Raw genomic sequence first — 115,343 nt, forward strand, 5'->3', positions numbered from 1 at the left:
CGGCCGTTCCAGGCGGTCGTCATCGTCACCTCGCCCGAGGCAAGCAGTTGCGGCGCCTGTGCGCCTGCTTCCCACCACACGATGCTGTCCTTGATGGTGTCGAGCTTGGCGAAAGCCTGGTCGACACCCGCGGGCGTCGAAAGCGTCTCATAGACCTGGTCCGGAGGCACTCCGTCAGCAAGCAACGCGAATTCGAGGTTGGTTGCAGGGTTCTTCCAAAGGCCTCGCTTTCCGGGGAATTTCTTCGTGTCGAACAGATCCTTAATCGTCTTCGGGCCGTCTGCAAGTTTGGCGCCGTCATAGGCAAGCGTCGTCGCGTAGACAATGGTGCCGACACCGCAATCGGACGTCGTGCCTTCGATCCAATCCTCTTTCGGGCCGATCTTCGACCAGTCGATCTTTTCGAAAATGCCCTCGTCGCAGCCTTGCAACAGCGTCGGCGCATCAACGTCAACGACGTCTATAGTTGTGTTTCCGGATTCGATCATCGCCTTGATCTTGGCGATTTCGCCGCCGTATTCCTGCTCGTCAATCTTGATGCCTGTGCTGGCTGTGTAGGATTCGAATACCGCCTTGCGCTGCGCTTCCTGATAGGCGCCGCCAAAACTCATGACCGAGAGCGCGTCCTGCGCCATCACCGTTGTCGAAAAAAGCACGCCGATTGAGAAAAACAGCGTCGGTCCGATTGATTTGATCCCCATGTCCTTCACTCCGTTGTGAGTTGAACCGGGCCCCGGCTGATTGTTTTTGCGCCTTGGCCAGTCGCACAACGCTAGTTTCGCAAATTGGCGCCGGCAAATAAGTACATGACATGATTCCATCAGAGCTCGTTATCATGGCCTGCGAGAGAGGGACTTTTGCCTCTGCATTTCGGATCGTCCGGTTGCCGCCGTTCAACTTGGGAGCAGATCCGCGTAGCGCCCGCCTAGCACCTTCTTTCGAAAAATGCCGCCGCACGGCCCAGGCACTACCGCCATCGCAACGCACCGTATCAGACTGGACCTTGGGAATACGCGCATCGCGTCGGGAGCTCGGAGGAACCGATGTTTCCGTGGTCCGCCACTTGTCTGGCTGAGGCATGAAACTGCAGTCGATTGAGTTGAGCTCGCCGCCGTCATCTTGCCAGATGAGTTTTCATGCCGCATGAGAAAACATTCTATGGGACGGATGATCGCGATCAACAGCAGATTGATTGCGAGATAGAGCACCCCGGCAATAGCGAATATCTCGAAGATCGAAGGTCTGGTTCATCAGTCGCTTGGCATAAAAGCGTGGCCTTGGGTTGTGCAACCGGCTTGGTCACGACGCCCCTCCCCAATTGTGGGATCGCGGCGCCTGCCGCAATTCCACGCTCCAGCTACGGCGCCACCGCGATGTGACCCTTCATGTTGGGGTGGAAGCGGCAGAAATAGTCGACCGCAAAGCGTGGCCTTGGGTTGTGCAACCGGCTTGGTCACGACGCCCCTCCCCAATTGTGGGATCGCGGCGCCTGACGCGATCCCACGCTCCAGCTACGGCGCCACCGCGATGTGACCCTTCATGTTGGGGTGGAAGCGGCAGAAATAGTCGACCGCTCCCGCGGCCTTGAACGTCAAGCTTGCGGACTTCTTCGGCGGGATCATCACGTCCCAACCGCCCTTGACGGTGGCCGTGTGGGCGAACATGTCCTTGTTCACCCATTCGATCGTGTCGCCTACCTTCGCCTCGATCGTCGCTGGCGAGAACACCAGCTTGTCGATGGTGACCTGAATGGTTTCGGCCTTCACCGGCGCTGCAATGAACGTCAGCGCCAGTGCAATCCAAAGATGCCGTTTCGGCACCATCAACGCCGGTCTCATTTCAGCATACTGGCGACATGTTCGGCATGCTGCTCATGGCCCTGGAATATTTTCAGCCCGGTCTCCAGCAGGCTCTTCAGTTCGGCATTGCTGGCTGAAGGAATGAGCAGCGTTTCGAGAGCGCCGTCGACCTGCTTGTGGTAGGCCACTTCATTGTCGACATAGGCTTTGTCGAAGGCCGCACCCTTCAGGTCGGCGAGCTTGGCCCGCTCTTCCGTGGCGGCTTTGGTGAGCGCCTTGCTGGTGGCGTTGTCTTCCGGCGTCACCTTGAGCTTCTTGACGAGATCGAGCGCCTGCTTGTTCACCGCTTCGTGGTCGCGCACCATGTCCTTGGCGAAGGCGAGCACCTCTTTGTTCTTCGATTTCTTGAGCGCTTGCTTGGCCGCCTCGACATCGATCACGCCGGCAGTATAGGCGATGTGCGCGATCTGCGGGTCGGTTGGTTTGTCGGCGGCTTGCGCGAGCGGGGCTGTGCCGAGCAGCAGCAAGGCGGCCAGGACGGCAGTGTGACGAATAAGCATGACATCTCCTTCGCCCGCACGCGCAAATCGCATCGGGCATCGTTTTCAGTTGACGATCATTGGATGCTGGGCAACGGCAAATGTTCCCGCCAAAATCAGCTGAATTCGACCAGGATCAGTCTCACAGGCCGAGCCGCTCCATCACGGCAGCGGTCAGCCGTTCGCAGCGCCGGCCGGCGAAGGGGAAGGCATCGAGGAGCACTGGCCCGATTTGGTCGTCCAGCGCCTTGCGCAGCAGGACGCGGGCGCGATGCAGGCGGGTCTTGATAGTTTCGGGGCGCACGCCGAGTAGTTCTGACGTCTCATCAATGCTCAGGCCCTCGATCACCCGCGCCACGAACACCATCCGGTAGAGATCTGGAAGGCTGTCGGTCGCCCGTTCGACAAGGGCCAGAATCTGCCGTTGCGCCATCGTCCGCTCCGGATCGTCGCTCGGGTTGAGGGGAAACTGGATAATCTCAGCTTGCGGATTTACCGGCATCGCCGCCGTTCGCCGTCTTTTTCGCAGCCGACCGAGCGCTTCGTTAATAACGATACGCGACAACCACGTGCCGAGCGAGGCGTCGCCGCGAAAACTCTCGAGATGGGCAAAGGCCCTGACATAGGCCTCCTGGACGACGTCCTCGGCCTCGCTGTCATTGCGCACCACGCCGCGCGCGATCCGGTAAAGCCGCTGGTTATGCTTCTTGATGATGGTGCGGAAGGCGGCGCCGTCACGCGCCATGGCGCGCTGTGCCAATACCAGGTCATCAGAGGCGGCGATGATTCCGATCGCGTCTCGTCGAACGTACGACATGAGCAGTCTCCTTGCCCTTCAATAGATGGGTCTCGACAACAAGGGTTCCCGAAAATCGTCACACCGGAATTGACGACAGGAATTCGCGCCTGAGATCAACGTCCGTGTCAAAAACGCCGAGCATGCATTTGGTGATCAGGCGGGTGCCGTGCGCGTGGACGCCGCGCGATGTCATGCAGCCGTGCTCGGCAACAAGGACGACGGCCACTCCACCCGGCTGCAGGGCATCCTCAATGGCGCGGGCGATGTCGTCCGTGAGCCGCTCCTGTATCTGCAGGCGACGGGCACAAGCCTCGACAACCCTTGCCAATTTGGAGATACCCACCACGCGCCTGACGGGCATGTAGGCGACGTACGCCTTGCCGTCGATTGCCGCCATATGGTGTTCGCAGAACGAATGAAACGCTATGCCGTGCAGTTCGACCGCCTGGCTATAGCCGCCGATCTCATCGAACGTCCGTTCGAGCAGCCTCACAGGATCTTGCCGATAGCCGGCAAACCACTCTTCATAAGCACGAACGACACGCGCAGGAGTATCGACAAGCCCGGGCCGGGCCGGATCGTCTCCGGCCCATGAGATCAACGTCCTGACCGCGGCCTCTGCATCTAAGCGCGTCGGGCGGGCGCGGCCGACTGTCTTGGGCGTCCCGTTTCCCGCTGAACTTCCCTCTGCGGAGGCCGGCACGCCGTCTTCGGTGCCGTCCAGAATTTGCGAATGCAGGTCCATCGGTCTCTCCAGTTCCACCTCGAAGCTATTGGATGCCCCTAGCGAGGATTGGTTCCCGACAGGCACGACACAGTGAGCAAGGTTCCCACCCATGGCAAACCGCGGGAAGTTTTCGAAACGTTCTGCATCCAGTTTCACGTCCGGCATTCTCGACACACGCCGTCAGGACTCGTGAAGGAGAACCTAAATGGCATTGATGCAGTCCGTGGAAAACCGACTCTCACCTCACTGTTGGTGTGTCCGTCGTGGCAATCACGACAATGTCCGTGCCGTCGGTTAGGTGGCCCTGCACGTCGGCGATGGCGTGCAAGGCAGTCGACGGCACATGAACCCGCCACGGCGCAGCATGGTTCACTGTTTCTGGCACCATTGCTTGCGTCGATCTTTGTACCGGCACACATTCCAGCTCGCGTGACGTGCATGGCCGGAGAGGGCTCTGATCCGCGTCATGACGCGACGCGCGGCCGTCCGGTGGCTGTCGCGACGACGATGGCTTCGACGAAACTGCGCTCTCCTTCGATTGTAGCAACCCTTATGTCGCGTGAGATTTCGATCCGGGCCTGATCGGTCCCCGCGCGCTCGGCGAGACCTGCTGCCAAGGCGCGAATGTGGGTTTCGGCGGCGGCCATTGCTTCGTCCTCGGTGTCATAGTCGTCCAGCCGCTCGCCTGAATTCAGACGGAATAGCCCGATCTCCGGCTGGCTGACGCGCGCTTCCGCCGACATCCGCACCTGCCCGACGACGGCACCCAGTGCGTTTGCGACGTCGGCGTGTTCGGCAATGCTGCAGTCATTGCCAATCAAATGCGGCAGACTCGCGTAGTGAAGCGATGCCGAAGCGCCGAGGCCGATCACCGGTCGGTCGAGTGCGATCGACAGCCGCGCCATGCCACCTCGCCGGCCAACCGCCCGCTGAACCAGCGGATTGGCAACCGAGACTCCGCCATCCAGCCCGTCCTCGGAAAAGACCGTTTCAAGAATGGCTTCGGCAGAACGCCGGGTCACCGCGGTGAGAACCATCTCGGAAAAAGCTTCCGCGCCTCTGGCGACGCGATGCCCCCGGCCGTCGCGTTTGCGTGCGAACAATTCGGCGCCCAACCGAGCCGCGACAGGATCCCAATTCCCTTGCCGGTCCAGAACGTGCGCCGCGTCGGATGGCGTGAAGCCCGCAATGTGCACCAGACCGCGCGCGACCAGGCGATTGAGCGTCGCGACCTGTGACGTCGATACGAGCAGCCGATCGAGTGCGGCGGGAATTGCCGAAATGTTGGCATAGAGCCGCGCCTCGGTAACCGTCAGGCCTGCGGCCAAACGTTCGGGCACACCTGTGCGCAATGCGAAACGACCGTCCAAACGGCTGGCGGTGGGACTAAGCAACTGCCGCTTGAGGCCTTGGTAGACGGCACCGCCGTGCTTCACCGCGGCGAGCGCCAGCGGCACGAGCCGACGGGGCCCGAGCACTATTGTCGAAGTCAGCGACCGCTCATGAAGCGAGACTTCCGAATCTCCACCGAGGCCAAAGGTGCGCATGGCGACGGCTTCCACCATGGTTCGCATTCCGCCGACAGTGGCACCTTCCGGATCGAGCCGAAGGCGGCCGCCGTCGAGAACGGCTATGTCGGTGGTGGTGCCGCCGATGTCGGACACCACGGCATCATCAACGCCGGTCATGTAGCGCGCCCCCACCAGGCTTGCCGCTGGTCCTGACAGGATGGTCTCGATCGGCCGGGCGCGGGCGAACTCAGCGGTGATAAGCGCGCCGTCGCCGCGCACGACCATGAGCGGAGCGACGATCCCGCGTCTTGCCAGAAAACCCTCGGTGGCATTGACAAGACGATCAATCATCGAGATCAACCGGGCGTTGAGAAGCGTGGTCAGCGCCCGGCGCGGGCCGCCGAGTTTCGACGACAGTTCGTGCGAACAGGTCACCGGAAGCCCGGTACGCTCGCGAATGACATCACGTGTTACGATCTCATGTACGGGATTGCGAACAGCGAAATAGGAGGCAACGGCAACGCCAGAAACCGTGTCAGCGAGAGACGGCAGCGCAGCCTCGAGAGCGTCCAGCACCAGCTGATGCGGATCGCCGTGGACGTCATGTCCGCCCGGGCAAAAGATCAAGGGGTCGGAGCCGAGGGCTTTTGACAATCCGTTTCGGGCAAGATCAGCTTCAGCGAAACCGATCATCACCAGCGCGACCCGTCCGCCTTGCCCTTCAACGAGGGCGTTGGTTGCAAGCGTGGTCGACATCGAGACGAGCTTGATAGCGCCAGGGTCGATGGCGGCCTCGGCCAAAACAGCATCGACGGCACCAGCGATGCCCTCGGAAAGATCGTGCCGTGTGGTCAGTGATTTGGCCTTGGCAACGATGCCTGTAGATTCCGACCACAGCACGGCATCGGTATACGTGCCGCCAGTGTCGATACCCAGACAAAGAGGCGACGGATGATGGGCGTATGCGTTCATTTCATTTAGTCGCCAGCCCGATTTGCCGCTCGAATATTTCGCGGCTTGTTCGCTTCGTCTACTTCAGCTGGCGGGCGGATCATGCTTGATGGCCTCCATATACGTGCATCTGATGCAATGTCGTGACTGCAAATGGCATAGCGCTGGGACCAGCGGGGGCGTCTGGCTGTCCGGAGATCGCCACTGCTTGCGACGTACATAGTCTATGCACGGCTCGTTCGGCTTCAGAGCACGCCATAGGTAATGTCGATGGGAATGCGGTGATCATCGATTGCGCGCACGCCAGCGGTGTTTTCAGCCAGAATGAGCGAGGCTTTGCGCTCCGGCTCCGATAGGTAAGTCCCCCAAAACTCGACCACGCCACTGGTGACGGTCACATCGGACTCTCCAGTTGAGGACCACGATTCGCATTGCAAGGCCTCCACAATTTCCAACCTAATACTGTTGTCGTCATGCAAGACCGGAATGCGCCAATCTTTGCCGGCAAGAGCGAGGGCTCCCACAAGGTTGGCGCGACTGACGATCCCTACCACCTGTCCATCGCGCAGCACTGGGACACGCTTGATCCGATTGTATTCAAGCAGCGTCGCGATCTCGGCGACGGGTGTACTCTCGACCACGGTCGCAACCTGCTTTGTCATGACGTCAGTAACGTGCGCGGAATGAGACCTGATATATGCTATCGCGAGACTGGCGTTGTTGGAGAAGAGACGAAGCCACCAGGAAGGACCCTGCGGCGCAGTGCCGATTTCCGCGCGGCGGATCAGATCTCCTTCGCTGACGATGCCCAACAACACACCTCGATCGATCACCGGCACGGCGCTGATCCCGTGCGACAGCAGAATATCGGCGACCTCATCAACGCTACTGTCAGGCTCTACCGCGATCACAGGTGACGTCATGACATCCTTGGCGATCAGCACTTCGTTCTCCTCACCTGTCGGCAGGCCGCGTAACCGGCGGCGAGGTCGTCGCAAAGCCTTGCCCGTTGCCAGCATGGAGGTCAGTCGCGCGATGGAACTCCCTTGCATGGAAAGCATACGCTTCCAGATCGGCTGGATCGCCAGTGAACAGCCCCATGGCCTCGGCTTTGCTGAAGAACCAGGGAGCGGGCAAACCGGGCTCAAGCGCCGTCACGGCGACAGCCGCAAGCAATGGCAGGCCTTCGCCCGCATCCTCGTCCATTAGATGTTCGAGTGCGTCGCGGAGCACGCCTATTGCGTTCGAACCAACCATGGTTTCGGCCAAGCTTGCATAGGTGATCGGCAGTCGGGCTTGCGCCTGCAGGAGCAATTCCTCGCGCAGCCGTGCCTTGAGAGCTGGCTCATCCGAAGGAGCAACTGGGCTGCCATCTTCTAGATCGTTGGCAGGTAACATTCGCCCGACCACATGGCGTTGGCCCTCCAGGCCGGAAAATGTTGTTTTGGGATCGTGTTCAAGCGTGTTCATCATCATCGCTGAGCTCAGGTGCCTTTCACCCGATATCGCCAAGACTCCAAATCTTGGCGCTGGGAGTGCCGGTGGCAACCGATCCTCTCAAGACCGTTTTGCCGTAATCTGGCTTACCCATTGATGCAAAACAAACGAAATTTATTGCGGGTTGAGAACAATAATTTTGCACCAGCGTTTTTTTGATCGCGGAGAAACACGGCCCTTTCCTTTTCGGATTCGATATGCATTTTTGACCAATGAAGCCGCCGCACCGAGACGCGGTGATTTCGCTCTGAAAGCGGTCTGGAGGATCTAAGATGATCACTGGAGCCCAATGCCGCGCCGCTCGCGCGCTGGTCGAATGGACCCGTGAAAAGCTCGCCAGCAATTCAGGAGTGGCTGCGTTGGTCATCGAAGAATTCGAGCGCCAGATCAGCCTTCCCGGCCAGGATATCTGCGATAGGCTGCAAACTGCGCTTGAAAACGCCGGCGCCGTTTTCATTGCCGAGAACGGCGGCGGTATTGGCGTTCGTCTTAAACTCAACCGCTCGGAAGTCAGGCGTATCGGCGTTCTAGAGAATGAAGGCGGCATCGTCGGAACGGACGCAGTTCCATAGTGCCGAGGTCTTGGAGCTCGATGAATTCACCTCACGGTGCACTCCTGGACGATCAAACCCCGCTTAGCTGGCAGGAGCAGCCAAGGAACGCTTATGACGGTTGCCTGGGACGATCTCACCGAGGAGGAACGCACAGCACTCAAGCGGATGAACCGCGGCCGTTACCCAGGCCTATCGAAAGCCTTGGCCGGACGCCTTGTGTTTCTCGGTTTGGCTGAGGAAAGACCGAGCGGGACCGGAATAAACAGGGCTGGGAGAGAACTGGTGATAGCCACGTTGCTTGGTGCCCGCCGCGACTAGCCCCCAAACAGATGGATAAGCTGGCGCGAGCGTGTTGATCTCCACCCGCCGAAGCAGCGAGCCCTTTCTCGGCAAGTCCGTAGCAGTCTGTTTGCAGGTACGGCGCACAGTGCTGGTACGGTTGCCGTCAGCCAGTATCGCCTGCTTCCATCCGAGTGGTCGCTGTGCGGAGCGGCGGTCGTGGAGAAAGCCCATCGTCTGCCTTGCCCAATGCCATCGAAGGCACCCATAATGAGTCAGGCAGCGATGCAGATTTGAACAACTGGGCCGCAATTCATGACAGGCGACACATCGTTGATTCTGATGATCGTCCTCCCTTTCGCGGCCGCCATCATTCTCCCGATCCAGGCGCGTAACACCGCAGCAGTTCTCGCCGGGACGGTAGCGTTTATCTGTCTGGGGCTAGGCGTTGTGCTTTAACCGTCCGTCCTCGATCGAGGCGTGGTGCGCAGCGATATCGAATGGCTTCCCACGCTGGGTCTTGACTTCACCTTGCGAATGGACGGATTCGCTTGGCTGTTCGTCATGCTCATAAGCGGCATCGGCCTTCTCGTGGTCATTTATGCGCGCTACTACATGTCGCCGGAAGACCCCGTCCCCAGATTCTTTTCGTTCTTTCTCGCCTTTATGGGATCGATGCTCGGGGTCGTTATTTCCGGAAACTTGATCCTGCTGGTCGTATTCTGGGAACTGACCAGCATCTTTTCCTTCCTGCTGATCGGCTATTGGCACCACAACGCCAGCGGCCGCGAGGGCGCCCGCATGGCGCTGACAATTACCGGCATCGGCGGGCTCGGTCTGTTGGCTGGCTTCCTGCTGATCGGCCACATCGTTGGAAGCTACAACCTTGATCGTGTGTTGGCCTCGGGCGGCCTTATCCGCTCCCACGATCTATATGTTCCCATCCTGGTTCTTGTGCTCCTGGGAGCGTTCACGAAGAGCGCTCAGTTTCCGTTCCATTTCTGGCTGCCCAACGCCATGGCCGCGCCGACGCCGGTTTCGGCCTACCTGCACTCAGCGACCATGGTGAAAGCCGGCGTGTTCTTGTTGGCTCGCCTGTGGCCGGTGCTTGCGGGTACATACGAATGGTTCTGGATCGTTGGCTTCGCCGGTATGATGTCTTTTGTGCTGGGAGCATATTTTGCAATCTTCCAGCGGGACATAAAGGGCTTGCTCGCCTATTCAACCATCAGCCATCTAGGTCTGATCACTCTTCTGCTCAGCCTCGGCAGCCCACTAGGGGCGGTTGCCGCCATCTTCCACATGATGAACCACGCCACGTTCAAAGCCTCGTTGTTCATGGCCGCCGGAATCATCGACCATGAGACCGGAACGCGCGACATGCAGCGGCTGGGGGGACTTTTTCGCTTCATGCCCTACACTGCGACGTTAGCCATGGTGGCAAGCGCCGCAATGGCTGGCGTGCCGCTCCTGAACGGATTTCTCTCCAAGGAAATGTTCTTCGCCGAGGCGATCCAAACGCACGCGGAGTCCATTCTCGATACCGCTGCGCCCTATGCAGCCGTCCTGGGCAGCGCTTTCGCAGTTGCCTACTCCGCACGTTTCATTCACGGCGTGTTTTTCGGGCCGCTGCCGGCTGATCTGCCTCGCAACCCCCACGAACCGCCGTTTTTCATGCGGTTTCCGATCCAACTTCTTGTTCTGGTCTGTCTTCTGGTCGGGACCGTTCCCGGCCTGACCATCGGCCCGCTCCTTCACACCGCCGTTACCTCCGTTCTGGGATCCGCGACGCCGCAGTACAGCCTGGCCGTCTGGCATGGGTTCACAATTCCCCTGTTCATGAGCGTGTTGGCGCTCGCCGGCGGTGCGATCCTCTATCTGTTCCTGAAGGATTATCTGGCCCGCTGCCACGACGGGCCGCCCTACTTTCGCCGTCTCAGGGGCCAGCGCGTCTTTGAGCGCGTGATGGTGGCAGTCTCGTGGAGAGGTGCCCGGTTTATGGAAAGGGCTCTTGGAACGCGTCGGCTCCAGCCGCAACTTCGGTTGCTGGTCGCCGCGGCCTTAACCGCGGGCGCGTGGCCACTCTACAGGACAGGTTTCGATCCCGGTCGGCTGACGGTCAAAGGCGTCGATCTCACCTTTGCGGGCATCTGGGCGATCGGCGCCGTGTGCGCCCTCGCCGCTGCATGGCAAGCCAAATTCCACCGACTGTTCTCCCTTGTTCTGCTTGGCGGAGCTGGACTTGTCACCTGCATCACCTTCGACTGGTTTTCCGCGCCGGACCTCGCGCTCACCCAATTGCTCGTGGAGGTGGTGACTACGGTTCTCATCCTTCTCGGCTTGCGCTGGTTGCCCAAGCGGTCGGCAGACCTGACCCCAAGCCTGGCCACGACGGCGGCAAAGCTACGGCGCTACCGCGATCTTGCGATAGCCGCGGCATGCGGAACCGGCATGACGATTATCGCCTATGCGGTCATGACGCGAAAGCCACCCGTCACCATTGCCGATTTCTTCCTGAAGAAGGCCTATTCGGAAGGAGGCGGCAAGAACGTCGTCAACGTGATCCTGGTGGACTTCCGGGGGTTCGACACGTTCGGCGAGATCGCGGTTCTCGGCATCGTCGCCTTGACGTCGTTCGCCCTGCTTCGTCGGTTCCGGCCGGCGCCCGACAACGTAGAATCGCCTGAACAGCAGCGCGTCCAGAAGGCATTTGACGAGGCCCGGCCCGATCGCCAGGTGGGCGATACAGTGAGCGACTATTTGCTCATCCCCGCGGTCATCATGCAATGGCTGTTCCCAGTGATCATTGTGTTCGCCGCCTATCTGTTCATGCGCGGCCACGACCTTCCCGGCGGCGGCTTTGTCGCCGGCATCGCATTGGCCGCGGCCTTCATTTTGCAATATCTGGCGGCGGGCACACGCTGGGTCGAAGACAGGTTGCGGGTGCTACCGGTGAACTGGATCGGCTTCGGCCTTCTCCTGGCGGCGCTTGTTGGGGCCGGCTCCTGGCTGTTCGGATACCCGTTCCTGACCTCGTATTCCCGCTACGTCGACCTGCCGCTCATCGGCACCGTGCCGGCGGCTACGGCGACCCTTTTCGATCTCGGCGTCTTTTCACTCGTTCTCGGTGCGACCGTGCTGATGCTCGTCGCTCTCGCCCACCAGTCCGTCCGCCGACTGCGCGCATCCCGGATTGCCGCGCAAGCCAAGGAGGAAATCGCGTAGTGGAACTTGTCCTTGCCATCGCTATCGGCGTGCTGACGGGATCGGGCGTTTGGCTGTTGCTGCGTCCGCGGACCTATCAGGTTATCATCGGCCTTTCGCTCATCGGCTACGGCGTGAACCTGTTCATCTTCTCGATGGGCAGACTTAGGGTGAGTGCGCCCCCCGTCCTCGTATCCGGCGCGGGAGTCAACACGGCGGACTACGCCGACCCCATACCGCAGGCGCTCGTTTTGACGGCGATTGTCATCGGCTTCGCGACAACGGCCCTGTTCCTCGTGGTGCTGCTTGTATCGCGCGGCTTAACGGGTAGCGACCATGTTGACGGCAGGGAGCCCAATTGATGGAAACGGCAGGTCATCTCATGATCGTGCCGATCATCCTGCCGCTGGCGGCAGGCGCGTTCGTGCTACTGCTGGACGAGCGTCGCCATGTCATCAAGGCACTGATTAGCATCGTCTCGACGCTTGCGATGGTGGGCGTTGCCATCGTTCTGCTTCGCTCGGCCGACAGTGCCGCTGCGCCGCCCGACGCAGCAACGACCAGCGTTTACCTGCTCGGCAATTGGCCTGCGCCGTTCGGAATAGTGCTCGTGCTCGACAGGCTGTCTGCCTTGATGCTGGTCCTGACCAGCGTGCTGGCGCTCGCTTGCCTGGCGTTTTCGCTGGCGCACTGGCACAAAGGCGGCCCGCATTTCCATACGCTTTTTCAGCTTCTGTTGATGGGGCTCAACGGCGCGTTCCTCACCGGCGACCTGTTTAACCTGTTCGTCTTCTTCGAAGTGCTTCTGGCTGCATCCTATGGGCTCGTTCTGCATGGCTCGGGACCGCTCCGTGTGAAGGCGGGCCTGCACTACATTGCAGTCAATCTCGCGGCTTGGTCGCTGTTTCTGATTGGGGTCAGCCTGATCTATGGCGTGACCGGTACCCTGAACATGGCAGATCTTGCGCAACGAATCCCGGCGGTTCCGGCGCACGATCGAATGCTGCTCGAAGCCGGCGCCGCCGTCCTCGGCATCGCCTTCCTAGTAAAAGCAGGCATGTGGCCGCTGAGCTTCTGGCTGCCGAGCGCTTACTCAGCGGCAGCGGCTCCGGTCGCCGCGATGTTCGTGATCCTGACCAAGGTCGGCGTCTACGTGCTCCTTCGGCTCTCCCTTTTGCTTTTTGGCGTGGACGCCGGCGTCACAGCGGGCCTTGGCCACTCGTGGCTGCTGTTCGGCGGCATGGCCACCATGGGCTTCGGCGCCATCGGTGTTTTGGGGTCGCAGGCTGTGGGCCGGCTCGCCGGCTTCAGCATCCTGGTCTCATCGGGCACACTGCTGGCAGCGATCGGTATGGCCGACGCCAAGGTCACTGCCGGAGCCCTCTTTTACATGGTCAGTTCAACCCTGACGATCGGCGCGTTCTTTCTCCTAATCGAGCTCGTCGAGCGGGTGCAGGATCCTGCCGCGAACGTATTATCAGTGACCATGGAAGCGTATGGCGACGACATGGAGGACGTGGCGGAACAGGAAGAAATCGGCGTTGCCATTCCCGGCCAGCTGGCAGTTCTCGGTATCTGTTTCGCGGCATGCGGGCTCTTGCTCGCGGGCCTGCCGCCGCTTTCGGGATTTGTCGGAAAGTTCGCGCTGCTGACCGCCATGCTGCGGCCCGACCCGGGGCCTAGTGGCGGCGGAATCGCGGGCCCCACATGGATCCTGGCCACGTTACTGATCGTGTCTGGTTTGTGCGCACTGATCGCGACGATGCGAGCCGGCATGCAGATTTTCTGGGCGCCGATCGAAGGCACCATACCGCATGTGCTGCTCCTGGAGATTGTACCAGTAGGCTTTCTGTTGACGCTCTGCCTGTTGATGACATTCCAGGGTGGACAAATGATGCGCTACATGGATGCGACCGCCCAATCCCTGCATTCGCCAGCGGACTATTTACGGGATGTTCTTTCTGCCCGACCGAGACATGGCCCCAACGCGACGAGCGACAGATGAGCGCCGCTCTGCCCTATCCGCTGCTGACAGCGTCGCTGCTCATCATCTGGCTGCTGCTCAACGGACTCTCCGTCGGCCAGGTCATACTCGGTGGGCTGATCGCCCTAGCAGCGTCCTTGGCAATGGCAGCGCTTCGACCCGCCAAGCCAAACATACGGCGGTGGGGCATGATCCCGCAACTGGCCCTGATCGTGCTGGCAGACATACTTCGCTCCAACATCGCCGTGGCGGGTATTATCCTGCAAGGCAGGCGGAATAACAGAACATCCGGCTTCGTGATGCTCCCACTCGAGTTGCGCGACCGGACTGCGTTGGCCGTACTTGCCTGCATCATAACCAGCACCCCCGGCACCGCCTGGGTCGAATATCATGCGGGCAGCGGCAGGCTTCGCATCCATGTTCTCGACCTGGTCGACCAGCAGGCGTGGATCGATCTGATCAAGCAACGGTATGAATGGCGGTTGATGGAGATTTTCGAATGAGCGGCGCAATAATCGTATGGTCCGTTACCCTCGCTCAATTGCTTCTACTCGCCGCGATGGCATGCGCTCTGCTGCGGCTCGTTCGAGGGCCACGCGCGCAAGACCGGATCCTGAGCTTCGATGCGCTCTATGTCGGCGCCATGCTTCTGCTCCTCACCTTCGGCATTCGTGCCGGCAGCACGGTCTATTTCGAGGCGGCCCTCGTGATCGCGCTTTTCGGCTTTGTCTCGACCGCGGCGCTAGCGAAATTCCTCATGCGCGGCGAGGTAATAGAATGATGCCTCTCGACGACCTACCGATCTGGGCGGCTCTGCTCACGGCGTTTTTTCTGATCCTAGGATCGGTGCTGACGCTACTTGGGTCGATCGGGCTCCTGCGGTTCGGAAGCTTTTACGAACGAGTACATGCGCCGACCTTGGGGACCACGTGGGGCATGGGCGGTGTCTTGATCGCGTCGATCGTCTTTCATTCAGTGCTGCAGTCCAAGCCGGTCCTGCACGAGATTCTCATCGGACTGTTCGTGACTGTCACGACACCGGTCTCGCTTATGCTCCTGGCGCGCTCGGCGCTTTATCGGGACCGCAGCGCCGGCGACGATGGTGTCCCGCCATTCGAGGCAGTCGTGGAGCCTCAAGAGAAGCAAAGACAGCCACTTGAAATATGAGCTCGATCATTCTCGGACAGGTGGCACCGCAAAAACATCGATGTCGACCGATCGCAGAATGCTTTCTGTCACGCTTCCCAGAAGGACCTTGATTAGGCCCGTACGGCCGTGCGTTCCGATAATCAGCAGATCGGGCGCCACTTGACTGATCTCCTCCATGATCGCTTCGACGGGGCCTGCTTCCTTGATCCGCAGCGACCAGTTGTCGATGCCAACGTCGTTTGCTTCCAGAAAGGCGACCAGTTCCGTCCCAACCTGCAAACGTTCTGTCGCCACGTATCGCGCTATCTCGTCCTTGCCCAATCCTGCATTCGACATTTTTCCCTTGGCGAACGCATCGAAGCCATGGACCAGCGACAGACTGGCGTCACCTGTCAGCCCAATTTCCCTCGCAGTCCTGATCGCGCGAGCAGACGGCTGGGACATGTCGACAGCTGCCAGCACCTTTTTATAAGAATGTTCTACTTCTGCGTTCACCATGAGCACCGGGCATGCAGCTGTACGGATCACCCGTTCAATAGTCGTTCCAACAAAAATGTCGCGCAGCAACTGCTTGCGGTGCGAGCCCATGACGATGAGATCGATCGAACGCTCCTCGGCAGCCTTCAGAATGCCGTCGAACGGATCGCCGGCCACCACCTCGGAACTACAGCGAAGTCCCTGAAGTTCGGCGATCGAGACCATCTGTTCTTCAAGATATCTCTGCGCCTCCCGTCTTTCCAGTTCGAGCAAATCTGATGGTTGATCATCGTCGACCACGTGGACGAGTGTGAGTTCTGCGCTGAGGTCCCGTGCCAGGACGCCAGCCCGCCGCAATGCCCGCTGTGAACGGGTGGAAAAATCTGTGGCCGCAAGTATTTTCATGACAGCTCTTGTTTCTCCTAAGGCCAGACCGCCCTATCCTTCGGCGGGTTTGGATCGTGATCCCGCTGACGATGCTCTCCCTTACTGGGATTGGCATCCCAGGCGGCGGCCCCACAGTGCCGCAAGAAATGCTTGATCGGCATCTCCTGCCGGCGACCATGACACGGTCCGCCTTGACTTCGCAAATTGCTTCCCCAACTATATGCGTATGTATACGGCCGCCAAAATCCGTCGCGATTTTCTTTTCCGGGTTTGCCCCATAGCGGGATCGTAACCCCCGGCTCGGCTGCCATGCGCGCCCCGGGCCGAGGGGCAAACATCATGTAACATTGGCGCAGGGACTGCATCAGTCCCTGCATTATCGCGCACCAGCAATAAAAGTTCCCTAGCACCGACAGCGCTCGGCGGTCCGTTGCGGATCCCGGAGACGAGGCAAAGACATGAGTACTCAAATGCAAGACAATAAGAGAACCCCGCGCAAGCCGAGCATCCGCATCTCGCAGTCGGATCACGCACGCTTATCCGCGCTTGCCAACACCGTTGCAGCACGAGATCCGCAGGCCGCCGATGAGTTGCTGGCCGAGCTTGAGCGCGCACGCATCGTCGCCGATGCTTGGCTTTCTGCAGACATCGTCAGGATGGGTTCGACCGTGACGTTCAAACCCGATACCGGCGAGCAAAAGACGGTCACGCTGGTCTTTCCTGGCGATGCCGACATCTCCGAAGGCAAGGTTTCGATCCTGACGCCAATTGGCTCGGCCCTGATCGGCCTCTCGGCTGGCCAGTCGATCATGTGGTCCGCCCGGGACGGGCGTCGGCACGCCCTGTCAGTGCTCGCCGTGAGCCAGCCCGCTCCGGAACGCGACGCAGCCGATCGACGCGCGCCAGAGCCTTCGATGATCGTCGCAGGCGTCTAGGACGTGGGCGTTTCCATCCGTCTCCTCAATCACGCGGGCAGCCTGATCGCGGGAGTGTGACCCCTGCGCCGACCGATCTGGTCCGGCACAGGGGTAGCTTTCCAAACCCGATCAGCCGCTTGACGCCGGGTTCCCCGCTTAGGCCCGGCTGGAGACGTATCATTATGCCCACTATCGACAGCTGCCAACTGACCACTAAGGATTACACGATTCTTGAAGTGATGCAGGAGCGCCACACTGCCCGCAGCGATACATTCTCGGCTATCCTTAAAAAGAAGATTTCGAGCGCAGTTGTAGTGTTTCGAGAAGACATCCCGGCAACGGTCGTGACACTCAGCAGCCGCGTGGCATATCGGGTGAATGATGGTCCTGCCGAGACCCGCATCGTCGCCCATGACGAGATGCGCGGTCTGGTTGGCATGCTTTTGCCGATCACCAATCCGCGCGGCTTGGCGCTGCTTGGCTTGGCGGAAGGTCAGTCCATGACCATCCCGACGACGGAAGGTCGCCTCGAGACGCTGACTGTGCACGAAGTCATCTATCAACCTGAAGCGGCGAGGCGTGAGAGGTTGAAGCTGGCGGGGGGTGCCGCACCAGACTCGCGACGATCGGGCGGCCCGGTTCTGCGCGTCGTCCCTGGTTGCATTCAACAGCAGGACAAACAGGCAGACAAAGTCGTCGCGACTTTCGACGACGGGTTCGACGACCCGGGTCCCTCGGCCGCCTGAGTGCTTGACTATCCCGAAGGCTGTGAGGGCGGATAGACAAGCGTTCCGTCGGCCCTTGCCTTCGCGCCTTCAGTGAGTATCGCCGGCTCGACCTTGTCATGCCCCATCAGATGAAAGACAGCCTCGCCACGGCTAATGAGATAGTCCGCGACGATTCTTCTGTGACAGCGCCACCAGAGCGTTTCCGAGCACATGATGGCGCATCGCCGCTGCCTGCCGAGGGCCACAAGCCGGTTCAGGCCGCCATGAAACTCTGCGGACAGAGCGTAGTCGGCGTAGTTGTGGAAACTCTGGTTGAGCCAGAATGCATTGAGCGCCGGTGGAACGTCGTGCGCCTTGCCGCGCAGGCCGCCAAGCTCCGCAATGCATTCATATCCGATCGCGAATGCTGCCAGCTTTTCCGGCAGCACCTCGCCGTTGAACTGCGGATTGGCACGCGAGCGTCGGATGGTTCTTATGTCGATCACCAAGGTTATCTCGGCGACCCCCAGCAGAGCGACGAATTCGGCGATCGACCGAGTCGAGTGACCAACGGTGTGGAACGGAAAAGGCATGTTCATCAATGCATGGCGACGGATTTCTTTCCGGCTGAATGATCAGTGATTTGGATCTGACAGGACGAAGTCATCTCACCACCTGCTTGTGGCCATGCAGCGCTTCCGAAGTCTGGCCCCGCTTGCCTCATGGTAGACGGCGTAAGCCGATAGGTGAATTCCGGCGCCTCCTCCACAGGGACCAATGTCTGTCGATGGTGCAGGGCGGAGCGCAAGCGCCTGATCGACCAGCATCTCGCCGTCAAGCCGAAGAGCGCGTTGCGAGGTCTTTACGCATCGCTTATGCTCTCGACCTGGCTATACAGCGGGCGCATCGTCGGCAGCTACTCGCTGAGCCGGAGGCTAACCCGCAACGTTTCAACAACAACTCATGTCGATCATTGTAGCCAGAAACCGCCAGCGTTTGATCGTACAAGGTTCGTTACCCTAGTCGAACATAATCCGAGCGGTGCCTCTTTTGGCGATCAGCATTCGATTTCACTTGGGGACCCACAGGATCCCCCGCCCCGTCTTGCCCGAAGGACTCGAGACCCCTGTTGGTGAGTGGTGTCTGGCGAGATTTCTGAGCGGCCGGTGGCACGGTGGCGATGTCGACGCGCAACGCTCGGGAAATTCATCCCCTGGGGTAAGTCCAAAATCCGGCGCGCTTCGGAATTGGTGGTCACCAGGAGTTTTCCTCCAAAAGCAGATCGTTTTTCCGGTCTGTGCTGGGGTGCGTACATGGTAGCGATGTCGAGCCAGACGCCGCCTGGTGATCAAATCGTGGCATATCGACGTATACCCCCAGCGCGATGTCCTGAACCGACCCGCGCATCATCAGCCCTTTGAGCAGAAGAAATTGCGCAGACTGACTTCGATGCCGACCGTCAGAACAGCGCGGCGTCCCGGCAGTACGGCCACCCAAGCGTGCTCGCAGCCAAAGCAGGCGCGACCTTCATTTCGCCGTTTCGGCGCAGGTTCGACGATCCCGGTCGGGACGGCTTGGAAATGATCCGGGAAATCCGCGCGATCTCGACAACGACAAATCCTTCACGACGGAAATCCTCGCCTCCTCGATTCGCACTCCTCGTCAAATAGAGGCGATCGCAGACGCCGGATCTTTCTTTCGATCTCGGTCCCCTCGCAGCCGAGGAGAGCGTAGCAGGTCCTGCCTTAGGATTGCATTCCGTCGCACGGACGACACCAAATTGTAGGAATTACCCGATTCTCAAACATCCGACTCGATTGACGGGAACAGGAGATCGACTGTCGTTCCAATACCTCGCTGACTCGCAATGCGAACATGACCACCGAGCATCTGCGTCAATGTTTGCACCTGCGGCAGCCCTATGCCGGTGCCCTTCTCGCCCTTCGTCGTGAAGAAGGGATCGAACACCTTTTGCAAGAGTTCCGCGCTCATGCCGCAACCTTGGTCATTGACGCGTACACGGACGTAGGTTCCCGGCCCCGGCGGGTCAGGTATCCCAGACGCCTGCACCAATCGCTCGGTGATGACCCGGATCTCGCCGCCCTTGGGCATGGCATCGCGTGCGTTGACGACGAGATTGAGCACTGCGGCGTCGAACAGGGCAGGATCGATCAGGCAGTGCGGAATATCGGAACCAAGTTCAAGCGTGACGCGTACATCGGGCCCGGCGCCATATCTCAGGAATGGTTCGAAGGACCTTAGGAATTCGTTCAAGTCCCCTGCATGCGCATCGAGTTCCTGATGCTTTGCAAAAGCGAGTAACTGCGAGGTCAATTCGATGCCACGATGGATTCCTTCGCGCGCCATCGCAATGTAAGCCCGCACACGTTGGGGCTCGCCGGCTCTTTTTTCGGCTAATCTCAGGCCGGATTCGATGACTGCCAGAAGGTTTCTGAAGTCATGAGCAATGCCGCCTGTCATTTCCCCCAATGCGGCAAGCCGATTAGACATATGTCCGCGTTGTTCGGCTGCGGTTCCGGTATATTGGGGAGCGTCCGATGCCTGAGGGGGCCCGTCCGGCTCCCCTTGAGGTTCTGGCTGACCTTCGGATTGATACACGCCGTCTGTCATGGAAGCCGACCCCCTTGCCGGTCAGTGACGATAGCCACGGAACGTCCCCAGCAGCCTGATCGTCGTATTCATTTCTCCTTGTTTAATCGTGCCTTTTCGGAGGCATGATCTAAGCGCGTCGAACGACCCTTTGCGTCATGATGTCTTCGACGGTCGGAAATGCCTTCAGGGCCTCTTCCGGAAGATCGCCATTTGCTCCGACCATTTCGGCCCAGCCATGTGCCTCGGGTTCGCCGACGATGATGCGGCCGACCATTCCAGCATGCTCATGCGGGATGCAATAATAGTCGTAGACTCCCTGCTCAGTGAAGGTAAGCGAAAAGCTTTCGTTGGGCAGGAGATAGTCGGAGTTCCACGGTTTTGCAGCCTTGGGCATGCGAAGCGGTCGCTCGAAGTTTGCGGGATTGTAGGCAGTTGTCGTGTGCGAATTGCCGCGATTGAGATTGGTCCATCGGATCGTCTGTCCTGGTTTTATCAGAATGCCTATCGGATCGAACCAAACGTGCGAACCGTCGTCGCGCCCTTGCATCTTGATCTCGACCATCTCGCCGCCCCACACGGCCACAGAAGAGAGGGAAAGGACGGCGGCAAGACCGCCGCCCACACCCAGTATCTCACGGCGCGTGAGTGTCATTTGGCAACCCGCGCCTCGTCAGCGGCGGAGACATGCCACAGCACCACGTGCACATGCGGCTCTTCTACTCCCGGATGGCCGGCATTGTAGTAAACGTCGACGTGGTCGACATTGCCGCCGGGCGCCGCCAGTTCGTCAAAACGTTTATCTGGATTGAGGTCCTTGATCGGCAGCATATAAATTGTGCTGACGAGCTTGCCGTCATGGTCGTAGGCGAGAAACGGACCCGCTGGCAGTGTCGCCGGATCGACAAAAAGTTGGCCCATTCCGGGCAGGAAGTCGGGCAGCTTCACCAGCTTGCTAACTTGTTGATACGGCGCGGCTGGCGGGGACTTGGTGACATCAGACGCCGCCACGGCGCAAAGCGAGCTTGCCATTGTCACGACAAGTGCGAGGGCGAGCTTTTTCATAAGTATCTCCTTGTTGAATTCAAAAGCCACGGTGGCCGAAACGTGAGTGATCGGCGCATGAATATTGTTTTGCTAATTGAAACGGCCTGCCGCGCCCCTCCAGTAAGTCGGAGGGCCAATTTTTCGTCAAACGAAATTAACTATCGTTTCAGTGCATTATTTCTGCACAACTCACTGTTCAAATTCTTCGGGCTTGGCGCAAGAAACGAATTTTGTTCACGAACCGACCGGGCAGATCCCGAGAGCGGTGGCGCTAGCAAGTCACCCTTAGGCAAGGCGTAGACGCGCATTCTCGTGCCAGTTTTTGCGAGCCAACTCGCAGCATTGAAGCCGGCTTCTTACTCCGAACGTTGCTTGATTTTAAAAACCTAGTTACTACGTCTAGGCGATGAATGCTTTCTCGTTCCATTTCCGGCGAGAGCCGCAGCGCCTCAAAGCAAGCCTCTAGCCCGGACGCGAAAAGGCTCTGGCTTCGCGTCCGGGTTAGCCAGAATCTCGCCACCAAGCTGAAGCGATCTCAGCCCTGCTGGAGCAGTGCTGCTATCAGCATCGCGTTCGGATCCATGTCTAGGGTACACCTGATGAACTCCCAGCCTTTGCCAGAAGTAGACATTTGCCTTGACCTCATCACAAAGGGAAAGCAATCGGCCTTGTCCAAAATTGCAATCAGAATTGCGCGGAGAAATGGCCTTAACGAACAGCTAGTTCTCCGCAGCCTTATCGAGCGCGAGTATCGCGGCTCGACGGGTATCGGTCGTGGCGTGGCGATCCCCCACGCTGTGCTTGACACAATCTCGTCACCTGTCGCGTCTCTAAGCCGCCTGGCGCAGCCTATTGATTTCGAGGGCCCGGACGACGACCCTGTCGATCTCATCTACACGGTCCTTTGGCCTCGCTCGGCCGCTTCCGAATTCCTCCCTGCCCTTTCGCAAATATGCCGGCTGCTCCGGGCATCTCAGGTTCGGGAGCGACTCCGATTGGCTCGGTCATCCGATGAGGCGTTGGCCACTCTGGAAGGTATGCCGCGTCAGGGAATTTCAACCACTTTGCACACTAGCCGCGTCGGGCTTGGCACTACGATGGTCAGGCAGTTCAGCAACGCGCAGGTCCCATGCCTTCCTTGTCACCGGACTTTGGAGGAGCTTTCAGATAAAACATAGATTGACAATCTATGTTTTATGACGATCATGAAGGGACAACCCAGAGGCTTGAACCCCCTCGGATTGGAGAGAGAGCCAGGAGCAAACAGATGAGCCAGAATGGCCAGAGCAGAGGGACGATTGTGGTCGACGGCGTTCCGTTGCCGGATTTGCTCGACGAGACAATGATCCGCGAGGTGGTCCACGGTTTTTACGCCGAAATTCGACATGATGACCTTCTCGGTCCCATTTTCCGCGATCGGATCGAGCCGCACAAATGGCCACATCATCTAGCGAAGATGTGCGACTTCTGGTCTGCGACGTTACTTCGGACGTCCCGATATGAAGGCCGGCCATTGCCGCCACACCTGGCCATACGCGACCTCGGCGCGGCGCATTTTCGTCGCTGGTTAAAGTTGTTTCGCACAACGGTGCGCCGCATGTGCCCGCCCGAGGTGGCAGCGCTTTTTATGGATCGCGCGTTTCGTATCGCGCACAGTTTCCGTCTGGCGATCGCCTTCAACCGCGGCGAGACCACGATTGGCATTGCACCTATTGTCGACAAAGACCTTTGATGCAGACTGTTTTGGCACGGACAGCAGGAGACATGCATGCGGCTGACTGCCTTCTCGGACTATGCATTGCGAATGCTGATGTACACCGCCTCAGCCGGTGGCCGGCTCATCACGATCGAGGAGGCTGCGCGCACTTTCAACGTATCGAAGACGCATCTGAACAAGGTGGCCAATACCCTCACCCGCAGCGGCTATCTGAAGGCAATCCGTGGCCGCTCCGGCGGTCTTGTTCTCGGGCGTCGGCCCGAGACGATCCGGATCGGCGATGTCGTGCGGTTGACGGAGCCAGATTTCGCATTGGTTGAATGTTTCGCCACCGGAAACAAATGCGCACTGACCGCCACTTGCAAGCTTTCAGGCATGTTCGGTGAAGCGATTGCCTCGTTCCAGAGCACCCTGGACCGCTACACGCTGGCCGACATCATGCTGATGCCCAAGGACTTTCTTGGCAGTCCGAAAAGACCATCTAGCACCGGCGGCGCGCACAACCTCGCTTAATTGCCTCGGCACATGCCGTTTTGCTCCGATGGAGACGCCCCATGCCCGAACCAAAGAATAAGGACAAGCCGTCACAGAGGGAGATCGATTCTGGTATCGACCCCGACAACAGCTTACTGCCAATGCTTATTGGTGGGCTTGTCCTGATAGTTATCGGCGCGATCATCGTCATGATGTTTGTCTAGTTGCCTGCTTGTCGTTCCGGCCGGTGCGCAGGAAGGCGTGTCAGGAAGCTACGCGACCGCCCAGGCTGTCAACGAGCGGCAGCTTCTCGATGAACTCAACAAGATCCGGGCCGCGTCACGATACCGGACGGCAAGGCCGCCACGTTGCAGCAGCCGCAGGGCCGCGACTATCAAGGCTTCCATGAGCGCGCGCTGCCCTGGATCGGCGGCATTGCCATCCTGGGCATTGTGGTCGTGCTGGGGCTGTTCTATTTTGTCAGAGGCCGCATCCGCACCGCGGCAGGTGAATCAGGCGTCAGGATCCTGCGCTTCAACGCCAGCGAGCGGCTCGCACATTTGGACGACTGCCACAGCCTTCATCATCCTGGCTATTACCGGTCTGAATCTCGTATTCGGGAAACGTCTGTTGATGCCGCTGATCGGACCGGACGCGTTCTCGACGTGGTCATTCTGGGCGAGATACGCGCATGGCTTCGTCGCGTGGGCGTTCATGCTGGGGGTGCTCGTCATGCTGGTCACATGGCTCTGGGATAAATCTCCCCGACCGCTACGACGCCAACTGGCTGAAGGTCGGTGGGGGATTGTTCGCGGGCCGGACCCTCGCCGGCTTGTGACCGGCCTCATCATGCAACTGCGATAGAACAGCGGTCGGGCGGCACTCATCTCCGAAGACGATGACCTAGCCTACAATGTTGATGTGGTTATGGACCCTGACAACGCCTGGCGCTCGCCAAGCGGTTCGCTCGGCCTCCTGCTTTTCCGACCACGAACTTACTGTACCGGCGAGGCTTACTTCACCACCATCGGCGGTGACGCTGACATGCTGCGCGTCGACCTCGGCGCTTCGCTTGAACGCATTTTCGATCTTGGCCTTAATCTCCACAGGGGCCACGCGCGGCTTCAGCACCACGCGATTAATGACGCCCTTGACGCCGTGAAGTTTCCGCGTGGCGATTTCAGCCTGATTGCGCTGATATTGCCACTCGACGTCGCCCTCCAGGGTAAGCCAACCTTCGTTCGCGATTACCTTGAACCGCTCGTGAGAAGAGGGAAACTCGATGGAGATTGCCTCGATTGCCGCCCGCGCGAGTTCCGGATCTGTCTTTTGATGGCTGGAAGGAAGGTGAACTTCGATATCGTTGGCAATGCCGAGGACTCCTTTGATTCGCTTCGCCGCTTTCTCCGCCCCGTACTTCTGCATATAGAACGGGACGTACCCAGTAAGCGAAACAACGCCCTCTTTGACGGTGACACCGACGTCGGTGGCATTGATGTCAGGGTCCCATTTCAATTCGCTTTCCAAGTCTTGTTTGATATCTCTGTCGAATCTCATGTCGCAGGTCCTTACAATTGACGGACAAAGGTCGCCTTTACGCGCGTGGGCGGCACTACTTTCGCACGCACGATAAAGCTGGCACGCAATACACCGTCGAAGTATTGGCACTCTATTGAAACGAAGCAATTGAAATTTATGATAAATTGAAAACAATTATGTTGCAGTCATTTGGTTCGGCGGCAACACGGCGCGACTTCCTCCCTTTGATTCTAGGTTCCTAGGGCGAAACTCCACGCCTGACCCTTAGGTCGGCGGCGTGGTCTTGTCGTTCGTGATATGGCTTTCGACAAAGGCGACAAGGTCTGCATCGTCAGAGAGACGAGGGCTGGAACGACGGTCGAGCTCCAATTCATGTCAATCCAACCGAAGCTTAAACGTCGAGCCAGAATACCTACAGTTGGATGCCGCCGCTTGCGACAGCATGCAATCCCGCCAAGGCAGGAAGCACTACGGTCGCATCCGCGTTAGCAGATTGGACCGCATAGGCTGGATAGGAGAATTGCGGCTTGTCGGACACAAGGTGAAGCCGCTTGGCCTCAAGATGAGGCAGCACCATGCTCATTCTGAAATAGCCGGATCCGCCGGTTGCAAGGAGATAGCTGAGCGCGAGTGGACCGAGATCAAAAGAGAGATCCGGTGCGACATCCGGAAAATTCATTTCGTGGTTGAGCGCAAATTCCGGCCCCCAATCCACCTGGACATAGTCGGCACCATCTAGATCAGTGGTCACGAACACGAGTTTTTCTTCCATGAGCAGATCGATCTTTAGGCCCGGCCGATGCTGGGGTGCATACATAATTGCCACGTCGACCATCCCCGAAGCGACTTGATTTATCAAATCCTGCGGGACATCGACGTGCACGCGAAGTGCAATGTCCGGAAGCGATCGACGCATCCATTGGACCCAGTCGAGCAAGAGCGGTTGCGAAATGCTTACTTCGCTGCCGACAGTCAGAACAGCGCGACGGCCCGACGGCACAGCGACCTGATGGCGCGTGCGCTGCCATAACTGGACGAACATCGGAGCGTGACGCAGGAACTGCTCACCAGCGGGAGTGAGCGAAGCCCCCCCCTTATGCCTGACAAAAAGTGGACGTCCGAGTTGTTGTTCAAGGTTGCGGATTCGCGCGCTCACGGTCGTCTGAGCCACATTCAGCTTTTCCGAAGCTCGAATGAAGCTCCCGGTCGAGACAATCTCGAGAAAAGAGCGAGCGAGTTCGACATCCATAGAGGATCTTAACATAAACATTGCGCTCAAAGATCAACATAATTGCGTGAATTTTCCGGGCTGCTCAGCCCGATCACCAGGTGGAGCAACGCCTCCATTCGGTCGACATGACATCTGCACAAAAACTGCATCCATTTGCCGATTAATTTCGTTTGTCAGATAGATCACACCTCCATTAGCCTTCGGGAAATCCACCAAGCTTAGCGCTGGCTGCTGCACAGCGCGGTTGGAGCGAGCACAAGCTCTCTTCATCCTTACCCATCGTTTTGCCTGCGGCGTCACAAGGAGAGATCATGTCGACGAGAGAAAAGAGCCAAGGCGATGTGGGGCGTCGCGACTTTCTGAAGCTTTTCGGCGCTGCTGGGGCAGCAGCGAGTACACTACCGCTCGGCGGGTCCGCATCGGCGGACGAAATGGTGGCCGCGGCGACGGGCAAAACGCATCGTCACGTAACCGCCGCCGCGAAATCGCATGTTGGGTCCACGGGCTACGAATTCTTCAATGTCGACGAATCCGCCTTCATCGAGGCGGCGGTCGATACGCTCATTCCCAGCGATTCAACCGGCCCCGGCGCCAAGGAACTCGGCGTTGCGACCTACGTCGACCGGCAGATGGCCGGCGGATACGGCAAGGGTGACCGGTTGTATCTGGAAGGGCCGTTTGGCGAGGGTACGCCCGAGCAGGGCTATCAATTGCCGATGACGCCCTCGGAAGTGATCCGAGCCGGCATCGCCGACGTCAGGGCCTACGTGCAGAAAAGCCACAAGAGCACCTTCGAGGGCTTGTCGGCAAAAGATCGTGCCGAGGTCCTGGCTGACCTTGAGAGCAACAAGATCGAGCTTCCGACAGTCCCGACGGCAACCTTCTTCGGGCTTTTACTCCAGCTCACGATCGAGGGTTATTTCGCGGACCCGATGTATGGCGGAAACAAGGACGCGGCTGCCTGGAAGATGATCGGCTTTCCCGGCGCGGATGCCATGTACGCGGACAAGATCGAGCCCTTCCGGAACAAGCCTTACAAGGCTGAACCGAAGGGTATCCAGGACCTCATTTGATCGGCGGAAGAAGGAGATTTTGACATGACCACCAAACTGAACCTGGTCGATGTCCTGATTGTCGGTCTTGGGTGGACAGGCGGCATCATTGCAAAGGAGCTTGCATCCACCAAGCTGAAGATCGTCGCCCTTGAGCGGGGAGGCCCGCGTGACACCAATCCGGACTTCATCGACCCAGAAATCCATGACGAATTGCGTTACGCGGCTCGCTACGATCTCATGCAGAACGTGCGACGGGAGACCATCACATTCCGCAATGGTGAATCGCAAACGGCGCTGCCTATGCGTCAACTCGGCTCCTTCCTGCCCGGCCAGGGCGTCGGCGGCGCCGGCGTGCACTGGAACGGCGTGACCTGGCGCTGGCTCGAATGGGACCATCAGGCGCGCACCCGGACCGTCGACAAGTACGGCGAAAAGATCATCCCTTCGGACATGCACCTGCAGGACTGGCCGATCACCTACGACGATCTCGAACCCTATTATGACAAGTTTGAAAAAACCTGCGGCACCTCAGGCAAGGCCGGCAATATCAACGGTCGGAAGATCGATGGTGGCAACATCTTCGAGGGAGCGCGAAAGGAAGAGTACCCTAATCCGCCGATGATTGCCGCGCAGAGCATGGTGATGTTCGAGAAGGCGGCCCGCAATCTGGGCTACCACCCTTTTCCAAATCCGTCGTCAAACGCGTCGCGGGATTACGTCAACCCCGATGGCGTGGCCTTCGGCCAGTGCCACTACTGTGGCTTCTGCGAGCGGTTCGGTTGCGAAGCGAATGCCAAGGCCAGCCCGCATTTCACCGTCATTCCCTTGGCAGTGAAGAACCCGAATTTCGAGCTGCGCACCAACTCGATCGTACTGAAGGTCAATCTCGACTCGACCCGCAAGCGGGCGGTCAGCGTCACCTATCTCGACGCACGCGGGCGTGAATTCGAACAGCCTGCCGACCTCATCATCCTGTCGGCCTATGCGCTCGGCAACGTCAATCTGTTGCTGCAGTCCGGCATCGGCGTGCCCTACGATCCGGCAACGGGGAAGGGCGTGGTCGGCCGCAACTATGCCTATCAGTGCGGTGGCGGGGCCACCGCCTTCTTCGACAAGAAGACCATCCTGAACCGCTACATGGGCGCCGGTGCGCTCGGTACCTGCATGGATGATTTCAACGGCGACAACTATGATTTCGTGAAGGCCGGTTATATCGGCGGCGGCGGCATCAGCTGCAGCAACTCGGGCGCCCGGCCTATCCAGTCGCATCCAACTCCGCACGGCACACCGCGCTGGGGCTCCGACTGGAAGCAGGCAGTGGTCGACAATTATGACCACGCGGCCAGCGTTGGCAATCAAGGCGCCGTGATGGCCTACCGACAGAATTATCTAAGCCTCGATCCGACCTACACCGACGTCTTTGGACGTCCGCTGATGAGGATGACGTTCGACTTCCAGGACAACGAGGTAAAGCAGATGAACGGTCAGGCCGACATCTGCGTGAAGATCGCCAAGGAAATGGGTGCGACCAAGGTCGATCGGAGCATCCCGCCTGTGCCCTATTCCATCGTGCCTTATCAGAGCACGCACAACACAGGCGGAGCAGTCTTCGGCGCTGACCCGAGCACCAGCGTTCTGAACAAATATCTTCAGGTCTGGGATGTCCCGAACGTGTTCGTCACCGGCGCTTGCGTGTTTCCGCAAAACGCCGGGAAGAATCCGACCGGGCCGGTAGGTGCTCTTGCCTATTGGGCCGTGGACGCGATCAAGAACCAGTATCTGAAGAGCCCGGGCCCATTGGTTCCCTCCTGAGGCTACGCCTGCCGGATCCGGATCCGCGGTTCGGGTCCGGCAGGCTGGGTGTGTTTTGAACCCCATATTGCCGCGAGCAGGCTCGACCGGAACCAACCCATAACTCATTGAAGGCAGCACACATGAAATCGATCATGCTTGGATTGGCGACCGCGGTTCTCACCGCAGTCGGTTCGGCCCATGCGCAGGACACATCTCCTGGCAATGCTGAAGCCGGGGCCGTCGTCTTCAAACGCTGCATGGCCTGTCACCAGGTCGGCCCCGACGCAAAGAACGGAGTAGGTCCGGTCTTGAACGGCGTTGTCGGACGAACGGCTGGTGTGTACCCGGGGTACAGTTATTCCGCGGCCAATAAGAACTCGGGTCTGACCTGGGACGAACCGACGCTGACGACCTACCTGCGGGCGCCGCGCAAGCTGGTGCCTGGCACAAAGATGACATTCGCCGGTCTCAGCAAGGACCAGGAGATCGCCGACGTGATCGCCTATCTGAAACAGTTCAACACTCAGGGACAGAAGGTCGCCCCCTGAGTCATGTACGCGACTTGCAAAGCACAAGCTTGATGAAATTCCTTCTGCACCAAGGTCTTGGCTATTCCACGATACATCAGATCGGTAACTACCTGCGCCGGTATGGCTCGGGTCGTCGCTGGATCGAGAGGTACCGCGGCGACATCTTCATGTTCGTATCGGATCAAGCCGATGAGAGAATCCTGAGAAAAGAATTCTCCGACCTTCTCGATGCGGTCAACGACACGGAGCCGGACGAGACATGACGTCGATGAGCGAAAAGATCTTCAACGAGAGAGTAAAACTGAAGCGGGCGTACGAGAGCCCGGCTGCCGACGATGGCAAGCGGGTTTTGGTTGACCGGCTTTGGCCGCGCGGGGTCAAGAAGACCGAGGCCGCCATCGACCATTGGATGAAGGAGCTCGCGCCAAGCACCGAGCTTCGGAAATGGTTCGGACATGATCCCGCCCGCTGGGTGGAATTCCGCCGGCGGTATGCGGCGGAACTTCATGAGCATGGCGATGAACTCGACCGACTGCGCGACCTGATACGGGAGGGCGCAGTCACTCTCGTCTACTCGGCTCATGACGAGGCTCACAACGATGCCATCGTCCTTCGAGAGGTGTTGCTGAGACATCGATAGAGACGTCACGGCGGGCCGCCTTTGGCTTTCAAAAGACAGGGGCGTGCGATCACCACAGCGAGACCAAGATCAACTTTCTGGAACCAAACTTAAGAAGCCTCATCAAAGCAAAGATGGACACGTTCACGTTGAGGAGAAAACAATGAAATTCTTTGTCGATACCGCCGACATATCTGAAATTCGCGAGCTTGCCGCTATTGGCATTCTGGACGGGGTGACCACAAACCCGTCCCTTATCGCAAAAACCGGCCGACCGATCAGGGATGTGATCAAGGAGATTTGCCAGACGGTCGAGGGCCCGGTTTCAGCCGAAGTAACGGCGATCCAGTTCGACGCCATGATTGCTGAGGGGGAGCGTTTGGCCAGCATTGCCGCGAATGTGGCGATCAAGGTGCCGTCGACCTGGGATGGGTTCAGGGCTTGCCGGGCGCTCAGTCAGATCGGGCACAAGGTCAATGTCACACTGTGCTTTTCAGCCAACCAGGCGTTGCTCGCAGCCAAGGCAGGCGCGACCTTCATTTCGCCGTTCGTCGGCAGGCTCGACGATCTCGGTCAGGACGGCATGGAAGTGATCCGAGAAATCCGCGCGATCTACGACAACGACAAATCCTTCACGACGCAAATCCTCGCGTCCTCAATTCGCACTCCTCTCCACGTCAAACAGGCGGCGATCGCAGGCGCCGACATCGCCACCGTACCGCCGGCGGTGCTCAGAAACCTCGCCAAACACCCACTCACCGACAGGGGCCTCGAGTCCTTCCTTGCCGATTGGGGAAAGACGGGGCAAGCGATCCTGTAATTGCCTGCAGCAGCTCTCCCAAGGAATTGCCCAAGGCAGAAGAAAATGGCGCCCAGTGATCATTCTGTTCCGGAAGAAAGACCTCTTGCACTTTGTCCGCCCAGTCAGGATTCTTCGCCTATCATAAATATTGCATGCAATTGCCGATTAAATTCCTTTGCGTGGTGCTCGCAATGGCAAGAGACTAGGGCATGGGTATTGATTGGCTGCATCGGCTTACACGGCCGAAATGTTTTTACGCAGGTTGATGCCGAAGGTCCGAAGGCATGTTGGCCGGGGCGCAAGGCGCCCCGTGTCTGGTTGGTCGGATAAATTTCCGTCCTCGGCTGCCAAGGAGAAGAAAATGGCTGAAGTCCATACCAAATTAGTCGGACCGGATCTGGCCCAGGGCGTCGTGGTGTCCGACCTTCCCGACGGCGGAAAGCTTGTCGGCCACTGCGGCGACGAGCAGGTGTTGCTGATGCGCCGCGGGGCCGAGGTCTTCGCCACCGCGGCGACATGCACGCATTACGGCGGACCGCTCGTCGACGGTCTTGTGGTGGGAGATACCGTCCGGTGTCCCTGGCATCACGCTTGCTTCGATCTGCGGACCGGCGAAGCCTTGCGAGCGCCTGCTTTCAATCCACTGGCTTGCTGGTCGGTCGAACAGCGGGAAGGCAAGATATTCGTAGGCGAGAAGCGAAAACGGTCGGCACCAAAGCCGCGTGATGGAGGCACCGGTCATGTTCCGGAGAAGATCGTCATTGTCGGCGGCGGCGCAGCCGGTTTCGCGGCGGCCGAGGCACTGCGGCGCGAGCAATACCAGGGCAGCATCGTCATGATCAGCGATGACCAGGCGCCGCCCGTCGACAGACCGAACCTCTCCAAGGACTATCTTGCCGGCAAGGCGCCGGAGGATTGGATTCCGCTCCGCGGGGAGAAGTTCTATTCGAAAAACAACATCGACCTGCGTCTCGATACGAAGGCCGATCGCATCGACCTGCATTCACGCGAGGTTGTCCTCGCGGATGGCTCCCGGATTGCCTACGAAAGGCTGTTGCTTGCCACGGGGGCCGAACCAGTTCGGCTTGCTATTCCCGGAGCCGAGCAATCACCTTTCCACACACTGCGCTCTTTCGCGGACTGCAAGGCGATCATCGAGCGAGCCACGAATGCGCGACGCTGCATCGTGCTCGGCGCCAGTTTTATCGGCTTGGAGGTTGCAGCGGCCCTGCGCTCGCGCGGCATCGACGTTCATGTCGTGGCACCAGACAGACGGCCTATGGAGCGGGTCCTGGGTCCGCAAATGGGCGATTTCATCCGCGCCCTCCATGAGGAGAAAGGTGTCGTGTTCCATCTTGAGGATACCGCGGTCAGCATCGACGGCAGCAAGCTGAAGCTCAGCAGTGGCGGGACGTTGGCTGCGGATTTCGTCGTGGCCGGCATCGGCGTGAGGCCACGCACCGGGCTTGCCGAGACGGCTGGGCTTGAGCTCGATCGCGGTGTCTCGGTGAACTCGTTCCTGGAAACGAGCGCGCCCGGAATATTCGCGGCCGGCGACATTGCGCGGTGGCCCGATCCCCACACTGGTGAAAACATTCGGGTCGAGCATTGGGTCGTTGCAGAGAGACAGGGGCGCACCGCGGCACTCAACATGCTTGGCCGTCGGGAGAAATTCGCTGCCCTGCCGTTCTTCTGGAGCCAGCATTACGATGTCCCCATCAACTATGTCGGCCATGCCGGGCGATGGGATGAGATCTCGGTCGATGGAGATGTCGCGGCCAGGGATTGCCTGCTTCGTTTCAAACGGGAAGGGCGCACGTTGGCTGTCGCTTCGATCTTCCGCGATCTCGAAAGTCTGGAGGCCGAGGCGGAAATGGAGCGCCAAATGGCAGGCTAGAAAGCGCTCTCGAGCAGCGGAGAGCGCAGCGGGAATGGCGGAGCAGGTAAGTCGTCGTGACGGAAAGGAGTATGATCTATGTCCACATTGCAGCGGGGGTTTAACGTCGCCACGGATTTACGCGCCGTTGCGCCCATTCGGCATTATTCAAAGATCGTCGAGTTCGCCAAGGAGGTTGCCTGGGAAGAGTCCCACCAGATGCCGACCTCGGTTGAAATCTTTTCGGACAGCGGTCGCTGGTACTGCCAGGTCCGTCGCGGCAATGAAAAGACGCGGCCCATGGGCCCCTATACCAAACTACAGGCTGAACGGATTCAGGAAGTTCGCAGAGCGTTGATCGCTAAAAAAGGCACCGCTCGGATCATGTTCGAGTAGGCGGCGGGGCCTAACGGTCGCGCCGGCCGGCGTACCCAGTACCCCCAACGATCGTTCTTCATTGAGTTTGCTGGAACGCACGAGGCAGGCCTCCGGGCTTTGCCGCATTGCGAACTATGACTCGCGACGAGACCTGGCGAGGTTTCCGTTCGCCGAGCCGGCAACATTTTCAACCAACGGAAGGAAGCCGATATGGGCTACAAGTCGATCGTTCTCAATCTCGACATCGACGGGATGGTTGCTCCTGTCGTCAAGCTCGGCGTCGATCTGGCCCAGCGCTTCGATGCGCGCCTGATAGGTCTCTCGGCTGCCGACATTCCGCCGCCGGTTGTCATGGAAGGTGGAGTGGCCTTCGAAGGGGAGAGCATGATGCGCCAGCGGAAGAACATCGAGCGACGACTCGAGGACCTGCGCGCAGAGTTCGAAAGCCTTGCTGGCGCAACGGTTGATACGGAATGGCGTGGGGCCGTGGGCAATCCGACCCGCTTGCTGATCGAATCGGCGCGCGTGGCCGATCTCATCGTCACAGCTTCGCCCGAGGGTGCCTCTTCCGGCAACGCTTATCGTTCCACCGATCTCGGTAATCTGATCCTTCAGGCAGGACGGCCCGTATTTATAGCATCGACCAACCTGGAAAATTTCCGCATCAACAAGGTTTTGGTCGGATGGAAGGACACGCGTGAAGCCAGGCGCGCGGTAGTTGATGCCATGCCCTTTTTGCAGATGGCTCAGGAGGTTCGTGTCGTTACGATCGACGATGAGGCAACCGACGAAACCTGGAACGGCCTGGACGATCTTGTCGCCTTCCTTTCGTTGCATGGCGTAAAGGCCAAGGCGGAGGTGTTTCCGGAAAAATCCAATGGCGCAAACATCCCCGACGTGGCCGACGCAATGAACGCGGATCTGGTCATATCCGGCGCCTACGGCCACAGCAGGTTCAGGGAATGGATTTTCGGCGGCGCCACCCGCTCGCTACTTGAAAATGACCGACTGAACCGGCTTATGTCGAATTGATCAAGTTGTTCGGACGGTGCGCCGTTAACTGACAAATCCGAGCAGTGTCGTCTTCCCGCAGGACGCTTCGGCGCCGTCCCCGGAAGGACTTCCACGCATAAGCTGTCAGAGATTGGCTTTTCATCAGCTCCGATACAATGTCATTCGACCATTTGGATTTCGGCATGGCACCCGTTACAGCCAACTCACAGATGGAGCACCGCTGCCGGGCTGTTGACGACACCGTCGTTGCTAGGGCATCTCGCAGCCATCATAAGCTTCAGATGAATATTAATGGGCCGGAGAGCATGTCTCATGGCCGGCAGCCACGCGAGCTAGGATCTCGGCAACCCGCGCGCGCAAATGAGGCGTCAACTCACTCTCGAACCAAGGGTTTCGACGCAGCCAGACTGTACTGCGCCAGGAAGGGTGAGGCAACGGGATCACTGCTGGACCATAGGTGCGCCAAGCCGCGACGGTCGCTGTCATTGATTGCCCCGACGTATGTTGCAAAGCCCACCGCTGGGAGTAACCGCCCACCAAGAGCGTCAGTTCCACGTTAGGCAAACAAGACAGGAGCGACCGTCGCCAGAGCGCTGCGCACCGGGCCGGTGGCGGATAGTCACCGCCTTCGGGATTTGTCCCGGGAAAGCAGAACGCCATGGGGGCCACGCCAATTCGCGCGTCCCCGTAGAAGACACCGCGATCCAGCCCAAGCCACTCGCGCAAGCGGTCACCTGAGGGATCATCGAACGGCAGCCCGCTCTCATGCACGCGTCGTCCAGGTGCCTGGCCGCAGATCAAGAGTTTGGTCTCGGCGGTTAGCTGGACCACCGGGCGTGGTTCATGGCTGAATTCTCCAGCACACGCGCGACAAGCACGAATGTTCGAAAGCAACGCGGCAAGGGATTCTTCCGGTTTGACCCCCATTTTGGGTTCCACACGTCGAAGCGAGTTGCAGCAAAGTCCAGGTCGTCCGCGCCACCCGTGTTCCGCTTGATCGACCCCGTCGGAAAGTGGGCACCTCGATGACATCCGGCCAGCCGTTGAACGCCTATTGCGACCCTTCGCCGCGGTGAGGCCTTTGGCCCTCCATGTCGTGAGTGACTGGGCCGTGGCTTACGCTTGGATCGACGTCCCACCACGGAGCGTATGCAAGATCGCCGATCATCGGCAGGCCGGCTATCAATGGCTTATACCGGCACACTGGAGACGTCGCGCGTCGCCCACGTGTCACAACGATGGCTTCACGAAACTCGCACTCGCCGATCATGATCTACGCGTCACGCCCGAATGGAGCGTGCATGCAAACTAGTCTCAGCTGGTCGACATTGGCCCAGATTTCGCCGACACGGCGCTTGTTGTTCAAAAAGCTAAAATATGTGGCAATAATTCCGATTGCGATCGGGCGTCTGAAAAGATTTTTTATGTTATGAAACCTTATGGACATTGAGCTCGCCCGCACTTTTATCGAAATCGTATCGACAGGGAGTTTCATCCGGGCCTCGGAGCGCTTGAATGTCGCTCAGACCACCGTAAGTGCACGAATCCGCAACCTGGAGCAGCAATTGGGCCGCGCACTTTTTGTTCGTCACAAAGGCGGAGCTTCTCTCACCCCGGCTGGCGAGCAGTTCCTGCGCCACGCCCCGATGTTCGTCCAATTATGGCAGCGAACCCTTCATCAGGTTGCAGTGCCGCCGGGCCGCCGGGCCGTTCTGACGGTCGGCAGCGAAGTCAGCCTTGCGCAACCCCTTCTGCTCGATTGGGTCCGATGGATGCGGCGCTCGCTTCAGGATATTGCGCTTAGAGTACACGTCGACGTGCCGCAGGATCTGATCAATCAGGTCGCGTCGGGAACGGTGGACGTGGCGATCATGTATGCACCCCAACATAGGCCAGGTCTGAAAATCGATCTACTCATGGAAGAGAAGCTCGTGCTCGCGACCACCAATTCCGAAGCGCGCGTGGACATAGCCGACTATGTTTATATGGACTGGGGCCCGGATTTTGGACTTCACCACGGGATGAACTTCCCGAGTGCCGCGCCTGATCTCTCTTTCGATCTCGGTCCACTCGCGCTGAACTACGTTCTCGCGGCTGGTGGTTCCGGGTATTTCAGAATGGGTGCGGTTCAGCCTTACGTAGCCACGGGGCAGTTGCACCTTGTGCCCGACATGCCGCAATTCTCCTATCCGGTTTACGCGGTGCAATCCGCTAACGCCGACGAAAGCGTCGTGGGCCCCGCGATCGCTGGCCTGCACGCTATTTCAAACGGCAATATTGGGTTGTAGAATTTTCTTCGCGGCGGTCTGGTTGGTTGACGAGCAGTTACCGATTTCCAGGTTTGAAGAAGGGGCCGCCTAGCACCCTAGACGTTCGGAGCCATGCCGTACCCGTGGTCTTCGACGCGAACGCAAGTGTGATTCCAGCCCCGGGCGGTGCACGTGTCGGGGTCGTCTGCACAAATCGCTCGGTGATGACACAGATTTCCCCTCCGTTTGGCGTCGCATCTCGTGCGGTCATGACGAAACTAAGGACTGCAGTGTCGAACAGCGTGCGGGGTGGATTAGGCAGTCGGAGGGAGCCAAGTTTCCCGGTTTGGCGCGGAGATCGGGCCACGCAGGTCTTTCGAGCCATTGTTCCTGAGGTATCGCGCGCTGGCCGAGGGCGGTACCGCGCTGGCTCCCGCCCGCCAGTCGCGTCGCCATGAGCCCGCAGTTACTTCGACGGAGGACCACCTCCCGCCCCATCAGCGCGTGGCACTGATATCGGGTGAATCGCGAGCAAGGCGCGGCTGGCATGAGCCTGCCGATTGGTTTGATGTGAGTCGTTGTAGACGCTTTGCAACGAACGATATCGGCCGAACTTTACCGCGGACACCTCTTACACACCCCCCATCGGCTCGGCTGCTGCGCGTCCTAGCTTCGTGGATGGCTATCATAAAAGCTGCATTCAATTGCTGACAAAAATCGTTTGCGTAGTGTGTCGATTGGCGAGAACGTAAGGCTGTGAGCGCGCCGCCTGATCTGACCAACCCCCTCGTGCTCCAACGCGGATAGACCCAAATAACTCCGTTTCTCAGACGCGGCGATTGTGATTTCGCGCGTCAAGGAGTGCGCTTGGAGCGGCCTCCGCGCTTCTGAGATTCCTGCCGACGGGCTTCATTTGGCGCATGCAATCGAAGGAACCGCTATGGCATACAGATCAATTCTCCTCGCTCTTGACATCGATAGTCACGCCGCCGCCCTTATTAAGCTCGGCGTCGATCTGGCCAAGCATTTTGATGCGCGGCTGATTGGTATCTCCGCTGCCGACGTTCCTCCACCGGTTGTCGCCGCGGAAGGCGTGGTCTTCGATGGCGAGATTATGATGCGCCAGCGCGAGCACATCGAGCGACGGCTCGAAGAACTGCGCATTGAGTTCGAGAGCATTGCAGGTGAAACGGTAAACACCGAGTGGCGCGGCGCAATTGGCAACCCAACCCGCCTGTTGATCAAAACCGCGCGCATGGCCGATCTCATAGTCACGGGATCGCCTCATGGAGCGTCTGTCGGCAACGTTCATCGGACGGTCGATCTCGGCAACTTGTTACTCCATGCGGGACGACCATTGATGGCCGCCGCCATTGGGGCTGAACATTTGCTGGTGAACAGGATTCTGGTCGCATGGAAAGACACCCGCGAAGCCAGACGTGCCGTCGCCGCCGCCATACCTATTCTATCATTGGCAAAGGAGGTGGGCGTAATCACCGTTGATGATGTCGCGAACGACGACATGTGGAAGAGCCTTGCCGATGTTACGGCCTACCTTTGTTATCAGGGCGTAAAAACTCGAGCGGAAATACTTCCATGGAAAACCAGCGATTGGACGATCGGAGATATCGCCAACGCGCTGCATGTCGATTTGATCGTATCGGGAGCCTACGGTCACAGCCGGCTCACGGAATGGGCTTTTGGAGGAGTTACGCGGTCACTTCTTGAAGAGCACGGTTTGCATCGATTCATGTCGAATTAACTGGGTAAACGCCGCGCTGCTGAAAACTTGGAGAGAAGAAGGCGTGATCGCCCGATGGGTGCTGCAAAGGTCGCAGACCAGCCTGCAGAAAGGTTTCAAATGAACCCGTGTGTGCTCAAAAACCGACGCTTTTTTACAACCGGGCAGGTGTGAGCTTTATCCGAGCACGTCTTCGTCCACCTGAAATCAATTCCGGCTCAATTTGGCGAGGATGAACATGGAAAAAACCGTGCGTGTTGCCATCGTGCGATCGACCTTCGGGAGCTTTGGTAGCTTTGGTAGCCTCCCCGCAGCCTCGACGGCGAGCGGCGTTGAGGGCGCTGAAAACGATGCCGCGAAATGATCGCGCTCTGGAAGAGGTCGACGCGACCACGCTGCGGAGGAAGTTCAACATCGATCCCGGTGGCCAGTACTGGGCAAAGCGAGTGCAACTCTTGCGATTTCGTCCGCTTCACGAGATCGGTAAGGCGCGCCGTAAAAAAGAACGTCAGTGATAGTGTCAGGATCGGCTGGATGCTGCTGGGGCCGCCGCTTAGGGCGCACCCTCTATCTCGCTCCGCAATTTCCGCGCGACAAAGTCGGGGATAGACTTCGATGGACACCGTGTTGAGCAACGAAACGCTACTTGACCGCCTGCAGCGCGCCGCCTTCGGCTACTTCCTTCAGGAGGTCAATCCTGCCAACGGACTTGTCGCCGATACCTCGCGTGAGAACTCGCCCTGCAGCATCGCCGTGGTCGGATTCGCGTTGTCGAGCTATCCGGTGGCGGTGGAGCGCGGCTGGATGACGCGAGCCGACGCAGTTAACCGCTGCCTTTCGGTATTGCGGTTCTTTCACGACAGCGATCAGAGCGGAAGCCCAGATGCAACAGGGTACAAAGGTTTCTATTATCACTTCCTCGACATGCATACCGGCGCCCGCGTCTGGCGCTCGGAAGTGTCGATGGTTGACACTGCGCTGCTGATCGCTGGCGTACTGACCGCAAGCACCTACTTCAACTCAGACAGCTCCGAAGAAGCATCGTTGCGTGGGATAGCCGATGCGCTTTACCGGCGCATCGACTGGCGCTGGTCACAAGGTGGCGAGGCGACCATCCGACAAGGCTGGAAGCCGGAGTGCGGGTTCCTTCACTACGGTTGGGAGGGCTACAACGAGGCTATCGTGCTCTATGCCCTCGCGCTGGGATCTCCGACGCACCCTATGGAGGGTCACAACTACGAGGCATGGACCGCGACCTACCAGTGGGAGAATTTGTATGGCTATGATTTTCTGTATGCGGGACCATTGTTCGTGCATCAATTCTCCCACGCTTGGATCGACTTTCGAGGTATTCAGGATCGTTTCATGCGAGAAAAGCGCTGCGACTACTTCGAGAACAGCCGGCGCGCGACCGAGGTTCAGCGTGAGTATGCGCGGCGCAACCCGCACCGGTTCGTCGGTTATGACGAAAGCTGCTGGGGTTTGACTGCCTGCGACGGACCCACCAATCAGTCGCTCGGGTTGCCAAGCGAGGCGCGGCGCTTGTTTGGCTATGCCGCGCGCGGTGTGCCGTATGGTCCCGATGACGGAACCCTCAGCGGGTGGGCGGCGCTGGCATCGCTGCCGTTCGCGCCCGAGAACGCCTTGCGCGCCGCGCGCGATATGCTTCAGCGCTATCCCGAGATGCTGGCCGCGCAGCAGTACACGAGCAGTTTCAATCCGACCCTCGCCATCGGCGACCGGCGCGCCTGGGTTTCGACGGGCCACTTCGGGCTCGACCAAGGCATCGTCGTGATGATGATTGAAAATTATCGAACCCAACTGATCTGGCGGCTGATGCGGGACTGTCCCATTACCGGTGCCGGATTGCGGCGCGCCGGATTTCGGGGCGGCTGGCTGCAGCAGCTCACCTAGCGCATGGATTGCAACTATGGAACAGTTCAACGACCCAGTCTCGAGAGCGCCGAATGATATATACGAGCGCCAGCGGCAGAATAACGTGCATCCAGCCGAATGGTGCAATCCACAGCCTGCCGGCCGGTACAGCCTGGTCGTCATCGGCGCTGGCACGGCGGGACTTGCGGCGGCGCATGCGGCCGCCGCACTGGGCGCGAAGGTCGCGCTGATCGAGCGCCATCTTCTCGGCGGCACGTGCCTCAATATCGGTTGCGTGCCTTCCAAGACGATTATCCGCACTTCGCGGCTCTACGCTGAAATGCGCCAGGCCGAGCAGTATGGAGCGCGCACCCCGACCGGTATCCGTGTCGACTTTTCCGCGGTGATGCAGCGCATGCGTGCTATTCGCGCGCGCATCAGCAACGCCGATTCGGTGCGCCGGCTCGCGGCGGCTGGCGTGGATGTGTTCTTCGGCGAGGCGTGCTTTACCGGATCCGATACGTTGAAGGTGAACGGCGTTACAATAGCTTTCAAAAAGGCATTGATTGCGACTGGGGCGCGGCCGAATACGCCTTCGATTCCTGGTCTCGCCGAGGCCGGTTATCTGACCAACCGGAACGTGTTCGATCAGACCGAGTTGCCGCGCCGCCTGCTTGTCATTGGCGGCGGCCCGCTCGGTTGCGAAATGGCGCAGGCATTCTGCCGTTTCGGAGCGCGCACCATCATCGTCCAGAAACGGCCTCTTTTCCTGCCAAGGGAAGAGCGTGATGCCGCGCAGATCCTGTCCAATGCCTTAGCCCGCGATGGCGTAGAGGTGCGGCTCAATACCCGGGTCGTCAGCGTGCGCGTGGAAAGCGGCCATAATATCGCAGATCTGATCAGCGACGACTTCACGAACAAGGTAGAAGTCGACGCCATCCTTATCGGCACGGGTCGAATTCCGAGTGTAGACGGTCTGAACCTGGAGGCCGCCGGAGTTGACTACGACATCAACAATGGCGTCCACGTCAACGATTTTCTGCAGACCTCGAACCGGCGCATCTATGCTGCGGGCGATGTCTGCCTGGAGCACAAATTCAACGATACGGCCGACGCGTCGGCTCGGATCGTAGTTCGGAATGCGCTATTCCTCGGGCGGCGGCGACTGAGCGCACTGACGATTCCCTGGTGCACCTACACCGATCCGGAGATAGCGCATGTCGGTCTTTATGTGCGACAGGCGCGCGAGCGAGACATACCGGTCAAGACCTTCACCATCCCAATGCACGACGTGGATCGTGCGATCGCCGACGATGAGGAGGAGGGCTTCGTGAAAATCCACGTTAAGGAGCGGACGGACCGGATTCTCGGGGCGACTATCGTTGCGCGCCACGCCGGCGAAATGATCAGCGAGATTACTTTGGCGATGGTCGCGGGGATCGGTCTACGCACTCTGTCTCACGTAATTCACGCCTATCCTACCCAGGCCGAAGCGATCAAGAAGGCGGCCGACGCCTACAACCATACGCGCCTGACCCCTCCCCTCCATTCGCTGCTGCGGCTATGGTCGAGGTGGTAGCCGACCATAAGGGTCTTCGGCGCGGGCGCGAAAGGGGCAGAAGAGTTTACATGAGAACGGTCGGGGTATCATGACCGAAAGTTTCAAAATCGGCGATCATGTGAGCTGGCATTCCGAGGCCGGGCGCGTCAGCGGTACGATCATCCAGGTACGTACGCAGAGCTTCAAGGTCAACGGCTACACCCATCATGCGAGCGCGGAGATGCCCCAATATGAAATCAAAAGCAGCAAGACCGAGCATATCGCTTTCCACAAGGGCTCCGCCCTCACGAAGCTTCTTGGCTGAACCAATGTGGCCCTAAAACAATTGATGACTGCAGCTGGTCGCCTGAGCAAGCCGGGCCGCCGCGGCCAGACCAGACGGCCTCAGAACCGAACTGACGTCTAACCAACGTCGGTGGAGGGTAATTGAGAGCAGCGATGATTATTCATGAAATGACACGAACCGAAATCGATGTCGTTCTTTCAGAGAGCCGCCTTGGCCGATTGGCATGTGTCAAAGACGGCCGGCCATATGTGGTGCCCATCCACTATGCCTTCGCTGAGAACTACCTCTATAGCTTTTCCCTGATGGGACAGAAGATCGAGTGGATGCGCCTGAACCCTTGGGTGTGCGTACAGGTCGACCAGTTTTCTGGCAAGCGCACCTGGCGAAGCGTCGTTGTGAACGGGGTCTTTCATGAGTTGCCCGAAAATCCAGTTATGAGGTTTGATCGTGGTCATGCTTGGGACCTTCTCAAAAAAAGGGTCGATTGGTGGGAGCCTGGCGGCCTCAAGCCAAGCAGCCAGTACTCAATGAAAGCACCCGAAACGATTTTTTATCGAATCCGGATTGAAAGCGCGAGCGGCCGGCAGGCCACTGTCGACGATGAATTTTACCGCTGACCGAGACGCTCGCTTCGTTCTGTTGCAGAATGAGCGTCGCTTGATGGCTCCGGACGATGGGGAGTCCATCGCAAATGCAGAAACTTGGACGAGGCTCACAAGCGATCGCCTGAATTTCGACTCTCGAAGGGCTATCGATATCCTTGGCGCGTCGAAGTCGAACGTACCGAGCGGTCCTCGCCTCATTCTCGGCGGCACAATCGCGCCATATGCTCGATAAGCCGCTATTTTTGTGCGCGGATGGGGGAGATGTTGACCGCCTTCGACCTGCCCTTAAAGCCCGTCCTCGTTGAAGGGCGAATAGTTGGCAAGGGGTCGGTTCAGCAGCCCACTGGGCTTAGCTCTCGGTGAGGTTCGCCGGTTCGAGCCAGTCATTGCCATCAAGTGACAGACGGTCCTCGCGGTGGCTACCAAGTAGTCAGCGGCGATCATTGGCAACGCCACCGCAGAGTTTGCGAACTCCTGATCCACCTCCGTGCTTATACCCGGATAAGGAACGGGGGTTTAGGCTGTCGCAGATCGATCATTTGGCGACCTGCTTGAGGCCTCGCAGCGCTTCCTTGACATCCGGTCTCGCCTCGCTTGCCTCAGGGTAGACGGCGTAAGCTGGGTAGGTGAATTCCGGCGCCTCCTCCACGATTTCGAGTTCCCCTGCCTCGATGTGGGGCGCTGCGGCACCTCTGCGGAAATAGCCCATGCCACCAGCACGCAGAATGTAGCTTAGACCCAACGGCCCTAGACCGACCAACAATCCGGGTTCCCCGAATGCGGTGGAACTTGCGTCATGTTGGGCCGCAAACAGGGGTCCCCAGTCGACATAAACATAGTCCTTGGAGCCGACCGGTTCCCCATCTCTGTCCGTGGTCCGAACCAGAACGAGCTGCTCCTCGACGAGAAGCTCTATCCTGAAGCCCGGTAGTAGCTTCGGCGCGTAGAGCACCGCAATATCCAGAACGCCAGTCCTGAGCTGATCGAGGAGTTGGTCCGGCACGCCGACGTGAGCTTGGACAGCAATTTCCGGCCTGGTCTTTTTCATCCAGACGAGCCAATCGAGCAGCAGTGGGTTCCACAGGCTGAGCTCTCCGCCCAGGGCAATGACGCTTGTCCTTCCCGATGGGATAGCGAGCTGGTGGCGTGCCCGTTCCCAGATTTGCACGAATGACTGGGCGAACCGCTCGAACTCCCGGCCCGCTGGCGTCAGCTGCGCGCCATTGCGATTGCGGATAAAGAGCTGACGCCCGAGCTCTTCCTCGAGTGTGCGTATCCGCGCGCTCACCGTGGTTTGGGTGACGTGGAGCCGGTCTGCGGCTTTCAGGAAGCTGCCAGAATGAACGATCTCCAAAAACGTGCGCGCGCGGTCAATGTCCATACTGGGTTCCTGGATCAGTGCAATAATCTTGCATCAATACAGCATTTAATTCCGTTTGCCTTCCTGTTTTACGCAGCGCAACCTTGTTCAGAGATAATCCGGCCGCAGCGGTCTATGGAATGGAGTGCGCAATGTCCGATCAGGAGGATGGTCCCTTAGAAACGCGAGAGTACGCCTCTCCGCCATGCTTCATGCACGAACTCGTCCCGGGATATGGGGCCGAGACGGTGGTGCAAGACGCATGGACCGATATTTGTCGATGGCGCAAGGCGGAGCGCAAGCGCCTGATCGACGAGCGTCTCGCCGTCGACGCCGAAGACCGCGTTGCGAGGTCTTTACGCATTGCCTCCGCTCTCGACCTAGCTGTCGGCCGGGTGAGCGGTCGCATCGTCAGCGGCTACTGGCCTTTTCGAGGCGAACCGGACCTTCGCAACTGGGCGATACGGGTGATCGAGCGCGGCGGACGGGTCGCGTTGCCGGTCGTCATCAAAAAAGGCTGGCCGCTGGAGTTTCGCATCTGGGGACCGGGAGACCCTCTGGAACGCGGCATATGGAATATTCTTGTCCCCTCACACGGGCCATCGGTCCATCCGGATGTGGTCGTCGCGCCCGTTGTCGGTTTCGACCAGGCCAACTATCGCCTGGGTTATGGCGGCGGCTTCTTCGACCGGACCTTGGCCGCCGCGCCGAAGCGTCCTTTCGTCGTCGGCGTCGGTTACACCGGCAGCAGAATTCAAACCATCTATCCGCAGCCACACGACATTCCGATGGATGTGATCGTCACGGATGAATGACTGAGCGCAGGTGAAGAGCAGGAAGCACATCATGTCTAATCCGGCCACGACCTTGGATGATCACAAGCCCCGTTTTCTCGTCAGGTGGCTGTTTTCCACCAACCACAAGGATATCGGGACGCTTTATCTGCTGTTTTCGATCATGGCGGGAGTCTTCGGCACGGCGCTTTCTGTTTTGATCCGGATGGAGTTGCAGGAACCAGGTTTGCAGATATTCGGCGATCCGAGTGTCTACAACGTCGTCGTCAGCGCCCATGGGCTGGTCATGATCTTTTTCGTCCTCATGCCGGCGCTGATCGGTGGCTTCGGTAATTGGATGGTGCCAATCATGATCGGTGCGCCCGACATGGCTTTCCCGCGCATGAACAACATCTCGTTCTGGCTGCTCGTGGCCGCGTTTAGCCTTTTCGTCACTTCGATGTTCGTGCCGGGAGCGCCCGGCACGCTCGGGCACGGCGGCGGCTGGACACTTTATCCGCCGCTTTCGACCTCCGGCCAGCCCGGCCCTGCTGTCGATCTCGTCATCCTCTCGATCCACCTCGCAGGAGCGTCATCGATCCTCGGCGCGATCAACTTCATCACGACCATCTTCAACATGCGCGCGCCGGGAATGACGCTGCACAAGATGCCTCTGTTCGCCTGGTCGATGCTGGTCACCGCCTTCATGCTGCTGATGTCGCTGCCGGTGCTTGCCGGTGCGATCACGATGCTGCTCACGGACCGTAACTTCGGCACGACCTTCTTTGTTCCGGATGGCGGCGGAGACCCGATCCTCTACCAGCACCTGTTCTGGTTCTTCGGCCATCCCGAAGTCTACATCATGATCCTGCCTGGCTTCGGCATCATTAGCCACGTCATTTCGACCTTCGCCAAGAAGCCGATCTTCGGCTATATCGGCATGGCCTACGCCATGGTGGCAATCGGCGCGATCGGCTTCGTCGTCTGGGCACATCACATGTATACGACCGGCCTTTCGGTCGACACGCAGCGCTACTTCGCCTTCGCTTCGATGGTCATCGCCGTTCCGACCGGCGTGAAGGTGTTTTCGTGGTTGGCGACCATGTGGGGAGGCTCGATAGAGTTCAAGACACCTATGCTGTGGGCTCTCGGCTTCGTCCTGCTGTTCACCATTGGCGGCGTCACTGGCATCATGGTTGCGAACCCCGGTATCGACCGCGTGTATCACGATACTTACTTTGTGATCGCTCACTTTCACTATGTGCTGTCTTTGGGAGCGGTCTTCGCGATCTTCGCCGGCTTCTACTACTGGTTCCCGAAGATGACCGGCTACATGTACGACGAAACGCTCGGCAAGCTGCATTTCTGGCTGATGTTCGTAGGCGTCAATCTTGTCTTCTTCCCGCAGCATTTCCTCGGCATGGCCGGCATGCCGCGACGCTATGCCGACTACCCCGACGCTTTTGCTGGCTGGAATTTCGTGTCCTCGATCGGGTCCTACATTTCGACTGTCGGACTAATCGTCTTCTTCGTGGCTGTGGCGGAGGCTCTCATTCGCAAGCGCCCGGCCGCCGCCAATCCGTGGGGTGAAGGGGCGACCACGCTCGAATGGCTGCTGCCGTCGCCGCCACCCTTCCATCAGTGGGAAAAACTGCCGCGCATTGTGTAATTTCGGCTGTTCAAAATCGGCGTCTGCTGCCGCTTCGACATCTTGTCGGGAGGAAATTATGAATGAAACCGGAGATCTTGCTAACCACCTTCTGACAGTTGCATTGATCGCGTTCTATTGGACGTTGCTGGGGAATTGGGCACAGCTACTGCCGGGTGCGGGCGTAAAGGCCGGACAAGCTGACGAGTCGTCCGCGCAACGGGAAGATGTTGCTGAGGATACGTCCTCCCTGGTTGCAGCCCTTGATTCAATTCGCGAAATCGACCCGAATTTTGATATGGCCTCGTTTATGAGCGGTGCCAAGAAGGCGTATGCAGCTGTGCTTCAGGCCTATGCCGAGGGCAACATCGGCGTATTGCGCGGCCTGGTTGGTGCCGATGTCCTCGATAGCTTTGGGGGAGCCATTCTTGGGCGCGAGACCCGCCGGGAAAACCTGCAGCTCGCATTGGTGCGCCTGTCCGAAGCAACCGTTATGGATGCTTTTAACCAAGGCAACGGCATTGAGATTGTCGTTCGGTTCGTCGCAGACGTCATAAGCGTGACACGTTCCGCCGACGATAGGGTTATCGACGGCGATCCGATCCAAATCATCGAAGTGAGGGATGTGTGGACCTTCGAACACGATGCTCGGTCGAAGGATCCGGTTTGGCGGTTGATAGCTACCGACAATGCATAGCAGCTTTGCTTGAATTCCACGACCGGGCCACCGACCACCAATGCAAAACCCGGATTTGACAGCGTAGCTGCAACTTGAAGCTTCAAGTGACGTTTCCTCTGCTGAACTACCCAAAGGGTCCATGTCATGTATGACGCTTGGTTTTCTAAACCGGTTTCCGTCTCGACAGGCATCTCAGGAGATATCCGCAACCTTTCGAACGCGCAGGAAGCCATTGAGCTCCTGGTCAATCATTGGCGCAACGAAGGAAGCCAAAAACACCGAACCGCGTTACGCGCATGTCGGCAAGCTGTGATGGGTGGTATTCCAGCCGATCTCGCCAGAAATGCGTTTGTTGAAGCTGCCCGAGAGGCACACGTACTGGTCGAGTAGAATTCCAATCGAGGACGTTGCTGATGCACGAAACTCGGTGTGTCGGCGGTCGACCGCGCATCCGGATTCTCACCAAAGTCACGCGACTTGGCGACCGGTCTGCTATTCCCGCTGTGCACGCCCAGACCCCACGATTGAGGTCGTCATGACAGTCACGACACACCTGGTCGGGGAACGCCCGATGTCATCAACCCGGGACCAACCGGCCGACCACGTTGATTGCGATGAATGCACAATCGACGAGGATACGCAGTCCTACGATTATTCCGATATACATCGTGACGAAAGGACGCGGCTGGGCCACGCCGGATTGAACGATACAGTACTAACACCATATCGGAGTCATGATCTTGTTCAGTCGCCATAGGAGGCTCCTGCTTCTCGCAGGCTCACTGCTGAACCGCTCCTAGCCCCGAGCGGAGCGACGCGCTCGTCCGCTTCTGCCTCGGGGTTTCTGATCCTTCACCATCAACATGAGTTGGACGGCACTTGTCGCCCGTCGGAGCAATGGCCGCGGGCAATCCGTATGGATCCCCGACTGGTCGACCCCCGGCGGGTCACAAGCGACTGCGTCCGCTTGCCAGCAAACTTCAATTTCGACAATGGAGCACGACATGTCTGATAATCTGCCAAGAGAGACGAACAGCCGCTTATCCGCAGGACACCCAGGAGCCGACACGTTGGGATTCCTACGCTGGCTCATCCTAGTGCCGTTCGAAGGCCGACAACGTCGCATGGCAATAGCAGAGCTTGAACGCCTGGATGACAGGATGCTTCGAGACATCGGAATTTTGCGCAGCGAGATTCCAGAAGTCATTGACGGATTGACCGATCAAACCGTCGAGTTGGTTTTTCCCACCTCATTGGTCTCTACATCGCAAAACGCAGTCAAAACGATGAGGAAGGCCGCCTGACGGGGCGGCCTGTGCCTCGTTCACATGATCAAGCTGCGCAAAAGGTTCCTCGATTGCCGAACGAAAGTATCGCCTCAAAGTGCAGGAGTTTGATGCCTGCACCGGGCGCCACGATGATGAACCAAATACAGAGGCTGGGTTTGGTATTGCCGGCGCTGATTTTTTGAAACGGAGAACGACAATCCATCCATAGAGGATGGCTTCCCAATGGAGGACTGAACCGATGAGACGACATCGTCCCCCTGGCCGACACACAGCTTTACAGATCATGACCTTCAGCAACCCCACGGCTGGACTGCTTCCGAACTCTGAGTCGTTTGCAATTGAGGGGGGCAGACCTATCGAAATCGCTTTCTAATGATAACCGATATCGGCGCGCACCTTGCCGCGGAACACCCAATAGGACCAGCCAGTATACATCAGGATCACCGGCAACAACACGAGAGTGCCGACCAGCAGGAAGGCCTGGGTGCGTTCCGACGAGGCCGATTCCCAAAGCGTAAAATGGTAGGGCACGATCATTGGAAAGAGGCTGATCGCGATCCCGACATAGGAAAGTACAAAGAGGCCGATGCCGCCGATGAAAGGCTTGATCTCACTTTCTCCGCCCAGAGCCCGCCAGGTGAAGTAGGCCACTGCCGCGGTCGCGATAGGCACCGGGGCCAAGTACAGTATGTTCGGCCACGTGAACCAGCGCGCGGCGATGGTCTGGCTCATGAACGGCGTCCAGATGCTGACGACACCGATGCCAATGAGGACGCCGATAAGGCAGACGCGACCGTGGCGGCGCGCCGCCGCCTGCACCTCGCCCTCGGTCTTTAGGATCAGCCAGCCGGCGCCCAAGAGACCATAGCCGAACAACAAGGCGAAACCGATCAGAAGCGAAAAAGGGGTGAGAAAATCGAAGGAACCGCCGGAGAACTGCCTGCCGGCGACTTCGAAACCCTGGATGAAAGAGCCGAGCACGACGCCTTGCGCGAAAGTGGCGATGGCCGAGCCGTAGCAGAAGCCATGATCCCAGAATGTCTTGTGCTCGACGTCGCGGAAGCGGAACTCGAACGCCACGCCGCGGAACACCAGCGCAAGCAGCATGACGAGGACCGGAAAATACACCGCCGGAATGATGATGGCGAAGGCCAGCGGAAATGCCGCCAGAAGCCCGAGTCCTCCCAGAACCAGCCAGGTTTCGTTGCCGTCCCAGATTGGCGCAATCGAATTCATAATCGTGTTGCGGGACGCAGTGTCGGGCGCGAAGCCGAAGAGCATACCGACGCCGAGATCGAAACCGTCCAGCAGCACGTAGAAGAACACCGCCATGCCGAGGATTAGCGTCCAGATCGGCACGAAATCCAGCACCTGAGTCACCGCAGTTCTCCCTCCCGAAGTTCGACGGCTCCGGCGCGGACCGGCGCCTCTGGGCGCCCGCCTTCGATCTCCGCAGCTTCCTCGCTGACAATTGCCGTGCCCTTGCGCACGATGCGCAGCATCAGAAAAAGGCCCGCCGGATAGATGATGAGGTAGACGGCGATATAGCCGAACAACGAGATCAAAACGTCGGACCTGGTCAGCGACGGTGAGACCGATTCTGCCGTGCGCAGGAGGCCATAGACCGTCCAGGGCTGGCGTCCGACCTCGGTCGTCAGCCATCCGGCGATGACGGCCACGAAGCCGATTGGCGCCGCAATCTGGGTGATCTTCAGAAATGTCGGCGAGGTGTCAAGCCGGCCGCGCCAGCGAAGCCATCCGCCAAAAAGGACAAGGCCGAACATCAGGACGCCGCAGCCGACCATGATGCGGAAGGAAAAAAAGGGGACTGCGACCGGCGGGCGCTGGTCGGCCGGGAAGTCTTTCAGGCCTTTGACTTCGCCGTCAAGCTGATGGGTAAGGATGAGGCTGCCGAGCCAGGGAAGGTCGATTGCAAAAAAGTTGCGCTCACCCTTGTCGTCGGGAATGGCGAAAAGCGTCAGCGGCACCTGGCGGGCGGTTTCCCAGCGTGCCTCGATCGCAGCAAGCTTGGCCGGCTGGTAGTCGCGCGTGTTCAAGCCGTGCTGGTCGCCAATGAATATCTGCAGCGGGACCAGCACTGTCAGCAGCCAGAGCGTCATCGACAGCATGGTGCGCCCTTCCTCCACGGACCGTCCGCGGCGCATCAGGTAGGCGCCGACGCCCATGACGACGAAGCCGGTCGTGACGAAGAAGGCCACGACGGTATGCGCTAGTCGGTATGGGAAGGAAGGATTGAAAACCACCTTTAACCAGTCCGTCGGAAAGAAACGGCCGTCGATGATTTCGTAGCCGGCCGGCGTCTGCATCCAGCTGTTGGCCGACAAGATCCAGAAGGACGACAGCAAAGTACCCAGAGCCACCATCAGCGCGGCGACGAAATGCGCCCAGCGTGGCACCAGTTGACGCCCGAACAGAAGGACGCCAAGGAAAGCTGCCTCCAGGAAAAACGCTGTCAGGCCCTCATAGGCGAAAAGGGGCGACAGGACGTTGGCGGTCGCGTCGGAAAAGCGGCTCCAGTTCGTGCCGAACTGGAAAGGCATCACAACGCCAGTAACGACGCCCATGCCGAACGCAATCGAGAAAATCTTGATCCAGAATGTCGAGATGCGGAGATAGATATCCTTCCCGGTAAAAAAATTAAGACCTTCCAGCATCGCGATGAACGAGGCCAGTCCGACAGTAATGGCCGGCAGCAGGATGTGCCACCCGATCACCCAGGCAAATTGCAGTCGCGACAAGAAGACAGGATCGAAATCTATTGCTCGCCTCCTCAAAAACTACCGAGAGGGAAATCTGGCTGTGGCAAAAGCCACGGCAATTTAGAGCACGTTGCTAAACGCCATGGTCAAGCTAGAGGAATTGGCATCCGTGTCGAACTCCAGGGGATTGGAATTTGCACACGAACTGAGGCCAGTGGCAAGAAGGTCTAGTCGCTTTTGCCATCGATCCTTGTGATCCACAAGCCTGTCCCACAGTCGACACTGACCGCTTTGATCCGTTCTCAGGTTGGCGAGGCCAATTGTTCAGCGGGCACTCGCCCGCTCTGAACCTACCCTGAAATTGCCAGTGTGCCGTTCAGAATAATCTGTCGCTGTCCGGAATTAAGCCGATCTTCGGAGATCGTCTCTGCGCTCGTGCAAAAGCTTGAGCGCATCGCTGTCGCACGACAGGGCACGAAGTGTGGTCTCGGTCAGGGAAAGACGAATGCTGCCAACGTCGTTGGTAACGGCAGCGCAATTCTGGAGGAGGTGGCAAAGCGCGCGAAGGGAGGTGTTCTCACCGTAGATAACAATCGCTTCGTGGGCGCCTGCTCCCTCAAAGTTGCGTTCGGCGCCGATCCTCATGCAATCCTCCCGCGTCGGCTGCCTCGAAACGCATGCCGATAGGGCTTCTATCTGACCGGGCGGTCGTCGGGAGCGTCGAACCAGACGGGCCGCTGCTATGTCGCGTCATCGTCACTGGATCGGAAATGCCGTCGATGCACGCAGCTGGCATCGCGAGGCCGTCGCCCATGGCGGTCGACCCGAGGCGCTCGCGCTCCAAGAGCGCCTCCAGCACCGCGTTCTCGCTCTTTCCAGTTCGCTGAGCGAGACGAGCCACGATCTTGCCGAGGGCAGACCTCTTTGCCTTCGTGGCCATGATGTCCTGCTCGAGCAGGAATTGCCAGATATCCATGACAAGCCTCCACCTGCTAGCAGTCTCTTTGCGAGACAGCGTCGCGCGTCGGGTCCATCGGCGACAATCCGATTGACAAATTCGTACACCGGCGCTCCGGATCACGTCACTGCCCGCCTCCGCCCTTTCTGGCAGTCCTCTTGCGGGAGACCGCCGGCCGGCAAAAAGGCGAAAGCGGGCACGGTCAACTTGCTCCAGCGGTCCTTCCCGCAGCCCCATTGAGGAGAGCGGAGGCGCGCTCGGATTGCTGGATGCTTCTGCCGGCAGGAGCGCAGCCGCCTTGCCTTGTGGGCCTGGACACGAGAGAGCGCATAAGCAGGCTTGGTCGATCGGCAGCCAGCGCCGCTTTCGCTGGCCTTGGTTGGGCCAACTGACCAGCGTTCCCCGCACGTGCAGGGAAAACACGGTGACCTGACGCGGCTCAAGCGCGCCGTCCTTGCCCTGCCTGGTGTAGCGGGTAGGTGCCGATCGGACCGGGTGCGGCGTGGCCGATCAAGCCGGCTTCCTCGAACGCCTCGCGTTCAGCCGATCGTCGCGGCGAGCACCGCGCAACCTGCCATCCTTTGGGAATGATCCACCTGCCTCGGCGGCGCGAGGTGACAAGCATCACCTCAAGATATCCGTCACGGCTGATGCGCCAGGGCATGGCTGCGTATTGCGTAGTCACATGACGCGCCCCCGAGGTACGACCTCCTCGTTCCAACACCAGGGTCATGGCCACACCTGCGCCGGTTCAATCGCGTTTCAGGATGGGAATAGGGCTCGGGTATCTGCGCGAAGACAGACGGCACGACAAGCGACCTTATACACCATGGGCATCGAGCCGCGGCTTTGGGGAGAACGCGGTTGCAGTAGAGGCAAGTTCGCTTCGAAGGAAAGATTCTCATATCACGCTCCATCGATGCGACGCGCAAAGCATCGCAGGGAATGAACCGCAAATTGTTCAGAAATTTCCCGGAGCAGGATTTATGTGCGGTAACCGAGGTGAAGGAACACGCTCCGGGAAATATTCCGGCCTTGTCCCACGAGCCTCGAAGCCAATATGAACGTTTTCATGCACATGCACAAAACATAGTTTGTCAATTTTCTATTTCAAGCGGGTAATATAGATATATATTTTTATTTCACTTGTTTGACTTTGCGGCCCAGATGGCCATCATGCCTTTATGAAAAATATCAAGCGCCGCAGGCTTCCATGTCGGAAGCGACCGCAAGCACGCCACTAGCCCTGGCTCGACGACGTACCGTCGTCGGTCCAGGGAAGCCCATCAAATTCAAAAGAACCTGAGCCTTTTTGCGGCCGCGTTTCGACGGTCGAATTTAAGCTCGCTTGAAACAAGGAAGACATCATGTCCAAGAGAAGAGGCAATCGAGAACTCCGCAAGCCCAAGAAGAACAGGATGAACAAAACGCAACCCGCTTCCATTTCTGAACTCGGTGAGGCGGCGACTCTGCCGGACAAACGTCGATAGTAAAGCCTGCACGCGGCTCTGGATGAGCCGCGTGCGGTGTCTGACCTCTTCGCAGTCGAAAAGCGGTATAAATTGCCGCGTGAATGAGACTTACGTCTTTGGTCATTCGTCTCAACGAAAGCGCTCCCGATGCGGAGCGATGGAGAACTGCGATGTCACTCGACTCATGCATACTCACCACCACGGACTTTACTATTCTGGAAGTCACCCTGAACGCCAAGCCGAGTCTATCCTGCTCCTTCATTGTGGTGAACGTTGACCGCGGCATCAGATGCTCATCGATTGGTCGGAAGGATCGACTGCCGTCGACCCATATGTCCGCCGACCGAAGTCGATCTCGTAAAGCCGCGAGCGTTGCGATTTCATAGAGACGCCGATCCGGCTTCTCCTGCCCAAGGATGAGCCGTCGATCAGCTTGGCTAAGGTGGGTCACCGGGACGCGATCCGGAAGTATCCGCCGCTTCTTGGCATAGAGGCGTTTCAGCAACGCAGTCGCCGCAAGAAGCGGATCGTGTCGCCGCGCCGATTGGAACGTGAACGCCTGCAGAAACGCGCCCGCATACCCTCACGGATCATCTGGTCCCACCGTCCGGACGATATGCGCATCTGCAGTTTCGGATCGATTTCCAGCGCGCGCAGGAAGGCAACTCTTTCTGTCAGCCCGACCAGATTCGACGCACCGGCGCTTCTGGCGAGATCGCAGCCAATGAAAGCGGGTTTGGCCGATCGACGGGTCTATCTCTAACAGCCTATCCAATGATTGAAGCTTATCGAGCGAAACTTCTTCGATCAGCGCTCTTTCTGCCCGCCGACGAGCAATGGCGCGGGCGGCAAGACCGATGCGTTCGATCGTGTTGATGGCCGGCAGAAGAGACCCATTCACGAAACGTCGCGACAGTGGAACTCGCTATCTGAGCACCGTCGTCGGGCATCGTGGCCGCCTGAATTGCAGCCAATAGCGCAGCTCGACGATCTTGCCCTGTGGTGCTTCTCGTACCCAGATACACCATCAAGCGCGCCGTGTGGTCGCGACGGGTTTCTTCACGGCGCGCATAGAGTGCGAAAGTGCCAGGGTCGACGCCGATCTGTTCAGCAACGTACTTTAGCATTGCGCGAGGCGGAGTTTCGTCGGCCGTTAGCACTCGGCCTGGATATCGCATCAGACAGAGCTGAACGGCAAAGCCGAGCTGATTGTGCTCTCGCCTTCGCAGTCCAACCTCAAGCCGATCGGCCGACGACAACGAATAGTGTCGGATCAGGCTGTCCTCGTCAGCCGGCACATCGATGAGCTTCAGTCGATCCTGAGACTTGAGAAGCTTGCGTTTACCCATCACTCGACTCCGTCCACGACCAATCTGCCGGAGCGTTGTCGAGTCGGGCGAACGAAGAAATCAAATCTGGCCCGATGCGATGGCAATCCACAGGGATCGTATGGTTTCCGCACTACGGCACAGTTCATGCTTCGTTCCCCGTTAGCGTACGATTTCGCACTGCTCTGGTTCCGACCCCAGCTACGGCGCTGCCGTCACGCAGCCGAAGGGCCGGGATCGTCGAAACCGTCCGGTGAGACGGGCACGAGCGGGGCCCGGTCGTAAAATGCTCCGCGGATCAACCTCAGCGAAGGTTTGCCGTGAGCTTGTCCAATCGAGTGTCTCTCCAGAGCTTCCTTTTCCCGTCGTGCCGCTTCCGGCTGGTAGTGGACCTTCTCGAGCAGAATCCGCTCTTCGATGCCGTCGCTGTTCGTGAAAATGAAATGCTCGCCCTCGGCCAAGCCGAGAAGCGCCAGCCCGCGCAAGGTGGTGACGGGCAGGAACATTCCGATCGGAGACGTCATGCGGTCATGCGAAATGATGCGCGTATCGGGATCGCGCCCGTTCACGCTGAACGTGACGCGGCTGCTCATGGTGGCGACATCGTCCGGAACGTCGTCGCGGAACATGACGATCGCGGATTCGATCTTCCGTTTGAGGATCGGGGCGAGCGGATCGTCCTGGCCGAGACAGCGGTCGCGCATGACTTCGACGATCGTGAAGTCCTTCGTGGTGAGGATGCAGGTTTCTTTTGACATCGTAGTTCTCCATTGCTCCGCCTGGGAGCGGTAAGTCGGGACGAGGTGGAGAACCCCTGGCCGCACGGGTGCGGCACAGGGGGCTACGAGCCTGCGATGAGACATCCTCCGTAGAGCGAAAGTCGGCTGAGCGGCATCGACATGATCATGCCGTCCGCAGTTCGGGCTGCGGTCGTGGCGACCGTGCGACATCGTTCTGTTCGACGCGCTCGACGGTCAGCCTGTGGACGCGGCCGTCACGCGACGTCCAGTCGATCGACTGCGAGGCGGCCAGGCCGATCAGGGCCGCGCCGATAGGCGTCAGGACCGAGACCTTGCCCATGGCGATGTCAGCCTCCCCAGGGAACACAAGCGTGACGGTCCGGTCCTCGCCCGTGTCGGTGGTGAACCTCAGCGTCGAGCCCATGCGGATGACGTGGGCCGGGATGCGCCTGTCTTCCACCACGCGGGCGCGGTCGAGTTCGGCGAGGAGCTGCTCGGACATATCCGGATCTCTGGCAGCGCGGGATTCGGCAAGACGCGACAGGCTCAAATGGTCGGAGCGCGTCATCGTGATGGCAGGCTTGCGCCCGCCCGTGGTGGTGGCCATTTTCAGAACTCTTTCAAGATGATCCAACCGCGGGCGCGACAGGCGGGCCAACGGCTGAAGGATTGTCTGTGTGGATTGGTTTGTCGCTGTTCCTACACTTCTGCGTAACGCAGTACGTGAAGGCCTATGCCCCGCGGCCGGGGCGCGACGCGACCGAGCCGGGGGTTAGGTGCCCGCGATGGGGAATGCCCGTCCAAGCGGGAGGAGGCAGCGATCAGTCAACATGCAGGAGAACGTGGGACGCCCTAGACATAAAGTCAAGCTGGGCGAACTCCTGCACCCGCGCCAGACTGTCAGATGTCCGACGCTGCCGCGACTGCTGCTTGACAAGCATGCCGACAACGCCCACCTCATGGGGCATGACCAGCGTTTTCCCCCTCAGCGGAATTCTCTTCAGGGTGTGCCCCATCGCGGGCAACTAGCCCCCGGTCGGGACGCGTTGCGCCCGGCTGTGGGGCACAATGCTGGTGGCGGCCGATCGACGCCGCGCAGGCAATCTCCTTTCCAGACACGATGATCAGGACCGTCGACACGCCTTGGGCGCGAGGCGGTCATCGCACGACGTAGGCCGGAGCCGGACCCGTCACGACAAGTGGCTCAAGCCGCCGATCGTTCCGACGCGCGACAGACCGGACGCGCTTCCGCGTCCGGATCTCCCGCCCACTCCGAGCCAGGACAACGCGCCGAAAAGGCAGAATTGAAGATTGGACAGTCTCATGAACAAGAACGAATGGCCGGTTCACGGCAGGATTATGGGGCCCCTCGTCATGATCGGGTTCGGCTCGATCGGCAAAGGAATGCTGCATTTGCTGGAGCGACATTTCGAGTTCGACCGCTCGCGCTTCGTCGTCCTCGATCCGAACGACGCGGACCGCGCGCTACTCGACGCGAATGGCATTCGCTTCGTCCATGCGGCGGTCACCCGAGACGGCTACCGTGACCTCCTGACGCCGCTCCTCACCGAAGGCGGCGGCCAGGGTTTCTGCGTCAACGTATCGGTCGACGTCTCGTCGCGCGCCGTCATGGAACTCTGCCGCGAAGTCGGGGCGCTCTACATCGATACCGTTGCCGAGCCTTGGGCGGGCTTCTACCTTGACGAAAGCGCCGGACCGGAGGCACGCACCAACTACGCCTTGCGCGAGATCATCCTCGAGGCGCAGGCGGAAAACCCAGGTGGCCCGACGGCCGTGAACTGCTGCGGTGCCAATCCGGGCCTGGTCTCGTGGCTCGTCAAGCAGGCTCTGTTGAACCTCGCAACGGACATGGGCATCGAAGGTCCGGAGCCGAAGACGCGCGATGAATGGGCGGTGTTTATGCAGCGCGTCGGCGTCAAGGGCGTCCACATCGCCGAGCGCGATACACAACGGTCCCTGTCGCCAAAGCCGATCGGCACTTTCGTCAACACCTGGTCTGTCGAAGGTTTCGTCGCCGAAGGTCTGCAGCCGGCCGAACTGGGCTGGGGCACGCATGAGAAATGGATGCCGGCCAACGGCCGCACGCATGACAAGGGATCCCAGGCTGCGATTTATCTCCTCCAGCCCGGCGCCGACACGCGCGTCCGCTCGTGGACGCCGACCGCAGAGGCACAGCACGCCTTTCTCGTAACGCACAACGAGGCGATCACCCTTTCCGACTATTTCACTGTGCGCCGCGAGGACGGAGGCGTGGCCTATCGGCCAACCTGCCACTATGCCTATCATCCATGCGATGACGCGGTTCTGTCGCTGCATGAGATGTTCGGCAGGGCGGGCGCTCCTCAGGGGACGTTCCATATCCTCACCGAGAACGAGATTGCCGACGGCGTAGACGAACTGGGTGTGCTGCTATACGGGCACTCTAGGAACGCATACTGGTACGGCTCGACGCTTTCCATCGGCGAGACCCGGGAACTCGCGCCCCATCACAACGCGACGGGCCTGCAAGTGACGTCGGCGCTGTTGGCAGGAATGGTGTGGGCGCTGGAAAACTCAACCGCCGGCATCGTCGAGGTAGAGGAGCTGGACTTCCGTCGCTGCCTGGAAATCCAGTCACCCTATCTCGGCACGGTCGCCGGGGTTTACACCGACTGGACCCCGCTGGACGGACGGCCCGGTTTCTTCCCGCAGAACCTCGACACGTCCGATCCATGGCAGTTTCGCAACGTGCTCGTTTCCTGACCTCAGTGAATCCATCACATCCCGGTCGTCACGTCGTGGCGGCCGGGAAGTAGAGCACATGCTTCCTCTCAGGCCACCGGCTTGTCCCCCGTAGCGATGCCAACATCGGGTGTGATCTGATCAGTCGAGGTTACCCACAGCGACAGATGCGGGAACCTTGCCACCGAGACGCTGTGCATTCGGTAACCATCTTCCATAAGGCAGTAGGTGGGCCAGCTTCCCAGGCCCCCCGAAGGAGGCAAGGATCATGCCTGCCCATTCGCCTATTTTTCGATTTAGAAAGCTGGCGTGACCGTTGTGCAACCACAGTTAAAAGTAACCGACTAGGAAACTTCGTCGCGCTTTAGCGAAGTTTCTGAATATAAATAAGAAAAATAAACTGACCTTTGACCTGGCGCGACTAAATGTCACTATATATTAGAGCCTATTGAGTTTCTAATCCAAGGCACCACATTGACAGTATGATGTTGGAGATTTCACACAGAAAGTTCCTGCCTCTGGCAGATCTTTTGGCGACCCGCTCCTAGCCCCGAGCGGGAATGGCGTTCGCGCCTGCCACGTCTCGGGGTCCCATCTCACCCAAACACACCAGTCCAATGACGGCGTTCCCCTAGCGAGCGAACGCCTGAACCCGCGCTGACGCGTTCGTCGGTCTTTCGGGTTGTGGACACAACTTCGACCGAGCGTAGCAACTCGGTCGAGGCAGAAGACCGTTTGGCATCACCACATCTTCATGGAGGACGTCTTGTCCGATCAACAGAATGAACACAACCGACGCAATGCGGCGCGCCGCTGGAACGGAGGTCTTATGCTCCGGTCCTTGGCTCGTATTATCCAGGACAGCCTAAAGGAATGGCAGCGCCAGAAGGCGATTGCCGAGTTACGGCGGCTTGACGACAGAATGCTCAACGACATCGGAATCTGTCGGAATGATATCCCACAGATCGTCGACGGCCTGTTCGCTGAACCGAGCAAAGCCGCAGGCCCGGCAGAACTGACCGCTGTGAAAAAGTTGGGTCGGGCCAATGAACTTCGGGAAGTCGCGTGAATGGCTAGCGATGAAAATTCCAGTTGCTACCGCGCAATGGAATCGGAGACAGATGAAAGGATTGAGAAATGAACTCGTCGGCGAATAGTTGGGACCTGCATCTTCCGGTTTCCACAGCTTACGGTCCTTGGAGCCCGCAACGACAGGCACCGGCTCAATACGATCCTTGCATCGCCAGATGGGAGGACGATGGAGGTCGCTCCCTTCCAGTTGTCACCTCACTTTCTCGAGGCCTGGGAGGCAGTTCCCTTGGCAATTGGCAATCGTGCTGATCCGTCGCCCGCAATACTTTGGAGACATGCAATGGACACGACGACGAGAACGATTATCGCAGTAGGCCTGCTAGGGCTGATGATCATTGCGTTCGCTGTGCTCTGACGGCGCCCAGGGAGTCTGTTCGCTATGAATGGCTTCCAGCAGCCGCCAACCCGCGTCATTCGATATTTTGCGTTTCGGGGGCCGGTCACATGTTGATGCGGCCGCCCCGCTCGTAGTTCTATCTCCGTTTGTCGGCAGGACGAAGCTTGGGATCGCTTGGAGAAGGACAGTCCAAGAGTGTATTTTCTTTCGCACGAGGACCATCGTGGCCAGTTCTGTTGAAATGTCAAACGCCTGAAAGCAAAAGGGAAATAACTTCCCAGCGACATAGCGTCGCCTTGTAGAACGGAATTGTCGTAGCCATACTATGTGCCATGTGCATGGAGAATCTCATCAAGATTTCGAGGCTTGCTGGGCAAGGACGCGTCCTTTCCCGGGGCAAGCATCCAAACCCTTAACTCCGCACACGAGTTGCTCCGGGAAGTTGAAGACCAGCGGTTCATTCCTTGCGGTGCCCTTTTGGCGCCATTGTGATGGAGCGTCACATGTTATCTTCTCGCACGAGGCGATGCCTCTCCTGTAATTTTTCCGTCCCAAGATCCACCTGGAGATGTGTCAGCTGCGGTCAATCGACTCTTCCGAAGATCGCAATCCCCTGGACGCCCCGGTTAGCGCGCTCCCCGTCTGGCTCATTCCGAAGCGGGGTGCCATCATGAGCATGTCGCTACCTCGGATTGACCCCCTTCTGGGAAGGCCGTGTCTATACCAACGTCCATACCGACTCTTCAGCAATACGCTGCACTGCCATGGCGCGTGAACCGTGATGGATTTCTCGAGGTTCTTCTGATCACGTCCCGTCGTCGCGGCCGCTGGACGGTACCGAAGGGCTGACACCGTACGGCCTCGCAGTCCGCAGAAACGGAAGCATACGAAGAAGCTGGCGCGATTGGCCGGGTCAACGCAGAGCCCACTGGAAGCTTCCAGTGTTCGAAGCGACGTGATGATGGTTCTGTCGAACGGTGCAACGTCACGATCTTCGGTCTGCACGTGCTGGGCACGCTACACAACTGGCCAAAAATGAACGCCCGAAAGAGGCGTTGGATGCCCATCGGCGACGCAGCTGGCATGGTTGGCGAACCGACGCTTGCGGAGTTCCTGGAAACGCTCAGATCCAAGGCGCTCTATACGGCGAGACCTGCAGAGGACGTCAAGCCAATCTGCGACTGGAAATTTCGCCCACAGTCTGAAGGCTTGTCGCGGGACGTTCGGCAAGCGGCGCCTGGCACAGGGGCGCTTCGATAGAGAGTGAACTGATTTTCCGGCGCGATCCTGCTTTGGACAGTGGGCGGGATTGCGTCAGAGAAAGTCGGTGGCTACGACGGTACGCACCCTGCGCAACGGAAGACAGTTCGTATCCGCTCGAGAGTCCCATCATTTGCGTGTGCGCGACTCGAACCGCTGCCCTCCCTGCCGATCCGGACCAGCCGGAATGCGCCATCAAGCGGACGCTGTAGCAGCGGTGCTGCGCTCTCAAGCGATCTAGACTGCGACGCGGCACTGGCATGGGCATTCATCGTGTGGCATTCAAGTTCGAACATTCGCAGCTCTGCTTCTCGGCATATTTCTGATGATGGTCGGCACCGGGCTGGGTAACGTGCTGGTCCCACTGCGGGCGTCGGTCGAGGGCTGGTCGTCGACAACGATCGCCTGGATCGGAACGGTCTATGCGGTCGCCTTCACAGCCGGCTGCCTTCTGACCCCTCTCTTCGTCAAACGCGTCGGCCACATCAGGGTCTTCGCCATCCTGCAAGCCCTGCTTGCCGCCTCGATACTGCTGTTGGCGCTCGTGCCGCATCCTCTCGCCTGGGCCGCCTTCCGCGCCGTCGGCGAATTGAGTGTTGTCCGCGGCTACATGGTTGTCGAATGAGCGGGTCGACAACTCCAACCGCGGCACGATCTTTGCGACGTGCATGATCGTGTCGATGTCGGGCGTAGCCGGAGGGCAGTTCATACTGCCCCTTGGCGATATCATGAACGAGACTCTTTTCATGGTCGGAGCCCTGGCTTTCGGAGCGGCCCTCCTTCCAGTGGCGCTCTCGATCGCGCCTACACCGCAACCGCTCACTCAGGTCAAAATCGATGCGCGCGCGCTTTTCAGAAAATCGCCCGTTGCAGTCGTCGGCTCGTTGCTCGCCGGTGTTATCTTTGGCAACTGGATCTATTTCGGACCCATTTATGGCCAAGCGATGGGCCTATCGGCGACAGGAATCGCGGCGATGCTAACGGCAGCAATGATCGCAAACTGTCCGATCGCTTCGACCGGCGGTATGTAATGGCTCTGGCGGGCGCTATAGGATTACCAACCTGTCGCTGGGGGGTACCAATGCGGGTATTTGGTGGCCTTAGGTTACCAATCGGGACCGAAATAGGCCCAATCAAAACATCTCCTTAAGGACCCGTCCGGAATTGGTTGTCGTTGGGCATATTGGTAATCTGGTGTCCGAAAGGCATTGGTAACCTCTTCGGCACGAGCAGCGGGAAATCATATACTTAGCAGTCCAGCCAACGACAGATAATTCCGGACGCCATAGCGGTTTCTGGAAATTCTCCGTAAATTCCAGACTGCCCTTTTATGCGACTTACATCGACCACAGGACTGACAAAGGTGCTGCCTGCAATTTCTGGCCGAACGGTGTCACCCGGTCGTGATCATGCAGTACGAGTCCGCGCACGAACCGGTCGCCGACTGCTTCTTGCAACTGGCGTAGTCCCCGAAAATCCTGCGATCGCACGGTCGCGGAAGCCTTCACCTCGATCCCGATGATCCTGCCCCGGCGATCCTCGATCACCACGTCGACCTCATCCTGATCTTTGGTCCGATAGTGCGAGAATGAGACCCTGCGCTCCGACCAGGAGGCCAGCTTCAGAAGTTCCGATACAACGAAACTCTCGAGCAAGGCACCGAACCGCGTCCGGTCTTGCCGAAGCGCCTCGTCCTCGTCCTCACGCAATGTCGCAAGAAGGCCGCTGTCGAGAAAATGTAGTTTCGGCGTCTTGATGAGACGGCTCAACCGATTGCTCGACCAGGGCGCAAGGCTCCTGACCAGAAAGAGCCGTTCGAGGATCGCCACATATTTTTGCGCCGTTACGCTCGACAGACCGAGAGCCGCGCCAAAACTGGAATGGTTGATCAATTGCCCCGCGTGTTCGGCCAATACCTCCAACAACCGGGGTAATCGATCAAGTTGGTCGATGTTGGCGATGTCGCGAACGTCCCGGTCAAGTATCAGAGCCACATAATCTTCTAACCATGCAGTGCGCCGGGCCGGGGTCGCCCGGCGCAGTGCTTCCGGGTAGCCTCCCCGCAAGACAAGCGTGATGAGTTCGTCGCCGAGCACCGCAGCCCCGTCCACGACAGGCTCTTCGCCTGCGAACAGGCGGTCGAGAAGCCGTCCCGGTCTCGAATGGATTTCCGACTGGGCGAAGGGCAGCAGCGAAATCGTCGCCATCCTGCCGGCAAGAGAATCGGCGATCGCCGGCACCGTGGCCATGTTGGCGGAGCCGGTCAGAAGGAACCTGCCTGGGGCATCGTCGCGATCGACGCTCTCCTTGATCGCCAGCATCAGGTCCGGCGCACGCTGGACTTCATCAATCACAGCCCTTTCGACGCCCCTGACGAAACCGACAGGATCGGCGCGGGCCGCGCTCAATGCGCCGGCGTCGTCCAGGGTAATGTAAGGGCGATCGGGACCGGTGAACTGTCGCGCGAGTGTTGTTTTCCCCGCTTGCCTTGGGCCAGTTATCAAGACGACCCGCGTGTCGGCAATGGCCATCTCGACGAGTGGTCGTACCTTGCGATCGATGACAGGACGCGACGATATCGAGCTGATCATGCGTCCATCTTTAACGCAAAGACCGTCTAATTTAAAGCGTGGAGCCGGCCATTTTTTATAGACTCATTGCTGCCGGTTCTGCCCCCGGGCGTCACAAGTGCCTAGAAGATGGTCGACTGCAAAGCAGCGGCACGCGCATCGTAAAGGTGCGCGTGCCTTCCACGTCCATCCGGTGGGACCAGTTCGCCTGCATACCCTTACACCAGCTGACGCGGGCGTCCCTGTCGAGAACCACTTGCGAGCCTATTCCGGTTCAGCCATCGAGCAGATGCACGTCTTTCCGTTCGGAGGAATCAAGAACACGGCGAAGTGGCTGGAGGAACGAGGCTCCTAACGGCAAGCTGCAATCGCCTACCGAACGTCGAATGCATGAGGGCCTTGCCCCTTGCGGCGGCGCCCGTATAAACGCTGAACCCTAACCGACACCTTGTTGAAGCACGCGTCTGCGGGGTGAAAGGGAAGTCGGGATTGAACGGGGGCCGGCGATCAGGCGGCATTCTCCAGAAAACGCATGTCGAAAACGCCTTCAGCGGCGCCACGCTTTGAGCCGTCGAGCAAATTGGCCCGGACCATCAGGTCGATGGTCGTCTTCAGCGCCCTTGCTGGCACGGCAAGGCCTTCCGGCCACATGCCCATACCGAGCATATAGTCCAGCCCCCGCTGCGCCAGGGATGCGCTGTCGGGCGTGGTGATGCGCTGAAAGATAGGCAGGGTGATGGCTTGGTTGGCCGGGTCATTCGTTATCATATGGGCCGCCATCAGGGCCTTCAGGAAGCGAATCACGACGTCCTGGTTCACGCTCAGCCATGAGGCCTTTCCGATGATGGCGGTGAAGACAATTTCCGGAATCGCGAGACAGACTTCACCGAGCAGATTGTACCCTTTGTCCTCAGCGAGGAAGTTCCATGGCGCGGGCTGCGGTGCGCAGTCGATTTCGCCACTCTGCAGCGCCTCCCACCGTCTGGTATGAATGCCCGCCAAGGCGAACTCGTAGTCGCCGGGATAGTGCAGTCCTTCCGCAGCCAGCATGATCTGCGTGTAGATCGCGGTCCCCTCCGTCAGCGAGGACGTGCCGACCTTCTTGCCCCTCAGCTCGGCGAGGGATTTGATATCTGGCCGCGCCACAAGGGACATCGGCAGGCGCACGGCGTTCGCCGCCACAATACGCAGCTCTCCTCCCTTGACGAAGTCGACGACAGCGCCTTCCGGCGGTGTGATCGCGAGGTCCGCTTCGCCCTCGAGCACTGCCGCGGTGGCCTTTTCGACGCTGCCCATGCGCTTGTAGGCGATCCGGACGCCATGCTTTTCGAAAAGGCCCTGTTCGTCGGCAACGAAGACCGGAAGCCAGTTGAACCCTTGCGCGCCGCCCGCGAGCCGCAGTTCGGCAAGGCCGGCAGATTCCAGATCGGTCATGACGATATCCTCCCTCCCGTGAAATTTCCGGCTCAGCCAACTCTCTGTTGGCGAGAGGGCGGTTCCGACTGACACCCTGATGCGATCACATTGACAGGCGTCATTTTTTCGAATACCAACTAGTATCTGAAAAATAATCGGTATGTCAACATATCGGAGAGGAATCGGCTGATGGCACATCAAGCGGAAAGGGAGAACGCATGCACCCCGTCATGAGTGTCGCCGACATCCGCGACTGGCAGCTCGAATTGTCGCGGGACAGCTGACATGAGCAGCCTTGCGCGATCACCGCAGGAAGCGCTGATCCTGGGCATGGTTGTGACGGGTTTGCTGGCGCTCGTCGCAGCTGGGCTGCTGCGCTGGTTCCGGTTCGACCGGATTTGGACGGACCTGCTGGTGCCAGCCTTTTTCCTTGTCGCCTACTGGCTCGTCTACAACAAGGTGCCGTCTTTCCCGCCAATAGGCGCGGTCAACAAGATCTTCTTTGTTGCCGCGATCGGAACGGCGCTCGGTATCCTGGCCGACGCCATCGGCCGTGGCGGTCTTGGGCGCGCGCTCATCTTTGCCCAGCCGATCGGGTCTGCGGCATATATTGGAGCGGCCAGACTTCCCGATGCGCTCCCGGAAGTAGCAACGGCTGCGCTGTGGGGCCTGCTGGTGATGTATGGCCTTTCCGGTGGAACAGGCCATGCCGGGGACGAATCCAGCACAAGACGCGCTGCCCTGCTCGCCATCGCATCCGTCGGATTCGCCCCGATCGCGCTATTGGGAGCATCGTCCTCGAGCTTCCAGCTCAGCCTGCTTTTTGCAGCAGCCATCGCGGCCATCGTCGTCGCCAATATCTCCAATCCTGATTTCCGATTCCGATCGGCGTCCCTGCTTGGCGGCGCCGGCGGCATGATCGCGGTCGCGCAGACCGTCACGCTCATCACGCGCAAGACCGACATGCTGGCGCTGGCTGTGCTCACGCTGGTCTTCGTTACGCCCTTTGTCGTCGATCCGGTTCTGCGCCGGATCCGCGCCAGGAACAAAGTCGTTCGTGTCGCCGCATTCGTCGGGATGTGCCTGCTGCCTGTGGGCGCATCCCTGTTGACCGTGATCACGCGGTACGGCTCGAGCTTCCCGGTATGACCCGGGAAAAGACTGTCGCAACCATCAACTGGGAGGAGATTACACCATGTCGAAACTTCTGCGCATCGCCTTGCTTGCCACCACGATCGCCTGGCTGCCGCCGGCCGCCGAAACGGCGGCGGCCGGAACGTTCGAGATCGATCCTGTGCATTCGGGCATCGCTTTCTTCATCGATCACCTCGGCTTCTCGCAGGTTATCGGTATCGCGAAGGAATTCTCGGGCTCCTTCGCGTTCGACGCCGCCCGCCCGACCGAAAGCAATCTCGAGGTTTCGGTGAAAGTTGCCGGCATCTCAACCAACAATGTCCAGCGAGATAGCGACATCCAAGGCGCGGATTGGTTCAACGCAACCGAGTTCCCGCAGATCACCTTTGTCGGACGAGAATTCAAGGCTGCCGACGCCAAATCCGGCACAATCAAGGGCGATCTCACGATCGCGGGCGTCACGAAGCCTGTCACCCTGGACGTAACCTTCAACAAGGAAGGCCAAAACCCATGGGACAAGAGCCATGTCGTTGGCTTCAGTGCGCGGACTTCGATCAAGCGCAGCGACTTCGGCATGAAGGCCGCGCTCGGAATGATCGGCGACGAGGTGAGCCTGCTCATTCAGGTTGAAGGGCGTGCTCGCTCGTAGTTCCCGCAGTAGCCTGTCCGGCAGGCTTGTCGCCTGCCGGACATTTTGACCCGAGGTCAGGCTAGAAGCGAAAACTTGCCGAGCCTATTCAGCCGCCACGGACTCTGTACGCCCGATGGCCGCGCCCGTGCCTCCTTGAGCGAAAAGATGGCTGGCATGGGCGATGACGTTCTCTGTCGTCTCGCGGATATGCCGCTCGACCAGATCCTGTGCCGCGGCCGTGTCGCGGGCAATGACCCGATCCATGATCATCTTGTGCTCGACATCCTTAGCGCGCCACTGAGGGCGAAACTGCGAGGACATCCTGCGGTAGCGATGGGCACGCTCGAAGAGCTTCTGTCGGATTTCGAGCAGGTTCGGCGAGCCGCATGCCGCAACCAGCGAAAGATGGAACGCGCCGTGCAATGCGCCCCAATCATCGGAGAGATAGTAGCTGGTGCCAAGCCGGCTCTGCAGGCGATCCATACGGTGGAAGGTGGCGATGATGTCCCCCTCCCAACGATCGTCGCCACGCTCGATCGCCAGCTTGATGCACTGCCGCTCGATGAGGGCGCGAACATCGGTCAGGTCGTTGAGGTCGAAGAGCGAGACCGGCGCGACCAGAAAGCCACGTTGCCCCTCCGCGACGACCAAGCCCTCCGCCACCAGCCGCGAGAGCGCTTCGCGCAATGTGGAGAAGCTTACCTCATACATCTCCCGCAGCGCTTCGAATCGCAGCTTGGCACCCGGCTTGAGGGTGCAACTGATGATGTCTGCGCGCATGCGCGCCAGCACATCCGCGGCACGGGTCTCTCCGGCGGGCTTGAGGGTATTGCCCATGCATGTGACTCCGCTTCGAAATAACGGAGATTAATGCGGATTTTCGAAATAATCAAACTTGGTCGCTCTGAGACCTAGGACAATCAGCGTCCAGCGGCAAAACAGAGATCCTCAGCCATGGTCCGACAGCCTTTCGGCATGCCAGCGCAGGTGGTCGTCCATGAAGGTCGATATGAAGAAATAGGAGTGGTCATAGCCCTCCTGCATGCGCAGGGTGAGCCTTATGCCCGCCCGCTCGCACGCCTCCTGAAACAGCCACGGCCGCAGTCCCTCCTCCAGAAACCCGTCGGCCGTACCCTGGTCGACGAGGAACTCCGGGAAGCGCGCGCCGTCCTCGATGAGCGCGCAGGCGTCATGCCCACGCCATGCCGCCTCGTCGCCGCCGAGATACTTTTCGACTGCCGGACGCGACCAGCCGGCGGTCGATGGCCGCACTATCGGAGCGAACGCCGTGCAGCTTCGGAATCGGCCGGGATCCTTAAGCGCAATCGTCAGTGCGCCGTGGCCTCCCATGGAGTGGCCGAAAATGCCCTGACGGTTCATGTCGGCGGGGAAGTTGAGATCGATAAGCGCCGGCAGTTCCTCGGTGACGTAGGAATACATGTTGTAGTGCCGATCATAGGGCGCCTGCGTGGCGTCGATATAGAAGCCCGCACCCTTGCCGAACTGCCAGTTGTCAGGCTCGTCGGGAACGTCGTCGCCGCGGGGCGATGTGTCCGGGCAGACCACTATCAGGCCGAGTTCAGCGGCCAAACGCCGATACTCACCCTTGTCCATCACATTCTGATGGGTGCAGGTCAGTCCCGACAGGTACCACAGCACCGGGCAAGGACGCACAGCGGCCTGTGGCGGGACGAACACCGCAAAGGTCATGTCGCAGGCGCAGGCTGCAGAGGCATGGACATGCACTGTCTGCTTCCCGCCGAATGCCGACGATGCGGAGATGGTCTTCATCAATCCAACCTTATGGAAAGGTCCGATGCCCCGCACCTGGACATGGATTTCCTCAATAGACAACGACGCTCCTTATCGACTTGCCCTCATGCATGAGGTCAAAACCCTTGTTGATGTCCTCGAGCTTCAGCGTGTGGGTGATCATCGGGTCGATCTCGATCTTGCCGTCCATGTACCAGTCGACAATTTTCGGCACGTCGGTGCGGCCGCGCGCGCCGCCGAAGGCGGTGCCCATCCAGGTGCGCCCGGTGACCAGCTGGAACGGCCGCGTCGAGATCTCCTGGCCGGCGCCGGCGACGCCGATGATGACCGACTTGCCCCAGCCGCGGTGCGAGGCCTCCAGCGCCTCGCGCATCACCTTGGTGTTGCCGGTGCAGTCGAAAGTGTAGTCGGCGCCGCCGATCTGGTCGGCGCCGCGCTTGGTCATGTTGACGAGGTAAGGGACGATATCGCCATCGATCTCCTTCGGATTGACGAAATGCGTCATGCCGAATTTCTCGCCCCAGGCCTTCTTGTCGTTGTTCAAGTCGACGCCGATGATCATGTCGGCGCCGGCAAGGCGCAACCCCTGAATGACGTTGAGGCCGATGCCGCCGAGACCGAAGACGACGGCCGTTGCACCGATCTCCACCTTGGCGGTGTTGATGACGGCGCCGATGCCGGTGGTAACGCCGCAGCCGATGTAACAGATCTTGTCGAAGGGCGCGTCCGGATTGACCTTGGCGAGCGCGATCTCGGGCAGCACGGTGAAGTTCGAAAAGGTCGAGCAGCCCATATAGTGGAAGATCTTGTCCTTGCCGATCGAGAAGCGTGACGATCCATCGGGCATCAGGCCCTGGCCCTGCGTGGCGCGGATGGCGGTGCACAGATTGGTCTTGCGTGACAGGCACGATGGGCACTGCCGGCATTCCGGCGTGTAAAGCGGAATGACATGGTCGCCCTTCTTGACCGACGAGACGCCCTTGCCGACGTCTACGACGACACCCGCGCCCTCATGGCCGAGGATCGCCGGGAACAGGCCTTCGGGATCGGCGCCCGACAAAGTGAATTCGTCGGTGTGGCAAATGCCGGTCGCCTTGATCTCGACCAGCACCTCGCCCTCGCGCGGCCCGTCGAGGTCGACCTCCATGATCTCCAGCGGCTTTCCTGCGGCGACAGCGACAGCGGCGCGGGTTTTCATTCTTGCGTTCTCCAATCTCGATGGCCCGCCGATGGCAGGGCATATCCAAGGCTTGCGGTGCGATGTCTGCTAGGCGTCCGCCTTCGCGAGCTTCACCTTGTGCCAGGCGATGATGTCCATAAGCTCCGGCGAAAATGCGTCATAGGCAGGGATCGCTGCCTGGCCGAGTGCGGCGCGCACGCCTGCCATGCCGGTCGCCGGCGTCCCCGTCTCGACCAGGGAGGACACGAAGGCCGCGAATTCGATCTTCGGCTGAAATCCGTCGGTTGCCCGTTCCGGATGCACGAATTCGAGGCCGTAGAAATGGTGATCCGGATCCGACACCGTGCCGACCATATGGACCCCGCAGGATTTGCAGCGCTGGCGCTCGATCTTCTGTGTTGCGTCCACCGCCTCGAGCTTGTCGCGCTGCGCAACGACAGAAACGCTGCCCGCTGGCACGACGGCGATCTGGGCGAAGGCGGCACCAGCCGGCTTCCAGCATTTCGAACAGCCGCACAGGTGGTTATGCGCCACGGCCTGGTTGACCTCGATTTCCACCGGCTCGCTGGCGCATCGGCAACGCGCCGTGAATGTCCCGGACGGCGACGCCGACACGGCACGCCCAACGGCAGGATGCAAGGCGGCAGTCCCGTCGCGCAAGGCCTCAGCCCTCGCCTTTAGCGCGTGGTTCAGGCCGTGATAGGCCGTGCGCAGATTGGTATCGATGCTGGGCCAGCGCTCGTCGGCCATCGGCCCGTCGAAGATCTCGTTGTGGCGCACCCGCGTGCCGCCATCTCCGTTCGGTTCCAGAATGAAGATATGCTCGGCGCTGAACACATCGCCCGGCGCCTGGCTCAGCCAGCGCAGCTCTCGCGCTCCAACGATCCGGGTGATGGTCGGCGTGACCTCGCGCTCGGGAACGTTTGGCTGCCGCAGCGTACCCGTGACCTTTTGTCCGACCGTCGTGCGCCCGTGCAGTGCAGGCAGAGCCGGGTTCCATTCCGGATAACGCTCGATGTCATCCAGCACGGCCCACACCGTCTGCGGCGGCGCATCGATGACGATCTCGGTTTCAAGCAGGCGCATGGGACATCCTCTTTCCTGGGCAGTTTGTGGCTGGCGTCGCGGACGCCGTTAATGGGCGGCGCCGAGATAGGCACTCATGACCTTCGGGTCGCTGAGCAGATTGGGCGCCGTATCTTCCCCAGTTATCCTGCCCGTCTCGATCAGGTAGCCGCGCGCCGCGGTCTTGAGGCTGAGCCGAGCGTTCTGCTCGACGAGCAGGATGCCGAAGCCTTCGGCGGCGATCGTAGCCAACGATTTGAAGAGATCCTTGGACAGCAGCGGCGAAAGCCCAAGCGATGGTTCATCGAGCATCAGGATTTCCGGCTTCGACATCAGCGCCCTGCCGATCGCGACCATCTGCTGCTCGCCGCCGGACATGGTCTGCGCCAGCTGGCCGCGGCGCTCGGCCAGGCGCGGAAACAAGCCGTAGACGAAATCGATCATCCTGCCGGCATCAGCCTTTGCTCGCCTGGCATGGCTTCCAAGCCGCAGGTTTTCCGCCACGGTGAGCTCGCCGAAGATACCGCGGCCCTCGGGCACCAGAGCCACCCCTTCCTCGACCATGAGGTGGGCTTCCACTTTCGTGACATCCTTGCCATTCATGACGATCCTGGTGCCGGGCTCCGTCCCTACCAGCCCTGCGATGGCTGCGAGCAGGCTCGACTTCCCGGCGCCGTTGGCGCCGAGGATGACGCAGATTTCACCCTTCGAAACATGCGTGGAAACGCCTTCGAGCGCGACGTGGCGGCCGTAGCGGACGCCAAGATTTGAGACCTCAAGCATCGTCGTCTCCCAGATAGGCGCGCACCACCTCCGGATCGGCCAGGACATCGGTCGAGGTGCCGTCGGCGATCTTGACGCCGGAACTCATCACGACACAGCGCCCACAGAGCGAGCGGATGGCATCCATCACGTGCTCGACCATGATGATCGTCCGGCCCTGAGCGCTGATTTCGCGGATCAGGTCGATGCCGATCCTGAGCTCGCTCGGATTGAGGCCGGCGAGCCATTCGTCGAGCAGCAGCACATGCGGATTGCCGGCAAGGGCACGCGCGAGTTCGATCCGCTTCTGATCGATATAGGTCATCGCCGTGACGGGCTGTTCCTCGCGCCCCTTCAGCCCCACTCGCGCCAGAAGCTCATAGGCGAGCGAGCGAGCCTCCCCGCCCCAGAGCCTGTTGCGCCCAAAGACGGCGCCGGCGACGACGTTCTCCACCGCGCTCATCGACGGCAGCACGCGCACCAGCTGGAAGGTCCGGGCGACACCGATCCGGGCTATCTTGTGCACCGGGAGGCCGCCGATCGGCTGACCCGACAGACGGATGCTTCCCGATGTCGGCGACAGCGCGCCCGATATCAGGTTGAGCATTGTGGTCTTGCCCGAACCGTTCGGACCGATCAGCCCGAGCAGTTCACCCTGGCCGACCTCGAAGCTCACGTCGTTGACCGCGACGAGGCCGCCGAAGGTCTTGCGCGCATGTTCTATGCTCAGCAGCGGAACGCTCATCTGACCTCCTCCGCCGTCTTTCCCAACAGGCCGTTTTCGGTGGAGCGGCGGCGATGAAACATCGTCTCGAGCCAGCCTGTGACGCCGTCGGGAAGCACATAGACGATCGTCAGAAAGGCGATGCCGACGATCACCGCCGTCTGGTTTGGAAAGTTGCTGGATATGAAGTCCATGATCAGGGTGAAAGGGACGACACCGACCAGCGGCCCCCAGAGGCGTCGCGTGCCGCCGAGCATCGGCATGATGACGACCATGAAGGATGTCATTGGATTGAAGGCGGCGTCCGGCGTGATGTAGGAGTAGCGGGGTGCCATGATCGCGCCGGCAACGGCGATGAAGGACCCCGAGATCGCGAACAGGATGATCCTGGCGCGCGCGGTGTTGACGCCGACATGGCGCGCCACCGCCTCGTCATTGCCGATGATGCGGAGCGCCAGGCCCAACCTTGACCGGTTGACGAGCCAGCCGGTGATGAACACGACCACCGTCAGCGCGAGCAGCATCCAGTAGAGATGCGCTTCGGTGAAGTCGGTGAAGACATAGAGCCCGATTGCGCCGCCGAAATTGGTCTGCACCCATGTGACGATCTGGCCGATGAGCTCGGCGAGGCCGAGGGTGAAGATCACGAAGTAGACGCCCGAGAGCCGCAAGGTCGCCAGGCCGACCAGCAGGGCCAGCACGGCGCCGGCAGCGATCGCAATGACGATCAGCACGGGGAAAGGCAGGACGTCGATGAAGATCGCGACGGCATAGGTGCCGACACCGAAGAAGGCAGCGCTGGCGAGCGAGACCAGATGGGTGGGGCCTGAAAACAGCGCCCATGCCGTGCACATGACGGCATAGAGCATGATGTTGACACCGATGGAGAGCCAGAAACCTTCCGTCACCAATGGCAGAAGGGCGAGCACGGCGGCGCCGGCGAGGCCGGCGCCGAGGGCGAGGAATTCGTTGCGCGGGATGTTCATCAGGCCGGCCGCTTTCCGAAGATGCCCTGCGGCCGGAACAGCAAGACGAGGATGAAGAGGGCGTAGTTGGCGGCAAGCGTCAGTCCCGGATCGAGGAGGCTGGCCACGGCGGTTTCGGTCATGCCCAGGACAAGAGCGGCAAGAACGGCGCCGCGAATGTCGCCCACGCCGCCCATGATGACGATGATCAGCGCCTTCATGGTGAAGACCACGCCCATCGAGGTGTTGAAGGTGTAGAAAGTAGAGAGCAGCGTGCCGGCGCAGGCGGTGATCGATCCGCCCAGCGCAAAGGCGAAAGCGGCGGTCTTGCGCACATCGATCGCCACCAGCCTCGCGGCGCGCGGATCGACGGCGACCGCGCGAACCGCGGTGCCGCGGTCAGTGCGATAGAGGAAGACATAGAGCGCCACGGCAATCACGGCGGCCGCGACAAAGGCGACGACCCGGTTCAGGCCGAAGGAATTGCCCATGATCGTGAAGGGCTGGGCGAGGAATTCGTAATTGAAGTAGTCACCGCCGAAGACCAGAAGCATCAGGCCCTGGAACAGGAACAGCAGCCCGAAGGTCGCGAGGATGGAATCGACCTCGAGCATGCCGCGGTTCTTGGCCCGCTTCACCAGCGGCTGCATCAGCCAGGCATAGATCAGCCAGTTGACGACGAAAGCGCCGGGCCCGATCACCAGCAGGCCAAGCAGCGGATTGATGCCAAGCCCGGTATAGAGCCAGAAGGTGACGAAGCACGCGGCGACGAGCGTCTCGCCATTGGCAAGGTTCATGATGCGCGCAACGCCATACTGGAGCGTAAGCCCGAGCGCGATGAGCGTGTAGGTGCCCCCAAGGAGCAGGCCAGTTAAGAGGATCTGCATTGGACGTCCGTGCTCGTGGTGCCGGACCCGGCGTCAAGACGACGCCACCCCCGGCGGGAGGATTTTTCAGTTCGTCGGCCAGGCCGGCTTGAGCACTGGCGGTTGAGCGCCCTGGAGGTTGCCGGTCGCCCTTACGCCGTGGACGACGCCATCGCTCCACTGGCCGACGGTCCAGTTGTTGTTGTTGATGTTGTCTTCGAAGTGGACGTCGCCGATGACGGTCTTGAAGGTGCCGGTCTGAATTTCCTTGTTGAGCGCCTTCTTGTCGAGGCTGCCGACCCGCTCGACAGCCTGCTGCAGGATTTCCAGGCTGGCATAGGCGACAGGGCTCGCCCACCAGTCGGCTTCCTGGCCGGTCGCCTGCAGGTGCTCCTTGCGATAGGCCTGGAACACCGGGTCGCTGGCATTGACGCCACCCATGATCAGGATGCCGTTGGCGGCGGCGCCGAAGCGCTTGCCATAGGCGTCGAGATTGCCGCCGACGCTGACGAAGAACGCCTTGGGGTCGAACTTCTGCAGCTGAGCCTGCTCGGTCAGCGCAAAGCTGTCGGGCGGGTAGGAATAGGCGATGAAGGCATCGGCGTTCGCCGCCTTGGCGCCGGCGATCACCGGGGCGAGGTCCTGGTTGCCGAGCGGATAGGAGGATTCGTAGACGATGTCGAAGCCGGCCTGCTTGAGCGCCGGCTTGCCGGTCTTTATCATCTCGAGGCCGAAGGCATCGGAGACGTTGACGACGGCAACCTTGTTGCCGATCTTGCCGGCGTCGTGCAGGTCCTTGAGCGTGCCGACGATACCGTCGGCGATGCCCTGCGCGGGACCGAGCAGCCAGAAGGTGTTCGGCCAGCGCTTGACGAACTTGTCGAGATCGTTGGCGTTGCCCGTCGAGACGATCTGCGGGTAGCCATATTTGGCGATCAGCGGAGCGGTCGCCAGGTTGAGGCCCGTCGAATAGGGCGGAATGATCAGGTCGACCTTGTCCTGGGTGGCGAGGCGCTGGATGTTCTTGACCGCCTCTTCCGGTGTCGACTTGTCGTCATACTCGACGATCTCGATCGGCCGCTTCCGGTCACCAACCTTGAGGCCGCCGGCCTTGTTCACCTTGTCGACCCACAGCTTGATGTTCGGCCAGAGGACGCCTGCTGCTCCACCCGAAAGCGGCCCGGTCTTGGAGGCGCTGACACCGATCCTGATCGGTTCTTCCGCGATGGCGGCACTGAGACTGGCGAGTGCCAGCCCAGCCGAAAGCATGAGCACGTTGAAACTGCGTCGCAACATCGAAAGTCCTCCCGGGTTGTGGTTGCTCTGGACGCTCCGCCCGCCTCGCTCTTGCGAGGACCGAGTGGAACGGCCGATCCCATGTGACATTGCCCAGGTCCTCTTTCCTCCGACGGCTGAGCAATTTCGTAAATATGCGTATTTTCGTTATTTCTGCATGTTGACGATTTTTTTGCAAGACGAGGCCCGCAAATCCCTGCCCGCTTCGCCTCGCAGCAACTTCTGCATCATTTAGATACTTTATGGTATGCGAATACCAACAGGAATGTCAATATCAATGTCTGCTGGACGCATAGCGCCCTACACATGCTGCTCTGCAGGCCCGCGCCTCAGGCGGGGCTTCTGGCAAGGGTCTCCAAAGCTACGGCCGGATCCAACAGTTGAGCGGGGTCGGGGCTGACCGCGGCGGCGAGCAGGCGCTTTCCAACGAGGTAGTCGCGCGGCGCATTCAGTCCGTCGACGGCCACGAGCCGGTTCTCGCGGAAATACCAGTGCGATCGCCCCGCCCCCTGCCCCTGCCGGACCACTACCATATCGCCGGGCCTGGAGAGGCCGGCAATCTGCAGCTTGAGATCGAATTGATCCGACCAGAACCAGGGCTTCGGCTTGTAGGGCTGGCGCGCACCCATGATGTTGCGGGCGACCAGGTCTGCGCTGTCGATGGCGTTGCCGACACTCTCCATGCGCAGTCCGCCTTCAGGCAGGGAGAAATTGGCGCAGTCGCCGGCGGCCCAGATGTAGGGGTCGTCGGTGCGGCCGTGGGAATCAACGGCGACACCGTTTTCGATGGCAAGGCCGGCCTCGCCTGCCAGTGCCGTTTCGGGCAAACCTCCAATGCCGGCGACCACGATGTCGGCCGCAATGACGGTCCCATCTCCGAGCCGGGCCCCAGTGACACGGTCCGGGCCGAGGAGCTCGCTGACCCCGGTGCCCAGATGAAACGACACGCCCCTTGAACGGTGAAGCGCTTCCACGGCAGTGGCGGTCTCCGCCGAGGCTACCCGCGCAAGAAGCCGATCGGCGGCTTCAACCACATTCACCGCCATGCCGTGCCCGCGCGCGACGGCGGCGATCTCGAGGCCGATATAGCCGCCTCCGATGACCAGCAGCCTGCCGCCCTTGTCGAAGACCTCACGCAGTCGATCGATGTCGGCCAGGCTGCGGATCGTGAAGATGCCTGCCAGCCCCCGCGAGACGGCGTCAGGCAGCGTGCGCGCCCTCGACCCGGTCGCCAGCACGAGACGATCGTAGGCAAGCGTGCCGCCGTCGGCGAAACGCAGGCTCCGCGGCGCCCGGTCGATGGCAACGACCCCGGTTCCGAGCCTGAGCGTGATCTGGTGTTTGGCGTACCAGTCCTCTGGCTTCAGTTTCAGGCGGTCCCGCTCGAGTTCACCCAGGAGATAGTCCTTGGAGAGCGGTGGTCGCTGGTAGGGAGGATGGGGCTCCTCGCCGATCAGGACGAGCGAACCGGCGAAGCCGTTCGCCCGCAATTTCTCGGCGGCTGAAAGGCCGGCCTGTCCGGCGCCGACGATCACGACGGTGCTGTCGCTGCCTGGGCTGGCGTTGGCGGGATGATCGGCATCACGATACATGTCGACGAACCTGCGATCACGCCGAGGGAATGCGGACGGCGATGTTGTCGAGCACGTCGCTGACCTTGATCTGGCAGCTCAGCCGGCTGCCGGCTTGGCGCGGCGCTTCGGCAAAGTCGAGCATGTCGTTTTCATGCTCGCTGATCGGTCCGAGCGCCGAGATGATCTGGTCAGGCAGGACGACATGGCATGTGGCGCAAGCGGCTGAGCCGTTGCATTCGGCGATGATGCCCGGAACGCTGTTTTCAAGCGCGGTTTCCATCAATGTGCGGCCATTGCGGGCCTCGACGGCAAGTTCCTCGCCGTCAGCGAGAAGAAATCTGATCGTCGGCATGAAAACTCTCCTTCAGGCGTCCCAGACAACGGGCATGTGGGTCGGGCCGCGAAACACCCAGCCTCTGACGCGGACGAGCTCGGGGGCCTTGAGCCTCAGGTTGCGCAGACGCTCGAACACCATCGGCATCGCGATCTGGCTGACCAGTGCCCGCGACACCCATGTGCCGGCGCAGAAATGCGAGCCGGCGCCGAAAGCCAGATGCGACTTCTTCTCGCGAAAGACATCGAACCTTTCGGGATCGCTGAAACGGCGGTCATCATGGTTGGCAGCACCCACGCACAGGCCCACCTGCTCGCCCTCGCGGACCAACGTTCCCGAAATCTCGACATCGCGGGTCAGGCGACGCGGATACATGCCGATCGGCGAGATCCAGCGCACCGCTTCCTCGAACGCCTGCCCCCAAAGAGATGGCTCGGCACGAACGCGCGCCAGCTGGTCGGGGTTCTGCAGCAGGCCAAGGATCAAGGTCAGGATCGAGTCGCGCGGTTCGTTCAGGCCGCCGCCGATGGCGACCTTGATGTTGGCATAAATCTGCTCGACCGTCTGACCGGCCTGAAGCATCGACGACAGCACGGAGGCATTCGGATTGTCGCGATGATGGGGGAGCATCCTGTCGACGGCGCTCTCCACTCCCTTGGCCGCTTCCTTTGCCTTGCGGGCGATGTCGGGGTTGTGCGAATAGTTGCCGGAGCCGTCGATCAGCGACTGCGACCACAACACCATGGTCGGCCAGTCGACCCCTTCGATACCCAGTATGTCGCAGAGCGCGCGTGCCGCGATGGGTGCAGCCAGGTCCTCGAACAGTTCGGCCTCGCCCTTGTGCTCGATCTGCGAGATGACGTCGGTGCAGATGGCCTGCATGGGCTCGGCCCAGCACCGCTTGACGACGCCGGGGCGCAGGCTCGGATCGATCGCCGCCCTCTCGCGGGCGTGGTCCTCGCCGTCCTTGCGCATCAGGTTCGGCCCGATGACCGTGTTCAGCAGCGATTGAGGATTGACCGAGGAGAATGTCTCGGGATCGCGTTCAATGGCCATGATGTCGTCGAAGCGGGTCACCATCATGATGTTGGCCGCCTCGACCTTGACCACAGGCCCGAGATCACGGACGCGTTTGAAGACTGGATATGGATTGGCAAGTAGGTCTTCGAACGTAACGTCGTCGACCACTTTCACGGCTTCGGCCATCGGTTCCTCCCTTGCGAGAGACGATTTAAGAAACCCTAGTGTATTCAGCAATGCGATGGGATAGATAGAGGTCATCGAAAAATTGCATGGAGGATCAGCCGTGCTGTCCGACGATCTTTCCCGAATAGACCTCGCCGCCCTGCAGGCGCTTGTCGCTGTCCAGGACCGGGCCTCCTTCTCCGACGCCTCGGAGCTTCTGGGCGTCAACCAATCCACCATCAGCTACGCCATCAAACGGCTCAGAAAGGCCTTCAACGATCCGCTGTTCGTGCGCCAGGGCAACGCGATCGTGGCGACCGACAAGGGCGACCAACTCGCCCAGCAGGCACGCGCCATCCTCGAACAGATGGCGGCTATTTCCTCGCCGTCAGGGTTTGATCCCGCCACGGCCGAAGGAACGGTGACTGTGTCGTGCAATCATCACGAGCGGATGTTCCTCATTCCGGATTTCCTGCGGCGGGCGCAGAGGGAGGCGCCGAACGCTGCCCTTCACATTTTCGAGTCCGCTGTCGACGGCAAGCAGCAGCTGAAGGAGAACACCTGCGACATCGTGCTTGGACCGGTCTCGATCCTGGGTGACATCTACTATCGCAGGAAGATGTTTTCGGATCACTATGCCTGCGTCATGGATCAGGCGCACGAGTTGGCGCGCGGCGCATTGACGCTTGAGCGCTACTGCGCCTCGCGGCATGTCGCGGTCACCCATAACGGGCGCTGGGAGGCGCTCTATTTCGCCGCGCTGCGCGCAAAAGGGATCGAGCTGGAGCCCGACGTCACCGTCTCCAGCCACGACATACTGGAACGGCTGATACCGGGTTCGGAACTGGTGGCGACGATCCCGTTCAGGCTCGCCAGCCGCCTGTCGGACCGGCTGGCGCTGCGGCCCTTTCCGATGGACGTCTTCATCCAGATCGACATGTACTGGACGGAGCGCACCCATCATTCGGGCCTGCACCGCTGGGCCCGCCAGATCCTGGCCGAGGTCGCCGAGAAGAATCTCGGCGACGAGGATTTGCGCAGCCCAAAAAAGGACACGCGCAAGCCTGCCTGACGAACGGGCAGGCAACGCGGCGCAAGACGCGGCACCGGCGAACAGGCCCCCCGGCGAAACGCCCCAGCCGCGCCGGCTGGCGTTCTACTGCGTCCTTGCGCCGAGCATGACGACCGAGATCGTCACCGGATCCGGGAAGGGATTGCGCCAGGCATGACGTGCGCCCTGCTGCACCACGGTATCCCCCTGCTTGAGTTCGACGGACTTGCCGTCGTCGAGCTCCAGCACGAGCCTGCCCTTGACGACGGTGACATAGTCGACGGTGGGTGTCTGGTGCATGCCGGGATTTTCCATCTCGAAGCGCTCGGCGATCCCGGGCGCGGCCTTGAGGTGCTCCGGGCCCGCCAGTTCCGGCTTCCAGTCGCCCGATATCATCACGCTATCCGGCGGGAAGGTGATCATCCAGAAGACGGAACCGCCAACCGAAGCGAGCATGGTTCCCTCGCTGGCCATCGGATCGGCGCCACCCGCCTTAGCCAAGTCCGGCGTTGAATCGATCTTCCACTGCGGCGAGGAGACGAAACCGGGCGTGTGCTGGAGCGCCATCTCACGCGGCGAGGCGCCGTCGCTGATGAATACGGACCTGCCTTCGGCGTTCTTGCCGGTCACGACGCGGCGGATGTTCATTTGCAGTCCTCCCAGACGAATTATAAATACCATTCGGTATCAGAGTACTATAACGTACGCAATTACGGATGGATGACAAAATTCGAGAAACCGCCATGGCGCTGGGCAATGCCGGAGATCGCCTCGTTAACCTTCTCGATCGGCGTGGCCTGCGTTTCGAGAAGATCGAAGCTGACCCTGCCATTCCCGACGAGGTCGGCCATCTCCTGGCCTTCGGCGGTGGTCAGCCATGCCGACCCGATGAGGCGCTGGTTGCGGTCCATCATCATGTGCACGTCGATGGGAATCGCGCCCATGACGGCGCCGATGTCGACGGCCACGCCGCCGCGGCGCAAGGCCTTGAGCCCCGCCAGGAAAGGTTCGTGCGGCGCGCCTGGCCCGTTGCAGTCGATGAAGGCATCGACCCCTTCGCCATCGACCGTCTTCGAGCGCGCCCATTCATCAGGCAAGCCGTCATCCAGCGAATGCGTTTCGATGATGCCGGGCGCCAGCGCCTCGATTTCCTTGAGCAGTTTGCGGTCGCGGCCGGTGCCGAGAATCTTCTTCACGCCGAAGACCGGGCCGAAAACGGCGATGGAGATGCCGAGCGTGCCGGAAATGCCGTTGACCAGGAGCGTGTCGCCGGGGCCGACCCGCGCCTTCTTCAGGGCCGAGTAGCCGGTGCCCATGTAACCCAGGCGGGCGGCCTGGTCGAAGGCCATATTGTCGGGGAGCGCCACGATCGCCGAGGCGGGTGCTGCCATGTATTCAGAGATGCCGCCGACGGGATAATCCCCGAATGTCTGCACCGCCTCGTAGCTGAAACCGAAATAGCCCTGGAAGGCATAGTGGCGGCAGGCGATCGTGTCGCCGCGGCGGCAATGCCGACAGGTGCCGCAGGAGCGGCCCGGATTGACGTAGACGCGGTCCCCAGCCTTGAGATTGTGGACCTGGCTGCCGACGGCCGCGATCTCTCCGGCCGGATCCAGTCCGAAGATAGCCGGCAGCGGCGGCTGCGGCATATGCGGGAACCAGGTCGGCCACATGGCCAGGATGTTGGCGAGGTTCGGCACGATGCCGCAGGAGCGAACCCGCACGAGCACATCCATCGAACCGAGCTGCGGAACCGCCACATCCTCGATCTTCAGTTGCCCGCCCACCTCATGCATGCGCGCGGCCTTCATCGTCGCCGGAATTGCTGTCACGTGAATATCTCCCTTTCACTCCAGCCAGCGCGGCCGAATGCGATCGGCACACCGGCGGGCCTCCTCCCGAGGTCCGAAACAGTAGCTCGCACACTTTTTTCGAAATATCAATTATTTTTCGTAAACTCATCGTGATAGCGGACACTTGATGGGAGGCGCGAGGCCTAAACCCCTCTACTTTGGCCGCAAATCCTCGGCTGGTTTGCCAAAAAGCCTTGGCTCGCCCGGGTTGTTTATTTTCGAAAATTCATTCTATGACGTTTATGTCTGGAGGTTCAAATGAAATTCGCTTCCTTCATTGACGGCTCGCGTCCCGGCTACGGGATCATTGATGGCGACAGCATCCTGCGACTCGATACCGTCGCCGGCGCGCCGCAGGATCTCAGAGCCTATCTGGCAGATCGCTTTCCCGACCTCACTCCGCCCGAAGGCGATCTCAAGGCCGTGCGACTCGCCGATGTCAGCCTGCTTCCTCCAATTCCCAATTCGGGCAAGATCTTCTGCATCGCCAATAATTTTCACGAGGAGGGCAAGGCTGCGCCACGATATCCGCTCCTGTTCATGCGCCATGCCGAGGCGCAGACCGGGGATGGCGGCGCCATCCTGAAGCCTGATGTGTCGGACAAGCTTGATTTCGAGGGGGAGTTAGCGGTGGTTATCGGCTGTCGCGCGCACAGAGTGACGCGAGCCGAGGCGATGAGCCATGTCGCCGGCTATGCCTGCTTCAACGAGGGCAGTGTGCGCGACTGGCAGAAGCATTCGAGCCAGTTCACGCCGGGCAAGAACTTCTATCACAGCGGCGCTTTCGGCCCCTGGATGGTCTGCACGCGCGAGATCCCGGATCCGAAGCGGCTGAGGCTTGAGAGCCGGGTCAATGGCGTGGTGAAGCAGCAGGTCCCGCTCGACCAGATGATCTTCGATGTGCCCTGGCTCGTCTCCTACATCTCGACCTTTGCTCCGCTGGATCCCGGTGACGTCATCGTCACCGGCACACCCTCCGGCTTCGGCGCCAGCCGCAATCCGCCGGAGTTCCTGTTCCCGGGCGATACGGTCGAGATCGATATCCAGGGCATCGGAACGCTGCGGAACATGGTCGCTGCCGATCCTCAGGCGCATTCCGATATTTCGCAATAATTTAGTAATTTCGAAAATCCTTGCGCCAGCTCGCCGATTGATCTAAGAGAGTGGCCAGGGGCGGTGTTGCGCCGGGAGAGGAGAATGCTGATGCACCTGGTGTTTGGGGTCGGCCACATCAAACTGAATGTCCGCGACGTCGGGCCGATGATCCATGACTCGACGGAAATTCTCGGTCTGCGGGTCACCAGGCAGACGCCAGAGGAGACGTGGCTGAGCTCGAATGGCCGCATGGCCGAGCTCGTGCTTGTCCAGGCCGATGAGAATTCCTGCCATACCATCGGGCTCGAGGCCCTGACCGTCGAGGCGGTCGTCGAGGCCGCCTCGCGCGTCGACGGCGCCGGTTGCCGAATACTATCGCGCGAGCCCAGCCTCTCCTGCTGCGGTGCCGGCGTCACCTTCGCCACGCCCGAGGGGCTGCGCTTCGAGGTCCACACGCCGGCGCGCGACGACATGTACAATCCGCGCTACCCCACCAACGGCATCAAGCCGCGACGGATCGATCATATCAACCTGGTCACGCCGGACCCCGTCGCTACCAGGCGGCAACTCACCGAGATCTGCGGCATGCAGCTCACCGAGCGGATGGTGAATGAGGCACTCAGCTGGATGCATGGCGGCAACCGCCAGCACCACATTCTCGGCCTGGTGAAGGGCCCGGTCGGGCTTCATCATTACTCGTTCGAGTTCAACCATTTCAGTGACTACTGCCGGCTTGGCGACATTCTCGACGGCTTTGATCGCCAGGTGATGTGGGGGCCGGGCCGCCACCGCCCCGGCGACAACACCTACGCCTACTATCTGGATGCCAGCGGCGCGATGGTCGAGTGCTCCGGCGCCATGCATACGGTCGCCGACGACGCGCACTTCGTCCCCAACGTCATCACCAATCTGGAGCGGCCGGGAAACGTGCGCCAGATGAATGTCTGGGGATCCCCCGCCCCGCAGGAATGGCGTGAGCATCATTCCCCGTTCGCCAGGATCGATTGACTGGCGAGGCGCGGCCGCCTCGCCGCGCTTTCATATCGAACGAGCAGGCCAAGTCGAAGCAGCTTCCGCTTGAGCGCGTCGCTGCCCACAGGAGATCGCTATGCAGGAAAGACTGACATTCCAATCGGACGGCCTGAAGCTTTCGGCGGTCCTCCACATTCCGGATACCCACCGTCCTGGAGAGAGGCTGCCGGCCTTCATCGTCTGCCACGGTTTTGTTGGCTCCAAGGACGAGTCGCACGCCCAGATCCAGGCGGAGATGATGGAAAAGTTCGGCTACGCCGCGCTGCGCTTCGATTTCCGCTGCTGCGGTGAAAGCGAGGGCGAACGCGCACAGGTACGCTGCTTCGATCAGGTTGCCGACGCCAAGAACGCGCTCACCTTCCTTGCCAGCCGGCCCGAGATCGACGCCAAACGCATCGGCATCACCGGCCATAGCTTCGGCGCCGCCGTCTCGGTCTACACCGCCGGCGTCGACGAACGGGTCGCTTGCGTCATCTCCTCATGCGGCTGGGGACACGGCGAGCGCAAGTTCCGTGGCCAGCACCCGACGCCCGAGGCCTGGGAACGTTTCACGGGCCTGCTGGAGAAGGGGCGCGAGCATAAGCGGCAGACTGGCGAGAGCCTGTGGATCTCACGCTTCGATGCCGTGCCGATCCCGGAGAAGCTGCGCAAGAACCTGTCGCCCAAGGCGATCATGGAAATCCCGACAGAGACGGCATGGAGCATGATGAATTTTCGGGCCGAGGATGTCGTGGCCAACATCGCGCCCCGACCGGCCCTGTTCTTCCACACCGCCGACGACATCATCACGCCAACCGAGCAGTCGATCCGCCTGTTCGAGAAGGCGGGACAGCCGTCGGAGCTAATGCTGATCAGCGGCACCGCCCACTTCCCGCTGGCGCCGGAAGACGCGCCGCGCACCAAGATGATGATCAAGGGCTGGCTCGACAAATTCTTCCCGGCAACGCCCGCAGCCTGAGGTCAAACGGCCAGACCAGGAGACATCCAGATGCCCGTTGCCCAGAAGGCCGAACTCATCGACTTCACGAGCGCGCTGCTCGCAGCCGCCGGCTATACGCCGCACGAGGCAGCCCAGACCGCAGACTTGCTGGTGTGGGCCAACCTGCGCGGCGCGGATTCGCACGGCGTTCTCAGAGTGCCGCGCTATGTCGAGATGATCGAGACCGGCGTCGTGCGCCCCGGCCAGCAGCCGAAAGCGGTGCGGGAATTCGGCGCGACCTGCGTCTTCGACTACGGCAAGGCGCCCGGCGCCGTCGCTATGCAGCATGCGGCCGGCAAGGCGGGCGAGCTGGCGCAGGCCTTCGGGATCGGCTGGTGCGGCGCCCGCGCCATCTCTCATGCGGGCGCGATCGGCTATTTCACCGCCCATCTCGCGCGCCGCGGCCTGATCGGCATTGTCATGACCGCCTCGAGGCCGTTGATGAGCTATTTCGGCGCCAAGGGCGAGGCGCTTTCGACCAATCCGCTGTCGATCGCCGTACCGCAAGCCGATGGGACTGATCCGATCGTGCTCGACATGTCCACGGCCGCCGTCGCGCTCGGCAAGATCATGGCGGCGAAGGATACGGGCAATCCGATCCCGCTGGGTTGGGCGATCGATGCCAATGGCGCCGAGACAAGCGATCCGCATGCAGTGGCGGCCATCCTGCCGATGGCCGGACCGAAGGGATCGGGGCTGTCGCTGATGATCGAGATCCTGTCGAGCCTGCTGGTGGGTAACGCCGTCATCGCGCCGTTCCTGAGCGGCGAGGCGAAGGGCGGCTTCAACGGCCTTGCGCTCGCCATCGACCCGGCGGCCTTCGGCGATAAGGCCGCCTTCCTCTTGGCGGTGGAGGATCTCGCGGCCGCTATTCACAAGCTCGATCCTGTGGCGGGCGCCGATGGCGTGCGACTGCCAGGCGAACGCGGCTTTGAGACCGAGCGCGCACGCCTTGCCAACGGCATCCCACTGGCGAACGGCACGGCGAAGAACCTCAAAGAGGCTGCCATGCGGCTGGGGCTCGCCGTGCCGGCTTTCCTCAATTGATGCCGTGAAGGCCGACGACTGGCCGGAGCGACGGGAGGATCAGGTGAAAACACAGGTTGAAGCGGACGTTGTCGTGATCGGGCTCGGCCCGGTCGGTATCACGCTTTGCAATCTCCTCGCGGCCGGCGGTGTCCAGGTGGAAGGCATCGACGCCGCCGAGGACGTTTATGCGCTGCCTCGCGCGATCGGCATGGACCATGAGGTGATGCGCATCTTCCAGAACATCGGCGCGGCCGATGCCGTTGCGACGGCGACGGGGTCTTACCGCCCTTCTGAATACAGATCGGCCAATGGCGCATTGTTGCGTCGGTTCGAATCCCCCGCCGAACCTTACCCGCTCGCATGGCCGCCCTATCTGACTTTCCTTCAGCCTGAGCTTGAACGGGCGTTGCGCGCCAATGCCGCGCGGTTCCCCAACCTGACGCTGCGCACGGAAACAGAACTTGTCGGGCTCGACAGACCCGAAAGGCCGGTGCTGACGCTTCGCGACAAGAAAATCGGCGAACAGACACAGCGCACCCCGCGCTACGTCGTCGCTTGCGACGGCGCCAACAGCTTCATCCGGCGAGGGCTTGGCATTGCGCTGGAGGACCTCGACTTCGACGAACCCTGGTTGGTCATCGACATGATGCTGGAGGACCCGAACGCATCGTTGCCGGAGACCAATATCCAATTCTGCAATCCCGCGCGCCCCCACACCTATGTTTGCGGGCCGGGCCGGCTGCGACGCTGGGAATTCATGATCCTGCCCGGCGAAGATCCGGCGGAGATCAACCGGCCGGAGCGGATCTGGGAGCTGCTTTCACCCTGGTTGCGGCCGGACCAGGCAAGGCTCTGGCGCCCGGCGACCTACAATTTCCACGCTCTCGTCGCCGAGCAGTGGCGGGTGGGCAGTGTTTTCCTGGCCGGCGATGCTTGTCACATGACACCGCCGTTTCTGGCGCAGGGAATGGTGCAAGGAATAAAGGACGCGGCCAATCTTGCCTGGAAGCTCATCCATGTGATCGGCGGCGGATCGGAGCGTCTGCTCGACAGCTACGAGGCCGAGCGCAAACCGCTCGTGCGCGAAGTCATCGAAATCACCAAACGGCTCGGAAAGGTCATCTGCGAGCTCGATCCGGCAAAAGCCAGCGCTCGCGACACCGAAATGCTGGAAGCGGTGCGCGCCGGCCAGGGTATCCATGTCCGGCAGAACCTGTTTCCGCCGATCCGTCATGGGCTGATCGCTCCTAGCTTCGACGGCCGACCTGGAACAGGTGTCGGCGAACCCTGTCCGCAGCCGTGGATCGTGGGACCTTCCGGCCGCATGCGGCTCGATGATTCCTTGCCGCCCGGCTTTCAGATCCTGATCGCCGGCGACATGGACCCCTCACCCACTCTGCTCGACAAATCGCGGCGGGCGGGAATTGCCGTCCACCATATCGCGCAGGAGCGGTCCTATCCGTCGTTTCTGGTGGAAGAAGACCGTGTGCTTGCGGAGTGGCTCAGGTTGAGAGGCGCGCGCGCCGTCCTGGTCCGGCCCGACCGTGTGGTCTTCGGCCTGGCTGGCGATGCTCGCGAGGCCGAATTGCTGGTCGATCTGTTGCAGGTCATGCTGGGTGCAGCAGCGCCGGCGACGCTAGGCGCTGACGCGGTGGCTTAGGCGCGGGCGGCCGGCCGCTTCGCATGCCGATAGAGATGGGCCTCATGCATCGACGTGAGCGTGGCCCTCACCATTTCCCCCGGCGAGTCGTCCTTCATGAAGCTCGACAGGCCGCCATAGATCAACTCGAGGACGACGCCACCGACATAGAGCGGTTCGATGTCGGATCCACCATAGGGAAAAAGCTTCCCGGACAAGAGCTTTCCCAGCCCCACCCACTGATCCCTGAACAAGCGCAGATGCCTGTCTTCCAGCGTGTTGTCCCGACGGGCAATCCGCAGCAGGTCGATGGCCAGCGTTCCCCAGCGCTTGTCCTTCGCACGCTGGTTGGCCCAGTTGCACATCGCGTCGATGATCTTTTCCGGGTCATCCACACCATCGAGCAGTTTGGTGAGTTCAACCACATCACCACCGGCGTGAAGCTCCAGCAATTGCAGGAATATCTCTTCCTTGTTTTCGAAGTTCGAGTAGAAGGCGCCCTTCGAATATCCGGCTTCCTCGGCTATACGTTCGATGGTCGCGCCGGAATATCCGTCGCGCGCCACGACCTCACTCGCCGACATGAGAAGCTTCTCGCGTGTCAGAGCCTGACTCTGCTCGCGCGTCAGTCGCGCCATCTTTGGTCCTTCCAAGGTCATGCATCCGGATACTTTCGGTATCCCGAATCGGCCGAAGGTTAGAGCGCCGAAACAATGCAGGCAAGCGCCCAGAAAATCGGATACTCCGGACCCATCAGCTGCCAGCGCCAGCGGAGCCCGTTTATGCGCACCACCGCATAGGTAGCCCCCAACAACACGGCGACCGCACAAGCCGCAGCAAGACGCGGATAGATGTTGAACACCAGTCCGATCGTCGCCAGCAGCTCCAGCGCTAGGGTGACGACAATAAACAGCTTGCCGGGCTTCAATCCGGCCTTCTCGAAGGTCTGCGTCGCCTTCTCGAAGTTCCTGATCTTGCCGATCAGATGCGGAAGAAACCAGACACCGCACAGGATGCGCATCAGGTCGATCGGCACAAACGTCATTTCCGGCACAGGTTCCTCCATAAAGCCGGGCGAACACCCGGGGTCTCTTCTCGTCCTGGCCTCCCGGACGGCGCGAGTGCCATTGCGCGGACCAAGGAGTCCGCGCGTCGCACCCGCCGGGCAACCGCCGGCATGGCCTTTCGCTTGAGCGTCCCGCAATTGCCGACACAATTGGAAATCGGCTCTTGCGTCACCCAATCCAGATACTGTACGGTATCTGTAGTCTACAAGGAATGTCAATGAGGCATCTCCTTGAAGCAGAAGATTGGGAGGACGTTGGAATGACGATGATGCGGGCGGCGCGGCTGCATGCCGTGAATGAGCCAATGCGTGTGGAAGAGGTCGCCAGACCGGTGGCGTCCGGCACGGACGTGGTCGTCGAGGTCAAGGCCTGCGGCATGGTGCCAAATCTGGCCAATGTGCTGAACAACTGGGAGACCTGGTATCCGCACCAACCGCTGCCGATGAAGCCGGCGATCTTCGGCCTCGATCCGGCGGGCGTCGTGCACCAGGTAGGCGACCAGGTCGTGGCGATCAAGCCCGGCGACCGCGTCTATGTGAACCCGTTGCGCTCCTGCGGCGCATGCCATGCCTGCGCCAGCGGCCATCAGGCAAAGTGTGAATACTTCACCTTCAACGGTTATTTCGGCTTCAACAGGAACAGCCTCGAGATCTACAAGCGCTATCCGGAAGGCGGTTTCGCGCAGTTCATGCGCGCCCCCCAGAATGCCATCGTCAAGATCCCGGACAACATGACCTTCCCGCAGGCGGCCCGCATGGGTTACCTCGGCACGTCCTACTCCGCGCTCAAGAAATTCGGCATCCTGGCGGGCAAGTCGCTCATCATCAATGGCGCGACGGGCACGCTGGGTGTCGGAGCGACCCTCTTCGCGCTCGCCATGGGCGTCTCGGCGATCTACGCGGTGGCCCGCGGCAAGCCGCTGCTTGAGCGGCTGAAGCGGCTTGCCCCGGACCGGATCCAGACATTCTCCAACCAGGACGGCAGCGTTGCCGATTGGGTCCGCGCGCAGAGCGGCGGCCTCGGCGCCAACTTCATGCTCGATTGCCTTGGCGCGGTTGCCGACGTCAACGCCATGAAGGATGCCATGATGGGCGTCAGGCGCGGCGGCCGGATCGTCAACATTGGCGGCACCGGCAGCGACATGCTGTTCAATACCAAATGGTGGATGGACAATTCGATGGAGCTGATCGGCTCGGCATGGCTGACCACCGCCGAAGGCATGGAGATCGCCGAGATGGTTCGTTCCGGCACGATCGACCTTTCGGTGCTGGAGGCACGCACCTATCCGCTCGAACGGATCAACGAGGCCATCAACGGCGTTGCCTCCGGCGACGGCGGCTTCACCAACTACGTGCTCGAGCCGTAGGTCCGGCGGTGCCCGCGGCCACGCCGCTGGCACCTGATCCTGCGGGACGCGCGGATATGCGCGCATCCATACGCCTCAACCTCGAGCGCGAGGAGCACGCAAATTGATCATCGACTGCCATGGCCACTACACGACCGAGCCGCCGGAGCACCATGCCTTTCGCAAGAGGCAGGTGGAGTTCGCGCAGGGCAAAAGCGGCGGCTGGCCGCTCTATCCCGCAATTTCCGACGAGGTTCTGAGGGCAACGATCGAGCAGAACCAATTGCGCTTGCAACGCGAACGCGGCTCGGATCTGACCGTCCTGTCGCCCCGCGCCTCAGGCATGGGCCACCATGTCGGCGATGCCTCCCTCAACGTCGAGTGGTCGCGGATTTCCAACGACCTGATCGCACGCATCGTCGACATGTTTCCGGCCAACTTCGCCGGCGTCTGCCAGTTGCCGCAGTCGATGAGTGGCGACCTGAAGCCGGTGCTTGCCGAACTCGAACGCTGCGTGGTCGAGCTCGGCTTTATCGGCTGCAACCTCAATCCCGATCCATCCGGCGGCTTCTGGTCGGCGCCACCGATCCACGATCCCTACTGGTATCCACTCTTCGAAAAGATGATCGAGTTGCAGGTGCCGGCGATGATCCATGTTTCCGGCTCGTGCAGCGCATGCCTGCATACGACCGGCGCACACTACATCAACGCCGACACCGCGGTGTTCATGCAATTGATCCAGGGCGATCTCTTCGGCGCTTTCCCGGATCTCAAGCTGATCATCCCGCATGGCGGAGGTGCGGCACCCTACCATTGGGGGCGCTATCGCGGCTTGGCGATGATGCTGGAAAAGCCGGCACTTGGCGAACACCTTATGCGCAATGTCTTCTTCGACACCTGCGTCTATCATCAGGCCGGCATCGATACGCTGTTCCGAGTCGTCGATGCGGACAACATCCTGTTTGGCTCGGAACTGCTCGGAGCGGTCAAAGCCGTCGATCCGGAAACCGGATTCAGCTTCGACGATACGCGCCGCTACATCGATGCGCTGTCGCTGGGCGAGGCCGACCGCCGGGCGGTCTTCGAAGGCAACGCCCGAAAAGTCTATCAGAGGCTCGATGCGCGGCTGAAGGCGCAGGGGCGCTAGATCCCCACGAGCACTGCCCGTGTGGGGCCAAACGCCCTGCCCCATGAAATCCTTACGGGAGAACACCAATGGCCAAAGTCGTCACCAACACCGAGCGAACGCTCGCCGAAATCTGCGAGGGCCTGGGCGAGCTCGGCGTTGCCACGGTCCACGAGGCGCAAGGGCGCACGGGCCTGCTCGCCGCGCGGCTGCGGCCGATCTACGAAGGCGCGAAGATCGGCGGCAACGCGCTGACCTGTGAGGTCGCGCCGGGCGACAACTGGATGATCCACGTCGCGCTGGAGCAGGCACGGCCTGGCGACATACTGGTCGTCACCCCGACCTCGCCCTGCGAGGACGGCTATTTCGGCGACCTGCTGGCGGCCTCCGCCAAAGCGCAAGGGATCAGGGGCCTTATCATCGATGCGGGCGTACGAGATGTCGCGACCTTGCGCTCCATGGCGTTTCCGGTCTGGTCGAAGGCGATCAGCGCGCAAGGCACCATCAAGGAGACGCTCGGTAATGTCCAGGTGCCGATCGTGTGTGCTGGCGCCTACATCAGCCCAGGCGACGTCATCATCGCCGATGACGACGGGGTCTGCGTCGTACCGCGTGAGACAGCCTCGAGGGTGTTTGAGGCCGGCCGCAAGCGTGAGGCGATGGAGGAAGAAAAGCGCGCCCTCTACGCCGCGGGGAAGCTCAGCCTGGATGTCAACGACATGCGCGAGCGGTTGCAGCGCAAGGGCCTCGTCTACGAATAAGCGCCGAACCGCATCCAGGCGGTTCGGCGCCACCCTATCGAGCTCTCTATCGATTACATTTCGACCGGTACGACGTCACCATGCTGTTTGGTGAAACGAGGCAGCAGGCTACTGCCGAAAACCAGCAGCACGATGATGCCGAACTGCACGCCTATGACGATCCCGAAGGCCCTGGAGACCCCTGCCGGCTCCAATATCAAATAGAGGGTTCCCAAGATTGCAACGCCAAGCGCTAGGCCAGACTGCTGAAGCGTGATGAGCACGCCGCTCCCCACGCCCGCGAGATGGGCGGGAACGTCGGCGAGCACGGCCCGGAACAGTCCCGAAAACAGCATCGATTGTCCGGCTCCGATCAACATCAATGGAAGAGCCAGTTCGACAAGGCTGACATGCGGCCAGGCGGCGACGACAATGCCGATAAGCAAGAGCAGTCCGAGCGCTTGCAAGATGCCGCCCGCGGCCAGCGCTGCGCGCCCGAAGCGGTGGATGATGCGCGGGCTGGCCATCGAGCCTATGAAGAACATGATCGCCATCGGCAGTATGGCGAGGCTGCTCTGGAAGGCAGTGGCCCCGAGCCCATTCTGCACGGTAAGGGCGAAGACGAACATGAATGCGCCGAATCCCAGGCTGAAGATCGTGACCATGGCGAGGCCGCGCGACATGGATGGCAGGGTCAGCAAAGACGGCGGCAGCAACGGCAGTTCGCCGCGCACCTCGGCTGCCCGCTCGACGATGACGGTCAGGACGGCGAGCGCCACGGCGGCGGCCAGCATTGCCCATGTCCACATCGGCCAGCCCAGCGAATGGCCTTCGGTCAACGGCACAAGGAGCGCGGTCAGCGTGGCGGCAAAGAGTACTGTGCCCGGCAGGTCGATGCCTGCAGGGTGTGGCGAGCGGTTGGCCGGCACGACAAGCCGCGAGGCGATGAAGACGAGAATGCCGAGCGGTATGTTGATAAGAAAGATTGGCCGCCAGGAGGTGCCTAACAGATTGGCGTTCACCAACAGCCCGCCGGCGAGTTGGCCGACGATTGCCGCGATCCCGGACGTTGCGCCATAGAGCGCAATGGCTCGGGTCTTTCTTTCGCCGGGGAGCGTCGCCTGGAACGTCGCCAACACTTGCGGAACCAGCATTGCCGCTGTCATGCCCTGGATCAGGCGCGCGCCGATCAACGATCCGATCGTGGGGGCCAGGCCGCAGGCGAGCGAAGCCAGGATGAAGCCGCAGAGGCCAATCAAAAACAGCCGGTGGCGGCCAAATCGGTCACCCAGCCTGCCGCCGAGCACGAGCGTGGCGGCATAGGCCACGCCGTAGACCGACACCACCAGCTCGAGCGCTGCGGGCGTTGCATTCAACGAGGCCTGGATGGTTGGTAGCGCCACGTTGACAATGAAGAAGTCCGCGATCGGCAGGAATGCTCCCGCTAGGAGAATATGCACGCCCAGCGAATGCAACTCGCCGGCAAGCGCCATTGCGCGCGGGCCGCTGGTTCCGGCAGATGCCAAGGTGGTCATGGTAGGCTCCATATGATTATGCTTAGATAGTTATGTTTATATAATCATTATGAGCCTATACGCAATTCACGAAGCCTTGTAAATTCCACGCCATGCGAAGTGAACGTGAACCGACCGAGCGCAAGAAGCCGTCCTCGCATCTGCGATGGGCGGACCTGGCCGACCTGATCCTCATCATTGCCCGCGAGATCCAGTTTCGCGGCTACCAGGACGAGAATGCGCTGTCGCTTTCGCAGTCGGAAGGCGTGGTGATGCGTCACCTGGTGGCGCAGGCATCGGCGACGCCCAGCCAGATCGCGGCCGCGACGGGACTGCAGCGCACCAACGTGTCGACCGTTCTACGCGACCTCGAGGCAAAAGGCCTGATCGAGCGGCATGTCGATCCGCAAGACCGGCGCGGCGTTAGCGTCCATCGGACGCGCCGTGGCGCGGAAAACTATGCCTTGGTGCGAAAGGAATGGGGTGATGCCGTCTCCGCCGCTGCCGGTGGCGACACCAGCAAGCTCGACGACACGCTTGGGTTGCTCAGGGCCATTGAAATCGGCCTGTCCTCGACACGGCCCAAGACTGGCGATGGTCGCTGAAAGGCTCCGCCAAAGTCACATATAATAGGGCGGCCTGAGGTTTTACCAGCTTCGACCCGCCCTGAAACTTCACGACGAACCGGCAGCGGACCGATACCGAACGAACGCCGCCTGCAAACGGCGCCTGGGTGTATCGCTCCCTTTTATGCGATGACCGCTAAAGGGCGCAGCCAGTTGCAGATTGCCAATTATGCGACTTTTCGAGCACAAACCGGGAACCTGGCGGCCGTTTCCATTCATCGCCCAAGGCCAGTTTAGCACCGCTCCGGGGCCGTGGGTTGACGGTCCGCTTTAAGGCGAACTTGTTAAAAAGCGAGCGAGTAATGCGCTCGTGAGCGAAGACTGAGGTGCGTAGAAGTGCATCCATCCGTTCTTGCGAAAAGACTGCACCGGGTAAACCTATACCAGTACCAACTCGCCGCAGCGCACGGCGCTCGCCCCATTTATTGATTTAGTAACTACGCGATGGCACTTTACTGCGTGGAACATGGCGAAGATATTGATAGAATATTAACAGTCACCCATTTCATTGGGCGATGGGCGAATCTTGACGGTGGTCAAGAGAGAGCAAATTATTCTCTTTTCTTGGCAGAGCTTTGTGATGTGATTGGAGTCAGGCGACCCGATCCTGCATTGGCCGCCCATGACTTCAACGACTACGTGTTCGAACGGCGTGTCGAAAGAAGGCGTCCTGACGGGACGACCGAGGCTGGGCGCATCGATCTCTACAAGCGCGGGTGCTTTATCCTCGAGGCGAAACAGAGCCGCCTCCGTGGCGGCAAGAAGGCGGTGCCAGAAGGTCAGACGGACCTATTCGCCACAGCGGAGAGAGGGCCCGCCGAGACAGCAGTGTCCGGCCTCGATCACGTCATGGTCCAGGCGCGCCGGCAGGCCGAGCGATATGCAGCTTCCTTGCCCCCCGATCATCCGTATCCGCCCTTCATCATCGCGTGCGATGTAGGGCGGGCTATCGAGATCTACGCTGATTTTTCCGGTCACGGACGCCACTACGCCCAGTTTCCCGACGTACGGCAATTCCGCATCGAACTCAGCGAGCTGGCGAATCCCGATACCCGAGAACTGCTACGTGCGGTGTGGGAACAGCCTCAATCCCTGGATCCGGCACAGAAGACGGCCAAGGTCACGAGAGAGATTGCCGGGCAGTTGGCGGAAATCTCGAAAGCCCTTGAAGGGCGCGGTTTCGAGGCACGCAGCGTTGCAGTTTTCCTCATGCGGTGCCTTTTCACGATGTTCGTCGAGGACGTAGGGCTGCTCCGCAAAAAGGGCTTCACGGAGCTGCTGACGAAGTGCCTCGACGACCCCACCCGGTTCACCTTCGAGATCGACGACCTCTGGCGGCACATGGATCGCGGGGACTATTCGCCCGGCATTGGTGAGAGACTGCTTCGATTCAACGGCAAGCTGTTCAAGAACGCCGCGTCGCTTCCACTGACCAAGGACGAGGTACGTCTTCTCCGTGATGCTTCGGATGCCGATTGGCGCGATCTGGAACCTGCAATATTCGGCACCCTCTTCGAACAGGCGCTGGACCCGATCGAGCGCAAGCGTCTCGGTGCGCACTACACGCCCGGCGCTTATGTCGAACAGGTTGTGGATACCACGATCATCGAACCCCTCACCCAAGACTGGATCGGCCATCAATCGGCTGCCGAGCGTGCGATCCGCACAGGCTCAACGGCGGCCGCCATTCAAGAGGTTGAAGACTTCCTTAGGCACCTGGCGTCCGTGCGGGTGCTCGATCCGGCGTGTGGCACGGGCAATTTCCTGTACGTTGCCCTTCGCCGCATGAAGCAGTTGGAGGGCGAGGCGCTCAAGCAATTGCAGGATATCGGTGGCGATGAGGCAGTTGCGCGCGTCGCGGACATCTCGGTGAAGCCAGAGCAGTTCTTCGGCATGGAACTCAACAAGCGGGCCGTCGAGATTGCCGAGCTGGTGCTCTGGATGGGATACATCCAGTGGCACATGCGGACCCGGTCCACCGTCCCGCCCGAGCCGGTCCTAGGCAGCAGCAACCATGTTCACGCGAAGGATGCGCTTATCACCTGGGCGGGTTACCCGCATCTACAACTCAAGCGAGACGCGTTGGGTAAGCCCGTGGGTGATGGTCACGGCAACGATCTTTATGCATATCCGAATGCGATCAAGGCCGACTGGCCGGAGGCTGACTTCATCGTGGGCAATCCCCCGTTCATCGGCGGGAAGGATATTCGCGGGCGACTGGGTGCGGGCTACGCCGAAGCCTTGTGGAGTGCCAATCCGCAGATGAATCCTGCGGCGGACTTCGTGATGTACTGGTGGGACCATGCCGCCGAACTGCTTGTCCGGAAGGGAACGCGGCTGCGCCGTTTCGGCTTCGTCACGACCAATTCGATAACGCAGGTATTCCAACGGCGAGTCCTTGAGAGACATCTAGCAGGCACTTCACCCGTTTCCCTGGTGCTCGCCATTCCCGATCATCCATGGACCAAGGCATCAAAGAATGCCGCTGCGGTCAGAATTGCGATGACCATTGCCGAAGCTGGCGAACGGAATGGCGTCGTGCGCCTCGTGACGAAAGAGGCAGGTCTCGACACCGACGAGCCCACGATCGAGTTCGCGGAACGTGAGGGGAAGATCAATCCCGACCTCACGATCGGGGTCGATGTCACCAGATCGAAGGGACTGGTGGCCAACGACACGATCTGCTCGCCTGGTGTGAAGCTTCATGGCGATGGCTTCATCGTTACGCGGGAGAAAGCACTTGAACTCGGCCTTGGAAAGCGCCCGGGCCTCGAGCATCACATCCGCGAATATCGAAATGGCAGGGATCTGACATCACGACCACGTGGAGTGATGGTTATCGACCTGTTCGGTCGCGCTGCCGATGAAGTCCGACGCGAATTCCCCGAGGTTTATCACCACCTCCTGGATACGGTGAAGCCGGAGCGGGACCGAAATAATCGAGCCTCATATCGAGAAAAGTGGTGGTGGTTTGGTGAACCACGAAGGGAACTCCGGCCAGCAATTGAGGGGCTGCCCCGCTACGTCGCCACCGTGGAGACCATGAAGCACCGCATCTTCCAGTTCATGCAGGCCGAGGTGCTTCCAGACAACATGCTGGTCGCAATTGCATCGGATGATCCCTTTCATCTGGGCGTTTTGTCCTCGAAGGTGCATGTGACCTGGGCGTTGCGCACCGGAGGCCGGCAGGGTGTCGGCAACGATCCGAGGTATTCGAAGTCCCGGTGCTTTGATCCCTTCCCGTTTCCCGACGCCACCGGGTCGGCTCGCGCCGGAATCGGTGCCATTGCCGAAGAACTCGATGAGACACGCAAGCGGGTTCTTGCGGAGCATTCCGACCTGACCCTCACCGCGCTCTACAATGTTCTTGAGGCTGTCCGAACGGGCAGTATACTCTCCCGCAAGGACCAGGACATCCGAAGCCGCGGCCTTGTTCTGATCCTGCGGGAGCTTCATGATCGCCTCGACACCGCCGTCGTGAAATCCTACGGCTGGCAAGCGGATATTGGCGCTGAACAAATCCTGGACGGACTCGTCCGGCTGAACGAAGCGCGGGCCGCCGAAGAGGGCCGGGGCCTCATCAAATGGCTGCGACCCGAGTATCAGATCGACAAGATCGGTCCGCTAGCACATCGTGGCGACCGAGTCCAAGCGATCCTAGCGACCAAAGTCAGGGCGAAGAAAACCCCATTCCCGGCTGCGCGACTAGAGCAGGCCCGGGTGGTCCTCGACCTCATGGGGCGTGCGAAAGCGCCCTTGTCGGCAGAGGAAATCGCCGCGACTTTTACGTCGCCGGAGGAAACCATCGTCGAGGTCCACGACGTACTTCAGTCCTTGGTCCGGCTGGGCCAGGCGGAAAGCTATGACAAGGGAAAAAGCTTCTTCCGAGCGGCGTAAGTATTGCTCTTCAATAACAATTGCTTCCTAGCCGTATCCAATGCCGGATAGGGGCCGAAAGCCGCCTAGCAGGTTCAGGTTGGCACCGGCAAAAGCTGCCGCTTGCACGACCACTGCGGGTTGAGGATCGCCCACGCACCCTAGAATCAGCGTTGCATTTATTCGCGCGAAAACGTCTAGTCTATTCGCTTGGGGGCAGAAAGAATGCGGATTCGACTTGACCAAATCGTCGTCAGCCAGTTCAAGCGGATCGACTCACTCACAATCGAACTAAAGCCAGTAACCGCTCTCGTCGGCGGGAATACCAGCGGCAAAAGCAGTGCATTGCAGGCGGCGCAGCTTGGCGTCTCAATTTTGCAGGCCGCGCTTCGCGGCATCCGCGGTAACGGCAATGCAGATTTCGCGGGTACGGTCTCAAACGATGCGGTGCTCTTCCGTCCAACCGAGCAGTTGCTGGACCTTCGACGAGGAGACCGGGCGACGCAGAATCTTGGCTACTCTATTAGCTACCGCGGTGTCGATCTCGACACAAACACGGACAAGGAGATGACGATCGAGGTCCGTCGGGGAAAAAATGCGAACATCGCCATCACTCGGACAGGGGACGATGACCTCGCTGCCGTGCTAGCGAATGGAGACCGCCCCTTCTCAATACTCACGCCGGGCCTCTCGGGTATCCCGATGCGCGAGGAATGGCGAACCAAAGGGGCGATGGACGCCGCCGTTATGCATGGCGATGCTAACCTCTACCTCCGCACCGTGCTCGATCATCTCTTCACTCGCGATCTGGATGAAATGGCGAGGACCGCCTGGCGACAAGGGCGAGACATTGGCCTACTGCCGGACAGCGGCTGGAAGACATTTTCCACGCTTCTCGATCGTTGCTACCAGGGTACACGCGTCATCGTGGATCACAACCAGCAACACGACCGCTACGTACACGTCGATGTCGAAACCCTGGACACGAGGGTCACGATCGACATGGCATCGACCGGGATACTGCAGGTTATCCAGATAATTGCATACGCCTGCTTCTACGCTCCGCCCCTGCTCCTGCTGGATGAGCCCGATGCGCATCTCCATGCCGACAGTCAGTCGCGACTTTACGAGGCGCTTAGAGGGGTCGCGGCTGAGACACAGACCCGCATCCTGTTCGCTAGCCACTCGCCCCAGCTGATCCAACGCCTCATGTACGACCCCGACGCCGCGGTCGTGTGGATGAGCGAAGGCGCGAAGGTTCCGGTTGACGATGCTCAGCGTCCAGCAATCCCGATCCTCATGACGCTCGGCGCCCTGTCGGCCGGTGCAGACGCCTTCGATCCTGCACGCCCCGTGATCCTCTTGACCGAGGACAAACTGCCGCAACCGGTAACTGTGCTAGCCAAGGCGAACGGTGCGCCCGAAAACCTCGTCGCACTCTCCTACAACGGATGCGGAAACCTTCCAGCAGCGAGGCTTCTTGCGAACATGATCACAGACATGCGGCCCGACGCGCGGATCATCCTCCATCGGGATCGCGACTTTCGGACCGACCCGGAGATGCAATTCGAACTTTCTACCGCCGCCGCCGAGCGTCAGCGCAACGGCGTGACTCGTGTTACCGAAGTTTTTACGCCCCTCAACGATGTCGAGCATTCATTTAGCAAAGCCACCCATCTCAAAGACGTCTTCAACGACCTCGCGCCGGAGCTGATCGATGCCGCGATCGCAGACGTAACTGCGTTTAAGCGCGACGACCTAGTGAATGCGGCGCGCATCGCTCGTGAGCAGATTCGCTCATCGCTCTATGACAGCCCTCGGAAGCGCGGGAAGCCAGAATGGGCTGCGTCAGGCATGCCCGACAATCCTCCGCCGATCGGTGGGTTCGTCCCCGCCAATGGTCTAACCCCGGTCTCCTTCGAACATACTCATGGGAAGATGCTTATGGATGGTCTTCGTCCAAAGATTCATCACCATGTTGGAGGAGCCTCGCAGGCGTCGAACAACAGGATCTACACTGAGACCAATGATCTTCAGACGCAAAGCTGGATGGCGGCATTCAACCCGCCGCAGAATGAATAACATGGTTAGAAGGGAGCTCCTTGCGCATGACGAATGATCAGTACAGGTCGCGGACGCGTACGAATGGGCCGCCAGTTTCAACGGCGCGGCGTACCTTTCTGGAGATCACGTCAGCGAAGGACAACTGACGGGACAGGGTTTCATGAAGATCGAACCCATCCATACAGATGATCGAAGTCGGCGCTGTGCCGAAAGCTGTGAGTCCATCGGGAGTGAAACCGGTATTGCTGATGAACAAGCCACGTGCCCATTTTGCCTTCCTACCGACCTTGCCGGAAAACCGATCTAGATCGGCTACACCGGAATAATCATTCTGCCATTTGGCTTCGAGGAGATAGGTCTCGCCTTCGAGTGCGAAACTGCCATCGATCTGTTCTCCGGTATTTCGGAAGGAGCCGCGCGGGGCAAGGTCATAGACTGCAAACAGCTCATGCAGAAATTTCTCGAAGGCGTAGCCACGTGGCTGCGGTGCAAGTTTGCTGACCTCGATCAGCTGCTGAGAGAGTGAAGTCAGCAGCGTCGTTGTTGGCTTGCCGGAGGTTTTTTCGACTGGTGGTGGATCGCGCCGGGGCAACATGTCGAGAAAAGATGCCTCGGTGAGTTCGGGTATGCTGAACGAAACACCGCGCAGCAGACTATTGAGTTGCTCGATCTCTTCTCGCTTTAACGGATCACCTCGTCCTCTCCGCCACGTCATCGACTGGAGTACGATCGCATTGATGAGAGGGCAAAATCGGTTCCGCCGCTGCTCCAGTGTAACGCTGAGAAGCTGGACAAGGGATGGTAGCTTGCTTCCTTGCTGCCAGAAGTCTCCAACGCCGGCCTCGTTCGCGGCCAGTGGAAAGGCCGTGCGAGAATTTCCGCTGCCGGGCAAGAAGTCATAAAGGAGATCAGCAATTGCGCTGATAGCGGTCGCCTCTTTCATGCTGAGTGACATCGGCTACTCCCTCTCAGCATTTTTCGGCGCCTGGTCCGGATGACTGGCAGGTGTCTGGATTTCGATGTCGCAAACCACGCAACAGAAAAATCCGGCCGTGGTGGCGAGTTGGCTGGTTTGGGCATCTATCGATCCGTCGGCTTTCCTTGTCAGTGACCGACTGTGATCGTCCGACCGAAACCGCATGTATCGGCTAATGTTGGCTAGGCCGACAAACAATGGCCGAAACCCAAAACCATGCCCCTGTTCGGTGTAGTAACGCGATACTCCTTCGTCCAAGGCCAGTTCGAGCGCGGTGCCCGCATCAACCAGATGGGCATATGTCGGGTTGCTGCGAAGGCTGTTCAGTACCCCTATTCCAGCATCCGCCACAACAAATTCGAAGCGGCCGGGAGAGGCGCTATATACAACGTAGCCGGAATCGATACGCCCGCTATGGTCGATGACGTTTGCATAAAACTCGCCAATCGCTGCCGTTAGCTTACCGCCATAGTCGTCAGAAAAACCGGCCGATATCGCTGCCCGTTTGGCGCGTAGCACGAAGTCGGTCCACGCGAGTTCATCTCGCCGAAGTTTGTCGACCGAAATAAATCCCTGGTATCCTGATCTTGGCTCGAACCAAGCATCCGTTTCGCGCATGTTGCGCATAAGTTCGTGGTATCTATCCGCCGTTAGCCAAAGGGATCCGCCATCTCGGTTTAAAATGTTTGGCTGCGTGTGCCGCAACTCCAAAAGCGGCCCGAGGCCATCGGCATTGGTCGTCGGCAGGTCAGCCTCCGTGATCGTGCCGCTCTGCACTGCGAGGCAAATGTCATCTACAAGATCGAAGGTCAGCGTCTCGATTTTCCACCTCACGCAGCTTTTGCAAAAGGCGCATCGCAGCCGTAGTAGGCGGCTCGCAAAAAGGCGATCTGCTCTTCAACATTGTGGCTCAGAAGCTTGTCGACAGTCTCGCCGACGACGGTCGGCGCCGAGGGCCAGCGAAGCGCATTGTTGTCCAATCGTTCAGCGCGCTGGCGCTTCAAGGTTTTCATGAAAGCATTGGTCTCAACGTAGATGACGCGGCGGTAGAATTGCCGCAGGAACGGAATGACCTGAGGATCGCCGCGAACCACGATGTCCAGTTCCCTGCCGGAGGCCTTGGCAAGATCAGCGAGCCTATCCAAGTGAAACTGCGTTCTGAGCTTCTGACCTGAGCCGGTGATAAATTCGTAGGCGAGCGTCTCGATCTCGGAGCGCTCGGCAATGAACTTCGACCAGCGCTCGAAGTCCCGATAGGTCCGGCCGTTAGGATGGAGTGCGCAGGCCATCCCTTCACGCTGGAATTCTTCGAATGTGATGGCGATACGCTTTATCGCGTGAAGATCATCTGTTCGTGGATTGTCGAGCAGAAGACTGTAGTTCGGGGTCGTTACAAGCGCGATTCCGAGTTCCTTCATCGCCCTTATGATGGCGATGCGCTGCTCGCCAAGGGTCCACCAGGGCTCAATCCGATGATCGTGATCGACGCCGGTTAGAACAAGGTCAGCGGTGGAGTCTATGTTGTATGTCCGACACAAGGCTTCGCGCGTTTCGAAATGAAGCTTCCCGTGTTTGAAATCGATGAGATCGGGCAAGCGCAAGGCGAACACTTTGCCAGCGAGCGCCGTCATTCGACTGCTTCCATGGTAGATGAGCGGCACGATATCCGCGCTCAATTGAGCAGAACAAACGGCTGTGCGTGGAATGTCCTCAAATCCAAAGCCGCCAACCTCCCGCATCTGCTGCACAAAGAGCTGCGCCTTATGCCGACAGACGCGCGTGCAGTGAGCCGAGTCCCCGCAGCAGAGTTGCAAACAATCGACAAGCGAAGCACGGACCGAAAGGCCGCCGCATTCGGAGAAATGAGGGCATCCAGGGCAACCCAAGGCCATGGTATTGCTGTAGGGATCATCCGTTAGCGATCGGACAATCACTTCAGGGCTTCGCGTATCTGGACGATGGAGGTTCAGCACAGAGATACTTCTGCTTTCTTCGAGAGCTTATGTACCCGGCCAACGACACCGTTCGCCGCGCCCCCCGATTTCTCAATTGCAGAAATTACACCGCCAGCGGGATTATCGAACGAGCCTACGACGCTATTGCCCCGGCGCAAGCTCACCCGTCCGCCCTTTGTCTCAACAATAAGCACTTCGCCGTTGGCGATATTTACCCCGGCGCTGATCGAGGCAATCGCGCGGCGGGGCTGGTTTACGGGATTGACCGTGAACAAGCCCGGCGTAGCAAGCTCTGCCCGCTTCGTATCGACGTGCTTACGTATCGTCTTTTTTGTTCTGTTTAAAAACTCCACTCCCATCAAATCACCTCCTCAAATAACGGCCGATAGTATTTCGAACGACCCTGAGCGAACTCACGAATCACGCCGCGAGCCGCAAGACTGGCAAGCCGATTGTTCCACGCCGTCGTGCTCTTGGTTTGCTCAGCTTCTCCAAATTTTTCCATGAGATGGTTGGCATCAACTCCATTATATTCGTTCACCAAGTCGAATGTCATCTGTTGCTTCGGATCAAGGCTGCCAATCAACTCCGCTCCCGAGACGCGTTCGTCGCGGTCCAGGCGGCAGCTCATAATCGCATCACCTTTAGTATTCGCGATAATCAGCAATTCATCCAAAATATCGTCATTAATATTCGCAACAACGGGATAATACTTGGATGAAAGGGTTCGCATGTACGCTTTCAGAGCGAACACCGATTCTCGAAGATAGCTGGCGGTAGCCACATCGATATTTGTAAAGTCGAGGAATAGCGGCGTCGGCGCAGCCGGCTCGCGATCAATGGCTTTCACAAAGGCCGCAAAAGCAGCTTTGCCATTGATGGAGCCAGATAGCACGGGGCCGCTCCCAATGATTGCCATATCCATTTTCATTTCCGTCACCTTGCTCACGTGTCTGGCATGAGGTTTAGCTCGCTGGGCCGAAATGTCAAGAATTTTCTGGACTATCGGCTCGCTATCATCTCGACTTAGCTGACCGATCACTGCTTCGGCTGGTAGCGTGATTGGGAATGCGCTAACTGCGAAGCCCGCAGTGGCGTAACACGAAAGGGAGATTTGTGAGCGTCGACTTAACCCCGCAAGAAGCGATGAAGCGGCTGGAACAGCATTTCGGTTCCCGTGAGGGGATGCTTGTTCACCAACTCACAGTCTTATCCGTGTCAGGACAACCGACGGACGTCACCTTCTTCAAGCGCAAACCGATCCTGAATGTCCGTGTCAGTACAAAGCTCGGCGCTGGCCGGATTTACGGATTGGAAGGGCGCCTGCCTCAATTGCTGAGGCGCATCGAATTCTCCAATGGTGCTACCGCCAGCCTTGCCGAGATCTGGACGATACACCCGATGCCAATGGAAGGCTTTTCTCAAGCCGACCTTGATGCCGTTGATCTTGCCCAGGCGGAAGAACCCCACGGGCCAGCTGGCGAGACCTTGAGAAAGATGATCCGCGATACCTATCATTGCAAAAGCCGGTCCGAGGTGGACTACTTGCTGCGCCGCTATATAGCCTCTTGACGGCAGTGGGGCTTAATTAGAAGCCGCTGGCCGACACACAAAGTCAGACTATCGCTGGTCAAGCTTCGCTGGCATCCGCCACTGCGGCGGCGGCGGATTTATTTTCAATTCGGCAATGAGCTCGCGCTGGCGTCGCAACACTTCCTGGCCGCGGGCATCCATCCCGCTTTCATAGGGCAAAAGACGGGCCATCTCTGCGTCTGCGTCGTCGAAGGCGTCGCAATAGGCAAGAACCACTGCATACTGACTGCGAACAGGAATGACCCGGCCTGCCATCTTCAATTCCAGGATCGAAGGTAGCAGATTTCGCTCCATCATATCTCTTGCGCCAATATAGTCGTTTCGCGAGATGAACTCCTCGACGAGCTCTTGCGCGACCCTGACGAACGAATCCAGGGCATTGGCCATTGAGTAGAATTTCAGCGCGTGAACCAGCGAAAGGCCCGAATGAGTTCCCGTTGACCTGATGGCCTTACCCTGCAGATCGAGACAGTCGGCCAGATGCTTAAGGTCATCGGTATGGGATTGATCGCCTTTGAGAAGCGGAAATATCTTATCCGGATTCTTGCCCATCACATCGCCAAGCGTGAGGCCCAGCAAATCGTAGTATTCAGTAATCAAGTCGAGTGTGGTTGCAACACACTCGTTCGTCATTCCCAATTCGAACAATGCGTGGGCGTAATTATAGCGCGCCACGCGCAGGTGTTCTGGCGTCTTCGGCAGCAGGCCGGACAATTCCTTCATCGTCGCCTTGACAGTCGCGACATCCCCAGCCCGGGCGGCAAAAAGCATGCGCTTCATGCCGACCGCAAGGCGCTCCGTCAGTCCGAGGCGATTTCGCCGAACCAGCTCGTCCATCTGTTTGAGCTTGCGCCTCATGTCCTGGTCATCGCCTTGCTTGAAGCCGGCAAAGACCAACCCGTCCAAGGCCCAGAACCTGTCCTCGGCGGACATATCTTCAGAGGCAGCGACCTCGGTCAGATATTGGGAGATCTCGTCGATGTAGCCCATTTCATGAAAGAGCTCGTCACCAGCCATCTCAACAAGCGGCTTGATGTTGCCGAGGGCTACAAACATGCGCAGCAGGAGGAACACACGCTGACGGTCGTGGTCGATGGGCAACGTCGCCATCAAAACGTCGCGCAAAGCACTCTGCGCGCTTTTGACGGTTTCGGCGTCGCAGCTGTCGAGATGGGCGCGACCTAAAGGCCTCATGGCGTCATGAACCTTGAACCGATCGACGCCAAATACCTGGATAGCACCAGTCAGACGAAGTCGCCTGAATGCTGCGGCAGCGGCGGGGCTCTCGATCGCGAAAGCGGTTTTCAGCACCGAACTTGCTTCAACCTGATCGAGGGGAACGTCGCTGAGGCTGAGCGCGGCTACGGCCTGTCGCTCTTGCTCGGTATAGGTATCGAAGATTTCGGCCAGGATCAGTTCCTGGGCGGTCTCGACAATATGCGTGCGTTCTTCCACAGCGGCGCAAAGCCCGGCAACATCTTTCTCGTAATTTTCGGCCGCGATCTTCAGCGCATTCTGCGTGTAAAGTGGCAGTCCGCCGGTGAGCTTCAGAAGCCGAGCGTAAGCCGAATAGTCGCCTTTGCAGCCCAGTGACGACCCCTCGGCGGCCGCGGTTTCGTTTGTCCACCCAAACAGCGGCTCGGCCTTCACGTCTAACGTCGCTTCAATGCGGGCCACCGCAGCGTTCGGCTGTGCCAGTAGGACAAAATGAAGATGCTTCGATGCCCCGATCAACGACGACAAGTCAGCCGCAGGCACTCGATGGGCATTGTCCAGTACAATTGTCGCCGTACGATTTTCTTCTGCCAGTTGGCGCCCAAGCGCAAAGAGAATTTCTATACCACCGGCGCCCGGCAACAGGATCTCGCCAAGCTTGCCGCTGCTTTTGCCGAAAAGACGTGCCGCAAGCTCGCGCGCCACTGCGCTCGCCAAAGCCGGACCGGAGATGTCGGCCACATCATAATAGGCGAGATGGTCACTGGTATGCAGCGCTGTCTGGGAGACCCAGGACGTCTTTCCGGCCCCTGAAAAGCCAGTGATAAGGCGCACCCGCTCAGCGCTTATCAGCGCAGGCTCCTTGTCCTGCGGTCGGTAATTGAGCGGTGGAGCAGGGAAATCCTGCAGCTGTATTACCAGTTGCTCGAACAGCCTCGGCAAATCTTGCACGACGAAAGTGTGGTTGGCATTGGGCGCGACACCCGCCGAGGCCGCCATGATCCTTCCCGCAAGCTTCCAGACGAGAGTTTCGGGCGCCAGGATCAAGAACGGCAGTGTGCTGGCCGTATCGCTGCAAGCGACGTAAGCATCTGAAAGGTTGGGCCAGGGCGCTGGGAGTGCTTGGTCGAGCGCAGCCGATTTTCCAGGCCAAATGAATGCAACATCTGAAGGCCAATCATTGCCTTCGATCATTTTTGCCAGCTCCGGTCCTGGCGCGCTGTTCGATATGATAGCGAATTCGGCGTCGCCGCTTCTGCGGCCTTCGACATGCTCCATCCGAATAGCTTTGAACCGCGAAAGGGCCCCGTCGATGTCACTCAACACCAAGCCTGAAGATCGCGTCTTGATCTGCGCATAGATGCGCTTGGCGGAAAAAACGAGTTCGACGTCCTCATCGTTTTCGACCACGACATGGGTTACGCCAGCCTGTGCGGCCCGAAAGAGACAGGCAACGGCGTAGAGATGCTGATAAAGGAAGCCGCGGTGAACATATTCGATACGCGCAAGCTGGCGACTATCCAGACTAAAGCTCCCGATATCGGCCGATATTGACATGTCTTGCGGACCCCTGACTATTGAAGGTACATCAAGCAGACGGCGAGCGATCCTGCAAGTTCATGTTTGAAGTGTTCGGTTGGCTCATATTTCCTTCGCCAAGCTCCCTCAACTCTTCGGGCATGTGGAACAATTGAGTGGCCGAGAGAGTAGGATTGGAACCCATTCGCCGAAAATATTCAGGTCGCGCTTGACATCTGCGCAACGGCCGCTTTTGGAGGCTGACCACTGCATGCCTGACGACCGAGATCGGGCGCGAAGCGGCTGTTGACAACACGGCTTGCCTCGCGAGAACGGCCAACAACAATGCCGTTTGAACTACCCGAGCTCGTGGATAGCGATGTTAGGAATGACCGCCTTGGCGATGTCGCAAAGGTGCTGGTGATGGGTCAGGTAGATTACCTGGCCTACGCTGGCCATCTCGCCGAACAGTCGAAAAACTTCTTCCGACCTGAGATGATCGAAGGTTTCCATAATGTCGTCGGCGATGAACGGAACAGCCGGCCTGAGCTTGGCAAACTCGTAATATCCGGCGAGGCGTAGAGCCAGGTAGAGTTGGAAGCGCGCGCCTTTCGAAAGAGCGTCCGCGACCTTCGATTGGCCATCCCGCTGTGTCGCGATGAGGACCTCGCCGCCCTTTACCGGCTGGGTCGTCAAGCCTGTGTACTGGCCCCGCGTGATCAGTGCGAAGGCGTCGGAGGCCTCGCTCATCATTCCGGAGCGGTGACGTTCGCGATAGACCCGAAGCGCGCTCGACGCCGACATCACTCCAAGCTTCAATTCGATGTAGCGAACGGCCTTTTCCTCGATTTCGAGAAGGACGGTGCGACGATCGGCATCGATGCGGGCAACCGCGCTGTCGCCGCCGATCGCATCGAGCTTGTCGGTCGCCCGGGTTCGCCGGACGATTTGCTGTTGCAGTGATTCATCGAGGTCGGCGAGTCGCCGCTCGACCTCCGCCTTTTCAATTGCGAGCCCATCGAGATCGAGGTCTTCCAGCAACGACTGCGCCTGGATGAAGTCGCCGAGGGCGAGCTCGCTTGTCAATCGTTCTTGAAGCTCGGCCACGGCACTCTGCAGGCCGTCTCGCTCGCGAAGCTGTTCATCGCGCTCCATGACCTCGGGCAGAGTGTTCACTCCAAAGGCGTCGAGCACCTCCTGCTTTGTTGTCTCCCGTGCCGCGGCCTCAGCGTTCAGTGCCTCTCGAACGTCCTGCAACTTTTGAACATCAAGGAGTAGATTTGCCCTCGCCTCACAGGCACGCTCGGCTTGCTCCAGACGTTCTGACAGCCTGAAGCTTACCTGTTCTGGGGCGTCGTCTCTGGCACGCTCGCCGGTGTGCGCACCAAGACGGGCGATCTCTTCAGCGAATGCAGCCCTGTCCGCCTCCATCTTGCGGATGCGGATACGCATGGCCTCACGATCCTGCAGGGCCTTTGAAAGCTCCGACAACTGATCGAGCACGCTGCCAAGCCCGGACCCGGCGATACCATCTTCGAGCCAGGTGCCCTTCAGCGTTTCCTTGACATCGGCCTGCCATGCATCATCTCGCCTCTCGGCATTGTCGACCGCGAGCCGCCTTGCCGCCAGTTCGTCCTCCTTCGCGGCGACGCTCCTCAGCGCCTCCGCGCGCTCCGCATCGACCTTCGCCTGTCTGTCCAGGAAGCGGTCAGCGGCGACCGCCATTGCCTCCAGTGCCTCGGTTTCCGGCTGAATTCCAACGCTTTGGAGGGCCGAGGCCAATCCGAGATGGATCCGCTCAGCTTCGGCTGTCGCGCGCTCGATCCTTGCGTGTGCAAGCAGGATCTCGTCCCATGCGTCAAGCGCGTCAGCCCGGGCGGAAATGCGCTCCTCGACAAGCCCGATCAGCAGGTCGAGCGAATGCGCCTGGGAGTCATCGATTAATGCGCTCGCCATTTGCGTGATTTCAGCTGACGCCATTTCCACGCGCCGGGCCACCCCGGCCAGTTCGCCGCTGATACGCTCAATGGCGGCTTCCGTCTCGGCCGCCTTTTGCTTGATTGCGCCCAGATCCGCCAGCTCGCCCGCATGGGCCAAGCGAGCCGCGCCGGCATCATCGTCCTTGGCCAACGCTGCGGCAAAGAGATCTGCCGTTCCGGCCTGGAGATCCCCCCGGTGAGTTCGCCAGGCTTCATCTCGCGCGCGTCGCAGGGCCGCCGCCGTGTCATCGTCGGCGAGATCGACCGAGGCGGTGACTGCTGCCAGGCGAGACGAAGTGGCCAACCGGCTTCGTTCATGCTCGGCCAGACGCTCGGAGAAGACTGCCTTATCCTTTCCAAGATCCGCGCCCAGCGTTTTCCACGCAGCAATGTGCGTGGCTGTCGGAACCGGCATCTTCGAAAGTGCGTCCGCATCTCCCGACCACGGCTGGAGGCGCCGCATCGCATCCGCCAGCCTTGCTTGCCCCTCGTCCTCCAACGCGCGCGCCTCTCTTATCTCGCGTGCGTGACTGCTGGCCTTCGCCTGCGACACGGCTGCCATCAGCCTGGCCCTTGCGGGCTCGGGCACCGCCCTCTCCTCGCCAATGCGACCTCGTGCAGCGTTGAGCCCGTCGAGCGCGGCGGCGGCTTCGTCGCGAGCCATCCGCAAGCTCGTCGTGATGCCGGAGCGTTGCTCGACCATGGTGCGAAGCGTCCCGACCACAAAGGCCGGCAGGATGAGATGGGACGGATCCTGTTCGGCCGACCTTCCAAGCGCGGCGAGACAGTTCGCCACCACGTGGTCGAGCATCTGGACTTCCATCTTGCGGGTCGGCAGATCCATTCCCGCGGCCGCATAGCGCGCCTTGCGATCGGCAAGTCCGCGCACCTGTTCGGAGATCGCCAGCACAGCGTCGTCGACAGCGATTGCTTCGATCTTCGCCTTCGCCCGATCGATCTCATCGCCATTGGCCTGGAGGCGAGTTCTCAGCTGCGCATCATGATCGATCAATTCCGCGACAGTGCCGCTCCAGGTTCTGGGAGGAGACGGAATGTCAGGCAGCTCAGCCAATCTGGCCGCCTTGCGCTTGACCTCCGCGAGGAGCGGCGCGGCGCGGGTATATCGGTCGATTGTGGCGAGACGCGTCGACAATGCCGAGCGTTCAGCCAGGCTGCGGTCATACCTGTCTTGGGCTTCCACCCGTTCCGCCTCGAGCGCCTCGAATGTGGAGGCCAGGGTGTCGATTGTCTCCTTGCGCGACTTGAGTTCCGCGAAGCGCTTCTTCAGCAGAGCGATTTCCGTGGTCTGGGCCTGTTTTCGGTGGAGGCTATCTGCTTCCGTTTCCAATGCAGTCAAAACATCGCTGGCATGACCAAGCCCGGCGCTGGCGGTGAAAAGGAGCTTGCCGAGATCGCCACGCGATTCAAGGATCGCTTTGCCCCCTGCTTCCAGGGTCTCGTCATCGAGTGAGAACATGCTGCTGTAGGCTTCGCGCGACAGTCCGGCGAGGTGAGCCGAGATGGCAATTTCACTCAGCGGCCTGCCTTCGGCATCGTGCAGTGAGTTGCTGCGGCTTTTGGTGCGCGAAACGGCAAGCGTCCGTCCCTCGAATTCGAGCAGTCCGCCGATGCGCATCGAGCTATATTCGTGCAGGAAATTGTAGCGGCTGCGCTCCTCGATGCCAAAGAGCAGATCTAGGTAGGCGGAAAGCGCCGTCGACTTGCCCGCCTCATTCAGGCCGAAAACGATATGCAGATCGGGGCCCGAAACCGGCTTCTCTCCGAAGTCGATCGACTTATCGGTAAACTTGCCGAAGCGGGTCAGATCAAGGCGCCGCAACCTCATCGCGTTGCACCAGCCTTGAGCCCCGCCGTGACCACGTCAACGCCGCGTGCCAATACATCGTCGAGAAACTGTTCAAGCCCCGCTTCGTCCTTGCCGGCGAAACCGCGAGCATCGGGCGGCAGGTCCGCGATCGTCTTCGACACAAATTCTCGCGCTTCGGCTCGAAAGGCTTCCGAGTTCGTATTGGCCCGCATTGACTGAGCGAGTTCCAAAGTTGGATCGGCAACATTTCCCGAATCTCCGACAGCGGGAGCCGAAAGATCAAGCTCCAGCTTCTCCACCCATGTGTCGCCCACCTGTTCCGCGGCCTGTTCGGCTTCTGCGACAACCAAGTCCCGGTCGCGGATAATAGCCCATGAAAGCGCGGAAGCGCCGATCAGGCCGAGGCGGGCAACAAGGTAGCGGGATCTGGTAGCCTCCCGGGATTGATCGAGCCCTGATTGGATGCGGGCGATGGCCTCGCTCCATTCCAACGCCCCGGTCAGGTCGACGCTCACGCGCTCGAACTGCGCGACACTAGTGAGCCTCTCCTCGATCTCGACAGAGTGATCATCACGAATGGTCACCAGCGTGACCGACTTCTCGCCGGCTTCGTTGATATCTCTCCCCTGAGGAATCCCTGGCATAACGAGCGTGCTCGCCCCGGAATACACCTGCCGAACGTGAATGTGGCCAAGCGCCCAGTAATCAAAACCGTGGCTGTGCAGGTCGGCGACGCCGCAGGGTGCATAGACGTCATGGCCTGGGGAGCCGGCCAGGCTCGTGTGCATGATGCCGATGTTCGCAGCTCCCTCCTGCGGGGCAGCGTATTTGGGCAGCAGGCTCTCGAGCGCCTTTGGGCTGGCGAAGCTCAGCCCATGGAACGCGGCATCCACTCCAGCGCCAGGCTGGATCACGGATTGGCAGCGGCCGCCAAAAACAGTCACCGTGTCGGGCAAGATCAGCTGCTTTGTAATTCGCGACATGGCGTCATGGTTGCCGCGGATCATGTAGACCCTGACACCGGCTTGATGGAGGCGCGTCATCTGGACGGCCAGAAAGCGCGCCGTCTTCATCGAGGTCTGGTCGCCATCGTAAAGGTCGCCGGCTATCACGAGAGCGTCGACACGCTCTGCCAGGCAAAGGTCCACTGTCGCAGTGAAGGCCTGCCGGCTGGCATCCCCGATAAGCTCGGCAAGTTCAGAATTTCTGAGTGCGAGCGAGCGCAGTGGCGAATCGAGATGGAGGTCGGCCGTATGAACAAATCGAAATGCCATCCGGGCGCCCTCCAGGCCCGAACAAAAAGTCCAGGCAAATGCCGACACCTAGTCAAAGGCGCCCATGCCACCACGGCGTGCGACAAAGGCAGCTTGGGTTTCGGTAGCAAAGTCCGGCAGTGTTCGGCAACAGTCCTACTGCAATGAGGTCACGAAGTTAAGGACGACCGTTATCGCGCGTCCCCTAGCGGTGCATTGCTGAGAGTGCGCTTCACCGTTGGTTGACCCAGCTATCGCGTGGATAAGCGAAGCCTTTTATTCGTTCAGCCCGCCGGGAGCCTTTTATATCTCGAAAAAATTGCTAATCTGAATTCAGGGGGACTTGGGGTCAATGCAATCTCTTGATAGTTCAGAGCTAGTATTAAATGATGATGCGGTAGCCGACAACTCGCCTGCAGCGAGCATAATCGCGGACGTCGCGTCCAGCTTCACTTATGCGTCCTATCAGAACGCGATACCGGTGGTTCGGTCCATCCGGCTTGATAACGACTCCGTCCGCACTCTGGAGAATTGCCGTCTCGAGCTGACGTCATCGCCCTCATTCCTGCGACCGAAAACCTGGACAATAGACCGTCTCGTTCCTGGCGACAGGCTTGAACTGAGCGACCGCAAAATCGAGCTCGATGCCGGATATCTCACAGGCCTCAATGAGGCCGAGCGAGGTGAGATCACGTTGCGGCTGACCGCGGCAGGCGAGGTCCTCGATGAGCGGCGGCTGACAGTCAGATTGCTCGCGCGCGATGAGTGGGGTGGCGTTGCCGACATGGCGCAGTTGCTTCCGGCTTTTGTGATGCCGAATGATCCCGGCGTTGCGCCGATCCTGAGGGTCGCAGCGGAACGACTTGTTGCGCACGGCCATCCGAGCGGCCTTGACGGCTATCAATCGCAAAGTCCGCAACGGGCATACATGCTGGCTGCCGCCATCTATTCGGCGATCGCCGGCATTGGCCTGCACTATGCCGAGCCTCCAGCGAGCTTCGAGAGCCGAGGCCAGAAGATCAGGCGGCCAACGACAATGGCTGAGGAACGCTTGGCAACTTGCCTGGATACGTCACTTCTCTTTGCTGCTGCACTGGAGGCTGCCGGGCTGCATCCAGCGGTCTTGATGTTTGACGGGCATGCCGCGGTGGGAGTCTGGTTGGCCAAGCGCACCTTCTCCAATGCGGTCGAAACGGACCAGATGGAGGTGCGCAAGGCGCTGGCTTCGCGTGAATTCATTGCGTTCGAAACCACAGGCGTGACGCACCGCCCTGCGCTGACGCTCGAGGCCGCCCAAAATGTGCTCAGTATCCGCCTGGCGGAAGAACAGGCGCAAGCCTTCGTTGCAGCCATAGACATCCGGCGATCGCGCAGTGGCGGCATCACGCCGCTTGCCTCACACGAACCCATCAGGCGAAACACAGTCGATGAGGAGGCGGCAGCAGTCGCGGCCCTCCCGCTTCCCCCCGCGCCAGCAATGGGCGAGATGCCGGCTGAGGCCATTGAAGCGAAGCCTAGCACCGCGGCCGGCCGCATCGACCGCTGGCAAAAGAAGCTTCTCGACCTGACGCTCAGGAACAGGCTGCTGAATTTTCCCGAATCAAAGAAGACAATCCCATTTCTGTGCACCGACGTGGCCTATCTGGAGGACAGGCTGGCAAATGGCGCTGCGGTCCGTGTCATCTCGTTGCCAGAGCAGAACCCTTTGGGCGAGCGTGACGCCGAGCTCTATCGGGATGTCCACGGCCGCGATCTGCAACGCGGGTTCGCGGCTGAAGCGCTGCAGAGGGACGAGCTTGCCTCCACGCTGGATGCTCGTCAGCTTGAGGCGAGACTGATCGATCTTTACCGTCAGGTGCGTAACGACTTCGCCGAGGGCGGCGCAAATACGCTGTTCCTCGCTGTAGGCTTTCTGCGCTGGAAGAAGAAACCGGAGGATGAACGCAGCTACCGGGCGCCGCTTTTGCTGGTCCCGGTCAAGCTCGAGCGACGGAGCGCGACCTCACGCTTCACGATCCGCTTCCATGAAGACGAGCCTCGGTTCAACGCCACGCTACTTCAGTTCCTGGAGCGCGATTTCGAGCTTCGCCTTCCCCAGTTTGCCGGCGATCTGCCGCTAGACGACAGCGGGGTCGACGTACCGCTGGTCCTTCAAACGATGCGCCAAGCGGTCCGCGATGTGCCCGGGATGGAGGTGATCGACGAGACCGCGTTGTCGACATTCTCCTTCGCAAAGTTCCTTATGTGGAAGGACCTGGTCGAGCGGACCGACGCGTTGCGCCAAAACCGGGTCGTTCGCCACCTCATAGACACACCCGAGCAGGCCTTCGAGAGTTCGGACGGCCAGTCGGGCTTTCGCGATGAGGCAGAGCTGGACCGCGCGTATGAGCCGTCCAACATCATAAGTCTCCTTCCTTTGGATTCATCGCAGACAGCCGCGAGCATCGCAGCGGCCGAGGGGCTTGATTTCGTGATCGTCGGTCCACCCGGGACAGGGAAGAGCCAGACGATCGCCAACATGATCGCCAACTGTCTGGGCGTTGGCAAAACGGTCCTGTTCGTTGCTGAGAAGACGGCGGCGCTGGATGTGGTTTATCGCCGGTTGCGAGAACATGGACTTGGAAATCACTGCATCGAGCTACATTCGAACAAGGCCGATCGCAGGCATTTCGTCGGACAACTGAAAGCCTCATGGGAGCACGGCGGCCAGGCGGACGCATCCCAGTGGATTGCCATCAACGAGCGGCTTCGCCTGCGCCGCGATGAGTTGAATGCCTACGTCGAAGCGCTTCACAAACGCTATCCCAATGGTTGGACGCCCTACCTGGCGCTGGGCGTTGCGCTCAAGTCTAATGATCAGACCGCGCCAGCATTCACGTGGCAGACTCCTGATGGGCACGACCCGCAAACGCTTCTCGAATTCGAGGAGCTGGCCGCGCAGGTCGGCTTGGTCTTTGGGTCGGTAGAGCGTCAGCCGGCGTTGGATCTGGTCGATGTTGGAGAGTGGAGCAGCGATTGGCAACTGAGAGTGCTGGCTGGGGCGACGTCTCTGCACTCCGCCATCGGCCAATTGACGGCATCGATCCGGGACTATCAATCCGGCCTCGGTCTTGCCCCCAGTGAGCCTTTGCCGCACGCGGAAATCCAGTCGCTCCTGGGCCTGGCGCAGGTTCTGGCGCAGACCCGCAATCGGGATGTCTCGATTGCTTATGACCGGGATTTCTCGACCTTCGGCGAAGCGCTCGCCACCCTTGAGCGCTCGATCGCAGCCTATCGGGAGGCCGAGCGTGGCCTCTCGGCAGCCTATGATGTCGCGATCGTCCGTGACCTCGACCTGGATGTCCTGGACAGGCAATGGCGTGATGCGGAAGCATCGTTCTGGCCGAGATCGGTAGTCGGCAAACGCAAGGTCCAGAAACTGCTTCAAAGCCGCGCACAACGAGGCACCGCCGACCCCGGCAACGATCTTCCGCTGCTCCGCCGGATGAGAGCGTTTCTGGCCGCGGTCGACCAAAGCCCATTGGCAGGCAAGCCCCTACCGATCGAAGGCTTAGCAACAGACGTGAAGGCTGTAGCGACGATCCTCGATCTCGCTCGGCGACTTCGCGTATCGCTCCGCATTCCTGGACGGAG

104 protein-coding genes and 2 pseudogenes (1 of these 106 running past the window's edge) are annotated in these 115,343 nt (G+C 60.0%); 55 read left to right on the forward strand and 51 right to left on the reverse strand.

The window, feature by feature from the left end; translation table 11 throughout:
- From LB543_RS17530 to LB543_RS17570, 9 genes are all read right to left on the reverse strand, one after another.
- Nucleotides 1–701 (reverse strand): ABC transporter substrate-binding protein (locus LB543_RS17530; RefSeq protein WP_224614930.1); only part of this gene is annotated, 701 nt, incomplete at its 3' end.
- Nucleotides 702–1,511: 810 nt separating this feature from the next.
- Nucleotides 1,512–1,823, reverse strand: coding sequence for a cupredoxin family copper-binding protein (locus tag LB543_RS17535; RefSeq protein ID WP_224614931.1), 312 nt, complete (start codon nt 1,821–1,823; stop codon nt 1,512–1,514).
- A gap of 11 nt (nt 1,824–1,834) precedes the next feature.
- Nucleotides 1,835–2,359: a DUF4142 domain-containing protein gene (locus LB543_RS17540; RefSeq protein WP_224614932.1), complete on the reverse strand. Its 525-nt coding sequence runs from the start codon at nt 2,357–2,359 to the stop codon at nt 1,835–1,837.
- 121 nt (nt 2,360–2,480) lie between these two features.
- Entirely contained in the window at nt 2,481–3,155 is a 675-nt protein-coding gene (locus tag LB543_RS17545; protein WP_224614933.1) for an RNA polymerase sigma factor, read from the reverse strand.
- A 58-nt stretch (nt 3,156–3,213) separates the two neighbouring features.
- Nucleotides 3,214–3,882, reverse strand: coding sequence for a GTP cyclohydrolase I FolE (gene folE / locus LB543_RS17550; protein ID WP_224614934.1), 669 nt, complete (start codon nt 3,880–3,882; stop codon nt 3,214–3,216).
- A 446-nt stretch (nt 3,883–4,328) separates the two neighbouring features.
- On the reverse strand, nt 4,329–6,347 hold the full coding sequence (locus LB543_RS17555; protein WP_224614935.1) for a hydantoinase/oxoprolinase N-terminal domain-containing protein: 2,019 nt from the start codon (nt 6,345–6,347) through the stop codon (nt 4,329–4,331).
- Nucleotides 6,348–6,571: 224 nt separating this feature from the next.
- Nucleotides 6,572–7,270 carry a CBS domain-containing protein gene (locus LB543_RS17560; protein WP_224614936.1) on the reverse strand — a complete coding sequence of 233 codons (699 nt, stop codon included), beginning with the start codon at nt 7,268–7,270 and terminating at the stop codon, nt 6,572–6,574.
- A 10-nt stretch (nt 7,271–7,280) separates the two neighbouring features.
- A complete protein-coding gene (locus LB543_RS17565; protein WP_224614937.1) occupies nt 7,281–7,802 on the reverse strand; it encodes a hypothetical protein in 522 nt (173 codons plus the stop codon).
- A gap of 19 nt (nt 7,803–7,821) precedes the next feature.
- A complete protein-coding gene (locus tag LB543_RS17570) occupies nt 7,822–8,190 on the reverse strand; it encodes a hypothetical protein (RefSeq protein ID WP_224614938.1) in 369 nt (122 codons plus the stop codon).
- Between LB543_RS17570 and LB543_RS17575 the strand changes: the two genes are divergently transcribed.
- The 7 genes and pseudogenes from LB543_RS17575 to mnhG all read left to right on the forward strand — a co-directional run bounded on the left by LB543_RS17575 (nt 8,183) and on the right by mnhG (nt 15,011).
- A complete protein-coding gene (locus LB543_RS17575; protein WP_224614939.1) occupies nt 8,183–8,395 on the forward strand; it encodes an XRE family transcriptional regulator in 213 nt (70 codons plus the stop codon). The two genes, LB543_RS17570 and LB543_RS17575, sit on opposite strands and share 8 nt — an antisense overlap.
- Nucleotides 8,396–8,971: 576 nt before the next feature.
- A pseudogene (locus LB543_RS17580) lies at nt 8,972–11,881 on the forward strand (monovalent cation/H+ antiporter subunit A).
- Complete coding sequence (locus tag LB543_RS17585; protein ID WP_224614940.1) at nt 11,881–12,222, forward strand: Na+/H+ antiporter subunit C; 342 nt, start codon at nt 11,881–11,883, stop codon at nt 12,220–12,222. The pseudogene LB543_RS17580 and the gene LB543_RS17585 overlap by 1 nt, the downstream one beginning before the upstream one ends.
- Nucleotides 12,222–13,865 carry a monovalent cation/H+ antiporter subunit D gene (locus LB543_RS17590; protein WP_224614941.1) on the forward strand — a complete coding sequence of 548 codons (1,644 nt, stop codon included), beginning with the start codon at nt 12,222–12,224 and terminating at the stop codon, nt 13,863–13,865. The genes LB543_RS17585 and LB543_RS17590 overlap by 1 nt, the downstream gene beginning before the upstream one ends.
- Complete coding sequence (locus LB543_RS17595; protein WP_224614942.1) at nt 13,862–14,347, forward strand: Na+/H+ antiporter subunit E; 486 nt, start codon at nt 13,862–13,864, stop codon at nt 14,345–14,347. Before LB543_RS17590 ends, LB543_RS17595 begins: the two co-directional genes overlap by 4 nt.
- Nucleotides 14,344–14,625, forward strand: a complete 282-nt coding sequence (locus LB543_RS17600) for a K+/H+ antiporter subunit F (protein ID WP_224614943.1) — start codon at nt 14,344–14,346, stop codon at nt 14,623–14,625. Before LB543_RS17595 ends, LB543_RS17600 begins: the two co-directional genes overlap by 4 nt.
- Complete coding sequence (gene mnhG / locus LB543_RS17605) at nt 14,622–15,011, forward strand: monovalent cation/H(+) antiporter subunit G (RefSeq protein ID WP_224614944.1); 390 nt, start codon at nt 14,622–14,624, stop codon at nt 15,009–15,011. The genes LB543_RS17600 and mnhG overlap by 4 nt, the downstream gene beginning before the upstream one ends.
- A gap of 6 nt (nt 15,012–15,017) precedes the next feature.
- Here mnhG and LB543_RS17610 read toward each other — a convergent pair whose 3' ends face one another.
- Nucleotides 15,018–15,875: a universal stress protein gene (locus LB543_RS17610; protein ID WP_224614945.1), complete on the reverse strand. Its 858-nt coding sequence runs from the start codon at nt 15,873–15,875 to the stop codon at nt 15,018–15,020.
- 452 nt (nt 15,876–16,327) lie between these two features.
- On the opposite strand from LB543_RS17610, the gene rnk (LB543_RS17615) reads away from it, so the two are divergent.
- Nucleotides 16,328–16,792 carry a nucleoside diphosphate kinase regulator gene (gene rnk / locus LB543_RS17615; protein ID WP_224614946.1) on the forward strand — a complete coding sequence of 155 codons (465 nt, stop codon included), beginning with the start codon at nt 16,328–16,330 and terminating at the stop codon, nt 16,790–16,792.
- Nucleotides 16,793–16,956: 164 nt separating this feature from the next.
- Nucleotides 16,957–17,520 carry a nucleoside-diphosphate kinase gene (locus LB543_RS17620; protein ID WP_224614947.1) on the forward strand — a complete coding sequence of 188 codons (564 nt, stop codon included), beginning with the start codon at nt 16,957–16,959 and terminating at the stop codon, nt 17,518–17,520.
- Nucleotides 17,521–17,528: 8 nt separating this feature from the next.
- Here the strand turns inward: LB543_RS17620 and LB543_RS17625 are convergent, their stop codons facing one another.
- From LB543_RS17625 to LB543_RS17645, 4 genes are all read right to left on the reverse strand, one after another.
- On the reverse strand, nt 17,529–18,074 hold the full coding sequence (locus tag LB543_RS17625; protein WP_224615033.1) for a DUF488 family protein: 546 nt from the start codon (nt 18,072–18,074) through the stop codon (nt 17,529–17,531).
- 1,207 nt (nt 18,075–19,281) lie between these two features.
- Nucleotides 19,282–20,112: an ATP-binding protein gene (locus LB543_RS17635; RefSeq protein ID WP_224614948.1), complete on the reverse strand. Its 831-nt coding sequence runs from the start codon at nt 20,110–20,112 to the stop codon at nt 19,282–19,284.
- Between the two features lie 109 nt (nt 20,113–20,221).
- On the reverse strand, nt 20,222–20,746 hold the full coding sequence (locus LB543_RS17640; RefSeq protein ID WP_224614949.1) for a plastocyanin/azurin family copper-binding protein: 525 nt from the start codon (nt 20,744–20,746) through the stop codon (nt 20,222–20,224).
- Nucleotides 20,743–21,156, reverse strand: a complete 414-nt coding sequence (locus LB543_RS17645; RefSeq protein ID WP_224614950.1) for a DUF5602 domain-containing protein — start codon at nt 21,154–21,156, stop codon at nt 20,743–20,745. The genes LB543_RS17640 and LB543_RS17645 overlap by 4 nt, the downstream gene beginning before the upstream one ends.
- Before the next feature lie 581 nt (nt 21,157–21,737).
- Between LB543_RS17645 and LB543_RS17650 the strand changes: the two genes are divergently transcribed.
- The 5 genes from LB543_RS17650 (at nt 21,738) to LB543_RS17670 (ending at nt 24,087) form a co-directional block, all read left to right on the forward strand.
- On the forward strand, nt 21,738–22,316 hold the full coding sequence (locus tag LB543_RS17650; protein WP_224614951.1) for a PTS sugar transporter subunit IIA: 579 nt from the start codon (nt 21,738–21,740) through the stop codon (nt 22,314–22,316).
- A gap of 89 nt (nt 22,317–22,405) precedes the next feature.
- A complete protein-coding gene (locus tag LB543_RS17655) occupies nt 22,406–22,870 on the forward strand; it encodes a group III truncated hemoglobin (RefSeq protein ID WP_224614952.1) in 465 nt (154 codons plus the stop codon).
- A 36-nt stretch (nt 22,871–22,906) separates the two neighbouring features.
- Nucleotides 22,907–23,368, forward strand: a complete 462-nt coding sequence (locus LB543_RS17660; RefSeq protein ID WP_224614953.1) for an RrF2 family transcriptional regulator — start codon at nt 22,907–22,909, stop codon at nt 23,366–23,368.
- A 41-nt stretch (nt 23,369–23,409) separates the two neighbouring features.
- Complete coding sequence (locus tag LB543_RS17665; protein ID WP_224614954.1) at nt 23,410–23,553, forward strand: hypothetical protein; 144 nt, start codon at nt 23,410–23,412, stop codon at nt 23,551–23,553.
- A gap of 144 nt (nt 23,554–23,697) precedes the next feature.
- Entirely contained in the window at nt 23,698–24,087 is a 390-nt protein-coding gene (locus tag LB543_RS17670) for a hypothetical protein (RefSeq protein WP_224614955.1), read from the forward strand.
- Between the two features lie 145 nt (nt 24,088–24,232).
- On the opposite strand, the gene LB543_RS17675 is transcribed toward LB543_RS17670, so the two are convergent.
- Together LB543_RS17675 and LB543_RS17680 are read right to left on the reverse strand one after the other, a co-directional pair.
- Nucleotides 24,233–24,886, reverse strand: a complete 654-nt coding sequence (locus LB543_RS17675; protein WP_224614956.1) for a BON domain-containing protein — start codon at nt 24,884–24,886, stop codon at nt 24,233–24,235.
- A gap of 394 nt (nt 24,887–25,280) precedes the next feature.
- A complete protein-coding gene (locus LB543_RS17680) occupies nt 25,281–26,117 on the reverse strand; it encodes a LysR family transcriptional regulator (RefSeq protein WP_224614957.1) in 837 nt (278 codons plus the stop codon).
- 293 nt (nt 26,118–26,410) lie between these two features.
- On the opposite strand from LB543_RS17680, the gene LB543_RS17685 reads away from it, so the two are divergent.
- The 9 genes from LB543_RS17685 to LB543_RS17725 all read left to right on the forward strand — a co-directional run bounded on the left by LB543_RS17685 (nt 26,411) and on the right by LB543_RS17725 (nt 34,185).
- Nucleotides 26,411–27,172 (forward strand): gluconate 2-dehydrogenase subunit 3 family protein, encoded by a 762-nt coding sequence (locus tag LB543_RS17685; RefSeq protein ID WP_224614958.1) that lies wholly within the window; start codon nt 26,411–26,413, stop codon nt 27,170–27,172.
- A gap of 24 nt (nt 27,173–27,196) precedes the next feature.
- On the forward strand, nt 27,197–28,966 hold the full coding sequence (locus tag LB543_RS17690) for a GMC family oxidoreductase (RefSeq protein WP_224614959.1): 1,770 nt from the start codon (nt 27,197–27,199) through the stop codon (nt 28,964–28,966).
- 122 nt (nt 28,967–29,088) lie between these two features.
- Complete coding sequence (locus LB543_RS17695) at nt 29,089–29,496, forward strand: c-type cytochrome (protein WP_224614960.1); 408 nt, start codon at nt 29,089–29,091, stop codon at nt 29,494–29,496.
- 32 nt (nt 29,497–29,528) lie between these two features.
- Nucleotides 29,529–29,741 (forward strand): hypothetical protein, encoded by a 213-nt coding sequence (locus LB543_RS17700; protein WP_224614961.1) that lies wholly within the window; start codon nt 29,529–29,531, stop codon nt 29,739–29,741.
- A gap of 5 nt (nt 29,742–29,746) precedes the next feature.
- Nucleotides 29,747–30,118, forward strand: a complete 372-nt coding sequence (locus LB543_RS17705) for a DUF488 domain-containing protein (protein ID WP_224614962.1) — start codon at nt 29,747–29,749, stop codon at nt 30,116–30,118.
- 142 nt (nt 30,119–30,260) lie between these two features.
- Nucleotides 30,261–30,917, forward strand: coding sequence for a fructose-6-phosphate aldolase (gene fsa, locus LB543_RS17710; protein ID WP_224615034.1), 657 nt, complete (start codon nt 30,261–30,263; stop codon nt 30,915–30,917).
- A 343-nt stretch (nt 30,918–31,260) separates the two neighbouring features.
- Nucleotides 31,261–32,796 (forward strand): FAD-dependent oxidoreductase, encoded by a 1,536-nt coding sequence (locus tag LB543_RS17715; RefSeq protein WP_224614963.1) that lies wholly within the window; start codon nt 31,261–31,263, stop codon nt 32,794–32,796.
- A gap of 78 nt (nt 32,797–32,874) precedes the next feature.
- Nucleotides 32,875–33,171, forward strand: a complete 297-nt coding sequence (locus tag LB543_RS17720; RefSeq protein ID WP_224614964.1) for a hypothetical protein — start codon at nt 32,875–32,877, stop codon at nt 33,169–33,171.
- Nucleotides 33,172–33,363: 192 nt separating this feature from the next.
- Nucleotides 33,364–34,185, forward strand: a complete 822-nt coding sequence (locus LB543_RS17725) for a universal stress protein (RefSeq protein ID WP_224614965.1) — start codon at nt 33,364–33,366, stop codon at nt 34,183–34,185.
- Nucleotides 34,186–34,455: 270 nt separating this feature from the next.
- Here the strand turns inward: LB543_RS17725 and LB543_RS17730 are convergent, their stop codons facing one another.
- On the reverse strand, nt 34,456–35,199 hold the full coding sequence (locus LB543_RS17730) for a uracil-DNA glycosylase family protein (protein ID WP_318012975.1): 744 nt from the start codon (nt 35,197–35,199) through the stop codon (nt 34,456–34,458).
- 407 nt (nt 35,200–35,606) lie between these two features.
- Between LB543_RS17730 and LB543_RS17735 the strand changes: the two genes are divergently transcribed.
- The 7 genes from LB543_RS17735 (at nt 35,607) to LB543_RS17765 (ending at nt 42,496) form a co-directional block, all read left to right on the forward strand.
- Nucleotides 35,607–36,455 (forward strand): LysR family transcriptional regulator, encoded by an 849-nt coding sequence (locus tag LB543_RS17735; RefSeq protein WP_224614967.1) that lies wholly within the window; start codon nt 35,607–35,609, stop codon nt 36,453–36,455.
- 901 nt (nt 36,456–37,356) lie between these two features.
- Nucleotides 37,357–38,178: a universal stress protein gene (locus LB543_RS17740; RefSeq protein ID WP_224614968.1), complete on the forward strand. Its 822-nt coding sequence runs from the start codon at nt 37,357–37,359 to the stop codon at nt 38,176–38,178.
- 311 nt (nt 38,179–38,489) lie between these two features.
- Nucleotides 38,490–38,672, forward strand: a complete 183-nt coding sequence (locus tag LB543_RS17745; protein WP_224614969.1) for a hypothetical protein — start codon at nt 38,490–38,492, stop codon at nt 38,670–38,672.
- A gap of 100 nt (nt 38,673–38,772) precedes the next feature.
- Entirely contained in the window at nt 38,773–40,071 is a 1,299-nt protein-coding gene (locus LB543_RS17750) for a glucoamylase family protein (RefSeq protein ID WP_224614970.1), read from the forward strand.
- A gap of 16 nt (nt 40,072–40,087) precedes the next feature.
- Complete coding sequence (locus LB543_RS17755) at nt 40,088–41,611, forward strand: mercuric reductase (protein ID WP_224614971.1); 1,524 nt, start codon at nt 40,088–40,090, stop codon at nt 41,609–41,611.
- Nucleotides 41,612–41,681: 70 nt separating this feature from the next.
- Nucleotides 41,682–41,897: a DUF2945 domain-containing protein gene (locus tag LB543_RS17760; protein ID WP_224614972.1), complete on the forward strand. Its 216-nt coding sequence runs from the start codon at nt 41,682–41,684 to the stop codon at nt 41,895–41,897.
- A gap of 134 nt (nt 41,898–42,031) precedes the next feature.
- A complete protein-coding gene (locus LB543_RS17765; RefSeq protein WP_224614973.1) occupies nt 42,032–42,496 on the forward strand; it encodes a pyridoxamine 5'-phosphate oxidase family protein in 465 nt (154 codons plus the stop codon).
- A gap of 523 nt (nt 42,497–43,019) precedes the next feature.
- On the opposite strand, the gene LB543_RS17770 is transcribed toward LB543_RS17765, so the two are convergent.
- Complete coding sequence (locus LB543_RS17770; protein ID WP_224614974.1) at nt 43,020–43,865, reverse strand: LysR family transcriptional regulator; 846 nt, start codon at nt 43,863–43,865, stop codon at nt 43,020–43,022.
- Between the two features lie 131 nt (nt 43,866–43,996).
- Here LB543_RS17770 and LB543_RS17775 point away from each other — a divergent pair, with 131 nt between their 5' ends.
- The 5 genes from LB543_RS17775 (at nt 43,997) to LB543_RS17795 (ending at nt 48,248) form a co-directional block, all read left to right on the forward strand.
- Nucleotides 43,997–44,659, forward strand: coding sequence for a 5-formyltetrahydrofolate cyclo-ligase (locus LB543_RS17775; RefSeq protein WP_224614975.1), 663 nt, complete (start codon nt 43,997–43,999; stop codon nt 44,657–44,659).
- A gap of 31 nt (nt 44,660–44,690) precedes the next feature.
- Nucleotides 44,691–46,286 (forward strand): cytochrome c oxidase subunit I, encoded by a 1,596-nt coding sequence (gene ctaD, locus LB543_RS17780; protein ID WP_224614976.1) that lies wholly within the window; start codon nt 44,691–44,693, stop codon nt 46,284–46,286.
- 58 nt (nt 46,287–46,344) lie between these two features.
- Nucleotides 46,345–46,962, forward strand: coding sequence for a Tim44/TimA family putative adaptor protein (locus LB543_RS17785; protein ID WP_224614977.1), 618 nt, complete (start codon nt 46,345–46,347; stop codon nt 46,960–46,962).
- A gap of 126 nt (nt 46,963–47,088) precedes the next feature.
- A complete protein-coding gene (locus LB543_RS17790) occupies nt 47,089–47,334 on the forward strand; it encodes a DUF982 domain-containing protein (protein WP_224614978.1) in 246 nt (81 codons plus the stop codon).
- A 614-nt stretch (nt 47,335–47,948) separates the two neighbouring features.
- Entirely contained in the window at nt 47,949–48,248 is a 300-nt protein-coding gene (locus LB543_RS17795) for a DUF1127 domain-containing protein (protein WP_224614979.1), read from the forward strand.
- Nucleotides 48,249–48,602: 354 nt separating this feature from the next.
- Here the strand turns inward: LB543_RS17795 and cydB are convergent, their stop codons facing one another.
- The 6 genes and pseudogenes from cydB to rnk (LB543_RS17830) all read right to left on the reverse strand — a co-directional run bounded on the left by cydB (nt 48,603) and on the right by rnk (LB543_RS17830) (nt 56,058).
- On the reverse strand, nt 48,603–49,613 hold the full coding sequence (gene cydB, locus LB543_RS17800) for a cytochrome d ubiquinol oxidase subunit II (protein WP_318012976.1): 1,011 nt from the start codon (nt 49,611–49,613) through the stop codon (nt 48,603–48,605).
- Nucleotides 49,610–50,992, reverse strand: coding sequence for a cytochrome ubiquinol oxidase subunit I (locus LB543_RS17805; RefSeq protein ID WP_224614980.1), 1,383 nt, complete (start codon nt 50,990–50,992; stop codon nt 49,610–49,612). Before LB543_RS17805 ends, cydB begins: the two co-directional genes overlap by 4 nt.
- A gap of 577 nt (nt 50,993–51,569) precedes the next feature.
- Entirely contained in the window at nt 51,570–51,929 is a 360-nt protein-coding gene (locus LB543_RS17815; RefSeq protein ID WP_224614982.1) for a PTS sugar transporter subunit IIA, read from the reverse strand.
- A 1,689-nt stretch (nt 51,930–53,618) separates the two neighbouring features.
- Nucleotides 53,619–54,732 (reverse strand): annotated as a pseudogene (locus LB543_RS17820) (DUF4158 domain-containing protein); the annotation flags it as partial.
- Nucleotides 54,733–54,926: 194 nt separating this feature from the next.
- On the reverse strand, nt 54,927–55,469 hold the full coding sequence (locus LB543_RS17825) for a nucleoside-diphosphate kinase (RefSeq protein ID WP_224614983.1): 543 nt from the start codon (nt 55,467–55,469) through the stop codon (nt 54,927–54,929).
- A 145-nt stretch (nt 55,470–55,614) separates the two neighbouring features.
- Nucleotides 55,615–56,058 carry a nucleoside diphosphate kinase regulator gene (gene rnk, locus LB543_RS17830; RefSeq protein WP_224614984.1) on the reverse strand — a complete coding sequence of 148 codons (444 nt, stop codon included), beginning with the start codon at nt 56,056–56,058 and terminating at the stop codon, nt 55,615–55,617.
- Nucleotides 56,059–56,774: 716 nt separating this feature from the next.
- On the opposite strand from rnk (LB543_RS17830), the gene LB543_RS17835 reads away from it, so the two are divergent.
- The 4 genes from LB543_RS17835 (at nt 56,775) to LB543_RS17850 (ending at nt 61,913) form a co-directional block, all read left to right on the forward strand.
- Entirely contained in the window at nt 56,775–58,214 is a 1,440-nt protein-coding gene (locus tag LB543_RS17835) for a homospermidine synthase (RefSeq protein WP_224614985.1), read from the forward strand.
- Between the two features lie 745 nt (nt 58,215–58,959).
- On the forward strand, nt 58,960–59,262 hold the full coding sequence (locus LB543_RS17840) for a DUF1127 domain-containing protein (protein ID WP_224614986.1): 303 nt from the start codon (nt 58,960–58,962) through the stop codon (nt 59,260–59,262).
- Nucleotides 59,263–61,207: 1,945 nt separating this feature from the next.
- A complete protein-coding gene (locus tag LB543_RS17845) occupies nt 61,208–61,507 on the forward strand; it encodes a hypothetical protein (protein ID WP_224614987.1) in 300 nt (99 codons plus the stop codon).
- 103 nt (nt 61,508–61,610) lie between these two features.
- Nucleotides 61,611–61,913 carry a hypothetical protein gene (locus tag LB543_RS17850; protein ID WP_224614988.1) on the forward strand — a complete coding sequence of 101 codons (303 nt, stop codon included), beginning with the start codon at nt 61,611–61,613 and terminating at the stop codon, nt 61,911–61,913.
- A 306-nt stretch (nt 61,914–62,219) separates the two neighbouring features.
- On the opposite strand, the gene LB543_RS17855 is transcribed toward LB543_RS17850, so the two are convergent.
- Entirely contained in the window at nt 62,220–63,473 is a 1,254-nt protein-coding gene (locus tag LB543_RS17855) for an ATP-binding protein (RefSeq protein WP_224614989.1), read from the reverse strand.
- A gap of 486 nt (nt 63,474–63,959) precedes the next feature.
- Nucleotides 63,960–64,886, reverse strand: a complete 927-nt coding sequence (locus tag LB543_RS17860) for an ABC transporter substrate-binding protein (protein WP_224614990.1) — start codon at nt 64,884–64,886, stop codon at nt 63,960–63,962.
- Between the two features lie 267 nt (nt 64,887–65,153).
- Here LB543_RS17860 and LB543_RS17865 point away from each other — a divergent pair, with 267 nt between their 5' ends.
- Together LB543_RS17865 and LB543_RS17870 are read left to right on the forward strand one after the other, a co-directional pair.
- Nucleotides 65,154–66,017 carry a hypothetical protein gene (locus LB543_RS17865; RefSeq protein WP_224614991.1) on the forward strand — a complete coding sequence of 288 codons (864 nt, stop codon included), beginning with the start codon at nt 65,154–65,156 and terminating at the stop codon, nt 66,015–66,017.
- 46 nt (nt 66,018–66,063) lie between these two features.
- Nucleotides 66,064–66,651, forward strand: a complete 588-nt coding sequence (locus tag LB543_RS17870; protein ID WP_224614992.1) for a YceI family protein — start codon at nt 66,064–66,066, stop codon at nt 66,649–66,651.
- An 84-nt stretch (nt 66,652–66,735) separates the two neighbouring features.
- Here LB543_RS17870 and LB543_RS17875 read toward each other — a convergent pair whose 3' ends face one another.
- From LB543_RS17875 to LB543_RS17930, 12 genes are all read right to left on the reverse strand, one after another.
- The gene (locus tag LB543_RS17875; RefSeq protein WP_224614993.1) at nt 66,736–67,470 is read right to left on the reverse strand and encodes an FCD domain-containing protein; all 735 of its coding nucleotides are present in this window, start codon (nt 67,468–67,470) and stop codon (nt 66,736–66,738) included.
- Between the two features lie 111 nt (nt 67,471–67,581).
- The gene (fghA, locus tag LB543_RS17880) at nt 67,582–68,424 is read right to left on the reverse strand and encodes an S-formylglutathione hydrolase (protein ID WP_224614994.1); all 843 of its coding nucleotides are present in this window, start codon (nt 68,422–68,424) and stop codon (nt 67,582–67,584) included.
- Between the two features lie 52 nt (nt 68,425–68,476).
- A complete protein-coding gene (locus tag LB543_RS17885) occupies nt 68,477–69,604 on the reverse strand; it encodes an S-(hydroxymethyl)glutathione dehydrogenase/class III alcohol dehydrogenase (RefSeq protein WP_224614995.1) in 1,128 nt (375 codons plus the stop codon).
- A gap of 69 nt (nt 69,605–69,673) precedes the next feature.
- The gene (locus tag LB543_RS17890; protein ID WP_224614996.1) at nt 69,674–70,672 is read right to left on the reverse strand and encodes an SRPBCC family protein; all 999 of its coding nucleotides are present in this window, start codon (nt 70,670–70,672) and stop codon (nt 69,674–69,676) included.
- 48 nt (nt 70,673–70,720) lie between these two features.
- Nucleotides 70,721–71,434 carry an ABC transporter ATP-binding protein gene (locus tag LB543_RS17895; protein WP_224614997.1) on the reverse strand — a complete coding sequence of 238 codons (714 nt, stop codon included), beginning with the start codon at nt 71,432–71,434 and terminating at the stop codon, nt 70,721–70,723.
- Nucleotides 71,427–72,158, reverse strand: coding sequence for an ABC transporter ATP-binding protein (locus LB543_RS17900; protein WP_224614998.1), 732 nt, complete (start codon nt 72,156–72,158; stop codon nt 71,427–71,429). Before LB543_RS17900 ends, LB543_RS17895 begins: the two co-directional genes overlap by 8 nt.
- Entirely contained in the window at nt 72,155–73,123 is a 969-nt protein-coding gene (locus LB543_RS17905; protein ID WP_224614999.1) for a branched-chain amino acid ABC transporter permease, read from the reverse strand. Before LB543_RS17905 ends, LB543_RS17900 begins: the two co-directional genes overlap by 4 nt.
- The gene (locus LB543_RS17910) at nt 73,123–73,989 is read right to left on the reverse strand and encodes a branched-chain amino acid ABC transporter permease (RefSeq protein WP_224615000.1); all 867 of its coding nucleotides are present in this window, start codon (nt 73,987–73,989) and stop codon (nt 73,123–73,125) included. Before LB543_RS17910 ends, LB543_RS17905 begins: the two co-directional genes overlap by 1 nt.
- Before the next feature lie 66 nt (nt 73,990–74,055).
- A complete protein-coding gene (locus LB543_RS17915; RefSeq protein ID WP_224615001.1) occupies nt 74,056–75,264 on the reverse strand; it encodes an amino acid ABC transporter substrate-binding protein in 1,209 nt (402 codons plus the stop codon).
- Between the two features lie 329 nt (nt 75,265–75,593).
- The gene (locus LB543_RS17920) at nt 75,594–76,856 is read right to left on the reverse strand and encodes an NAD(P)/FAD-dependent oxidoreductase (protein WP_224615002.1); all 1,263 of its coding nucleotides are present in this window, start codon (nt 76,854–76,856) and stop codon (nt 75,594–75,596) included.
- A gap of 16 nt (nt 76,857–76,872) precedes the next feature.
- Nucleotides 76,873–77,190, reverse strand: a complete 318-nt coding sequence (locus tag LB543_RS17925; protein ID WP_224615003.1) for a 2Fe-2S iron-sulfur cluster-binding protein — start codon at nt 77,188–77,190, stop codon at nt 76,873–76,875.
- 12 nt (nt 77,191–77,202) lie between these two features.
- Nucleotides 77,203–78,378, reverse strand: coding sequence for a cytochrome P450 (locus tag LB543_RS17930; RefSeq protein ID WP_224615004.1), 1,176 nt, complete (start codon nt 78,376–78,378; stop codon nt 77,203–77,205).
- Nucleotides 78,379–78,478: 100 nt separating this feature from the next.
- Here LB543_RS17930 and LB543_RS17935 point away from each other — a divergent pair, with 100 nt between their 5' ends.
- On the forward strand, nt 78,479–79,429 hold the full coding sequence (locus LB543_RS17935) for a LysR family transcriptional regulator (protein ID WP_224615005.1): 951 nt from the start codon (nt 78,479–78,481) through the stop codon (nt 79,427–79,429).
- 84 nt (nt 79,430–79,513) lie between these two features.
- Here LB543_RS17935 and LB543_RS17940 read toward each other — a convergent pair whose 3' ends face one another.
- Both LB543_RS17940 and LB543_RS17945 read right to left on the reverse strand, forming a co-directional pair.
- Nucleotides 79,514–80,056 (reverse strand): cupin domain-containing protein, encoded by a 543-nt coding sequence (locus LB543_RS17940; protein ID WP_224615006.1) that lies wholly within the window; start codon nt 80,054–80,056, stop codon nt 79,514–79,516.
- A gap of 62 nt (nt 80,057–80,118) precedes the next feature.
- On the reverse strand, nt 80,119–81,240 hold the full coding sequence (locus LB543_RS17945) for an alcohol dehydrogenase catalytic domain-containing protein (protein WP_224615007.1): 1,122 nt from the start codon (nt 81,238–81,240) through the stop codon (nt 80,119–80,121).
- Nucleotides 81,241–81,519: 279 nt separating this feature from the next.
- Here LB543_RS17945 and LB543_RS17950 point away from each other — a divergent pair, with 279 nt between their 5' ends.
- The 5 genes from LB543_RS17950 (at nt 81,520) to LB543_RS17970 (ending at nt 87,056) form a co-directional block, all read left to right on the forward strand.
- Nucleotides 81,520–82,374 (forward strand): fumarylacetoacetate hydrolase family protein, encoded by an 855-nt coding sequence (locus LB543_RS17950; RefSeq protein WP_224615008.1) that lies wholly within the window; start codon nt 81,520–81,522, stop codon nt 82,372–82,374.
- A gap of 84 nt (nt 82,375–82,458) precedes the next feature.
- Entirely contained in the window at nt 82,459–83,364 is a 906-nt protein-coding gene (locus tag LB543_RS17955) for a VOC family protein (protein ID WP_224615009.1), read from the forward strand.
- A gap of 100 nt (nt 83,365–83,464) precedes the next feature.
- A complete protein-coding gene (locus tag LB543_RS17960) occupies nt 83,465–84,346 on the forward strand; it encodes an alpha/beta hydrolase (protein WP_224615010.1) in 882 nt (293 codons plus the stop codon).
- A gap of 30 nt (nt 84,347–84,376) precedes the next feature.
- Nucleotides 84,377–85,414, forward strand: coding sequence for an Ldh family oxidoreductase (locus tag LB543_RS17965; protein ID WP_224615011.1), 1,038 nt, complete (start codon nt 84,377–84,379; stop codon nt 85,412–85,414).
- A gap of 43 nt (nt 85,415–85,457) precedes the next feature.
- Nucleotides 85,458–87,056, forward strand: a complete 1,599-nt coding sequence (locus LB543_RS17970) for a bifunctional 3-(3-hydroxy-phenyl)propionate/3-hydroxycinnamic acid hydroxylase (RefSeq protein WP_224615012.1) — start codon at nt 85,458–85,460, stop codon at nt 87,054–87,056.
- On the opposite strand, the gene LB543_RS17975 is transcribed toward LB543_RS17970, so the two are convergent.
- Together LB543_RS17975 and LB543_RS17980 are read right to left on the reverse strand one after the other, a co-directional pair.
- Entirely contained in the window at nt 87,053–87,673 is a 621-nt protein-coding gene (locus tag LB543_RS17975; protein ID WP_224615013.1) for a TetR/AcrR family transcriptional regulator, read from the reverse strand. The two genes, LB543_RS17970 and LB543_RS17975, sit on opposite strands and share 4 nt — an antisense overlap.
- A gap of 59 nt (nt 87,674–87,732) precedes the next feature.
- Nucleotides 87,733–88,080, reverse strand: a complete 348-nt coding sequence (locus LB543_RS17980; RefSeq protein ID WP_224615036.1) for a DoxX family protein — start codon at nt 88,078–88,080, stop codon at nt 87,733–87,735.
- Between the two features lie 239 nt (nt 88,081–88,319).
- Between LB543_RS17980 and LB543_RS17985 the strand changes: the two genes are divergently transcribed.
- From LB543_RS17985 to LB543_RS17995, 3 genes are all read left to right on the forward strand, one after another.
- Nucleotides 88,320–89,468, forward strand: coding sequence for an alcohol dehydrogenase catalytic domain-containing protein (locus tag LB543_RS17985; protein ID WP_411908765.1), 1,149 nt, complete (start codon nt 88,320–88,322; stop codon nt 89,466–89,468).
- Between the two features lie 103 nt (nt 89,469–89,571).
- Nucleotides 89,572–90,594 carry an amidohydrolase family protein gene (locus LB543_RS17990; protein ID WP_224615014.1) on the forward strand — a complete coding sequence of 341 codons (1,023 nt, stop codon included), beginning with the start codon at nt 89,572–89,574 and terminating at the stop codon, nt 90,592–90,594.
- A gap of 68 nt (nt 90,595–90,662) precedes the next feature.
- A complete protein-coding gene (locus tag LB543_RS17995; protein ID WP_224615015.1) occupies nt 90,663–91,334 on the forward strand; it encodes a 4-carboxy-4-hydroxy-2-oxoadipate aldolase/oxaloacetate decarboxylase in 672 nt (223 codons plus the stop codon).
- Between the two features lie 53 nt (nt 91,335–91,387).
- Here the strand turns inward: LB543_RS17995 and LB543_RS18000 are convergent, their stop codons facing one another.
- Nucleotides 91,388–92,848: an MFS transporter gene (locus LB543_RS18000; protein WP_224615016.1), complete on the reverse strand. Its 1,461-nt coding sequence runs from the start codon at nt 92,846–92,848 to the stop codon at nt 91,388–91,390.
- Nucleotides 92,849–92,940: 92 nt separating this feature from the next.
- On the opposite strand from LB543_RS18000, the gene LB543_RS18005 reads away from it, so the two are divergent.
- From LB543_RS18005 to LB543_RS18015, 3 genes are all read left to right on the forward strand, one after another.
- A complete protein-coding gene (locus tag LB543_RS18005) occupies nt 92,941–93,432 on the forward strand; it encodes a MarR family winged helix-turn-helix transcriptional regulator (RefSeq protein ID WP_224615017.1) in 492 nt (163 codons plus the stop codon).
- Between the two features lie 465 nt (nt 93,433–93,897).
- Complete coding sequence (locus LB543_RS18010; RefSeq protein WP_318012977.1) at nt 93,898–97,350, forward strand: class I SAM-dependent DNA methyltransferase; 3,453 nt, start codon at nt 93,898–93,900, stop codon at nt 97,348–97,350.
- A gap of 204 nt (nt 97,351–97,554) precedes the next feature.
- A complete protein-coding gene (locus tag LB543_RS18015; RefSeq protein WP_224615019.1) occupies nt 97,555–99,411 on the forward strand; it encodes an AAA family ATPase in 1,857 nt (618 codons plus the stop codon).
- Nucleotides 99,412–99,448: 37 nt separating this feature from the next.
- On the opposite strand, the gene LB543_RS18020 is transcribed toward LB543_RS18015, so the two are convergent.
- The 5 genes from LB543_RS18020 to LB543_RS18040 form a co-directional block, all read right to left on the reverse strand.
- Complete coding sequence (locus LB543_RS18020; protein WP_224615020.1) at nt 99,449–100,348, reverse strand: restriction endonuclease; 900 nt, start codon at nt 100,346–100,348, stop codon at nt 99,449–99,451.
- A 3-nt stretch (nt 100,349–100,351) separates the two neighbouring features.
- A complete protein-coding gene (locus LB543_RS18025) occupies nt 100,352–101,203 on the reverse strand; it encodes a hypothetical protein (protein WP_224615021.1) in 852 nt (283 codons plus the stop codon).
- Nucleotides 101,200–102,000: a DUF4417 domain-containing protein gene (locus tag LB543_RS18030; RefSeq protein WP_224615022.1), complete on the reverse strand. Its 801-nt coding sequence runs from the start codon at nt 101,998–102,000 to the stop codon at nt 101,200–101,202. Before LB543_RS18030 ends, LB543_RS18025 begins: the two co-directional genes overlap by 4 nt.
- Before the next feature lie 335 nt (nt 102,001–102,335).
- Nucleotides 102,336–102,683, reverse strand: a complete 348-nt coding sequence (locus LB543_RS18035) for a hypothetical protein (RefSeq protein ID WP_224615023.1) — start codon at nt 102,681–102,683, stop codon at nt 102,336–102,338.
- Nucleotides 102,683–103,249 (reverse strand): hypothetical protein, encoded by a 567-nt coding sequence (locus tag LB543_RS18040; protein ID WP_224615024.1) that lies wholly within the window; start codon nt 103,247–103,249, stop codon nt 102,683–102,685. Before LB543_RS18040 ends, LB543_RS18035 begins: the two co-directional genes overlap by 1 nt.
- Nucleotides 103,250–103,440: 191 nt before the next feature.
- On the opposite strand from LB543_RS18040, the gene LB543_RS18045 reads away from it, so the two are divergent.
- Nucleotides 103,441–103,896 carry a hypothetical protein gene (locus tag LB543_RS18045; RefSeq protein ID WP_224615025.1) on the forward strand — a complete coding sequence of 152 codons (456 nt, stop codon included), beginning with the start codon at nt 103,441–103,443 and terminating at the stop codon, nt 103,894–103,896.
- 48 nt (nt 103,897–103,944) lie between these two features.
- Here the strand turns inward: LB543_RS18045 and LB543_RS18050 are convergent, their stop codons facing one another.
- From LB543_RS18050 to LB543_RS18060, 3 genes are all read right to left on the reverse strand, one after another.
- On the reverse strand, nt 103,945–106,689 hold the full coding sequence (locus LB543_RS18050) for an ATP-binding protein (protein WP_224615026.1): 2,745 nt from the start codon (nt 106,687–106,689) through the stop codon (nt 103,945–103,947).
- Between the two features lie 318 nt (nt 106,690–107,007).
- Nucleotides 107,008–110,475, reverse strand: coding sequence for an ATP-binding protein (locus LB543_RS18055; RefSeq protein ID WP_224615027.1), 3,468 nt, complete (start codon nt 110,473–110,475; stop codon nt 107,008–107,010).
- Nucleotides 110,472–111,731: an exonuclease SbcCD subunit D gene (locus LB543_RS18060; RefSeq protein WP_224615028.1), complete on the reverse strand. Its 1,260-nt coding sequence runs from the start codon at nt 111,729–111,731 to the stop codon at nt 110,472–110,474. The genes LB543_RS18055 and LB543_RS18060 overlap by 4 nt, the downstream gene beginning before the upstream one ends.
- Before the next feature lie 331 nt (nt 111,732–112,062).
- Between LB543_RS18060 and LB543_RS18065 the strand changes: the two genes are divergently transcribed.
- Nucleotides 112,063–115,343, forward strand: partial view of a DUF3320 domain-containing protein gene (locus LB543_RS18065; protein ID WP_224615029.1) — the 5' portion only. 2,695 nt of this gene lie beyond the right edge of the window; only the first 3,281 of its 5,976 coding nucleotides appear in the window; it begins with the start codon at nt 112,063–112,065; the stop codon falls past the right edge of the window.

This window comes from Mesorhizobium sp. ESP7-2 (assembly GCF_020164715.1).
In the GTDB taxonomy this organism is placed as follows: domain Bacteria; phylum Pseudomonadota; class Alphaproteobacteria; order Rhizobiales; family Rhizobiaceae; genus Mesorhizobium.

What these genes read in the sequence shown, in the direction of transcription:
- LB543_RS17685 (WP_224614958.1), top strand. Translation starts at nt 26,411, where the DNA reads ATGTCGACGAGAGAAAAGAGCCAAGGCGATGTGGGGCGTCGCGACTTT.
- LB543_RS17765 (WP_224614973.1), top strand. Translation starts at nt 42,032, where the DNA reads ATGATTATTCATGAAATGACACGAACCGAAATCGATGTCGTTCTTTCA.
- LB543_RS17965 (WP_224615011.1), top strand. Translation starts at nt 84,377, where the DNA reads ATGCCCGTTGCCCAGAAGGCCGAACTCATCGACTTCACGAGCGCGCTG.
- LB543_RS17600 (WP_224614943.1), top strand. Translation starts at nt 14,344, where the DNA reads ATGAGCGGCGCAATAATCGTATGGTCCGTTACCCTCGCTCAATTGCTT.
- LB543_RS18035 (WP_224615023.1), bottom strand. Translation starts at nt 102,683, where the DNA reads ATGGGAGTGGAGTTTTTAAACAGAACAAAAAAGACGATACGTAAGCAC.
- LB543_RS17845 (WP_224614987.1), top strand. Translation starts at nt 61,208, where the DNA reads ATGATGGTCGGCACCGGGCTGGGTAACGTGCTGGTCCCACTGCGGGCG.
- LB543_RS18000 (WP_224615016.1), bottom strand. Translation starts at nt 92,848, where the DNA reads ATGACCACCTTGGCATCTGCCGGAACCAGCGGCCCGCGCGCAATGGCG.
- LB543_RS17715 (WP_224614963.1), top strand. Translation starts at nt 31,261, where the DNA reads ATGGCTGAAGTCCATACCAAATTAGTCGGACCGGATCTGGCCCAGGGC.
- fsa (WP_224615034.1), top strand. Translation starts at nt 30,261, where the DNA reads ATGAAATTCTTTGTCGATACCGCCGACATATCTGAAATTCGCGAGCTT.
- LB543_RS17785 (WP_224614977.1), top strand. Translation starts at nt 46,345, where the DNA reads ATGAATGAAACCGGAGATCTTGCTAACCACCTTCTGACAGTTGCATTG.
- LB543_RS17770 (WP_224614974.1), bottom strand. Translation starts at nt 43,865, where the DNA reads ATGGACATTGACCGCGCGCGCACGTTTTTGGAGATCGTTCATTCTGGC.
- LB543_RS17720 (WP_224614964.1), top strand. Translation starts at nt 32,875, where the DNA reads ATGTCCACATTGCAGCGGGGGTTTAACGTCGCCACGGATTTACGCGCC.
- LB543_RS17985 (WP_411908765.1), top strand. Translation starts at nt 88,320, where the DNA reads ATGAGGCATCTCCTTGAAGCAGAAGATTGGGAGGACGTTGGAATGACG.
- LB543_RS17890 (WP_224614996.1), bottom strand. Translation starts at nt 70,672, where the DNA reads ATGCGCCTGCTTGAAACCGAGATCGTCATCGATGCGCCGCCGCAGACG.
- LB543_RS17940 (WP_224615006.1), bottom strand. Translation starts at nt 80,056, where the DNA reads ATGAACATCCGCCGCGTCGTGACCGGCAAGAACGCCGAAGGCAGGTCC.
- ctaD (WP_224614976.1), top strand. Translation starts at nt 44,691, where the DNA reads ATGTCTAATCCGGCCACGACCTTGGATGATCACAAGCCCCGTTTTCTC.
- LB543_RS17920 (WP_224615002.1), bottom strand. Translation starts at nt 76,856, where the DNA reads ATGTATCGTGATGCCGATCATCCCGCCAACGCCAGCCCAGGCAGCGAC.
- LB543_RS17620 (WP_224614947.1), top strand. Translation starts at nt 16,957, where the DNA reads ATGCCCACTATCGACAGCTGCCAACTGACCACTAAGGATTACACGATT.
- LB543_RS17535 (WP_224614931.1), bottom strand. Translation starts at nt 1,823, where the DNA reads ATGGTGCCGAAACGGCATCTTTGGATTGCACTGGCGCTGACGTTCATT.
- LB543_RS17755 (WP_224614971.1), top strand. Translation starts at nt 40,088, where the DNA reads ATGGAACAGTTCAACGACCCAGTCTCGAGAGCGCCGAATGATATATAC.
- LB543_RS17850 (WP_224614988.1), top strand. Translation starts at nt 61,611, where the DNA reads ATGAACGAGACTCTTTTCATGGTCGGAGCCCTGGCTTTCGGAGCGGCC.
- folE (WP_224614934.1), bottom strand. Translation starts at nt 3,882, where the DNA reads ATGGACCTGCATTCGCAAATTCTGGACGGCACCGAAGACGGCGTGCCG.
- LB543_RS17665 (WP_224614954.1), top strand. Translation starts at nt 23,410, where the DNA reads ATGCCCGAACCAAAGAATAAGGACAAGCCGTCACAGAGGGAGATCGAT.
- LB543_RS17645 (WP_224614950.1), bottom strand. Translation starts at nt 21,156, where the DNA reads ATGAAAAAGCTCGCCCTCGCACTTGTCGTGACAATGGCAAGCTCGCTT.
- LB543_RS17545 (WP_224614933.1), bottom strand. Translation starts at nt 3,155, where the DNA reads ATGTCGTACGTTCGACGAGACGCGATCGGAATCATCGCCGCCTCTGAT.
- LB543_RS17740 (WP_224614968.1), top strand. Translation starts at nt 37,357, where the DNA reads ATGGCATACAGATCAATTCTCCTCGCTCTTGACATCGATAGTCACGCC.
- LB543_RS17540 (WP_224614932.1), bottom strand. Translation starts at nt 2,359, where the DNA reads ATGCTTATTCGTCACACTGCCGTCCTGGCCGCCTTGCTGCTGCTCGGC.
- LB543_RS18055 (WP_224615027.1), bottom strand. Translation starts at nt 110,475, where the DNA reads ATGAGGTTGCGGCGCCTTGATCTGACCCGCTTCGGCAAGTTTACCGAT.
- LB543_RS17735 (WP_224614967.1), top strand. Translation starts at nt 35,607, where the DNA reads ATGGACATTGAGCTCGCCCGCACTTTTATCGAAATCGTATCGACAGGG.
- LB543_RS17675 (WP_224614956.1), bottom strand. Translation starts at nt 24,886, where the DNA reads ATGAGATTCGACAGAGATATCAAACAAGACTTGGAAAGCGAATTGAAA.
- LB543_RS17995 (WP_224615015.1), top strand. Translation starts at nt 90,663, where the DNA reads ATGGCCAAAGTCGTCACCAACACCGAGCGAACGCTCGCCGAAATCTGC.
- LB543_RS17910 (WP_224615000.1), bottom strand. Translation starts at nt 73,989, where the DNA reads ATGCAGATCCTCTTAACTGGCCTGCTCCTTGGGGGCACCTACACGCTC.
- LB543_RS18050 (WP_224615026.1), bottom strand. Translation starts at nt 106,689, where the DNA reads ATGTCAATATCGGCCGATATCGGGAGCTTTAGTCTGGATAGTCGCCAG.
- LB543_RS18060 (WP_224615028.1), bottom strand. Translation starts at nt 111,731, where the DNA reads ATGGCATTTCGATTTGTTCATACGGCCGACCTCCATCTCGATTCGCCA.
- LB543_RS18010 (WP_318012977.1), top strand. Translation starts at nt 93,898, where the DNA reads ATGGCACTTTACTGCGTGGAACATGGCGAAGATATTGATAGAATATTA.
- LB543_RS17705 (WP_224614962.1), top strand. Translation starts at nt 29,747, where the DNA reads ATGAGCGAAAAGATCTTCAACGAGAGAGTAAAACTGAAGCGGGCGTAC.
- LB543_RS17695 (WP_224614960.1), top strand. Translation starts at nt 29,089, where the DNA reads ATGAAATCGATCATGCTTGGATTGGCGACCGCGGTTCTCACCGCAGTC.
- LB543_RS17915 (WP_224615001.1), bottom strand. Translation starts at nt 75,264, where the DNA reads ATGTTGCGACGCAGTTTCAACGTGCTCATGCTTTCGGCTGGGCTGGCA.
- LB543_RS17925 (WP_224615003.1), bottom strand. Translation starts at nt 77,190, where the DNA reads ATGCCGACGATCAGATTTCTTCTCGCTGACGGCGAGGAACTTGCCGTC.
- LB543_RS17725 (WP_224614965.1), top strand. Translation starts at nt 33,364, where the DNA reads ATGGGCTACAAGTCGATCGTTCTCAATCTCGACATCGACGGGATGGTT.
- rnk (WP_224614946.1), top strand. Translation starts at nt 16,328, where the DNA reads ATGCAAGACAATAAGAGAACCCCGCGCAAGCCGAGCATCCGCATCTCG.
- LB543_RS17905 (WP_224614999.1), bottom strand. Translation starts at nt 73,123, where the DNA reads ATGAACATCCCGCGCAACGAATTCCTCGCCCTCGGCGCCGGCCTCGCC.
- LB543_RS17660 (WP_224614953.1), top strand. Translation starts at nt 22,907, where the DNA reads ATGCGGCTGACTGCCTTCTCGGACTATGCATTGCGAATGCTGATGTAC.
- LB543_RS17595 (WP_224614942.1), top strand. Translation starts at nt 13,862, where the DNA reads ATGAGCGCCGCTCTGCCCTATCCGCTGCTGACAGCGTCGCTGCTCATC.
- LB543_RS17865 (WP_224614991.1), top strand. Translation starts at nt 65,154, where the DNA reads ATGAGCAGCCTTGCGCGATCACCGCAGGAAGCGCTGATCCTGGGCATG.
- LB543_RS17980 (WP_224615036.1), bottom strand. Translation starts at nt 88,080, where the DNA reads ATGACGTTTGTGCCGATCGACCTGATGCGCATCCTGTGCGGTGTCTGG.
- LB543_RS17570 (WP_224614938.1), bottom strand. Translation starts at nt 8,190, where the DNA reads ATGACCAACGCAGCCACTCCTGAATTGCTGGCGAGCTTTTCACGGGTC.
- LB543_RS17900 (WP_224614998.1), bottom strand. Translation starts at nt 72,158, where the DNA reads ATGAGCGTTCCGCTGCTGAGCATAGAACATGCGCGCAAGACCTTCGGC.
- LB543_RS17730 (WP_318012975.1), bottom strand. Translation starts at nt 35,199, where the DNA reads ATGTCATCGAGGTGCCCACTTTCCGACGGGGTCGATCAAGCGGAACAC.
- LB543_RS18040 (WP_224615024.1), bottom strand. Translation starts at nt 103,249, where the DNA reads ATGGATATGGCAATCATTGGGAGCGGCCCCGTGCTATCTGGCTCCATC.
- LB543_RS17825 (WP_224614983.1), bottom strand. Translation starts at nt 55,469, where the DNA reads ATGTCAAAAGAAACCTGCATCCTCACCACGAAGGACTTCACGATCGTC.
- LB543_RS17775 (WP_224614975.1), top strand. Translation starts at nt 43,997, where the DNA reads ATGTCCGATCAGGAGGATGGTCCCTTAGAAACGCGAGAGTACGCCTCT.
- LB543_RS17760 (WP_224614972.1), top strand. Translation starts at nt 41,682, where the DNA reads ATGACCGAAAGTTTCAAAATCGGCGATCATGTGAGCTGGCATTCCGAG.
- LB543_RS17590 (WP_224614941.1), top strand. Translation starts at nt 12,222, where the DNA reads ATGGAAACGGCAGGTCATCTCATGATCGTGCCGATCATCCTGCCGCTG.
- LB543_RS17635 (WP_224614948.1), bottom strand. Translation starts at nt 20,112, where the DNA reads ATGACAGACGGCGTGTATCAATCCGAAGGTCAGCCAGAACCTCAAGGG.
- LB543_RS17930 (WP_224615004.1), bottom strand. Translation starts at nt 78,378, where the DNA reads ATGGCCGAAGCCGTGAAAGTGGTCGACGACGTTACGTTCGAAGACCTA.
- LB543_RS17790 (WP_224614978.1), top strand. Translation starts at nt 47,089, where the DNA reads ATGTATGACGCTTGGTTTTCTAAACCGGTTTCCGTCTCGACAGGCATC.
- mnhG (WP_224614944.1), top strand. Translation starts at nt 14,622, where the DNA reads ATGATGCCTCTCGACGACCTACCGATCTGGGCGGCTCTGCTCACGGCG.
- LB543_RS17680 (WP_224614957.1), bottom strand. Translation starts at nt 26,117, where the DNA reads ATGGATGTCGAACTCGCTCGCTCTTTTCTCGAGATTGTCTCGACCGGG.
- LB543_RS17700 (WP_224614961.1), top strand. Translation starts at nt 29,529, where the DNA reads ATGAAATTCCTTCTGCACCAAGGTCTTGGCTATTCCACGATACATCAG.
- LB543_RS17885 (WP_224614995.1), bottom strand. Translation starts at nt 69,604, where the DNA reads ATGAAAACCCGCGCCGCTGTCGCTGTCGCCGCAGGAAAGCCGCTGGAG.
- LB543_RS17625 (WP_224615033.1), bottom strand. Translation starts at nt 18,074, where the DNA reads ATGCCTTTTCCGTTCCACACCGTTGGTCACTCGACTCGGTCGATCGCC.
- LB543_RS17870 (WP_224614992.1), top strand. Translation starts at nt 66,064, where the DNA reads ATGTCGAAACTTCTGCGCATCGCCTTGCTTGCCACCACGATCGCCTGG.
- LB543_RS17650 (WP_224614951.1), top strand. Translation starts at nt 21,738, where the DNA reads ATGAACTCCCAGCCTTTGCCAGAAGTAGACATTTGCCTTGACCTCATC.
- LB543_RS17610 (WP_224614945.1), bottom strand. Translation starts at nt 15,875, where the DNA reads ATGAAAATACTTGCGGCCACAGATTTTTCCACCCGTTCACAGCGGGCA.
- LB543_RS17855 (WP_224614989.1), bottom strand. Translation starts at nt 63,473, where the DNA reads ATGATCAGCTCGATATCGTCGCGTCCTGTCATCGATCGCAAGGTACGA.
- LB543_RS17555 (WP_224614935.1), bottom strand. Translation starts at nt 6,347, where the DNA reads ATGAACGCATACGCCCATCATCCGTCGCCTCTTTGTCTGGGTATCGAC.
- LB543_RS17795 (WP_224614979.1), top strand. Translation starts at nt 47,949, where the DNA reads ATGTCTGATAATCTGCCAAGAGAGACGAACAGCCGCTTATCCGCAGGA.
- LB543_RS17960 (WP_224615010.1), top strand. Translation starts at nt 83,465, where the DNA reads ATGCAGGAAAGACTGACATTCCAATCGGACGGCCTGAAGCTTTCGGCG.
- LB543_RS17950 (WP_224615008.1), top strand. Translation starts at nt 81,520, where the DNA reads ATGAAATTCGCTTCCTTCATTGACGGCTCGCGTCCCGGCTACGGGATC.
- LB543_RS17815 (WP_224614982.1), bottom strand. Translation starts at nt 51,929, where the DNA reads ATGGATATCTGGCAATTCCTGCTCGAGCAGGACATCATGGCCACGAAG.
- LB543_RS17655 (WP_224614952.1), top strand. Translation starts at nt 22,406, where the DNA reads ATGAGCCAGAATGGCCAGAGCAGAGGGACGATTGTGGTCGACGGCGTT.
- LB543_RS18030 (WP_224615022.1), bottom strand. Translation starts at nt 102,000, where the DNA reads ATGACGGCGCTCGCTGGCAAAGTGTTCGCCTTGCGCTTGCCCGATCTC.
- rnk (WP_224614984.1), bottom strand. Translation starts at nt 56,058, where the DNA reads ATGGCCACCACCACGGGCGGGCGCAAGCCTGCCATCACGATGACGCGC.
- LB543_RS17875 (WP_224614993.1), bottom strand. Translation starts at nt 67,470, where the DNA reads ATGGGCAATACCCTCAAGCCCGCCGGAGAGACCCGTGCCGCGGATGTG.
- LB543_RS17895 (WP_224614997.1), bottom strand. Translation starts at nt 71,434, where the DNA reads ATGCTTGAGGTCTCAAATCTTGGCGTCCGCTACGGCCGCCACGTCGCG.
- LB543_RS17955 (WP_224615009.1), top strand. Translation starts at nt 82,459, where the DNA reads ATGCTGATGCACCTGGTGTTTGGGGTCGGCCACATCAAACTGAATGTC.
- LB543_RS17565 (WP_224614937.1), bottom strand. Translation starts at nt 7,802, where the DNA reads ATGATGATGAACACGCTTGAACACGATCCCAAAACAACATTTTCCGGC.
- LB543_RS17860 (WP_224614990.1), bottom strand. Translation starts at nt 64,886, where the DNA reads ATGACCGATCTGGAATCTGCCGGCCTTGCCGAACTGCGGCTCGCGGGC.
- LB543_RS17690 (WP_224614959.1), top strand. Translation starts at nt 27,197, where the DNA reads ATGACCACCAAACTGAACCTGGTCGATGTCCTGATTGTCGGTCTTGGG.
- LB543_RS17750 (WP_224614970.1), top strand. Translation starts at nt 38,773, where the DNA reads ATGGACACCGTGTTGAGCAACGAAACGCTACTTGACCGCCTGCAGCGC.
- LB543_RS18020 (WP_224615020.1), bottom strand. Translation starts at nt 100,348, where the DNA reads ATGTCACTCAGCATGAAAGAGGCGACCGCTATCAGCGCAATTGCTGAT.
- LB543_RS18015 (WP_224615019.1), top strand. Translation starts at nt 97,555, where the DNA reads ATGCGGATTCGACTTGACCAAATCGTCGTCAGCCAGTTCAAGCGGATC.
- LB543_RS17640 (WP_224614949.1), bottom strand. Translation starts at nt 20,746, where the DNA reads ATGACACTCACGCGCCGTGAGATACTGGGTGTGGGCGGCGGTCTTGCC.
- fghA (WP_224614994.1), bottom strand. Translation starts at nt 68,424, where the DNA reads ATGAAGACCATCTCCGCATCGTCGGCATTCGGCGGGAAGCAGACAGTG.
- LB543_RS17835 (WP_224614985.1), top strand. Translation starts at nt 56,775, where the DNA reads ATGAACAAGAACGAATGGCCGGTTCACGGCAGGATTATGGGGCCCCTC.
- LB543_RS17975 (WP_224615013.1), bottom strand. Translation starts at nt 87,673, where the DNA reads ATGGCGCGACTGACGCGCGAGCAGAGTCAGGCTCTGACACGCGAGAAG.
- LB543_RS18005 (WP_224615017.1), top strand. Translation starts at nt 92,941, where the DNA reads ATGCGAAGTGAACGTGAACCGACCGAGCGCAAGAAGCCGTCCTCGCAT.